Source organism: Rheinheimera oceanensis, assembly GCF_018831085.1.
In the GTDB taxonomy this organism is placed as follows: Bacteria; Pseudomonadota; Gammaproteobacteria; order Enterobacterales; family Alteromonadaceae; genus Alishewanella; species Alishewanella oceanensis.
Window position 1 is genome coordinate 344018 of sequence record NZ_JAGPNM010000003.1, and the last position, 102818, is coordinate 446835.

Consider the following 102818-nt stretch of genomic DNA (forward strand, 5'->3'; position numbering starts at 1 on the left):
ACTTCGTTTCAGCATTATGGAAGACGGTAGTGTTGATGAAGTAGAAGTGATTGAAGCGGAGCCGCGCCGGGTATTTGACCGTGAAGCTATCCGTGCACTACGCCGTTGGAAATACAGCCCGAAAATTGTTGATGGTAAGCCGTTAAAGCAAACTGGCCAACAAGTTCAGCTGGACTTCACACTAGATATGGCAGGGGGTTAACATGACGAAGTTTAAAAAACTTACCTCAGCTCTTGTTGTAATGACAGTGTTGGGCGCGTGTTTGCCGGTTTCTGCAGCTGTACAGCCTAATATGGCGAAAGTAGAAGAACGTAAGGCCCGTAAGACACAAATTGTTGGTGAACGGGTTGGTAAAGTTCTGGTTAGCGCCTTTGATCTGTATAACGAAGAGAAGCTGGATGAAGCAATCGCTTTGCTGCTTAATGCTAAGTCAAGTAATGAGTTTGATACGGCTACGCTGAATCGTTTTTTAGGTAACTTATATGCTACCAAAGATGAGAAGCAGGCAATAAAGTATCTGACCTTGGCGGTAAAACCAGATGTGCTGACTTTTGCTGATCAGTCTGCATCGATGAAACTGCTGGCAGATATGTTGTTGCAGGATAAGCAATATCAGGCTGCAATAAAGGCTTATGAAGACTGGATGATGTTCACCGGTGAACAAAGTTCAGATGCTTATATGCGTATAGCCAATGCTTATTATCTGATGGATCAACATGCTAAGGTTTTAGCACCGGCTGATGATGCAATTCGTTTTGCACCTAAGCCGATTGAAGGGCCTTATCAGCTTAAGATGGCTGCTTTGTACGAAACTAAACGCTACAAAGAGTTAGTAGCGGTAGTAGAGACAATGGTTCAGCTATTTCCTGAAAATAAGCAATTTTGGGTTTATCTGGGCAACTTCTATACCTTAACTGAAGAATTTGGCAAATCATTGACTACTTTGCAGTTAGCCTATTCACAGGGCTATCTGGAAAAAGACTCTGAAATAAGAATGTTGGCGCAGATGTATGCAAATAACAACATTCCTTATAAAGCCGCTACAGTGATGGAAAAGTATATGAAGAGCGGTTTGGTTAAGAAAGACAAAACCAACCTTACCTTTATTGCTTCAAACTATCAGGCTGCACGCGAGTTTTTAAAGGCTGCCAATTACTATGGTGAAGTTGCTAAGCTGACTAATGACGCTGATGCATATCGCCGCCAGGGTTCAGCTTACTCTGCTGTGCAAAAATACAATGAAGCTATTGCTGCTTATGACAAAGCCTTATCAATGAATGTTGATAAACCGAGCGGTGTTTATATGAGCTTAGTGGATGCGTATTTTTATCAGAAGAAGTATAAAGAAGCTTATGCTGCATTAATGAATGCGAAGAAAGATCCGGCTATGTCACGCCAGGTGCGCGGCTGGGAATCTTATATCAAAGATAAAGCCAAGCAAAACGGCATTACGCTGTAATAAAGAACCCCACGTTAAGTGGGGTTTTTTTTAACTATGTATGTCTATTTCGGTTTTAGATCTCAGCTTCTGCATTTCTTAAGTCGTGCAGGCGATACTTATCTATTAACGCATAAAGTGTTGGCCTGGTAATGCCCAGCAAATCAGATGTTTTAGATAAGTTGCCATTGGCCAGTGTGTAAGCCTGACGTATCGCCTGTGTTTCGGCTTGCTCTCTTACCTTACGTAGCGTGCTGGTTTTAACCATTTCTTTACTGCTAAGGCCTAAATCATCGGCAGTAATCAATTTGGCGTCTGCCAGTATTACTGCTGATTTAAGTTTGTTTTGCAGCTCACGTATATTACCCGGCCACGGGTGTTGCAACATGGCTTGCATTGCACAGTCTGAAAAGCCCTGAACATGGCTGTTAAACTCTGCATTGAATTTTGTCAGTAAGGCTTTAGCAATAACGATAATATCGTGACCACGTTGGCGTAACGGGGGGATTGCCAGAGTAATTTCACTTACCCGGTAGTATAAATCTTCGCGGAAACTTTGTGTCGCAACCATTTCAGCCAGATTACGATGTGTGGCACAAATTACCCTGACATCAACTTCTATTTCCTGACGTCCGCCCACACGCTCGATAACTCTTTCCTGTAAAAAGCGTAGCATCTTGGCTTGCAGGCTTAGCGGCATATCGCCGATTTCATCCAGCAGCAGTGTGCCGCCGTTAGCACATTCAATTTTGCCTAAGGTCGTTTTATTGGCGCCGGTAAATGCGCCTTTTTCGTAACCGAACAGTTCGCTTTCCAGCAAATTCTCTGGTATCGATGCGCAGTTAATAGCAACGAAAGGTTTATTTACTCTGGGGCTTTGGCGGTGAATGGCCCGGGCAAAAACTTCTTTACCCGTACCACTTTCTCCAAGCAATAAGGTGGTAATTTCTGTCGGGGCTATTTTTTCTACTGTACGACAGGCACGCATAATAGCGTCACTATTGCCAATAATATCGCTGCTTGTACCGCCAGCTGCTTTGAGCGCCTTGTTTTCTGTTTCCAGCTGACTAAGTTTAAAGGCTCTTGCCAGGATCACATTTAACACATCGATATTGATCGGTTTTTGATAGTAGTCATAAGCACCCAGTGCAACAGCTTTAAGCGCATGATCGTTATCATTACTACCTGTGATGACAATGACTTTACAATCCGGCTGCAAAGCCAGTATTTCACTTAAACAGGCCAGACCTTCGGTTGCGTTTGCCGGATCAGGAGGTAAACCAAGATCGAGTGTGACAACTTCAGGCTCATATCGCCTAAGTTGTGTCAGTGCTGAAGCGCGGTCCTGGGCAAACACCAGTTCGTAGTCCGGTAAACTCCATTTCAGCTGCTTCTGGATGCCAATATCATCTTCTATGACCAATAAGGTCTTCATAAAACAGTCCTTGTATTTACATCAATAAACGTGATTAGTGTAAAGGAAGAATTAGCGTAAAGGTAGTTCCCACTCCTTCTGTACTTTCTACCTGCAACTGGCCATTATGCTGTCTGGCAAAGTGTAGCGCATCATAGGCACCTACGCCCATACCTGCATTACCTTTTGTTGAGTCAAATGGTTTAAATAAACGTTCGCTGATAAATTCAGCTGACATACCGCAGCCGGTGTCCCTGATGCTGATATACAGCTGAGTGTCGTCACAGTTAACATTAACCAGTATTGTACCGTCGCTGCTTGTAGCATGCTGTGCGTTGTCAATTAAGTGGTAGAGTACGCTGGCAAAACGCTCTTTGTTTAATAATAATTCGGCATCGCGGCTCACGTTATATTGAGGTACCGGTTGTTTGGCGGCACAACGCTGAGTGATCACTTCGCGTACCACAGATGAAATGCTGATCCTGGTATCCTGGCTTGACTCTGCACGTTTGCTGCTCAGTTGTGACAGCATATTCTGCAGGCGTTGCTGCATAGCAGCGAGTGTATCGAAGCTGTCATTGATAAACTCAGGATTAGTGCGGTGTTTTACGCTGTTTGTCAGCATTAAATCAATTTGCGCTTTGATGTTTTTCAAATCGTGTACAACAAAAGCGGACATCCGGCTAAAGGCAGCAAATTGGGCATTTTCACTAAGTTTCTGGCTGGCCTGCATTAACTGCAGGTAGCTGGATATTTGCTCTGCCACCAGCATCAGGTAATCACGGAGCTCCCAGTTAAGGTATTGCCGGTCAACATCAGGTGCGTTTAGCAGGCACAAGCCCCAAAGTTCATTGTCGGAATGGATCGGTATGATCAATTGGATATCAATGTCATTTAAGTTCTGTTTTTGGCAAAACGGGTCTTTTTTATCTGCCAGATCGACTATCCAGTTTTTACCGGCAAAGTGCTTTACGTACTGTTGCAGTAGTTCCGTTTCATTATTATTTAGTGCCGGGCGGTTTATACGGGCCAGTGTTGTCAGGGCAGACGTGCCCTCCAGTTTAACCAGGCAGCCCCGGCTGTAACTGACAGAGTTTATCCAGGTTTGCAAAATAGTCTGGTATTGATCTGATTTGCTAATATCGACCAGCTGCAACTGTCGTGTCAGTTCCAGCCATTTCACGCGGTAATCAAACTTGTTAGCAAAGAAGTGTTTTTCAATAAATACTTTGAGTTTGCGTCTTACGGCACCGGATAGCAGCAACACAGCCAACATAGCAAAGCCAAGTACTAAAAAGGTCGTTTGCAGCAGGTTCGACCAGGTGCCGCCAATATAACGAATATAAAAGCCTGCAACAGCGATCAGACAAAGATAGATACCCGCAGCAAGCACCAGCGAGCTTTGTAGCACGACATCCCGCGACACATAAACATTGATCCCCCAGGCTTGCACGCGCCTGACTGAAATAATCAGCAGCGGTACTATGGCCGCGTAAACAAAACCACGGGCTGACCAGAGCTGGTTATCTACCTGGCCAAATAATGCCGATTCGGCCAACAGAATAAAGTCGAACAATGCGCAAACTGTTATACCCAGTACCAGAGGTTTATATTGCCAGCGGTTGGCCGCGGCCTTACGGTACATTGTTTCAAGCAGTGCCAGTTGCAGTACGCAAATAGCCAGGCTGCCGGTAAAAATCAGATTCATTGAAATCAGCTGTAAATAGCTGAGTACCCCCCAACAACTGATAACTAAGATGAGCAGCTGTACAGAGCGCTTTTTTAACAGCACGCTTAGCGATTGTTCGGCACTGCCAAGCGCTGCCAGTAAAAATAACAACAGCACCAGGCTGCGGCTAAGCTCCAGTAATAAAGATACCGGCGTAACGTATGGTGCAAAGCCTGTTAGCATGTAGTAGGCTGCCCATACGGTATTAAACAGTGACCAGGCAAGCAGTAATGAACGTGGCAGGTTTTTTACCCGGGTGGCGAGTGTCAGCAGAAAGAAGAACAAGTTGGCAACGCAGGCTAAACCAAAGCCAATACGGTCCAGTGCTAATTCTGTCAGTAAATCCATCTGAGTTTATCCATAAAAGCTGAAAATGTGCCCGGAGCGACTTATGGCGTTAACAAAGGCAGTAAAAACCTGACCGGAATAGCATAAGTGATACCGCTAGGGTCACTCAGTACTGCTTCTCTGGTTGATTTCACATATACCTTATTAATAATACCTATTACCTGAGCGGTATTGGCATCAAACAAGGGGCTGCCACTATTGCCCGGGTAAGCTGTTGCGTCTAATTGATATACCATAAAAGGCTGGCGCAACTGGCGCAGGGCAGAAGCTTGCAACTGGCCGGAGTTATCCGCAGGAATTGCTATGGGAGTTACTGCAGAAATTATACCTCTGTGAGTGGCGGGGTATAAACCCAGCACAGCAGTAATAGGGAAGCCGGTAAAGGCAATTTCAGAGCCTTCGTTGATAAATTCAGCATCCGCCAGAGTTGCCGCAGGCAGTTTGGCTTCGATTGTTAATACTGCTAAGTCATAAGCTGCTTGCGTTTTAGTGTCGGTAATCTGATGAATTTGTATATTGTCTGCCTGGCCGGATAACACAACATAAGATTCGTTACGTTTTGCATCAGGTGCTTTGGCAATAACATGGTAATTAGTCACTATTTTACTGCCATCGGCAACAACAAAGCCGGTGCCAACCAGCCTGACACGGGGCGATGCCAGCGGGCTAAATACACCTATAGCCACCACAGAAGGTTTTATTTTTTTTATACTGTCCTGCAACGCTGCTTGTGCCGGTAAAGCCAGATGCCACAGCAGAGCAATACACAATAGTGCTTTATATCTCATTCAGACATTCCCTATCCAAGTTATTGTGTTAGGACACTATACTAGCCCAATTTGCTCGAAATAGCTGCATTGTTATATGGCAAGCAGCCGATTTTGCCCCATACTAAGAAGCGGAGATTCAGGCAAAGGATGCTGTATGCCGGTTAGCACAGGTAAAGATATAGTACCCATCTTCTCGGGTGGAGGTACCCGGTTGAGTTGTTATATTGGCATACTGCAGGCGTTGCAGGATATGCAATTTCGCTTCCGGCATCTGGTGGGGGTGTCCGGCGGTAGTATTGTAGCAGCACTTTATGCGACCGGTTGGGATCTTGCCAGCCTCAAAACACTGGCATTGCAAACTGATTTCAGACAGTTCTGGAGTTTTTCAGTTACCTCTTTACTGCGCACCGGCGGATTATGTAATGGCGATAAATTTGAAGCCTGGCTGGATAAACAGCTGCGGGGAGTCACTTTTGCTGATCTGCAGTACGATTTACATGTGCTGGCGACCGATATTAACGGTGGCGGCCCGGTAGTATTTAACCGGCTATATACACCCGATCTTAAAGTGTCGAAGGCGGTGCGCTTTTCTATGTCGATCCCGTTGTTTTTTTCGTTTCAGCCGTTTAAGAACCATATTATGACCGACGGGGTTATTTTGTCTGAAGATGCCTTGCACCATGACTGGTCAGGTTCTGCCTTGCCACTTATTTGTTTTCGGTTAAAAAGTGATGCAGAAGCCAAACCTGTACAAACCAGCCGTTATTTTCCGCTGGTATCCTATATTTATATGCTGATCCGCACCTTTATGAGCGCGGTGTCGCGTGAATATGTGCACGCTGAATATTGGCATAATACGATAGTGATCAATACCGGTAGCATTTCGGCAGTAGATTTTGCCCTGACGGTAGAGCAGAAGTTGCAATTATTTGATACCGGTTATCAGACGGCCAGTACTATAGTGCCGTTAAAGTTAGCCGGATTATTTGCAACGCAATAAAAAAGCCACTTTAGAAAGTGGCTTTAAAGGTGCAGTACGTAACGGCTTATTGCTTACCGCGACGGATAATTTCCTGCGCCATTAAGTCAGCTACCAGACTGGTAGGCTGGTTTTCTGCATCCGCGCGTTGGAAAATGTTCAGCAGCGTATCGTAGATAGCGTTTACTTGCGCTGTTGATTCTTCAACACTGTAACCCTGGGGCCGCATTTCAGAGGCAACATTAATAATACCGCCGGCGTTAATAACGTAATCCGGAGCGTACAAAATACCTTTCTGGCGCAACACTTCACCGTGGCGGGCTTCTTTTAGCTGATTATTGGCACAACCGGCAACAATACGGGCTTTAAGCTGCACTATGGTGTCGTCGTTAATGGTGGCACCTAAAGCGCAAGGTGCATAGATATCAGCATCTGCAGCATATATCTCATCCAAACCCACAGCAATAGCGCCAAACTGGCTTACAGCACGCTGCACTGCATCCTGGTTAATATCAGTCACAATTAACTTAGCGCCTTCTTTATGCAGGTGTTCACATAAATAGAATCCCACACTGCCAAGGCCCTGTATTGCAACTGTTTTGCCGGTTAAATCGTCAGAGCCAAACTGGTGTTTAGCCGCAGCTTTAATACCGCGGTAGGTGCCCAATGCTGTAAAAGGAGCGGGGTTGCCGCTTTTACCTTCAAGGCCGGCAACGAAAGGGGTTTCTTTATTGACGATCATAATATCGCCGGTAGTGATATTGACGTCTTCAGCACTGTAATAGCTGCCAGACAACCGGTGGATCATTCTGCCAAAAGCACGGAATAAGGCTTCGGATTTAATTTTCTTCGCATCACCGATAATAACGGATTTACCGCCACCTAAAGGTAAGCCGGCCATAGCATTTTTGTATGTCATACCGCGGGATAAACGCAGAACATCATGTAAAGCAGCTTCGTCAGAAACATAGTCCCATAAACGGCAGCCACCTACAGCCGGGCCAAGTGCAGTGCTATGCACGGCAATAATTGCTTTTAAACCGGTTTCTGCATCGCTGCAAAACACAACCTGTTCATGATTATCGAATTCAGAATGATTAAATACGGCCACGACTGATTTCTCCGTTTATTGATAGCCCGAAATACTCAGGCCATTATGCCTGGTTAATGACCGCACTGAGGGCGGCATTTTTGCGCGGCGAAATGTAACATTTCAACCCTGGTTTCACCAGAATCAAACCAAAAAAATATCTGGTCAGTCCAGGCGATTGTCGACAATGTATGACAACACTTGATTGTCGGTGCCGAGTCACCTAAAGTAGCAAAAATTTAAAAGCAGGAAGTTTTATAATGAGTGAGCAGTTAACTCAGCAACAAATTGAACAAGCGCGTGCTGAATGGGTAAGAGCACAGTTTCAAAAAGCAAACGAGTATTTAGCCGGCAAAGGCATTGTGCCCGACAATGTTGCCGCGTCAGAAAGCCGCTATTTGCCACCTTATATGGCGGTGTGGAAGTTAAATACGAAAGATAAACAATCATATTGGGTAATAAGTGGTGACCTGCCAACTGATCATTTGGCTTTTTCTGCCGCGCCTAACGCCAGAGACGCGGTAAGAGCGTTTTCAATGCACTGGCAGTTAAAAGCCCAGCAGATTATTGATGCCGGTATTACAGATAAAACCCAGCAGGATTTTGCCAATTTACTGATTAACCGCGCACATAACCTGTACGATATGTTCAATGAAGATCAGTTATGGCAGGCTGAAGCAGTGAGTTAACTGTATTTATTGCTTTACGAATATTAAAAAACCGCATTATCTGCGGTTTTTTAATATCGGTAGCCAAATATCGCTGCCGGATTACTCACTAAAGTACCAGTAGCCCTGATTAATTAAGCTGGTTAACAGCATCAGCCGCTCAGCTGATTGGTTAAAATGCAGATTCTGCTCTGATGGCAGCTCAGTATAATCACACAGCAGTTGTGCAGTGCTTAGCTCATTTGCCGGCAGTGTGATTTGTTCACCATTAATAAACAGCAGAATATCGCTATCAGCGGCTTGCTGATAGTAACAGCAGCGCAGGCCGCCGGTGCGGCTTAGTACAGAACCTTCGTCAAGGTATTCACCAATTTCATCGGCACCGTAGTGTGGGTCGGGTTCGTTTAAATCCAGCTCATGTTTGGCGCGGGTAATTAAATTACCAAACCAATGCGGCAACATGGCGTTATCACTTACCAGTTGCTGCAGTAATTGCTGCACCTTGTTCAGATCGGTATCGGTAATAGCACCAACCGATTGCGCGCTGCTGCGTCCGGCATCGGTAAAGCGTTTTCCAGTGATGTCATGGTCAATCAGGTGATCTGCCAAACCGGTGAGCAGATCTTTTTGTGCCGGAGCGCGAAAACCAACAGAGTAGTTCAGGCTGTTTTCAAGGCTGATCCCCTCATGCGGGCAACCAGGCGGAATATATAAAATATCGCCGGGCTCTGTAATTACGTCAATGCAGGCAGTAAAAGGGCTTACCTGCAGTAAACGCGGATGAGGGCATAATTGCTGCAGGCTGGCATCCGGCATACCAACACGCCAGTGGCGTTTGCCTTCACCCTGAATAATAAACACATCGTACTGATCTAAATGTGGGCCGACACCGCCGCCGGGTGCTGAAAAGCTTACCATTAAATCATCAATACGCCAGTTTGGAATAAAACGAAACGGATCCAGCAGCTTAGCGGCTTGTGGGTGCCAGTGATCAACGGCTTGCACCAGTAAGGTCCAATCTTTGTCTCCAAAAACAGAGAAATCGTCAAACGGGCCGGTTTGCATATCCCATTGTTTATCAGCACAACTGACTATGCGTGATTCAATATCTTCTTCCAGTGCCAGGCCAGCCAGTTCATCCGCTGTTAGCGGATCAGCAAAATGTTTAAAACCGCCTTTAATCAGCAGTGGCTTTTTTTGCCAGTATTCATTAAGAAATTCAGTGATGCCAAGCTCAGCCAAATTTAATTGATACATTTGATATTCCTGAGAAAAAAGGCGCTGAATTCAGCGCCTTGTTTTTAGCCTGCTACTGTAACGTGGCGGTTATTTCTACCGCAGCACCAATATAATTGGCGGGGGTCAGTTGCTTAAGCTGCTCTTTTACCTGGTCGGGTAATGCCAGTTTATCAATAAACAGATGCAAATCTGCCTGATTAATACGCTTGCCGCGGGTTAACTCTTTGAGCTTTTCATATGGCTGTTCAATGCCATATTTGCGCATAACAGTCTGAACCGGCTCGGCCAGTAATTCCCAATTGGCATCCAGTTCAGCGCGCAGGTTAGCTTCGTTTACTTCCAGCTTGCTGATGCCTTTTAAGGTAGCCTGGTAGGCAATAACCGTATAACCAAAACCCATGCCCAGATTACGCAGCACGGTAGAGTCGGTCAGGTCACGTTGCCAGCGTGATACCGGCAATTTAGCTGAAAGGTGATTAAACAAAGCATTGGCAATACCCAGATTGCCCTCTGAATTTTCAAAGTCGATTGGGTTAACTTTGTGCGGCATGGTAGATGAACCAATTTCACCGGCAATAGTGCGCTGTTTAAAGTGGCCCAGTGCAATATAACCCCATATATCGCGATCAAAGTCGAGCAAAATGGTATTAAAGCGGGCTACAGCGTCAAACAGTTCAGCGATATAGTCATGCGGTTCTATCTGGGTGGTAAACGGGTTCCAGCTCAGGCCAAGCCCGGTGACAAACTGCTCTGACAGCTGGTGCCAGTTAAGCTGCGGATATGCAGATAAGTGCGCATTGTAGTTGCCTACTGCACCATTAAGTTTGCCAAGAATTTCCACACCGGCAATCTGATCACGCTGGCGCTTTAAGCGCATATAAACATTCGCCATCTCTTTGCCCATGGTAGTAGGAGAGGCTGGCTGACCATGCGTTCGTGCCATCATGGGCACAGTTTTGTGCTCATTAGCTAACTGCTTAATGGCCTCTAGTAGCGCATCGCATTGTGGCAGCAATACCTTGCTGCGCGCTTCACTTAACATCAGACCGTGCGATAAGTTGTTAATATCTTCCGAGGTGCAGGCAAAGTGGATAAATTCACTGATTGCAGAGAGCTCTGCATTTGCAGCCACTTTTTCCTTTAACAGATACTCAACCGCTTTAACATCGTGGTTGGTGGTACGTTCAATTTCTTTTACCCGCTCAGCATCGCTTAAGCTGAAATTGTCGACAATGTCATTCAGGACCCGGTTAGCTTCGGCAGATAAGGCTGGCACTTCAGCAATCTGTGTTGTGGCGGCAAGTTGTTGTAACCAGCGCACTTCTACCATCACGCGATACTTAATTAAGCCAAACTCACTGAAGTAGTTGCGTAAATCTACAGTTTTGCTGCCATAGCGCCCGTCAACGGGAGAAATAGCGGTTAGGGCATTCAGTTGCATACAGGCTCCTATAAGCTTGATGAGGGCAGTTGCGCAAGCATGTCTTTTGCTTGTGCCACCAGCTTGCGACGTTTAAAGATAAAATTAAGACGGCTACCACCGGCCTGGCGCCATAATACTGCTGAGCGGATAGCCGCTAACAGCAGCGCCCGCACTTTGTGCTGTACGGCAGCTAATTTAAGTAATTCGGGCTGGCCATAGATCTGAATGCGGCCACCTAAGCTGCTGATGCAGTCAGAGTAAATATCAGCCAGGTTGGCCAGCATATTGTCATCAGTAATACTGAAATGCTGTAACTGCCGCTCTAAGTGCTGTAGTTTATCGCCCAGCTTTTTCAGATTAGCCGGTGTTTTGCTCAGTTTACGTTCCAGCGCCAGTACGCCGACAATATAGCGCGTCAGCTCGACATCCTTTTGTGGCTTGTCACCCAGCTGGTCAACAATAAGCTGCAAACCGGTTTTCAGGTTGGCAGGTTGATTACCATATATTTGCAGTGGCTCCTCAGCATCAACCACAGCAACGCTGTTTAGCATTGTGCGAAGGGTGTCTTTATCGATATTGGTGCTGCGGGCGACCGTTTGTACCAGCTTTAATGCCTGCGTTAAGCCGGCTAAAGCGATAATTTGTGTTGAAAGAGAATATTGCATATCAGTTCAGAGCCACATCAATAATGCCGCCGCCAAGGCAAACATCGTCAAGATAAAATACCGCCGACTGGCCAGGCGTTACTGCTTTTTGTGGCGTATCAAAATGCACTTCAACGGTGCCATCGGCATGAGGTGTTAAGCTGCAGGCAATATCAGTCTGGCGGTAGCGGGTTTTCACCGTACAACGCAACATGTGTTGCGGGCCTTTGCGATCTGTCCAGTGCAACTGATTAGCGATTAAACCTTTAGATAATAATCCCGGATGATCATGGCCCTGAGCCACAATTAGCTGGTTGGTATCCAGATTTTTGCCCACCACATACCAGGGTTCATCACCACCATCGCGCAGGCCGCCAATACCCAGGCCCTTACGCTGACCCAGAGTATGGTACATCAGGCCTTCATGGCGGCCGATAATGTCGCCATCTACCGAAACAATATCGCCCGGTTGTGCCGGCAGGTATTGCTGCAGAAAATCTTTAAATTTACGCTCGCCGATAAAACAAATACCGGTGCTGTCTTTTTTATCGTGGGTAACTAAACCCTGTTGTTCGGCAATAGCACGTACTGCAGGCTTTTCCAGCCCGCCCACCGGAAACAGCGTTTGCGCCACATGCTCTTCACCAATGGTGTAGAGGAAATAACTTTGATCTTTGTTGGTATCCAGCCCGCGTAATAACTGCCAGTGGCCATTTATATAGCGGCGCTGCACATAGTGGCCGGTGGCAATGTAATCTGCACCCAGCGCTTCGGCAGCAAACTCGAGAAAGGCTTTAAATTTAATTTCTTTATTGCACATGATGTCCGGGTTAGGGGTGCGGCCGGCTTTATACTCAGCCAGAAAGTACTCAAAAACATTGTCCCAGTACTCTGCAGCAAAATTTACTTTATGCAGCACTATACCCAGTTTGTCGCAAACGGCCTGTGCATCGCGCATATCTTCAGCTGCCGCACAGTATTCGTCGTTATCATCTTCTTCCCAGTTTTTCATAAACAGGCCTTCAACCTGATAACCCTGTTGTAGCAACAGGTAGGCTGAAACGGAAGAATCTACGCCGCCGGACATACCGACGATGACTTTTTTACTGCTGTTAGCGGAGCTATCAGTTAAGCGGATATCTGGCATAACACTGCACTTTTGAAGGCCAAAAAAACAAGGCGCGGATTATACATCAAATTTATCTGCTGCGCATGTTATCGCGTTGGTTGGATCAGCGATAGCGGCAGGCGTACCCCTTGCGTATATAAGCTGATAGCATCACTGACTAAGCGGCTTCTAAGCGGCAGGGCTGCCTGTGACAGCTCATTGGCACTATACCAGTGCAAAGCCAGAATATCGCTGTCTTGTGGCTGGTACTGTGTTGGCAGGCTGGTAGGTTCAAATACGATATTCAGCCGCACATAGCGATGGCCATTCGCTGCTTTTAACTGCGAAATTCCCAGCCAGGCACAAGGCTCAAGCGTCAGGCCGGTTTCTTCAAACAGTTCCCGTTTTACTGCGCCAAGCAAATCTTCATCCTGTTCAACATGGCCAGCCGGTTGGTTAAGTACGCGCAGCCCCGTTAGTTTGTCTTTTTCTTCTACCAGCAAAAACTTTTGCTCAAAACAAACAATGGCAGCAACGGTAAGGTGTAGCAGATCTCTGCTCATAATCTGGCCGGTATCCTTATTTAAGCGCTGTTACGGTAAATTGGCCCGGCGCTAACTGATTAAGATGCCAATCGCCAATTTGTACACGGATTAAGCGCAATGTGGGAAAGCCCACCGCAGCAGTCATCCGTCTTACCTGACGGTTACGGCCTTCGGTAATGGTCAGACTTATCCAGCAGGTAGGAATATTAGCGCGCTGACGCACCGGCGGTTGACGTGGCCAGACATCAGGCTCGGGCAAACGACTTGCTATTGCAGGCAGCGTGGGACCATCGTTTAATTGCACCCCTGTACTTAACTGTTCAAGCGCGTCATCGCTGATATTACCCTCCAGTTGTACCCAGTAGGTTTTGGCCATTTTATGTTTCGGATCGCTGATCTGATGCTGGGTTTTACCACAGTTAGTAAGCAGCAGGAGCCCTTCGCTGTCGCGGTCAAGCCGGCCGGCAGCATACACATCAGGCACAGTGATAAAATCTGCCAGCGTGGCACGGGGTGGGGTGCTGTTATCGGTAAACTGACACAGTACATCAAACGGCTTGTTGAACAACACTAACACCGGTTGTCCGACCTTGGTCGTATTGCGTTTTTTCGTATATGGATTATTTTGCAAATTCTGCCTGCTACGCAACGGTTTCACTGTATTTTTATCTCTGAAATTCATAGCATCCGGCTGCCTATTTTATTGAATGTCATGCTGCTATACTACCGCCGCTTAGCAACAAATGCGTTTAAAACATCAACATCGCCCGGATGAAGGTGCGAACTGGCCAGTATCAGCCAGCTGATCGCAAACACATTACAGGAATTAACATGTCAAACGAAATTGCAAAAATTATCTACACTGAAACAGACGAAGCGCCGGCACTTGCCACCTATTCGTTACTGCCTATCGTACAGGCATTTTCTGCTGCGGCTGGTATCGCGGTAGAAACCCGTGATATTTCTCTTTCCGGCCGTATTATTGCCAACTTCCCTGATTTCTTAAAACCTGAGCAACGCATTGCTGACGCCTTAACTGAACTTGGCGAGCTGGCGAATCAGCCTGAAGCCAATATTATTAAACTGCCAAATATCAGTGCCTCTATTCCACAGTTAAAAGCGGCTATTAAAGAGCTGCAGCAGCAAGGTTATGCCTTACCGGACTATCCGGCAGAAGCCAAAACTGAGCAAGAGCGTGATGTTAAAGCGCGCTATGACAAAATTAAAGGCAGTGCGGTAAACCCGGTACTGCGTGAAGGTAACTCTGATCGCCGCGCCCCGGCGTCGGTTAAACAATACGCGAAGAAAAACCCACACAGTATGGGTGCCTGGGCGTCTGACTCTGGATCCCATGTGGCTCATATGACACAGGGCGATTTTTACGGCAGCGAAAAATCAGCCACTTTTGCTAACGCGGATACGCTTAAAATTCAACATATCGCCAAAGATGGCACAGTATCAGTGTTAAAAGACAAAGTTGCGGTACTGGCTGCTGAAGTAGTGGATGCCGCTACGATGAGCAAAAACGCACTGCGCGATTTTTATCAGCGCGAGATTGCTGCGGCTAAACAGCAGGACGTATTGCTGTCACTGCATTTAAAAGCCACCATGATGAAAGTATCTGATCCTATTATGTTTGGCCATGCGGTAACGGTGTTCTTCAAAACAGTGTTTGATAAACACGCCGCGTTGTTTGCTGAGCTGGGTGTTGATGTTAACAACGGCGCAGGTGATATGTTTGCCAAGGTTGCTACTTTGCCACAGGCAAAGCAAGACGAAGTACTGGCAGATATTAAAGCCTGCTATGCTGCCCAGCCTGCACTTGCGATGGTGAACTCAGACAAAGGCATCACCAACCTGCATGTACCAAGCGATGTTATTATCGATGCTTCTATGCCGGCGATGATCCGCAGTTCAGGCCAGATGTGGGGCCCGGATGGCAAATTAAAAGACACCAAAGCGATGATCCCGGATCGCTGCTACGCCGGTGTGTATCAGGAAACTATCGATTTTTGTAAGAAAAACGGTGCCTTTGACCCGCGCACTATGGGCTCTGTACCAAACGTGGGCCTGATGGCGCAAAAAGCTGAAGAATATGGTTCGCACGATAAAACCTTTGAAATTGCTGCTGACGGTAAAGTGCAGGTATTAAACAGCAAAGGTGAGGTGGTATTTGAGCACAACGTAGAGCAGGGCGATATCTGGCGTATGTGCCAGGTAAAAGATGCACCGATCCGCGATTGGGTTAAACTGGCCGTAAACCGTGCCCGTTTAAGCAATACTCCTGCAGTATTCTGGCTAGACAGCGCCAGGGCACATGATGCGCAACTGATCACTAAGGTAAAAGCGTATCTGCAAGACCATGATACCAGCGGCCTGGATATTCAGATCCTGTCACCGGTTGAAGCAACCCGTTTTTCACTGCAACGTATCAAACAAGGGCTGGACACTATTTCAGTAACCGGTAACGTACTACGCGATTATTTAACCGACTTATTCCCGATTTTAGAGCTGGGTACCAGTGCCAAAATGTTGTCGGTAGTGCCGTTAATGAATGGCGGTGGCTTATTTGAAACCGGTGCCGGCGGTTCTGCTCCTAAACACGTTGAGCAGTTTATCGAAGAAGATTATTTGCGCTGGGATTCGCTGGGCGAGTTTTTAGCACTGGCGGCTTCACTGGAGCATTTAAGTCAGGTTACCGGCAACAGCAAAGCTAAAGTGCTGGCTGATGCACTGGACGCCGCAACGGCCAAGTTCCTGGATAATGATAAGTCGCCACGGCGTAAGCTGGGCGAACTGGATAACCGTGGCAGCCACTTCTACCTTGCTTTGTACTGGGCAGAGGCTTTGGCGGCGCAGAATGCTGATGCAGAGTTACAAAGCCGTTTTGCCAAGCTGGCAACCGTGCTGCAACAGCAGGAAGCTACTATCGTTGCCGAGCTTAATGGCGTTCAGGGCAAAGCAGTTGATATTGGCGGTTACTACCGGCCAAACCCACAGCTTGCAGCTAAAGCTATGCGGCCAAGCCACACCTTTAATCAGGCACTGGCTAAGGCGTAATAAATTGCCGGATAAACAAAAGCAGGCATAACGCCTGCTTTTTTTGTCGGTCAGGGTTACACCCAAGCAAATATATTATTCTGTCAGATCGCCGGGCAGTTTAATATTCACAGCGTGTAAGCCTTTAGGGCCTTCAGACAAGTCAAACTCAACGTCTTGTCCAGCCTTTAGCGTGCGGTAGCCATCCATACTAATGGTTGAATAATGAGCAAAGATATCTTCATCGCGGCCATCTTCGCGGATAAATCCAAATCCTTTGGCGTTATTGAACCATTTTACTTTACCGGTAGCCATACAACTTACTTCCTTCTCTAAGTTAGCTAAATTCTGTATTCTTAGTCTTTACGGCGGGATTGTTGTTGATCCCAACAACTAATGTAGATAATTTGACCATGTAGTCAAGTTATTTGCAAAATTAAACCAATATTTTACCAATATTTAACCCAAAGCTCCTTTGATGGAATACGCAGGCATGGCTATAGTTTATGAGCGGAAATAAAGAAGGTAACGTACAACATGGTGGTTTAGAGGAACTGACACGGCAACGTGTGGCTCCGCCACCGATGTATAAAGTAGTGCTGCATAACGACGATTACACCCCGATGGACTTTGTCATTGATGTGTTAAGCCGTTTTTTTAATATGCAGTATGAACAGGCAACTGAAGTAATGTTAAAAGTACATTACGAAGGTAAAGGGGTATGTGGCGTTTTTACCGCAGAAATTGCGGAAACTAAAGTGCAGCAGGTTATGCAGTATGCGAAAGAGCATCAACACCCGCTGCTCTGTACCATGGAGCGCGCTTAAGGTAAGTCCTGGCATGATTCTGGTGTCGTTACTCAGGTGGATTAGGAGTAGTGTATGTTAAATAAAGATCTTGAGTTAACTCTGAATTTGGCTTTCAGGTTTGCGCGTGAGCGCCGTCATGAGTATATGACGGTAGAACACTTGCTGCTGGCGTTGCTTGACAACCCGGCTGCAGGTGATGCACTGCGCTCTTGTGGCGCAAATATTGAAAAACTGCGGCTGGAACTGGGCAGCTTTATCGATTCGACCACGCCAGTATTACCCGACGGTGAAATGGAGCGTGATACCCAGCCCACTTTGGGGTTTCAGCGTGTATTGCAACGTGCAGTGTTTCATGTGCAGTCATCCGGCAAGGCGGAGGTAACCGGTGCCAATGTACTGGTAGCGATTTTTAGTGAGCAGGAATCGCAAGCGGTATATTTACTGAAGAAAATTGATATTAGCCGCCTCGATGTAGTGAATTTTATTTCTCATGGTGTAACCAAAACTGAAAAGTTAGAACAACATGATGAACACACCGCAGAAGACGCCAGCGAAACCCTGAGCGAAGATAGCAAGTATCTGGAAAACTTTACCGCCAATTTGAATATTCAGGCAAAGAACGGCCAGATTGACCCGTTGATTGGCCGTGAGCATGAAGTAGAGCGGGCCATTCAGGTATTGTGCCGGCGCAAGAAAAATAATCCGCTGCTGGTAGGGGAAGCCGGTGTAGGTAAAACCGCTATTGCTGAAGGTTTGGCGTATCGTATTGTGCACAAAGAAGTTCCAGACGTTATTGCCAACGCTACGATTTACTCACTGGATATGGGCGCTCTGCTGGCGGGTACCAAATACCGTGGCGATTTTGAAAAACGGCTGAAGTCTTTGCTCAAAGAGCTGGAGCGGGAAAAAGACGCGATTTTATTTATTGATGAAATTCATACTGTCATCGGTGCCGGTGCAGCCTCCGGTGGTGTGATGGATGCCAGTAACCTGATTAAACCCTTGTTGTCCAGCGGCCGTTTGCGTTGTATGGGGTCTACCACTTATCAGGAATTTAAAAGCATTTTTGAGAAAGACACAGCACTGGTGCGCCGTTTCCAGAAAATTGATGTGGCTGAGCCAAGCGTAGAAGATACCACCCGGATTTTGCTCGGCTTAAAAGAGCGCTACGAGCAGCATCACAATGTGCGTTATACGCAAAAGGCCATTCGCGCGGCGGCAGAGTTATCGGCCAAGTATATTAATGAACGTCATTTACCGGACAAGGCCATTGACGTCATAGATGAAGCCGGAGCCAGCCAGCGCTTATTGCCGCTATCTAAGCGTAAAAAAGTGATCAATGTGCCGGAAATTGAGCATGTTATTGCAAAAATGGCGCGTATTCCGGAGAAGTCGGTATCGGCATCAGATAAAGATGTGCTGGCAAATTTAGACCGCAATTTAAAACTGGTGGTGTTCGGCCAGAACGAACCTATTGAAGTACTGACATCGGCTATCCGCTTATCGCGCTCCGGTCTTGGCAACGAAGAAAAACCGATAGGTAACTTCCTGTTTGCCGGCCCTACCGGTGTGGGTAAAACTGAGGTAACCAAGCAACTGGCTAAGGCATTGGGAGTAGAACTGCTGCGGTTTGATATGTCGGAATACATGGAGCGCCATGCTATCAGCCGCTTAATTGGTGCACCGCCTGGTTATGTGGGCTTTGAGCAGGGCGGTTTACTGACCGATGCCGTGTCAAAACATCCGTATTCAGTAGTACTGCTGGATGAAATCGAAAAAGCACACAGCGATATTTATAATATTCTGCTGCAGGTAATGGACCATGGTACCCTAACCGACAATAACGGCCGCAAGATTGATTTTCGTAATGTGGTACTGGTCATGACCACCAATGCCGGTGTGCAGGAAACCATCCGTAAATCGATTGGTTTTAAACAACAAGACCATAGCCATGATGCATTGTCAGAAATTAACCGTACTTTTAGTCCGGAGTTCAGAAACCGGCTCGATGGCATTATCTGGTTCCAGCATCTGGGCGCGGATATTATTCTGCAAATTGTTGACAAGTTTATCTGTGATTTACAGGTACAACTGGACAAAAAGCAGGTATCAATGGAGCTAAGCAGTGCAGCAAGGCAATGGCTGGCTGACAAAGGTTATGACCATGCCATGGGCGCGCGGCCAATGGCCCGGGTTATTCAGGAGCAGCTGAAAAAGCCGCTGGCGAATGAAATTCTGTTCGGCCGTTTACTGCATGGCGGTGACGTGCGGGTAGATCTGGTAGATGGCCAGTTAAGCTTTGAGTATCAAACCACAGAAGAGGCCGCACTGGCAGAGTAACGCCGGATAACCTCAGCGTTAAAGCAAAACAGTAAACCCGGCCAAGGCCGGGTTTGTGTTATCTGGCATAAAGCAAAAAGCCGGCTTAGCGCTGGCGGAACACGATACGGCCTTTAGTTAAGTCGTACGGTGTTAATTCTACGGTTACTTTATCGCCGGTTAAAATACGGATATAGTTTTTACGCATTTTACCTGAGATGTGAGCGATAACGACATGGCCGTTTTCCAGTTCAACTTTGAACATGGTATTTGGCAGGGTATCCAAAATGGTACCTTGCATTTCAATTACGTCTTCCTTCGCCATTCAGCGTACTTGCCTCTTAATATTGGGTGAACCATAAAAAAACTGCGCAGATTGTGCCGAAATCATCGGCATAAGTAAAGCAACAAGCGCTTTTTTAGCCAAATGAATGCCATTGCCCCTGAATAAAGCGTTGTTGCGGCAAAAAAGCGTCCTTATAGGCCATTTTCTGGCAGGCATTAATCTGATAACCCAGATACAACCAGTTTTTCTGCTCACGCCCGGCACATTGCAATAAATACAATATGGCTAAAATACCGGGAGAGAGCGCACTGACATCGGGATGAAAAAAAGTGTACACCGCCGAATAAGCCTCTGTTGTTTCATCAACAATAGTTACTGCCACTAATTGCTGCTGATAATATTGTTCCAGATAACGTACTTTTAACCATGAGCAATTTAACATGGCATCCAGCTGAGCCTGCTCGGGTGGGTACATACTGCCATCAGCATGTTTATGACAGATGTAAGCAGCAAATAGCGGAAAATAATCTGTGCTGGCACCGGCACTCAGTTTGTACTGCCAACCGATACGTTGTGCTTTATTAAGTAAACGGCGCTGGCTGCGGCTGGCATTAAAAGCCGCAGGGTTAATACGTACTGACTCACAGGCGCGGCAGGCCGGGCAGTGTGGCGTGTAAACCTGCTCACCGCTGCGGCGAAAGTTAAGCTCAAGCAATTGCTGGTACAGCGCTGCGCTAACAGGCTGTTCTGGCAGCAAGAATACCAGTTGTTCCTGCTGTGCGCCCAGATAATTGCAGGGCGCTGGTGCTGTCAGGCCAAAACGCAGCTCATGCATTGGTATTGTCCAATGTGATCATGCGGGCTTGCCAGTGGGATGGCGGTGTTATTTGCTGGCGGTATTGCTGCAACAGTTGTACATAGTTATTACGTGACATCTCTTTTGCCCCCAGTTGCATAAGAAACGGATTAGGTAACTGGCAATCAATCCAACCGGGTGCAACCTGCTGTAAATGTTGTTGCAAGGCAACTAATGCCAGTTTGGCGGTATCCGGCAAGCGGTTAAACATCGACTCACCACAAAACAGGCTGCCTACCAGCACGCCATATAATCCGCCAACTAAGCGCTCTTGTTGCCACACTTCAATACTGTGAGCGTGCCCCTGTAAGTGTAATTGCAGATAAGCCTGCTGCATTTCTGGCAGGATCCAGGTCGCGGGTTGGCGTGCTCTGGGGGCTGCGCATTGGGCTATAACCTGTGTAAATGCAGTATTGATACTAAAGCGTAGCTGATGGCGGTTAATCTGTTTTCTTAGTGTGCGGTTTAGTTTAAGACTATCAGGGGCAAAAGCGGCGCGCACAGACGGGCTCCACCATAACAGTGGATCGCCTTCACTAAACCAGGGAAAAATACCCTGTGAATAAGCATTGATAAGGCGGGGCGCAGATAAATCTCCGCCCATTGCCAATAAACCATCGGGCTCGGCCAACGCACGATGCAGCGCAGGAAAGCTGATATCGTCTGCCGATAGCTGCGGCAAATAAATGGTCACGGAGTAACCTGTTTACTTGTTCAGCGCATCCAGATAACGCTCGGCATCCAGCGCGGCCATACAACCGGTACCGGCAGATGTAATAGCCTGACGGTAAATATGGTCTGACACATCACCGGCAGCAAACACACCGGCAATACTGGTTTGCGTAGCATTACCCTCAGTGCCGCTTTGTACTTTCAGGTAGCCGCCATTCATCTCCAGTTGTCCGGCAAAAATGTCGGTGTTGGGTTTATGGCCAATGGCAATAAACACGCCCTGTAATGCTAAGTCTTTATCTGCTTCGCCTTTGGTTGAGGTTAACCGTACGCCGGTTACCCCCATATCGTCGCCCAACACTTCGCCAAGTTCACAGTGGGTGTGCAAGACAATATTGCCGCTGTTTACTTTGGCCATTAAACGGTCGACCAGAATTTTCTCAGCTTTAAAGCTGTCACGCCGGTGCACTAAATGTACTTCTGCAGCAATATTAGACAGGTACAATGCTTCTTCTACGGCGGTATTACCGCCACCTATTACCGCGACTTTCTGGTTACGGTAGAAAAAGCCATCGCAGGTTGCACAGGCCGATACACCCCGGCCACTGAAAGCCTGCTCTGACGGCAAGCCAAGGTATTTAGCTGAGGCACCGGTACAAATAATCAGTGCATCGCAGCTGTAAACGGCGTTATCCCCGGTAAGCATGAAAGGCCGTTGCTGCAGATTTACTGTGTGAATATGATCAAATACAATTTCAGTATTAAAGGTTTCAGCGTGTTCACGCATACGGTCCATTAAGGCAGGGCCGGTTAAACCATGCGCATCGCCCGGCCAGTTTTCTACTTCAGTAGTAGTGGTCAGCTGGCCGCCTTGTTGCATACCGGTAATTAAAACCGGCCTCAGGTTAGCGCGGGCAGCATAAACCGCAGCAGTATAGCCAGCAGGGCCTGAACCTAAAATAAGCAGGCGGCTGTGTTTAACATCTGACATGAATTTCTCCGAAAACAACATAATTAACAGCGGTAATGGCGACGATTTTAAAAGAATGCAACCCCAAGCGAAAGTAGCACCTGACATTTAATCTGTGTCGCCCTGTAAAGCCTGGCTTGCTATGCTATGGTTAGTTTGTACCGCATACTTTAACTGCTTTAATATTAACTGCTTGGATTGCCAGAAATTATCGGGGGCATTTTGCACTGTCAGAAAATAGGGATAGTTTTCATTGTGCGTTGTTTGTTGGTGTTGCTGGCTTATTGCACCGGCGCATCGGCTGAACAGCATTACGTGCGGATTGGCGTTGACGACGGCCTGCCGAATGCCACTATTTACAGCATTAAACAAGATAGCACCGGTTTTTTATGGCTTGGCTCTACTAATTCGGGTTTATTACGCTACGACGGCTACCGCTTTGTTGAATTTGCAGTGCTCACCACTGCTGAGCTGCGGCACCACCAGACACCTGATGTAGGAGTGGTACTAATTGATAATGCGGATAATATCTGGGCCGGTACCTGGGGCCTTGGGTTATCAAGACTGGATGCCCAAACCGGAGAATTAACACGTTATACCCGTGAAAACGGGCTGGCCGGAAACCAGATCCAGAGCTTGTTGCAAGACGCAAACGGTAATATCTGGGTGGGCACGACATCGGGGTTAAGCCGGGTAGATACTCAGTTTCAGATCACGAATATTGGCCAGGTGGGGTCTGAACAGGCATTGGCAGATCAGCGGATCTGGAGTTTAAGCCAAACACATGACGGGGCGGTCTGGGTTGGTACTTCTGCCGGTTTACATAGCTGGCAGCCAGATAAAGGTTTAAGCCAGGTATATCAATTAGTTAACCATAAAGACGACTCAGTATCCGGTAATTTTAGCCGGGATAACGAAATCCGTGCAGTTTATGCCCTAGGGCAACAGCTCTGGGTTGGCAGCCGGCAAGGACTGTTTTTGTTTAACCGGCAACGGCTTCAGTTTGAGCGGGTGCCTTTGGCTCTGTACGGTGAGCCAGAGCCGTTAATTAATATACTGTCATTTGACTACAGTACTGCCGAGTTATTGGCAGGTAGTTATAGCGGCTTGTATCGCGTGTCGCCAGATCATCAGGCCGGGCATGGCGTAAAAAAAGCTGAACTAGGTAATGTTAACGTACGCAGTATTTTGCAGGATAACTCTGGCGTGCTGTGGGTGGGTTCGCGGGAAAGTGGTTTGTTTCGCAGTATCTTATCCAGTAAAGCATTTGATAATATCAGTGCTTTTTCCACCGCACTTGGTGCACAAAAAACATTTTCTGTTACCGCTATTTTTAAACAACCTGATGCGCTTTGGCTTGGCAGCTCAAATGGTATATATCGCATTACATTGCCTACCGGAGATTTTCAGTTCTTCAGCACAGGCAGCAGAGTTAACGCCATAGCCGCAACACCACAGAACGAGCTTTATATTGCCTCTGATACCGGGTTGTTAAAATATAACGGCACGGCAAAGCTGATAAAAACCGATGAGCCATTTGAGCTGGCTAACGTTGTCAACCGTAATGTAAGAGACTTACATATTGATGCAGCCGGCAGGTTTTATCTGGGCATGTGGGGAGAAGGCGTTATAGCCTGGCAACCTGAACGTCAGCATACAAAGCGTTGGTTAATGCAGTTGTCAGACAATATGGTGGGCAATGCGGTTCAGCAATTGCTTGTTGGCTCTTCGCAGCAGCTTTGGGTGGCAACACGTTATAGCGGCTTGTTTCAGATCGATTTAGCTACAGATCACATCACACAGCATACTGCCGGTGCTACTTCAGGCATAAAATTACCCCACAATGATATTCACTGTGTAAGTGAACATGCAGCTGTATTGGCTGTTTGCACCCGCGAGGGGTTATTACTGGTAAACCTGACAACAGCGGAGCAGCAGTTGCTGACAACACAAGACAGCTTACCGGATAACGATATCTTGGGGGTGTTGCAACAAGATCAGCAATTATGGGTTATGACCCCGAAGGGGCTGGCGCTCAGGCTGGCCGGCCAGCAGCATTTTATTCACTATAACCGTAATGACGGTATGGTAAGTTCTGAGTTAAATACCAATGCGGTATTTGCCGACGACAGCGGTATTTTATTTGGTGCTATTGCCGGGCTGATAGTGGTAAAGCCTGACCAACTGCAAAGTAACCAGAAAGTGCCTGAACCGGTGTTATCCGCCTTGGTGATTGACTACCAGCAATTGCAAATTAAACCGCATAAGCAGCCCTGGGAGATAATTAATTTATCGGCGGATCAGCATACGATGAATTTTGAATTCAGCGCTTTGGATTATCAGGACCCACAGCGTAACCAGTTTCAATATCAGCTTGAAGGTATTGATAAAAGCTGGGTTATTGCGAATGAACGCAACAGTGCCTTTTACGCAAACCTGCCGGTTGGCACCTATCCGTTGTGGCTGAAAGCCTCTAATAATCATGGCGTTTTCAGTGAGCCGGTCAAGGTAGCTACCTTAAATGTTATGCCGCATTGGTGGCAGCAAAGCTGGGTAATGTATTCGCTTATTGCACTTGTAAGCCTGTTGCTGTGGCTGATGCATCAGTATCGCTTACGCCATGTCAGGCAAATAAACCGTTTGCTGCAGGCAGCGGTAGAAAATAAAGTGAAGGCACAAACCGTGCTGGAAACCCGGGTGGCCGAACGAACAAGGGCACTGGAGGAGAGTTCTGTTACATTGTCACTACGCACCCGGCAATTGGAACGCAGTCTGGATGAGTTGGCTAAAACCAACCAGGACCTGAAACTGCTGGATAAACTAAAGGATGAGTTTATTGCTACGGTAAGCCATGAATTGCGTACACCGCTTACTGCGATAAGAGGCGCCATAGGGCTGATTACGCAAAAGGTAGTTACAGCTGATTCTGCATTGTATCAGGATATGCTGCAAACGGCCCAGGCTAACAGTGAACGGCTGGCGCATTTGATTAACGATCTGCTGGATTTACAAAAATTTGCCGCTGGCACTTTCACGCTGAATATCACCCGGTTGGATATTACCGCACTGACCCGGCATGCAGTTAATGCCATGCAGCCTTATGCCAGCCGTTATCAGGTTGAACTGCAACTGGCATCAGAGCCGGAACAACCCTTGTGGGTAGAAGCAGATGCCCTGCGGTTAAGGCAGGTTATTGACAACCTTATTTCCAATGCGGTGAAGTTTTCGGCGGCACAAGGGGTGGTAATAGTGCGTCTGGTTGAGTTGCAGCAAAGTATAAGGTTTGAAGTTGAAGATTTTGGCAGCGGTATTCCGGCCGAATTTCAAAAGCATATCTTTGGTAAGTTTTCTCAGGCCGACGCTTCTGACAGCCGGGCAAAAGAAGGCACCGGGCTTGGCCTGGCGATATGTAAAAAGATTATCGAAAATCATCATGGCCAGATTGGTTTTACCTCTTCAGCGGGGCAAGGCACAGTCTTTTGGTTTAAATTAGCCCGGCAGCATGAGCCTGTTTTAACAGGTTAATTTTTAACAAACGTATTTATCATCATTGTTAAGCTCAATGTTGTACCTCAAAAAACTATTTTGTTTCTGATAGTTGTCTATTTTTTCTGGAATGGGTTTATCTCATACATTTGTAAATTATTTATAAGACCTTTGTAATGGTGGCAATTGCGGTTATCTGGTTAATTGCTAAGCAGCAGGATGCGGAACGTACAACAGGGACCTTAACTTATAATCCAAGGGTACTGTAATGAAAAACATGATGAAAAAAATGACAACTATACTGGCAGTTACATCTGCTGGTTGTTTTGCACTCAGCCTGACGTCGGTAGCGGTAGCAGAAGGTATAAAAAAAGCAGAGCCGGCAGCAGAGCGTGAATTTAGCCTGGCTGAACTGGCAGAAGATAAAACCAACCGTTACATTATTAAATTTAAAGAGCCGGTAGCACAGATGAGTGCTACCGGCACAGAGCAGCGTGCTGAGTTCTCGGTACAACGTGCACAGCAAGTGCTGCAAAAAGCCAACGTTAATGCACTGTCACATTTAAAATCGGTGCATGCCAGTGTCGCCGAGCTGACACCTAAACAACTAAAGTTACTGCAGGCTAATCCTGAGGTTGAATACATTGAAGAAGATCATAAACGTTACCTGATGGATGTGATCACACCTATGGCACAAACCACACCTTATGGTATTACCATGGTGCAGGCTAATCAGGTAAGTGATGGCAGCGCTGGCAATACAAAAGTGTGTGTTATTGATACCGGTTGGACGTCAGGCCATGAAGATTTACAGAACTCGGGTGTGACGGGCTATTCTTTTTCCGGCCATGGTAACTGGTATCAGGACGGTAACGGCCACGGTACTCATGTTGCCGGTACTATGGTGGCGTTAAACAATAACAGCGGTGTAGTGGGTGTTATTGGTTCCGGCCAGGCAGGGGTGCACATTGTTAAAATTTTCAATAATTCCGGCAACTGGACCACAGCTTCAAATCTGATCACGGCTATTCAGTCTTGTAAAGATGCCGGCGCTAAAGTGGTCAACATGAGTCTGGGTGGCAGCTCGTCTAACCAGACTGAAAATACGGCTATGACCAATTTCTACAATGGTGGCATGTTGCTGGTGGCTGCAGCCGGTAATGCTGGCAATACCAGTTTCTCCTACCCGGCGTCATACAACGCCGTGGTGTCGGTTGCTGCGGTAAACTCCAGTGGTGCCTTAGCCAGTTTTTCACAGCGTAACTCTCAGGTAGAAATTTCCGGTCCGGGTGTTAGCGTTAACTCCACCTGGAACAATGGTGGCTATAACAGTATTAGCGGCACGTCTATGGCTTCGCCTCATGTAGCAGGTGTTGCTGCTCTGGTGTGGAGTAATCACCCGCAATGTACTGCAGCACAAATTCGTAATGCGCTTAATGCTACGGCAGAGGATCGCGGTGCCGCCGGGCGTGATACGTCTTACGGTTGGGGTATTGTAAAAGCCAAAGCAGCACATGATTACTTAACCAACAATGGCTGCGGCGGTGGTGGTACTAACCCACCACCAACCGGCGGTGCAACATTCCCTAACCTGTCGGCAAGCAGTGGCCAGTGGTTAAGAGGCAGTTATCAGATCCCGTCAGGTGTATCAACGGTAACTTTCCAGATATCCGGCGGTACCGGTGATGCAGATTTATATGTTAACTATGGTACTGAACCGAGCACAACAACCTATACCTGCCGGCCTTACCTTAATGGTAACAATGAAGTTTGTACCATTAATAATCCGCAAGCCGGTACCTGGCATGTGGGGATCCGTGCCTACACGGCCTTTAGTGGTGTAACCTTCAGTTATCAGTACTGATAACGTCAAACAGGCCGGAAGATTCCGGCCTGTTTTTTTCTATAGAGGCAGTACGTAGTAATACACCGCGAAAAAATGCAACACACTGCCACCAAGCACAAATAAGTGCCAGATAGCATGGTGCATAAAAAGCCGCTTCCAGGCATAGAATATCACGCCAAAGGAGTAACTTAAGCCACCTGCCAGCAATAACAGCATGCCTCCGGTGTCGACATTATTCAGCATCGGCTGTATGGCAATAACTACCAGCCAGCCCATCCCCAGATACAACCCCAATGACAACTTTTTGTATTTCAGTGCTGTAGCCAGCTCTATTATTACGCCCGTTATTGCCACCAGCCAGATCAGGCCAAACAGCGGCAGGCCCCAGCTGTCGCGTAAATTTACTAACGTAAATGGGGTATAGGTACCGGCAATAAGAATAAAAATTGCCGCATGGTCAAGCTGCCGTAGCCGGTGTTTAATCTCAATATGGTGAATTGAGTGATACAGCGTAGAGCTGCTGTATAACAAGATCAGGCTGCTGCCATAAATAATACTGCTAAACAGACGCCAGTTGTCGTTTGCCTGTACAGACAGCTGTAGCATTAATATCAGTGCTACAACACTGAGTATTGCGCCAATACCGTGGCTTATTGCATGTAACTGTTCTTCGATAGGGGAGTAATGTGTGGTTGTCATATCAGGTTACCGGCGAGAGTATGCAGCATCTTAGCATGACATTGCCCGCTGCCAAGCTGTTACCGCGTAACAATTACCGTTAGAATGCCAGTTTTTTCCGGAGGTGCTATGCCCCTTAGCAAGGTGCCATTGTTAATTATAATTGGTTATGTCTGGCCAGAGCCAAACTCATCAGCTGCCGGTTACCGCATGCTGAGTTTAATTAAGCTGTTTCTGGCGCGTGGCTGGCAAGTTCAGTTTGCCAGTGCAGCTGAGCCGGGGCAGCATCGTTATCCGCTGGCAGAGCTGGGTGTAACTGAGCACAGTATCAGTTTAAATGACAGCAGCTTTGAGCACTGGATAAGCCAGCAGGCACCGCAGGCGGTAATGTTTGATCGCTTTATGCTGGAGGAGCAATTTGGCTGGCGCGTCGAACAGGCCTGCCCGCAGGCGCTGCGTATCCTGGATATGGAAGATTGCCATGCGCTGCGTGATGCCCGTCAGCACAGTTTTAATGCCGGTAAGCAAGTGGCCGCTGAGGACTTAAACTCAGAGTTAGCACTGCGTGAAATAGCCGCCATTTACCGCTGTGATATCACGCTGGTCATTTCAGAGTTTGAACTGCAGTTATTGCAGCAGCACTATAAAGTGCCGCCAGCATTATTGTGTTACTGCCCGTTTTTGCTTGATGAATCACCGTTACAGCCGCTGCCTGATTTTGATATGCGGCAACACTTTATCGCCATTGGTAACTTCCGTCATGCTCCTAACTGGCACTCAGTATTGTGGCTAAAGCAGGAAATCTGGCCGTTAATCCGCCAACAGCTGCCGCAGGTAGAGCTGCATATTTATGGCGCTTATCCGCCGCCCAAAGCCACAGCCTTACATAACCCCAGGCAGGGTTTTTTAATTAAGGGCTGGGCGGCTGATGCCGCGGCAGTTATGCAACAGGCCAGGCTGTGTTTAGCCCCACTGGCTTTTGGTGCCGGCTTAAAAGGTAAACTGCTGGACGCTATGCGCTGCGGTACACCCAGTGTGACCACGCCGGTGGGAGCCGAAGGGATGACATTACAGGGTGATTGGGGCGGTGTTATAGCACACGACAGCAGCAGCATTGCCGGGGCTGCGGTAAGTTTGTATCAGCAGCAGGAGCTTTGGCAACGGGCGCAAGGTAGTGGTTTTGCCATAGTGCAGGAAAAATTTAGCCTGACTCAGCATGAAACACGTATCTGGCAACAGCTTAACGACGTAATGCAGCAGTTAAAACATCACCGCCAGGCAAATTTTACCGGGCTGATGCTCAGGCATCATAATTATCGCAGTACCAAATTTATGGGGCAGTGGATTGAAGCAAAAACGCGTCTGGCTGCATTAACACAGCCAGACTGACGCTGGTTAACGATAGCCGCGGGGCTGGCGTTGTTTGGTGTCCAACCGTGCTGCCCAGATATCAGCTGCAGACTGGCCATCGCCACCTTTAGCCTTGCTGGTTTTCGCTGGCTTGGCAGCAGTTTTTGGGGCCGGAGCAGCTTTCTTTTCTGCTGCAGGTTTTGCTTTGGTTGTGCTGGCGGTGGTAGCTTTTTCTGCACTGTAGCTGGCACCTAATTCAGCCAGCTCTGCCAGACGGATATTCTTACCACCGTCTACGCTGAACCAACCGGGCTTTTGTTCCAGTTGCGGTGCTTTACCAAACGCGGCTTTATAGGCTGCGGTAAATTCAGCAACAACCTGATCTTTGTCCAATTTACTCATACGGATCCTTAACAGACATTATTTAAGCAACTAGCTCGCTATTTATACAACATTTTGCCACTGTTAGACAAATGTGCCTGATTTTTTTAGCTGTTGCAGTACAATGCGGCTATTAACCGCAGCGGAAAACCAGCCGATGATAGAACGCGACCAGTTAGTCAGATTTCTGAACAACGAATTACAAAGTGAAAAAATCCGGGATTATTGCCCCAATGGTTTACAGGTAGAGGGTAAAGCCCGGATCAGCCGTGTGGTAACCGGAGTTACCGCCAGCCAGGCGTTACTTGATGCAGCAGTTGCCGCCAATGCCGATGCAATATTGGTACACCATGGTTATTTCTGGAAAAACGAAACCGCCCAGGTTACCGGTATCAAAAAGAAACGCCTGCAAACGCTTTTACGCCATGATATTAACTTACTGGCGTATCATTTACCGCTGGATGTTCACCCAGAGCTTGGCAATAACGCGCAATTAGGCCTGTTACTTAATGCGCAAAATATTAATGCTGTTGCTGCCGCTGAACCAACCGGTGTACTAATGCAGGGCGAGTTGGCAAAGGCACTGGATGTTCCCCAAATTGCACAGCAACTGGAAAAAACCTTACAGCGCCAGGTATTGCTGCATGCTGTTGATAATAGTATTGCCAGCCATACAGTCAGCAAACTGGCCTGGTGTACCGGTGGGGGCCAGGGCTATATTGAGCAGGCGGCAGCGGCCGGCGCCCAGCTGTTTATCAGCGGCGAAGTGTCAGAACAAACTATTCATTTGTCACGTGAGCTGGGCATCCATTTTATTGCCGCCGGTCATCATGCAACAGAGCGTTATGGCATGAAAGCACTGGGCGAATTTATTGCCCGCCAATTGGGGCTTGAAGTGCAATTTATTGATATTGATAACCCGGCATGAAACAAAAAACCGATCGTAGCTTTGATGGCATTGCCGCCAAGTTTAGCCGTAATATCTATAACAGTACCAAGGGCAAATTGCGTCAGTTGGTGCTGTTGCGTGATTTAGCCGAACTTGAAGTATTGCAACAGCCTTGTCAAATTCTCGATGTTGGCGCAGGCCAGGGCCAGTTAGCTCTGGCACTGGCAGCACAGGGCCATAGCGTGCATCTGACCGATATTTCTGCCGAGATGTTGCAGCTGGCGCAGCAGCAAGCCACAGAGCAGGGGCTGACGCAGTTAACCTTCAGCCAGATCGGGCTGGCAGAGCTGGCGGCAACGCATCAACAGCAATACAAGCTGGTATTGTGTCATGCCATGCTGGAATGGCTGGCCCAGCCAGAGCTGGCTATTGCCCAGCTGCGCAAACTGGTGGCACCTGGCGGGGTGTTGTCTTTAATGTTTTATAACAAAGATGCCAAACGCTTCGGCAATATTTTGTTTGGTAATTTTGATTATGTTGCGGCAGATTTTCAGGTGAAGAAAAAAGTGAGTTTAAACCCGCAGCACCCGTTACCACCGCAGGATGTGCTGCGCTGGTGTGAACAGGCCGGTTTTAGCTTACTGGCAAAAACCGGGGTACGCTGTTTTCATGACTACCTGCAAGACCGCAGCCAGCAGCAAAGCCATTTTGAACAGCTGCTGGCGTTGGAGTTGCAGTACAACCGCATTGAGCCTTATGCTTCATTGGGCCGTTATCAGCATGTGTTGCTCAGGGCAGTTTAGGGCGTGTTGACGTTTGTTGGTTGTTTTTGCAGCTGGGTGGCTGGCCTTTATACAAGGCAGAGCTTGTGATGTGTAGTTATTCTACATGAACAAGCGATAACGCAGTAGAAATGCCAGCCACACGCTGCCCGAAGGGTTCCTCTGGCGGCGCTTTGTTCTTTGTCACTCGTCGTTTATTTAGAATAACTAAACCGCACTCCTCGTTTCGCGAGCAAAACACCGCCAGAAGAACAAAATCTAACCAGCAAACGTCAACACGCCCTAATCGAATTCGAATTTGTACAATAAATCCACGGCATTATTCAGGCTGGTTACGGCTTCGAGATAAAGGCTGCGCATTAAGCGGTAACGCAGAGTAAACTCGCCGATGGCGTTAAAAATGCCGTAACCGTATTTTATCTGCAGATCGCGTGATAAATAACCGCTCACGGTTACCTGAGAGTCATCTCCGGCGCCGGCGGTATCCAGTGTCAGGTCGCGCACACCGAACACCTCGCCCAGTTCGCCCACTAAAGCGCCGGTAGACGAAATAGACATGCCGATCAGGCTGGTGGTAAGTGCGGCACCGGTACTGCCGGAATCACTGCCGATATCTCGGCCCATAAGCAAATATGCCAGCGCATTAGCCTGCGGTTTGGCCGGTTCAGAGAAAATGGTAATGGTAGGTTCATCGGCCGGGCCGGTAACCCGGATGCCGGCGATAACGTCGTCTTCTATGTTGTCAGGGTTTCGGATCGCTTCAACATTTAAAAACGGTTGGTCAGATGGGCCGTTAAAGCTCATTTTGCCCTGCCGGATCAGTAAATCCTGGCCATAGGCACGGAAAGTACCGTTTTGCAGGTTTACATCGCCGTTTACTGTAGGCTGCTGGTTAGGCTGCTGGCGCACCCTTAAGTTGCCGCTGAGGCGGGTTTGCAGGCCAAAAGCCGATAATTGCACTCTTCTGCCAAGCACAACATTAATATCAGTTTGCAGGGCAAAAGCGGTTTTTTCTTCTGCCGGTATTGGTTGCAAATGTTCATCCAGCAACACCAGATCATTTGATAAGCCAACAGCAGTTTGTGGCAGGCTGTCGATACTGATCCGGGCGGCAGGAATTTGCACTGTACCTTTAAGTGATGTCAGGCCTGGCCTGGCGGTCAGGGTTAAATCCGGTGCTACTTGCAGCCGCGCCTGAGGAACTTGCAAACTCAGCTCATCACCTTTCACTTTAAGTGCGGCCTGCCAGTTATCCAGTTGCGGCCACTGCGCATCGCCATTCAGGTTAATTTCGCCTTTGCTGGTGGTCACCAGGCCTTGCAGTGTGGCTTGTTGCCCGGCAAATTGCAGTTCTATATTGGCATCTGTAACGTCCAGTGGGGCCTGTTTGCCTGCCAGTTTAAACCCACTTAACGCCAGGTTGCCGTTAATAGCGGGGTTGGTTAAATCGCCATTAAAGCGTAACTCGCTGTTAAGTATGCCGGCAAGCTCACTGCTTTGTTCCAGCAGTGGTTGTAAAAAGGCCAGACTGAATTGTTGTAACAGCAGTTTTCCCTCAATGTTGCGCGAGGAAGATTGTACGTCGGTGATGGTGGCTTCAGTTTTTAAACCGGCGCTGTTGTCCAGTTGCAATTGCACAGCACTGGTTAAAGTATCTTTGGCCAGGCTAGCCTCCAGTTGCCAGCTTTGCCAGCCCAGTGTCAGCGGTTGTTCAATCTGATACTGCCAGCTGCCGCTGCTGCCATTAAGTTTAACCTGTGCCTGTGGTTGTTTGCCCTGTTGCCAGTTGGCGCTGACTTGCGCATCAGCGCTGCCTTGCAAAGCCATCAACTGTGGCAAAAAGCCATCCAGCGCCGACAACGTAAATTGCTGCAGGGCAAGGTCCAGCTCTATATGTTCTGCGCTGAGTTTTAGTGGCTTAATGGCACACAGGTTAGCCGGTTCCTGCTGCCAGCAGTGTGGCTGTACGGTTAGGCGTGCGTTGGCAAAGCGGTAATCCAGAGCTGCGCTGTCAACCAGTTGCCATGGCCCCAGCAGGCTGTCTAACTGTGCTGACACCAGCCTGCCTTGCCAGTATTCGCCCGTTTTTAAGCTACCGGTTAAGGCTATGCTGGCATTGTGCTCGGGGCTGGCCAGCTCCAGTGTCAGTTGGTGGCGCAGCTCTGTGCCGTTAAGGCTCAGGTTTAGCTGGCTGACACTTTGCTGCTGATATTTGCCGTTAGTAGCTTGTAACGTCAGGGCTGTCGTCAGGTTTTGCTCGCTGCTTAAGCTCAGATCGGTATCCAGCGTTAGCTGCTGCAGGCTGGCGTCCTGCCACTGCAGATTGCTGGCATTAAGTGTACCGTTAAGCTGCGGTGTGTCGCGCTTGCCACTAAGCCTGAAGTCTGCACTGATTTCCCCGCCGGCGCCGCTTATTGTTTGCTCCAGTTCAGGTATGGCAACCTTCATCGCCAGTTGCCATTCTTTATCCAGCGAGCCACTCAGTTGGATCTGGTTTTTGGCATGGCGCAGTGTCAGGCCGGGGGTGTTTATCTGGTAGTCAGCCTGGCCTGTCAGGTCTGCTGCGCTGAGGCTGCCTTCAAGCAACAGTTTATAGTTGCGCAGTGTGCCGTTAAGTTCCAACTGCGGTAGCGCCAGTTGCCAGCCGCCTTGTGGTGTCAGGTTGCCGTTTAACTGCATATTGCCATTTAGCTCGCCGCTGTAATCCGGCCAGAACCGGCCTGGCTGAACTTTTGTTAACTGCAGCTTACCCAGCCAACTTAGTTGCTGTTGCCAGCTCAGTTCTGCCTCGCCACGAAGCTCACCGCCAAGGGTATTAACAATTAAGCTGTCGAGTGTGACATCAGTTAAGCTGCTGTGGCCGCTCAGCTGTATATCGGCAGCCGGTATTTGCTTACCGCTTAGTGCAACCTGGCTGGAGAAAAGCAACTGCTCCAGATTGCCGTTTGCTGTCAGGTTCAACTGGCTCAGTTCAATGTCGGCCTGGCCGGAAAGCGGCCATTGCAGCTGAGCAGCATTTAAGCTGGCCCGCAGCGGCAGGGTGCTGTCCAACAGGTTAAGCCACAATGATGATTCAGCCACAAGCAATTCACTGGCATAGGCTTGCAGCTGTAAATCGGCCAGCGAGCCATCCAGTGTAACGCGCAACCGTTGGCCTGCCAGTTCGGTGTCCAGTAGCCGTAGCCGCAGATCGGCTTTGAGCGGATAATTGCCGCTTGGCTCTAATCTGGCTGATGCATTTAGCGTGGCCATGGGGTGGCTGATATCCAGCTGGGTCAGGTTTATTTGCTCTGGCGACATTTGCAGGCTGAATGTCAGTTCATTAATAGTCTGCGGCTCTGGCTGCTGCAGTGTGAAATCTGTCAGACGGAAACGATCCACAAATAAACTCAGCGGCAGCCTGATATCAGTCAGTACCGGTGCCTGGTAGGCAAAGGGGGCACTGGCTGGTGTATCGCTGCCTGGCGTATTACTGCTTTCTGGCAGGGCCAGCGTTACTTTATGCCAGTGCGGCTGGTTAAGTTGTACTTTATTGCCCCACAACTGTGCGCCGGTGCTAAATTGTTGCCAGCTTAATGTCGTACCACTTACGGCCACACTGGCGTTATTCAGTTGTAATTGCGTAATATTAATGGCAAACGGCAGCCATAAACCACTTGTTGGCTCAGGTTCATCCGCCGGGGCTGACGTGTCGGTAGCAGCTATCTCTAGTTGCATGCCTTGTAACGTTAGTTGCTCAACACAAAGTGTTAAGCGCAAAAAGCAGCCGTTATCAATTTGCAGTGTGCTTTGTTCCAGCGTCAGGCTGGTGCTGGCATCCTGCCAGCGCAGATCATATAGAGTATTACCGCCCAGTACACTGCCTTCGCTGTGCTCTACACTAAAACCACTAACAAAATGCTGCGCCAGCCACAGGTTAAAACGTAAACCGGCAGAGGTGTAAAGCAAAGTGAAAAGTAACAGGGTTAATACGGCACACGGGATTAGCAATGTCCAGTTCAGCCATTTTAAGCTGCGTTTTAACCAACGCCTGGTAGTATGCCAACTCATAATTCAGGCCCTAATGCAAAATGCAGTTGGAAGCCTCTGCCCGGGTCGTCCAGGCCCCAGGCAAAATCAATGCGGATAGGGCCCACCGGCGAAGCCCAACGCACGCCCATACCCACGCCTTGCACCCAATCAGGGGTATCGTCCCAGGCGCTGCCATAATCACTGAATGCAGCCAGCCACCAGTTGCCTTTTACCCGGTACTGGTATTCTAAAGTGCTGGTTACCATATAGCGGCCACCGGTCAGCTCATTGTCACTGTTGCGTGGCGATACAGTTTCATAGCCATAACCGCGGATGCTGTTATCACCACCAGCAAAAAAACGCAGTGATGGTGGCAGTTGTGACAAGCTTTCCATCAAGATAGCGCCGGCATCAACGCGGGTTACAAAACGGTGGTTATTACCGGCGCTGCCTATCCAGCCGGCACGGCCGCGCAAGCGGAAAAAACTGGCATCAGAGCCCCAGCTTTCATCTGACACTTCAACACCAAACAATAAGCGGTTAGCGGAAGAGGGCATTGAACCTGCCGACTGCTTAGTACGGCTGTAGCTTAAACCCGGCATAATCAGGCTGATGGTATCGTTTTGGTCGGCCTGCACGAAGTCTTCATATAACCAACGCACTGAGGCGATACGATACCAATCGCTGCTCAGCAACCAGTGGCGTTCCAGCACCAGGTTTGACTCACGGCTTTTAGTGTCCTGATTATCACGATTACGAAAACCAAGCTGCACCTGATAAAAATCAGTAGCGACATTGGCCAGTGGCAATTTGTACGCTGCTTCTACGCTTTGTTCTATTTCAGACAATGCCAGCTTACTGCTCAGGCTATGGCCGGCAGCGTTTAACCAGGGTTTGTTCCAGTTTAGTTTCAGCCGGGTTTTCACATCCGTGGAATAACCAATACCGGTTTCGATAATATTGCGCCGCTCCGGTTCCAGTGCCACATTAATCGGCAGGGTAAAATCCTGCATATCTGAGGTATCGGCTTCTACCAATATTGAAGAAAACCAACCGGTAGCCGCCAGTGCCTGATTAAATTCCCCCAACTCACTGGCCAGATAATAATCATTTTCGGCAAACGGCACTAAAGAGTGCAATCTGGGCTCTGCTATCTGATTACCGCTAAAACTTACCGCGCCAAATTTGTAGCGTTTACCGGCATTAAAATGCAAATGTACAAAGGCTTGTTTTAACTCTGGTGCAACTTCAAGCCGTGCCAGTTCAAAATCAGCGTCAAAATAGCCTTTACGCATCGCAAGGCTTTTTAATGCACTTTTAAAACCATCATAAGCACCATGGTGCAGGATCTGGCCCTGTTTAGGCGCCTGGGCAGCTAGCAGGGCTTTAAAATCGGCGTCTGTGGAAGCTTCGCCAGACAGTTGAACATCGCTTTTGCTAATGCGCACCGGCTCACCGGTTTTCACATTAACCTGTATTAGCCTGGGTTGGTTAGCATTGTGGATAACAGTAACCTGGTTGTCGTAATAGCCCAGGGCTTGCAGGGCGGTATGCACTTCCTGCTCTAATGTGGCCTGAAAACGCACGCCGGGTATATTATCTGCGTCGCTGTATTTTTGCAGATAAATAGCCACATTGTCGTATAAAGAGCCGCTTAAACCATTAATTTTAAATTGATATGATGACTCCGCGTAAGCGGTCGAATTAATGCCTAGCGTGGCTGCCAGCACTGTAGTGATCAGTAAGCCTGGGTTTTGCATCCGCCTTGAGAAATCCCGTATTAAAATAAGCAAAATAATGAAAGATATGTGAATACTGGCGCTATTATGGCTTACAGTCCTTGCTAATGTACACCGTACAGCATAAATCGTGACTGAATAAGCAGCTGGTAAAACGCCAGGGTACAACTGAGAGTGTAACTTCAGTTATACTGACGTCACTTTTAAAACGGTAGTAAAACCGTTATCAGACAAGGTTAGTACTATGAAAAATGTTGTTATCAGTGGTTCTGGCTTATTTACGCCAGAGCAGGTTATTACTAACGAAGAACTCGTCGCCAGTTATAACCGTTATGTTGACCAATTTAATGCTGAGCAGTCAGTTGCTATTGCCAATGGTGACGTGGCTGCGCTGGAGCATTCCAGTTGCGAGTTTATTGAAAAAGCCTCGGGTATTAAAGCACGCCATGTGCTGTACAAAGAGGGTATTTTAGATCCCGCCATTATGCAGCCTGTGCTGCCCCGGCGTAGCGAAGAACAACCACCGGAAATGGTTGAAATGGCAGTTATTGCAGCCCGGGAAGCCATGGCACAGGCAAATAAAACTGCCGCCGATATTGATCTGATCATTTGCGCTGCCTCGAATATGCAGCGTTCTTATCCGGCATTGTCAATAGAGTTACAACAACTGCTGGGCGCAGCCGGTTATGCTTTTGATATGAATGTGGCATGCTCTTCTGCTACTTTTGCCATCAGCAATGCAGTAAATGCGATACGCGGTGGTACGGCTAAAGTGGTGCTGGTGGTTAACCCGGAATTTGCCTCGCCGCAGGTAAATTATCGCAGCCGTGACAGCCATTTTATTTTTGGTGATGTTTGCACTGCTACCATTATTGAAGCCGAAGACAGCTGCAGCAGTGACAATGCCTGGCGTATCAACGGTATGCGGCTTAAAACGGAGTTTTCTAACAATATCCGTTGTGATATCGGTTATACCGAACACTGTTTGCCGCCGGATCCACTGGCACCATTTTTTAAACAGCAAGGGCGCAAAGTCTTTAAAGAGCTGCTGCCGATAGTTGCTGATGTCATCCTGGCAGAAATGGCGGCACAGCAAGTAACACCGGAGCAGTTAAAGCGTTTATGGCTGCATCAGGCCAATATTAATATGAATATCTTTGCGGCAAAGAAAATTCTTGGCCGTGATCCCCTGCCAGAGGAAGCACCGCTGGTACTCGATACCTATGCCAATACGGCGTCGGCCGGTTCAGTTATTGCGTTTCACAAGAATAAACAAGGTTTGCAAGCGGGCGATCATGCAGTTTTATGTTCGTTTGGTGCAGGGTATTCAGTAGGATGTTTGCTATTACAAAAATGCTGAGCATTAAAAAGTGCTGAGCGCAAAATAACACAGGCCGCTTTACGGCCTGTGATCTGCAAAGCAATAAATTACAGCCTTACCACCGAATTATTGTCGTAAGACACCGGCGAAGGCTGATAACTGTCTGCCGCTTCATCATTTAGCCAGGTACCGCCATTAACCAGATAGCGGAACTGGTATTCTTTATTTTTTTCCAGATTAACGGTTGCAGTAAAGTCACCACTTTTACTTTTTTTCATCGGCAATGCCGCCGGATCCCAGTCATTAAATTCGCCCAGCAGTGCCACTTGCTCAGCCGAAACACCGCGGTGAGCTGGTAACGTAAAAGTAACTTTGCACAGTGGTTTGGTTTTCAGATATTGCTTACTGATACTCATAGTTTGCCCTCAAATTGTGACGGATTATGCTTAACTAAAAATGTTGCAGCCGGCCTGTATTATCTGATTTTGCCAGCATGGTGCTTAATTAATGATCAGAACAGCATAGTGCCAACATAGAAAATTTTTCGCGGTACGGCAAATAACCATTTTGCAGGTTGATATAACTATTTTTTTACTTGTGGCCGCACAACAATAAAGAACTACAGTTGTAACAAGATATTACACTGTGGCCCGTGCTGTTTACGCAAGGTGGCAGCCAGGCTGCGGCTGAAATGGTTGCTATGCCGTAATACATAAGGCTTGGCTGAGCGATACCACTAAGCACAGTGACAGAATAGTATATCTGATGCAGCCCGGCTAAGCCGCTATTGATACAAAGCGTAACATTCGCAGGGTTACTTTATTGTGCTGGCGTTTTAGTATGGCGTCAGTAAAACAGCATCGTGGGAAACAACATGGCAGCAAAAATTATAAAAATCATTGTTCCGGTGGCCGTTATCGTACTGGCGGTCGTTGCGGCAATAGGCCTGGCGGGTATGCGAAAACCACCGGAGAAAAAAGAAGAGCAGCGGACGGGCATACTGGTTAATGCACAGCAAATAGCCTCACAAGACCTGATTTACCGCATTCAGTCGCAAGGTACAGTGCGGCCGAAACTGGAAACTAATTTAAGCTCTGAAGTAAATGGCCGTATTGTTGAAGTAGCGGAACACTTCGTAGAAGGTGGCTTTTTTAACAAAGGCGATTTACTGGTAAGGGTTGAACAAGCAGACTACCTGACTAACGTTAAAGCGGCAGAGGCCAGTTTAGCTAATGCTCAGTCAGCACTTGAAGAAGAAAAAGCCCGCGGCCGTGTTGCTGAAGAAGAGTGGCGCTCTTTTACCGCCGGTAAAGCGCCGGAGCTGGGTTTGCGCCGGCCACAACTGGCCGGAGCGCTGGCGACAGTGCGCTCGGCAGAAGCGGAACTGGAGCGTGCTAACCGCGATCTGGCCCGCACAGAAATCCGTGCGCCGTACTCTGGTATGGTTAAAAGCCGTGATGTCAATCTGGGCCAGTTTATCAGCCGTGGTACCAGTGTTGGTATAATTTACGGCACTGACATCGCAGAAATCAGATTACCACTAACCGATAACGATTTAGCCTTTTTACAGATCCCTGATTTTGCGCAAAACACTAATCAGCCTGAAGTTGTGCTGACAGCAGCAGTGGCTGGCCAGATTATGCAATGGCCGGCCAGGCTGGTGCGTACCGAAGGGGTTTTGGATGAACGCAGCCGGGTAATTTATGCCGTTGCTGAAGTGACTGATCCCTACCAGCGTGTTAGCCGCAAGCAGTCGCCATTGCGTTTTGGCCGTTTTGTGCAGGCACAAATTTTGGGCAATGCCACCGAGCAGGTGGTCGTGATCCCACGGCATTTATTGTTGGCACAACAGCAGGTGCTGGTGGTAGACAAAGAAAACCAACTGCAGTTTCGCCCGGTAATTGTAGAACGCGCTGACGAGCGCTCGGCTTATATCCGTTCTGGTTTTATTGACGGTGACCGGCTGGCAACCTCGGCTATTGCCAATCCGCTGGCGGGTACCGTAGTGCGCGTTGCCTCTGATGTAAATGAGCAGGTAGCAGAAAGCGCTGCCAGGCCAGAGGCTGTAATGGCAGCCAGCCAGGGCAAGGAGTAAGGCATGGATACCAATAAGGGCTTAATATCCTGGTTTGCCCGTAACAGCGTGGCGGCTAATTTACTGATGGCAATTATTCTGGTTGCCGGTATAGCCTCAGTTTTTACCATTAAGAAACAGATGTTTCCTGAAATATTACTCGAGCAGGTTAATATCCGCGTGCCTTATCTGGGTGCGGCACCGCAGGAAGTAGAAAGCGGGGTTATAGATAAAATTGAAGAAAGCCTGCGCGGTGTTAACGGTATTAAGCGCATTCGCTCAACTGCGGTTGAGGGCCTGGCTACAGTGCGCGCTGAAATTGCTAATAACTACAACGTGCAGGAGGTTATGGATGAAATTAAAACCCAGGTGTCGGCCATTTCATCCTTGCCGGAGCAAACCGAAAAGCCGGTAGTGTACCGGGTACGGTTTGAAAGCGATGTAATGTGGCTGTCGTTGTATGGTGATGCCACTGAGCGCACGTTAAAAGAGCTGTCTAAAGATATCCGCGATGAGCTGCGTAAATTGCCGGGTGTCAGTAAAGTGGAAGTGGTTGGCGCCCGTGACTACGAAGTGTCAATTGAACTGTCTGAGTTAAAGTTAAAAGAATACGGCCTGACCTTTGAGCAGGTGGTTAGTGCTATCCGTGGCAGTTCTGTCGACTTGCCCGGTGGTTCTATTAAATCTGACAGCGGCAATATCCTGCTGCGTACTAAAGGCCAGGCTTACTTTTTACAAGATTTTGAAGACATAGTGCTGCTGACTTTTGCCGATGGCACGCGCTTATCGTTAAAAGATATTGCCACTATCAACGATGGCTTTATCGAGCGGGAAGACTTATCAACCTTCGATGGTAAAAACTCGGTGTCTATCCGGGTTGCTGCAGTGGGGGATGACAACACCCTGAAAATTGCCGACCAGGTAAAAGCTTACGTTGAGCGTAAACAAAAACAATTACCGTCGTCTGTTTCTATCGCGCATTGGGGCGATTCCAGTTACTACCTGCAGGGCCGGCTTGATTTAATGAGCAACAACCTGGTAATGGGCGCCTTTCTGGTATTACTGGCACTAACCTTGTTTCTGGAGTTTCGCATTGCGTTCTGGGTAATGGTGGGTATTCCGGTGTGCTTCCTTGGCGCTATGGCAATGTTGCCGCTACCCATGTTTAATGTGTCGATCAATATGATCAGTTTGTTCGGCTTTATTCTGGTATTGGGGATAGTGGTCGATGACGCCATTATTATTGGTGAGAGTGCCTACAGCGAAATTGAAAAGCGCGGTAAATCGGTAGATTCGGTCATTGCCGGGGCGAAAAAAGTGGCCATGCCTGCTACCTTTGGCGTGTTAACCACTATAGCGGCATTTGCTCCTATGTTAATGGTAGGCGGAGCCCAGGCCCCGATTTGGGGCTCTATTGCCTGGGTGGTGGTGCTGTGCCTGATTTTCTCGCTGGTAGAGTCAAAGTTAATTTTACCGTCGCATATTGTCAATATGGATACCAAGCCGTGGGATCCACAGCGCAAAGGCATTTTTTACAGCTGTGGCCGTGCTTGCAGTAATACATTAAAAGCCGTGCGGATGAAGGTGATGTCCGGCCTGAACCACTTTATCCAAAAATGGTATCAGCCATTTGTTGAGCGCTGTATTCATTACCGTTATGTCACTATGGCGGCATTTATGGCGATGTTGATCCTGATGTTTGGTGTGCTCGGTGGGGGCTTTGTGCGCTGGGTGTTTTTCCCTGATATTCCCAGTGACTTTATCAATGCTAATTTAACCATGCAGGAAGGCTCGTCAAACCAGGCTACAGTAAATGCCTTGCGCGAAGCTGAAGCCGCACTGGTGCGGGCCAATGACAAGCTATATGCCGAATACAATGACAGCATTATCAAGCACCGCTTAGTGTTTTTAAACAGTGATACTGCCGGCCAGTTGGTGGTTGAGCTGGAAAAAAGCGAAGGCCGTGAAATTGATGGTTTTGAAATTGCTAACCGCTGGCGCGCCGAAATGCCGGATATTCCCGGTGTCAAAGCTTTTAAGATTAATGCTTCAACTGCCGGTGGCGGTGGTGCCGACATAGCCTTGCAACTTCGTGGCACTAATCTGGACAACCTGAAACTGGCCACCGAAGAATTAAAAAGCCGTTTAGCCGAATATGCCGGTGTTTATGATATTGAAGATAATTTACTCGGCGGCAATGACGAAATTGTGCTGCAGTTAAAACCTGAAGCACATTTACTTGGTTTAACCCTGTCAGATGTAGCCCGCCAGGTACGTTATGGCTTTTACGGTGCAGAAGCGCAGCGGGTACAGCGCGATGGCGAAGAAGTAAAGGTGATGGTGCGCTACCCGCGTACCGAACGCAGCTCTGTCGGCAGCCTGGAAAATATGCGTATCCGCACGGCTGATGGCGGCGAAATTCCGTTTAATCAGGTGGCCAGCTATACCATGCAGCCCAGTTTCAGCGCTATAAATCGGGTAAATGGTGAGCGTGCAGTTACGATTACCGCTGCGGCCGATAAATCGACCATTGAACCTGGCAAAGTTGTAGGTGAAATGCGCCGTACGGTTATCGCAGAAGTAACTGCTAAATACGAAGGTGTAACCGGCGAGCTGGACGGAGCCAGCCAGGATGAAATGGACGCGCAGGTTGACCTGATGAAAGCCGGGGTGTTTGCGCTGTTTTGTATTTATGCCTTAATGGCTATTCCGCTGAAATCGTACAGCCAACCGCTGATTATTATGAGCGTGATCCCGTTTGGTTTGGTCGGTGCCGTAATAGGCCATATGGTGCTTGGCCTGAGCATGAGCATTATGTCGATCTTCGGTTTAGTTGCGCTGGCCGGGGTGGTAGTAAACGACTCTCTGGTGATGGTTGACTTTGTTAACCGCGCGCGTGAAGAAGGCTTATCTATCCGTCAGGCGGTATCGCAGGCCGGTGCACAGCGTTTCCGGGCAATATTGCTCACCTCGCTTACTACCTTTGTTGGCCTGGCACCGATAGTGCTGGAGCGCAGCCTGCAGGCAAAAATTGTCGTGCCGATGGCGGTGTCGCTGGCATTTGGTATCCTGTTCGCCACCGTTATTACTCTGCTGTTAATACCAGCGCTTTATGTAATACTGGAAGATGTGAAAAACCTGTTCCGTAGTAAAGATAATAAAATTGACACCCGTGTCGCGCCACAGACACAACAGGAACAGTTTCAGAAATAGTGTTCTGTACATAACCAGACGCATAAAAAAGGCCACGCAATTGCGTGGCCTTGTTGTTTTAGCTTACAGCTTAATAAGCCTGGGTATGTACATCGCGTACAGCGCGGCCGGACGGGTCGGTCATTTGCGCCATTTTTGCATCCCAGGCCAGCGCCTCCGGCGTTGAACAGGCAACAGATTTACCCCCTGGTACGCAGGCAATAGCTCCGGCGTGTGGGAAGTGCTCTTCAAAGATCACCCGGTAGTAATAGGCTTCTTTGCTGTCTGGTGTGTTCACCGGGAAGCGGAAGCTGGCGGTAGCCATTTGCTGATCAGACACTTCTTTTTCGGCATGAGCTTTTAAGCTGTCAATCCAGCTGTAGCCCACGCCGTCAGAGAACTGCTCTTTCTGGCGCCATAAAATTTCATCCGGCAGCAGGCCATCAAATGCCTGGCGCAGAATGTGTTTTTCCATTTTGCCGCCGCCACACATTTTTTGTTGTGGGTTTAAGCGCATGGCCACATCCATAAAGTCTTTGTCAAGAAACGGCACCCGGGCTTCAATGCCCCAGGCCGACATCGCTTTGTTAGCGCGGTTGCAGTCAAACATATGCAACCGGTCCAGCTTACGTAAGGTTTCTTCATGAAACTCTTTCGCGTTGGGCGCTTTATGGAAATATAAATAGCCGCCAAACAGTTCGTCTGAGCCTTCACCTGACAACACCATTTTAATACCGGTGGCTTTAATTTTACGCGCCATCAAATACATCGGTGTTGAGGCCCGAATGGTGGTTACATCATAGGTTTCCAGGAAATACACCACATCACGCAGCGCATCTAAACCTTCCTGTACGGTAAAATGCACAGTGTGGTGCACGGTACCGATGGCATCGGCCACTTTTTGCGCCGCGGCTAAATCCGGCGAACCGGCCAGGCCGACCGCAAAAGAGTGCAGCCGTGGCCACCAGGCTTCAGACTCGTCGTTATCTTCTACCCGGCGTTTGGCAAATTGCTGGGCAATAGCCGAAATAAGCGACGAATCCAGCCCGCCTGACAGTAATACTCCGTAGGGCACGTCAGACATTAAATGGCTTTTTACGCTGTGCTCCAGCGCAGCTTTTAGCTCAGTTAAACTGGCCGGGTTGTCTTTTACTGCATCATAGCTTTGCCAGTCACGCTGATAGTACTTGCGCAGCTCGCCAATTTTACTGTCAAAGTAATGGCCCGGCGGAAACTCTTTAATTTGCTTACATACCGGTACCAGAGCTTTTAGCTCTGAGGCGACAAACAACTGGCCGTGCTCGTCGTAACCATAGTACAGCGGAATAATACCAATATGGTCACGTGCAATCAGGTAACGGTTTTGCTCAGCATCGTACAAAATAAAGGCAAACATGCCCTGCAGCTGATCAATAAAATCGCTGCCGTGCTCCAGATATAGCGGTAATATCACTTCACAGTCTGACTTGGTTTTGAATGGGTAAGGGCTTGCGAGGCCTTTTTCGAGCTGCTTATGATTGTAGATCTCGCCATTCACTGCCAGAATGTGATTTCGATTATCATTAATCAGGGGCTGGGCGCCATTTTCAGTATCTACAATCGCCAGGCGCTCGTGCACTAAAATGGCATTGTCGTTATTCCACACGCCAGACCAGTCTGGCCCGCGGTGACGTAATAACTTGGATAACTGTAGCGCCTGCTGGCGCAAGGCTTTAACATCAGTTTTGATGTCAAGCACCCCGAATATCGAACACATGATAACCTCTATTAATTAATGTCGTGTAAACACATTTTGTACCCTATAGATTTCGACCTATACGGGTGGTTTTGGCAGTATGTACGTCTAAACGCACCCCTTGAATGTGCCACGCCATGCTAAAATTGCAAGCGCTTTTTCGCGCTTTTCGTAAGTAATTCATGCTGAGGGTTTTCAGCGACAGCAACAGACAAGATAGCCTATGCAAAAAACTGAAGTAAAAATCCGCTTTACGCCACCGGCAGACTGGAACACAGCGTTGCTGCTTGGCAACCCGATATTTGCTGATTTATGTCAGCGTTTCCGCGTTGATCAGTTAACAGATTACCCTGATATTGGCTGGCTTAATCAGTGCCTGGTGCAGTCGGGCGTGAGCTTTGTTGATAATGACACGCTTAGCGCTGATGGCCGCTACTATGAAGAATATATTTTTGCCACTCAGTGCATACCTACCCGCAAGGACAACTGGCACGACTTTTTTGGTGCGCTTATTTGGTGTTTATACCCAAAAACCAAAGCGCTGTTAAATCAGCTGCATATGGCAGAAATTGCTCAACACGGCCTGAAACAGCGTAGCAAGCTGCGGAATAAATTAACGCTGTTTGATGAATGCGGCCTGGTGCTTTGCCTTGAACCGGCTGCACTTGAGCATGCTGAACTGCTGCGCCAGCACCAGTGGCAACAAAGCTTTGTAACAAAGCGCAGTGACTGGTGGCAGGGCATACGGCCAATGATTTTCGGCCATGCCATGTACGAAATGGCAACGGCACCTTTTATTGGTTTAACCGCCAAAGCCCTGTTTATTGCAGTACCGGCCGGTTTTAGCCAGTGGCCTTTAACAGCTGCTTACAGTTTTGTTGATGTTAAATTGCACGAACAAATTGCTAACGAGGCAGTACTTCTTGATAATCAACAACTAACGCCTTTGCCGTTGCTGGGCGTACCGCGCTGGTATAACGACAATGAAGCAGCGGGGTTTTACCACAATACTGACTATTTCCGGCCACGGCGACAGCGCTGAGGCCCCGACAACAGGACAGTTGCATGATTGATATTCAGGATTTAGCCAAGGCGTTTGCACTTGGTAAAAACAGCAAGTTATCGGATACCGAAAAACAAGATGTGCGTTACAGCAAAGAGGCGTTTCACTCGGTGCGCAATGTCAGCTTTAGTTGCGGCGCAGGCGAAGTGTTGGGGTTGCTGGGGCCAAATGGCGCCGGTAAAACCACCACGCTACGTATGCTGTCTACTGCCTTAAAACCCGATGCCGGCTCAGTGCTGTTAAATGGGGTCGATGTATTAAAACAGCCGGTAAAAGCGCGCCAGCAAATCGGTTTTTTATCGGCTGATACCGGCCTGTACGGCAAATTAACCGCCTTTGAAAATATCGCCTATTTTGGCCGTTTGCACGGCATGAAAGAAAGTGCCTTAAAGCAGCGTATCGACGAGCTGTTTACGCTGCTTAACATGCATGATTTTGCCAACCGCCGTGCCGATAATATGTCGACCGGTATGAAGCAAAAAACCGCCATTGCCCGGGCTGTAGTGCACAGCCCTAAAGTGGTTATTCTGGATGAGCCCACCACCGGGCTGGATATTATGACAGTGCAAACGGTGCTGGATTTTATCAAAGGCTTAAAAGCAGCCGGTACGCCGGTGATTTTTTCTACCCACCATCTGGACGAAGTGGCATCTCTTTGCGACAGAGTGGTGGTTATTGATAAAGGCATCAGCGCTTTTTCCGGTGACATCAGCCAGTTCAGGGCGTTAGCCGGCAATAGTGATTTACGCGAGGCGTTTTTAAGCGTACTAAACAGTGCAACAAACCAGCAGGGAGCAGCATAAATGTGGCAAGTCTATCTGAAAGAACTTACTGAATTAATGCGCGACAAAAAAACGCTGATTTTTGTTATTTTACTGCCGATTTTTATTTTCCCGGTGATCTTTGGTGTAATGGGGCTGGTGTTATCCAGCACCACCAACACCGCCATGCAGGCTGAGCACCGCTATGTGATTATTAACGCAGAGCAGGCGCCCAAATTTGCCGATGCGCTGTTTTATCATAAAAACTTTAAGCAAGTTAAAACGGATAAAACCACAGAAGCAGAACTGGTGGCGGCTATCCGTAATGATGAGTTTGATGTGGCGATTGTGATCCCGGCCGATTTCTCTGCCAAACGCCAGGCTGCCGAGCAATCTCAGTGGCAGATTATTTATAACCAGTCATCACAATTTGACTTTATGTACCGCTACTTTTCTGAAGTGCTGGGCAATTTTAATGAACAGCTACAACGCGATACGTTAATGCAGCTGAATGTCGACCCGGACAAACTTGCCGCTATTATAAAACCGGTAGAGGTGCAAAAGGTGGACACTGCCGCCAAGCGGGAGAATATCGGTGAAAAATTCGGTGCGGTAATTGCCTATATTCTTATTCCGTTATGTTTACTGGGCGCGTCTTATCCGGCTATTGATATGGGCGCCGGTGAAAAAGAGCGCGGTACGTTGGAAACCCTGTTAATTTGCCCGATAAGCCGGGTTAGCATAGTACTGGGTAAGTTCTTTACGGTATTAACCACCGGCTTAGTGGGGGCATTGATCACCGTAGGCAGCTTTGGTATCTGGGGCGCGATTATTGGCTCTTTCGCCGGTATGGCGGTAGTGCAGGAAGCGATGTCAGCGATAGCGATTACCGAGCTTATTCTGATTTTCTCGTTGTTGCTGCCCATCTCAGCAGTATTTGCAGCCTTGCTGCTGGCGATATCGATATATGCCCGTACCTTTAAAGAAGCACAAAACTATATCAGCCCGCTGTCAATCATGATTTTTCTGCCATTGGTAGCCGCTATGATGCCGGGTGTTGAGTTAACAGGTAAAACTGCATTGGTGCCAATAATGAATGTAGCACTGGCAATTAAAGAGCTGATTAAAGGCACTGCCGATTATGGCTTATTAGCGTTAATTTTTGGCTCTACTCTGGTGTTAGCCAGCGTTGCTATTGGTTTTTGCGTACATTGGTTCCAGCAGGAAAAAGTGCTGTTTCGCTAAAACAGCCCAGGCTGTAGCACCCAGACAACGCCGGCTTTTGCCGGCGCTGTTATTACGACAGGCTCCGGTTTATAAATACTATTGATAATAGTTCTTAGTAATATTAAAATGGCGGCGTTTTGTTAGCGGAGTACTGTTATGTACGTGTGCCTGTGTAAAGCTGTTACCGATAAAGCCATTAAGCAAAAAGTGGCTGAAGGTGTATCCACCATGCGTGAACTGAAAATGTGCACCGGTGTAGGCAGCCAATGTGGTAAGTGTACCTGTCAGGCTCAGCAAATTCTGCATAACGAACTGGTACGTATTTCCGACACCTCTTTAACACTGGCACAGCCAGCTGCTTAATCTGCATTTATATGCTTATTTCAGGCATTTAAATTCTGTATCTATTCTTTTTCCGCCCGGCACTGGTCATAATAACGCTAATAATTTAGGCTAAGCTAAGGCTTGGTATAACCGCAGCAGTTATGGAAAAAGTATGGATAAAATTAAGCAGGTTGCCATTGTTGGTGGTGTGCATGGCAATGAATTTTCAGGTATTTATTTAGTTAAGCAATATCAGGCTAAGCCAGATTTAGTCAGCCGTGCCAGTTTTAATACCGAGCTGGTATGGGCTAACCCCGAGGCGCATTACGCCAACAAACGTTATTTGCACAGTGATTTAAACCGCCAGTTTAAAAATACCGATTTAGCCAACCCTGGATTGGCCAATTACGAACAAAGCCGGGCCAAAGTGCTTAACGCCCAACTGGGCCCTAAAGGCAACGCCAAAACCGACTTACTGATTGACTTACATAACACCACCAGCAATATGGGCGCCTGCTTAATACTGACCCAGGCCGGGCCATTTTATAATCAGCTGGCCGCTTATGTAAAAATGGTGATGCCCGAAGCCATTATTTCCCGTGACGAAGATCACTTTGCCGCTGAAGATCACGCGTTAATGTGCACTTTGGGCCGTTATGGTGTACTGGTAGAAGTAGGGCCACAGCCGCAATCAGTATTACGCCAGGACGTACTGGAGCTGATGGACACCATGACGCGGCATATTCTTGATTTTGTTGAGCTGTACAACACTGCCAGCCTGCCACCGCTACCTAAACACACCGAAGCCTTTCGCTATTTGCACAGTATTAAGCTGCCAATGAATGACAGGGGCGAGCGTATTGGTATGGTACATAAAAATGTGCAGGACAAAGACTATCAGCCGATTAAGCCCGGCGACCCGATTTTTACCTTGTTTGACGGCAGCGAGATTTATTACGATGGTGACGTAACGGTATACCCAACCTTTATTAACGAAGCCGCTTATTACGACAATAATCTGGCGATGTCACTAAATGAAAAAGTTGTTATTACGCTGGACTAATGCTGTATGGTCTGACATCTGTATCATGTTCATTATTATGGTTTTCTTTTGGCAATTGCTGTGTTATTAAACTGTTATTAATAATGTAGTCTGGCTATGTCAATGGTGCCGAATGAACGCTAAATTAAGCTGTATGAACGTTAAATTAAGCGCCTGGGTGCTAAGTGTGGGGTTGTGTGTTTCGGCCGGTACCGTAAAGGCACAGCCACTGCGTTTTCTTACCGAGCATAACCCGCCGGGAGAATATCTGGACGAGCAGGGTGAGGTAAGCGGCGTAACAACCAGCCTGGTGCGTATACTGCAACAACGGCTGGACGACCCGGGCACTATAGAGCTGATGCCCTGGGGCCGGGCGCTGAGCATTGCCAGATCTGAAGATAATATAGTGCTGTTTGAAACTGTGCGCACAGCAGAGCGCGAACCCTGGTTCAAATGGGTCGGGCCGCTTAAACACTATCAGATGGCTTTATATGGTTTAAAGCACCGGGTAGGAGAGGCGCCGTCACTGGCCGCATTACCAACAAACTACACTGTCTGTAATTATCGTAACTCCGCCACGATAGATGACATTAAAGCCCTGGGTTTTACCGAAGGAAAAAACCTGATATTAACCAGTAAATCCGGCGATTGTCTGGATATGCTGTTATTAGGCCGGGCCGATCTAATGGCGGTAAGCGAGCTGTCGGTGCCAGGGTTTTCAGCCTATGCCGAGGAAGCCGGCAGCCAGTTGGTTAGGGTAAAGTATCTTAGTGAGCGTAAACGCTATCTGGCGTTCTCCCGCAATGTGTCAGACGAGCGTATTGCCCGCTGGCAGGCGGCACTGGAACAAAGCTACAGCGATGGCACCATGCGTCAGTTATATCAGCCGGTGTATAGCGAGCAGATTATCCGGCGGCTGGAAGACTTTGCCGCTCAGCCAAAATACTAAAGCCAGCTTACGCTGGCTTTATGCTGTTTACTTTGTGGCAAACTTAAAGCGTGTCGTAACTGTCTTTTTTCTGGATCAGTTCTATGGCGTAGTTATCCGGATCACGTACAAAGGCAATTTCAGTAGTGCCACCTTTTACCGGGCCCGGCTCGCGGCTTATTACGCCACCTTTAGCGCGTATTTTTTCGCAGGCGTCGTATACGTTTTCTACTTCCAGTGCGATATGGCCATAGGCATTGCCTAAATCGTAGCTGTCGGTACCCCAGTTATACGTCAGTTCTAGCACGGTATTTTCGCTTTCATCGCCGTAGCCCACAAACGCCAGCGTATATTTATACTCGGTGTTTTCTGACTGGCGCAGCAGTTTCATGCCCAGCACTTCAGTGTAAAACGCCAGTGATTTTTCCAGGTTACCCACGCGCAGCATGGTATGTAGCATTCTCATACAAACTCCTATCCGGTTTTGTCTTTAAACTCGTAGTGCAGGCGGTAATGGTAACATATTCTGCTGCTCTGGCAGGATAGCTGAGTACCAAAAGCTGATAGTCGTTCGGGCACTAATTCCTGAAACCAGCTTTTTTGTATGCATATAATGCCCAAGCCCGGTTCGGGCTTTGTTAGGCAGGTTAACCCGTGTTTAAAAGCGGGTCGACCCGCTAAAGCGTTATGCCTGATTTGACTGTCAGCCCCGATGCAATATGATAGATCTATATTTTTCGAGGGGTAGGTAAATGCCAGTTATTAGTCGCTTTTATGGGATTTTGATTGCAATGTATTTTAATGATCATAATCCACCGCATTTTCATGCAAAATATTCTGGTTACGAAGCACTATTTGCATTTGATGGAACCATATTGGAAGGGGAGTTGCCCAAACGAGCCGCTTCCTTTGTCCAGGAATGGATAGGTATACACAAAACAGAATTGGAAGAAAACTGGCGTCGAGCCCGAGCCGGGGAACCTCTAAATTACATTGCACCACTGGAGTAAATTATGTTGCACATTAAATCTGCAAAATACGTAGCTGATTACAAAATCTGGGTAGCATTTGATGATGGTACTTCTGGTGAAATCGATCTGGATGGGGTGCTAAATGGGCCTGTATTTGAACCGCTGAAGGAAATCACTGTTTTCAGAAAGGTATCGGTTGATCCAGAGCTTGAGACTGTTGTTTGGCCAAATGGAGCAGATCTGGCTCCAGAGTTTCTTAAAAGTTTGCATAACAAGCAAAGCCAGCCGACGCGTACCACGCAGCTGCTTTGAGCGTTAGCAATTCAGCGTATATAGGAAGATAAATGCCACATGTTATAGTCGATTGCTCGGTTGAGGTGCTGGATATTCACTCTGAGGAATATAGAGGGTCGGGTAAAAAGAGCCTGACAACGCATGTAAAAGTGACTCCCAACGCTTGGCATTTCCAATTCAAGGTTGGGTTTGGTGTTTACGGCGAAATGGTTTAGGTTTAGTAGGCGAGCTGCTCCACACCTTAAGAACCTATGTAAATCAGCCATTTAATTATTCCGTCTTGTCTTTAAACTCACATAAATCTTCAATTAAACAACTGCCGCAGCGTGGTTTGCGTGCTACGCACGTGTAGCGGCCGTGCAGGATCAGCCAGTGGTGTACGTCGAGTTTAAACTCATCTGGCACGACTTTAAGCAACTTGTGTTCTACCTCGTCAACATTTTACCCGGTGCCAGCTTAGTGCAGTTAGATACACGGAAAATATGTGTGTCGACGGCGATAGTATGCCAGACTAAATTCGCAATGCGGTAGCTGATGGCAACATATTCAACTGTCCCGGAAGGGCAACTGAGTGCCAAAAGCGGATATTGGTGTTGGTATTTAACGTGTGGAAATCACAGTATTTGTATGCATATAAAGCCCAAACCCGGTCGTGTTTCTGTTAGGCGGGGTAACCCGTATTTATCGCCGGCACAAATATCAGCTGTACCTGTGAGTTGTTGTAAGTTTAAAAGAAGCAGTGTAATGTCCTGTACATTAAATTTACAAAGGCAGGTTATATTTAAGAATGGCTCGACCTGCTGAATATTCGGTAGAGGTGGCAATGTCGAATGGCAGTGACAACATCAAGCAAGCATTGGCGCAAGCTTTGGTAAAGGTCGAAGCGGGCGGTGATATTGTTATTGCCACAAGCGTTATTGATAACGTCACAGAGCCTCTTGCCGAGGCCATTAAGGCAGCTTATGCAGGTGTATTTACAACACAAGAGTTAGCGGCGCTCAGTAACCTGGTTTTCCAAGCAACCTCGGATGATAAATTTTACGATTGGGAAATGCCAACTCTGGTTGGCTATACGTGTGAAGAGATGCAAAGGCTAGGTGAAAAGCTCCGTGCGCTTGCAGTCCTCTAACAATCGTGGCAGGGCTTGGACTGCCTTTCCGTTACTGTACGGCTACAATGCCTCCAAGGGGGGCGGGCGTCTATCTTTATAAGGAGATTCAATGAAACTTGTATTATTTGCTTTATTAATGACTCTTGTTGTCGGGTGCGCTAGCACAAAAAGGGATTATGTATTTGATGGTTCGACAATTGAATCAACGAAGCAGGGTGTTACTGATGTTACCAAACGTTTAAAGCCTGCAGAGCAATTGCAATTTTTGATGGCGCTGATGGCAATACAGTTTTCAGATGTTACTAGTGTCTACGATATATTAGGTGACCCTACAATGACTGACGAAATTAATTATTTCATCATTGGTAAAAAAATTGATGGTCTAAATTACTACGAGGTTTTAGAGTTGGCAAAATCCTCACCTACGAAAGTCGGTGTGTCTTCAAAATAAATATAGCAATGCGCCTCTCTCGCTGGGAAAAGGGGCAGAGACAATTAAAGGTACATCGAGTTAATCCAATATATTTCAGGTACTTGAAAAATGCGGTTATTAACTCCGCCCCTCTTTCAGACCCCTTTCTCACTACACCCTTAATCTAAATTATCATCAATAAAATGTGTTAACTATTTTGTGTTATTTGTAAAAAAATATTGACGGCACAGGTTGGCTATTTATAATGCTAACCACTATTTTCTTTACAGGATGGTCGTAATGCTGGGATGGCAGCCTCTTAATCTTAAGGCGATAGCCGTTGGCTTAGGCCTGATACTTTCTGTATTAGCAACGAATGTGGAGGCAGGTGTGTTTGGTTGGTTAAAAAGAACAGAAATTCAATGGTCGCCTGAAATACACGGGGTTATAACCGAACAAGGTCGACCAGTCGTAAATATGCGGGTAACACGCGAACTGTATTACCAAGATAAGAAATATTCTGATACCGCTACAACCAACGCTGACGGACAATTCTTCTTTACCAAAAAAACGTTAAAGGTTAGGCGGGTTCTGTTTGATGCTGCAATTGGTTTAGAGCTCATAGTTAAGCATCCAGAAACTGACGACACAGATTCCATTTTCGATATTCGAACTCTGAACCACTTAGGCTGGGAAAGTCTTGATAGAGTCATGGCGGATATGCGCTGTGAACTTCCTGCGGAGAGAAAATATCATGAGCTAAAAACGCACGATATACACGATGCATTCGACGAACATTTTCACACCAAATGCTATTTTCCAAGCGCCAAAGGCGCATTGTGGTCAGATGAGGAAATAGAAGCAAAGCTGAAAGAGCTTGATCAAATGATTGAAAAACAGGAAGGATTCTGAAATGCAAAGATCTTTACCACCACAAACTGCAGTATGGCTTGCAAGGTCACCTTATGAAGCACAAAAACTGAAAGCGGGGCAAAACTTTACACCTACCCACAAACCTGTAACTCAGTATTTTGATTTTAACCAAACAGGCGGAGTAATCCACGGCACTTCAGGCAGCGTGATTTCTAAGATATTTAACAATACCACAGGCTTCGCTATTGTCGGCAAGGGTAAAAACCATTTTGCGGGTGATGTTGCATTAGGAATTCGCGGCACTGACATGACAAGTGGCCGGGACTGGTTCAGTAATGCGAACGCCAGTTTGGCCATAGCTGACAACAAAAGCGCGGTGCATTCGGGTTTTCAAAAAGTATTTAAAAGCATGCAGCCCACTTTGGAGAAGCAACTGGCACCGCTACTTAATACAAACAGCAATGGTATTGTTCATTGTGCAGGCCATAGCTTAGGTGGTGCATTGGCAAGCCTTGCAGCAATTTGGATTAAACAACGTTTCGGGAATCGCGTTGCCCTATACACCTATGGCGCACCGAGGGTAGGTTTAAACGACTTTGCGCTCAAGTCTTCGGGCAGTATTGACAGTATTTATCGCTGTTTGCATGGCGATGATCCTGTACCAATGGTGCCGGTATGGCCGTTTTATCACGCTCCGTTGAATGGAAGTAGTGTGCTTTTAACATCAGCAACGGGTATTAAGGTTTCGTCGCACTCGATGATGGAAAATCCAGGTTATGTCATAACATCGCGGGGTCAATGGGAAAACTTGCAGCGACGGGGCGACGTAGTTAAAGCTGTTCGTCTGTTTTACGACCGCCGATTTGAATGCAGCTTCAGTACTCACTGGCAAGAGCGACTAAGCCATGCTCTGATTACTCTACTAAAAGACGCTGGCATGTTAACTGCGATATCTGTGCAAATGACTATTGGCGGAATCATGACCTTTTATGATGTGCTGGCTTTGGCAGTAGAAAAAATTGCAAACATAAGCAGCCAATTTGCCGAGCAGGTTAAAGGCTTACTGGGTCATATGTTGGTATTTGCCGGTAAAGTCACCACGGCCGTTACTGAGCTTACGGTCCGTTTTATTCGCTGGGTGTTTAAGATAACACTGGAAACAATGTATCGCGTGGCTCGCAAAGCGATTGAGATGGTAAGCTAAATTCGTATATATAAATCCTTGGTGATGTAAAAGCCATGTTTTGTTTAGAAAATTACTCTGTAGTTTAAACAGACGCCAGCCTTTCAATCATGTCGGGATATTTTTCGACCAGCTTAATCAGAACAGCCGCCTGGCCATTGGGTTTAGATTTGCTCTGTTCCCAATTTTTAAGTGTCTCCGGGTTCAGGCGTAGTTTTTGGGCAAATACTGCCTGAGATAAATGTAGTTTTTGCCTTAACGCGACTATTTCCTCTGCTGTGACAATTGGCACAGGTTTGTTTTCTACAGCAACCTTGCGCAGTGTGACCTTACCCTGGCGTTGCTCTGCCATTTCACTGACACCTTGCATAAGCTCTGCGAACAAATCACGCTTTGCCATCTTGCATACCTCTCGCTTTTAACTCTGCTTCAATAGCCTGCTTTAACTGTTTTTCCTGGGCAGACGTTAGGTTCTCCATTTCATCTTTGTCGTAAATGGCAAACATCCAGAATTGTCTGTCACGACCCAACCAGTAATAGATGACTCTTAGACCACCGCGCTTACCTTTTGTGCGCCCTTCATCGGCCCAGCGGAGCTTTCTGAAGCCGCCTGTCCTTGGCATGACGTCACCACAATCAGGATTGCACAGCATAAAGTGCTGTAATTCCTTGTATTGTTCGTCATTTAAGTAATGGCTGACCGTTTTTGTAAAAACGGATGTCTCGAAGAAAATCGCGTTCATTGCCAAATTGTAGGCAAATTGCCTATATTAAGCAACGCCAATTTGCTTGTCGGAAGGCCGATTATACGCAAGGCTAATTTACAGGCAGCTTTTACTACCTTGTAAATTGAAGCTGAAGTGATAAGCACTGAGTGGCAAAAAGTATCAGAAATCAATACATCTGCTACAAAAGCCTGTAAATTAATTGTTCCCTAAAAAAACAAATTCCATTAGCATCAGTTATAACAAAATTAAGCGAACCGTGCCGTTTAGTCGTCATTGAATAACGCACCGGATAAAACAGCTAAGCAGTTAGCTTTACAGGGAAGATATGAGTTATTTTCAAGTATTGTTGGAAGGTGAAAACTTTTTCATAGAGCTCGATGGTAAAGAAGAATTACTTGGCTTTTTTACCACTCGGTGGGTCAAAGCGGATGACCAAAAACAAGCTGAATTAAAAGCTGTAGAGTTAGTTAAAAACGATCAACACCTTCACAAGCTAGTTAAATTGCCAGAAGGCGAATCACCGTCACCTATGATTTATTTCAGTGAAATCTGTAAAGTAAATTGGTTTACTTATATTAAGCGTAAACCAGGAGATGGTTACTCGTTTTATCCAATGGTGCAAGAATAAAGCTAATAATCGCCGTAAACATCGCAGATCGTTATGTTAACCATGTTCAACTACAAAATCAGCTATTTAATTATTCCGTCTTGTCTTTAAACTCACATAAATCTTCAATTAAACAGCTGCCGCAGCGCGGTTTACGCGCGACGCAGGTGTAACGACCGTGCAGGATCAGCCAGTGGTGTACGTCGAGTTTAAACTCATCTGGCACCACTTTAAGTAACTTGTGTTCTACCTCGTCAACATTTTTACCCGGTGCCAGTTTAGTGCGGTTAGACACACGGAAAATGTGGGTGTCTACTGCTATGGTAGGCCAGCCAAAGGCGGTGTTTAGCACCACATTGGCGGTTTTACGGCCAACGCCGGGCAGGGCTTCGAGTGCTTCGCGGTTTTCAGGAACGATGCCGCCGTGTTGTTCTACCAGAATACGGCAGGTTTTAATGACATTTTCGGCTTTGGTATTAAATAAACCAATGGTTTTTATGTAGTGCTTTACGCCATCTACGCCTAAATCCAGCATCGCCTGCGGGGTACGCGCTGCCGGAAATAAATGTTTGGTGGCTTTATTTACCCCAACATCGGTGGCCTGGGCGGATAACAGCACGGCTATCAGCAGCTCGAAAGGCGAGCTGTATTCCAGCTCGGTAGTGGGCTTTGGGTTAGCTGCGCGCAGGCGGCTGAGTATTTCTATGCGTTTTTGTTTATTCATCTGTTTTTTTACTGCGCAGCGCCGGTAACGCGGGCACGGGCAATACTGCCTTTTTCCACCGCCTGGCGTTGCTTAAGTTTATTATCAATAACGTTCTTCAGTGCGATCAGCAGCCCCATACCAAGGAATGCACCGGGGGGCAGCATCGCCAGCAGAAAATGATTGTCGGCGTGGAATACTTCTACCCGCAATGCTTTGGCCCAGTCACCCAGTAATAAGTCGGCACCGTCAAACAAGGTGCCCTGGCCCAGCACTTCGCGCATGGCACCAAGTACCAGCAATACCAGCATAAAACCTAAGCCCATCATAATGGCGTCGATGGCAGAGGGTAGCACCGGGTTTTTTGAGGCAAAAGCTTCAGCCCGGCCGATAATGGCGCAATTGGTGACAATTAACGGAATAAAAATACCTAAAGACAGGTACAAGTCATAGGTATAGGCATTCATCAGCAATTGTACGGCGGTAACCAGGCTGGCAATAATTAATACAAATACCGGAATACGAATTTCGCTGGCAACATGGTTACGCACCAAAGATACCGCAATATTGGAACCCAGTAGCACCAGTAATGTTGCTGCCCCCAGCCCCAGTGCATTGGTCACGGTGGCAGTAACGGCCAGTAGCGGACACAGGCCCAGCAACTGTACCAGGCCGGGGTTGTTTTTCCATAAACCCTGCAGGGTTAGTTCTTTAAACTGACTCATTGTAGCCTCGTTATAGAGCGCAGTTGGCCGGTATAGCGGCCAGTTCAGGCTGTTGCTGTATCAGCAGGGCGGCATTGCGTACCGCCTGTACTACCGCGCGCGGTGTAATAGTGGCGCCGGTAAACTGATCAAAATCGCCGCCATCTTTGCGTACTGCCCATTTACCGGCATTGTCGTTTGTTACTGCTTTACCACTAAAGCTGAAAATCCACGCTGAGCGGCGGGCCTCTATTTTGTCGCCAAGGCCCGGTGTTTCTTTATGATCCAACACCCGGCTGCCTAAAATAGTGCCATCCGGTGTTAACGCGACGATTAAATCAATATTACCGCTGTAGCCATTTGGCGCTGTGGTTTCAACAATAAAGCCTGCCAGCTCGCCATTCTGGCGCCAGCGATACACTGCCTGCGGGGTGGTACGGCCCAGCAATGCTTCATTGGTTACCTGTACACAATCCTGCAATAACGACTGGCTGGCGTCTACCCCCGGCAATACTTCAGACAAAATAGCCAGCTTGCTGGCCAGAAGCTGCTCACTGATACGGGAGGCCGTTTGCTGGTTTACCAGGCTGAGTATGGCGACGCAAAATACAGCTGCTGCGCCAAGCGCCAGGGCATTTTTACTGATGGCTCGGATCATTTCAGTTCGCTCCGCGGCCGGTGACCATAAGTACGGGGCCGGGTGTAGTAGTCTATTAACGGCACGGCCATATTGGCCAGTAAAACGGCAAAGGCATAGGCGTCGGGGTAGCCACCAAAATTACGGATTAAAAACACCAGTAAGCCAATCAGGGCACCGTATACCAAACGGCCTTTGTTGGTAGTTGAGGCCGAGACAGGGTCGGTAGCAATAAAAAACGCTGCCAGCATAGTGCCGCCACTAAACAGATGAAACAGCGGCCCGGCAATAGTATCCGGTGCGGCCAGAGTGGCAATGGCAGATAATACAAACAGGCTGCCAATAACGGCCAGCGGAATACGCCAACTGATCACTTTTTGCTGAATAAGCAATAAACCACCGGCCAGATAGGCCAGGTTTACCCATAACCAGCCGGTACCGGCAAAGGCAAAAAATACCGGCCGGTTCAGGCTTTCATCCAGTGTCAGGCCCCGGCCCAGATCGGTGCGCAGGGTATCCAGCGGCGTGGCCATGGTAATACCATCTATGCTGGCTTGTAGCTGGCTAAGGCTAAAGCCACTGCAGCTGTAGTGCGTAAAAATACTGCAGACAGCGTCCAGCGGGGTTAAATCAACACTTTGCAGTGACAGCGGCGGCAGCCACTGTGTCATTTGCAGTGGAAACGATACCAGCAGCAGCACATAAGCTGCCATAGCGGGGTTAAACAGATTATTACCCAGGCCGCCATACAGCTGTTTAACCATAATAATGGCAAAAGCGGTGCCTATAACAATAATCCACCAGGGCGCATAGGGCGGTATGGCTATGGCCAGTAATACCGCGGTAAGCAGGGCACTGTTGTCTTTAAGGCGCGGTAGTACGGCTTTGCCACGTAATTTTAATACCAGGGCTTCACTTATCCAGGCCGTAACGATTGCCAGCACTAACTGGATAAGCACACCATAGCCAAATAATACCGCCTGCACGGCGATGCCGGGTAAACAGGCCAGAGCCACCAGGCGCATGATGTGTGCAGTGCTACGCTGGTTATGCTGGTGGGGTGAGCTGGCGATTTTAAAACTCATGAGTTCTCACTGTCGGCTTGTTTACGTGCTTTGGCGCGGGCAATTGCTGCGGCAATGGCCGCTTTGCGCGGATCTTCTGTCACAGCAACATCTGGCTCAGGTGCGCCTGTTGTGCTGGCTGCAGTTTGCTCTGTAGCTTCAGCACTGGCTTGCTTTTTAGCTTTGGCACGGGCCAGTGCGGCGGCGACCGCCGCTTTACGCGGGTCTTCTGTTGCAGCAACGATATCAGATCCTGCGGCTGGCTTATTTGCAGTACTGGCGGTAGCGGGTGCTGCATTGGTTTCATGTTCAGTTTGCGCCTGTTGCTTAGCTTTAGCCCGGGCAATAGCGGCAGCAATAGCTGCTTTACGTGGATCAGCCTCTGCTGATACTTCAGCCTGGTGGCTTTTTTCCGTATTGGGCGCTGGCGTTACTTGTTGTTCTGTCGCGTGTTGCTCTGCGGCCTGGGCCGCTTTTTTCGCCTGGGCGCGGGCAATAGCTGCAGCTACGGCGGCGGCTTTGCTGTTGGTATTTTCAGTTACAGCCGGCGTTTGCTCTGCTGGCTCATTGTGTTGTTCTGTAGCCTGCTGCTCAGCTTTTTGTTGTTGGGCTTTTTGTTGCTGGTGCTCACGCGCTTGCTGTTTTTTCAGCTCGCGCTCGGCCAGAATTTGCTCTTTACTGCGCTCTTCTGCCGGTGCTGCCAGGGCCTGTTTTGCTTTAATACGTGCCAGGGCATCGGCCACAGCGGTATTGGCACCACTGGCCAGTTGTTGTTGCTGCCGGGCGGCGGCCAGTTGCTGGTTGCGCTGCAGCCGTTCTTGTTTTTCTTGCTCTAGCCTGGCATTGCGGGCCTCAAACCGGGCTTTGGCCTGTTCAGCTTTTAATGCTTCGCGTTGCTGCTCACGAATATCGGCTTTGGCCACCCGGTAATACTGCACCAGAGGAATTTCACTCGGGCAAACATAAGCACAGGCACCACATTCAATGCAGTCGGCCAGGTTGTATTCTTGCAGCTTATCGCTGTCTTTAGCTTTGCTGTACCATAACAACTGTTGCGGCAATAAGCTGGCAGGGCAGGCATCGGCACAGGCACTGCAGCGGATACAGTCCATTTCTGTGCTGGCTGCCGGCAGCTCCTGTGCTGTGGGAGCCAGTATACAGTTGGTGGTTTTAACTACCGGTACGCTTAAGTCGGGCAGGGTAAAGCCCATCATAGGCCCGCCCATAATAACCCGTTGCTGTGGCTGGCTTTGAAAGCCGCAGGCATCAAGTAAAGCAGACACCGGCGTACCCAGCAACGCCAGCACATTTTGTGGCTGGTTTAAGGTGTCGCCCGCTACGGTAACAATGCGGGACAGCAGTGGGTGATCGTCCAGCACCGCCTGAGCAATAGCAAAAGCGGTACCGACATTTTGCATAACGATGCCGATATCGGCTGGGCGGCGGCCATTGGGCACTTCTTTATTGGTTAGCAGCTGAATAAGCTGTTTTTCACCACCAGACGGATATTTAGTCGGCACTATACGTACATAGTAATGCTCGCGCTGGCTGCAGGCGGCCATCATTGCCGCAGCGGCTATAGGTTTGTCATCTTCAATGCCAATTAATACCGCTTTGGGGTTAAGCAGGCGGCACAGAATATCAATGCCCTTAACAATGGTGGTGGCGGCTTCCTGCATCAGTAAATCATCGGCACTGATATAGGGTTCGCATTCAACGGCGTTAATAATCAGATAATCTACCGGCTGGGTAAGGCCGGCTTTAATATGGGTTGGAAAACCGGCGCCGCCCATACCGGCTATGCCGCTGTCCTGAATGCGGCTGAGCAGCGTCATATTGTCGCAGGTTAAAAAATTAAGCGGCTCGCGCTGGCGCCATTCGTCCAGGCCGTCTGGTTCCAGTACCAGGGTGAGTTCCGGCAATGCTGACGGGTGCGGGCTGGTATGGGGCGTTATGCTCAGTACTGTGCCTGAGGTAGGTGCGTGTACCGGCACCGCCATAGAGTTTTCTGCACTGGTAAGTTGCTGGCCTTTTAATACCCGTTCACCTACCCGTACCAGCAGTTGGCCAGCCACACCTATATGCTGGCGCAGTGGCAGATACAGCCGGTCAGGTATCGGTAATACGGCAATCGGCTTTTGATTAGTTTGCTCTTTACGGCCCGGCGGATGAATACCGCCATGGAAGTCCCACAGCTTACCGGCCTGAATTTGCTGAAATAAACCTGGCATGGCGCTACTACTCCACCATCCGAACCGGAATTGCCGCTAAATCCCACTTCCAGCGCTCTGGCGTGGTGGCAACCGGTATCATATCTATACAATCTACCGGGCAGGGGTCAACACAGAGATCACAACCTGTGCATTCGTCTGCCAGTACTGTGTGCATCAGTTTGGATGCGCCGACAATGGCATCAACCGGGCATGCCTGAATACATTTGGTACAGCCTATACATTCATCTTCACGGATATAAGCAACCCGTTTTACGTTTTCGGTTTGCGCTTCGTTCAGTGGTTTGGCTTCAACGCCCATTAAATCGGCCAGTTTACGGATAGTGGCTTCACCGCCCGGCGGGCACTTATTAATGTCGTCGCCGTTGGCGATGGCCTCAGCATAAGGCCGGCAGCCGGGATAACCACACTGGCCGCACTGGGTTTGCGGTAATATGTCGTCAATTTGTTCCACCAGCGGGTCGCTTTCTACTTTAAAGCGAATGGCAGCGTAACCCAGCACAGCACCGAATATCAGCGCCAGGGTACCTAAAGCGATCAGGGCAGTGAGTAAAGTCATCAGGCTTTTACCAGGCCGGTAAAGCCCATAAAGGCCAGCGACATTAAACCGGCTGTTATCATGGCAATAGCGGCGCCTTTAAAGGGTACGGGTACATCAGCAGCCGCCAGGCGCTCACGCATAGCAGCAAACAGGATTAATACCAAAGAGAAGCCGGCTGCTGCACCAAAGCCATAAATAACGGAATTAATAAAATTATGCCGTTCATTCACGTTTAACAGCGCCACGCCAAGCACCGCGCAGTTGGTGGTAATAAGTGGCAGAAAAATACCCAACAAACGATATAGCGTGGGGCTGGTTTTGTGCACAACCATTTCGGTAAACTGCACCACTACGGCAATAACCAGAATAAATGCCAGTGTGCGCAAATAAAGTAAATCCAGCGGTGCCAGCAAGTAGTGATCAACCAGATAACTGCATAATGAGGCTAAGGTAAGCACAAAGGTTGTGGCCAGCGACATACCAATGGCTGTTTCCAGTTTGCCGGACACGCCCATAAAGGGGCACAGGCCAAGAAACTTAACCAGTACAAAGTTATTTACCAGCACAGTACTGATTAACAACAGCAAAAATTCAGTCATCGTATCGCTCAGGCAAAAATCAGGCGCATATTATGCTATTAAGCAGCTTATGACACAACCGGACAAAGCATAGGGGCTTGGCGGCTGCTATTTGCACAGCGCCGCCTTTGTGGTGTTAAATTGGCGCTGGTTTACCGATGTAATACCCCTGATTGCCGTCAATAAACAGGGATTCCAGCATATGTTTTTCTTCCTGGGTTTCAACGCTTTCAGCAAAAACACCGACACCAATACGGTGAGCCAGGTCGATCATCAGCCGCATAAAGTACTGGTTGTTTTTATCATCATTAATATGGCGGGTGTAACTGCCGTCCATTTTGACGTAATCGGGCTTCAGATCACGGAAAAATTTAAATGAGGTGATACCCACACCAAATTTTTCTACCGTGACACGGGCACCGGCTCGGTGCACCATATCAATAAAGCGTTTGCTGGTTTTCAGGTTTTGCTGCAAACCAAACTCAGTAACTTCAAATATCAGTTTGGCAGCGATGTGGGCATCTTTTAATAACCGCCGCTCAAGCCAGATAATAAACTGGTCGTCATGCACACAGCGGGCCGATAGGTTTAAACCAAAATATTGATCCTGCAGGTTTTTATTTTTTATAGTGGTTAATGCTGTTTCAATGATCAGCCGGTCGACCTGTACTATGCGGTCCAGTTTTTCTGCCATGGCTAAAAACGAAGCCGTAGGCAGCACCTGGTTTTCCTGAGTTTTAAAGCGCACCAGAATTTCTGAGTAAGCTTTAGCTGAGCGGTTAGCCGGTTGGATCAGTTGCACCAGTAAGGCGATGCGGTGGTTGGTTAGCACGTCATCAATAACATTACGCCAGTTCTGGTTACCGTAACTGCCATTGGTCATATCTAAACCGGATGATTCTTTTTGCAGATGCCAGGCATTAGGCTGTTTGGTCTGCGCCAGGCTGATCGAGGTATCGGCCACTGCCAGCAGCTCGCCCAGTGCTTTACCTGATTCATAGCTGACCAGGCCGGAATAGGCCACTGAATCCAGCTCGGCCATTTTTTGATATTCGTTCAGCCTGCTTTGCAACTGCAGGGCAAAGTTTTCTGCTTCTTTGGGCGTGACTCTGGGCAACAAAATACCAAAGTCTGAGCTGTTAAGCCGGTATACGCGGTTGTCTTTATAATTGCCGGCCAGTTTTTTAACGATATTGGCTACTTCGCGGATATAGCTGTCGCCTTCCTGGTAGCCACGGGTTTGGTTTAGTGCCTGTAGCTCAGTGCAGCGGGTAATAGCAAAAACACCAAAATCGTGTTGCTCGTTCTGGCGGATATTTTCTTCGTAATATTGCACAAAGCGGTTACGGTTGGGTAAGTCGGTAACCGGATCTTTATAAGCCTCTTCAGCTATCTGATGCGCGTTGTTGGTCATTTCGTTGTACTGGCTGCGGGTATAGTGCGCCAGCTTTTGTAAAGCGACATTAATATCGGCAAATTCCGGCGGAATTTTATTCCAGTCGGGTTCGCTTTTCTGCGGGTCGACAATAAAACGGTCAATTAACTCGTTTACCGCAGCGGTGGTGCGTTTATAGCTGCGGCTAATGCTGCTTTTGCTCATCAGCACCGGTAACCAGCCGATAACAAAAGGCGTTAAGATCAGTAGCAGCAGTAACTGCAAAAATGCCAGCAACCGCTGGCTGGCATCCAGCTGATAGCTGACCTGGATATTCTGTTCCTGATTACGCACAGTGTGCTGTTTAAACTCGCTGCCAAACAGCTCCAGTATGGCAGTAGCAATAGCGGCATTATTGCTATGCTGGTTTTGTTCATGTAACACCGTGCCATCAAGCTGGCTGATACGTAAGCTTTTTAAAGCAAAGCTACGATCAAGCTGACGGCTGAGAATTTTGCCGTCACCGGTAAGGTGATGGCTGAGAATTTGCTCAATAACTGCGCTGGCATGTTGTTGGTCGTTATCCAGCTGTTGTTGGGTATGCAGCACCAGAGCGATCAGCGCTATAGCTGCTAATAAAAACGCAGACAGCAACTGGCTGATAAGCAAAGTACGGAATATTCTCATAAGCAATGACCACCAGATAAACTGTTTCCTTGTCCTAACGCTTAATATAGGTATAGGCAGGTGCAATAGAAAGCCAATTAAATCAAAAAAATAGTGGGAAATAAACAAATAGCGGCAGACGCAGGGAAAACAACAGTTGAATTTGGCTCCCCAGACTGGACTCGAACCAGTGACCTACGGATTAACAGTCCGCCGCTCTAACCAACTGAGCTACTAGGGAATAGAAGAATACACGCTGAATTTGGCTCCCCAGACTGGACTCGAACCAGTGACCTACGGATTAACAGTCCGCCGCTCTAACCAACTGAGCTACTAGGGAATAGAAGAATACACGCTGAATTTGGCTCCCCAGACTGGACTCGAACCAGTGACCTACGGATTAACAGTCCGCCGCTCTAACCAACTGAGCTACTAGGGAACAGCATTCAACGGGGCGCAATACTAATGCCAGCTATACCCTCTGTCAACACTTTGCCACAGGGATTTTCGCCAACTTGTCTCACTTGCATAATGTTTAAACAAAGCGCTGCTTTTAACTGCAATAACGGCGTAATACTTTAGTGGTTAAGTGAGGGGAGGCCGGTTACTGCTACGCCAGTGTTGTCGGGCGCTGGCCACACTTACCCACAGAAGCTGTGGATAAGTCTGTGAGTTGTACGCGGGTTTCGTCGGCGAAGGCTTGAATCTGTTGAGATGCAAGCAGGTCAAGCAAGTTGCGATGAATTTTTTAGTTCAATAAAAACAATGGTATAGCTATTGTTGCGGTAAATTAATGATCTGCGGCTAAATAAATAACTGGCACGAAATAAGCACGGCGGAATTGTGAACTATTTTGCTGTTTAGCAGATAATTTCAGCAAAATAAGCCTGCGTAAGCAGCAAAATCAGGGAAATTAGCATGGCTGTAGCGGCGGCTTTTCTCTACAATAGCACCACGCCGGTTAAAAGCAGTAATTATGACTACCTCTTCCCGTGTTAAACCTTCATTAATCCATGATGATATTAAGACAACGCTGGTATCGATGACATTGCCCATGTTGGTGGGGATGATCACCTTAATGACGTTCAGCCTGGTCGATACCTTTTTTATCAGTATGCTTGGCACTGAACAACTGGCAGCGATCAGTTTTACTTTTCCTATCTCGTTTGCCCTTATAAGCCTGGTAATTGGCCTTAGTATCGGTACTTCTGCGGTGATTGCCAAGGCGCTGGGTGCCGGGCGTTTAACCGAGGCCCGCACTGATGGTCAGGTGGCTTTGTGGTTATCCGCTATTTTGGTGGCGCTGTTGGCAATACCGGGCTATTTGTTTACCGACACCTTATTTGGCCTGCTAGGCGCCGGTGACAGCATTTTGCTGTATATCCGCCAGTATATGGATATCTGGTTTGCCGGTGCCGTGCTGCTGGCGTTGCCTATGGTGGGTAATGCGGTGTTACGTGCTGCCGGTGACACCAAAACACCCAGCATTATTATGGCATGCTCCGGGCTGGTAAATGCGGTGCTCGACCCGGTGCTGATTTTTGGCCTGGGGCCAATACCGGCGCTGGGTATGCAGGGCGCAGCAATAGCAACTTTGGTTTCCTGGGTGTTTGGCTCGGTGCTGATTATTTATTTGCTGGTTAAACGCGATCTGATCAGCACCAGTTGGCTTAGTGTCACAGTGTTAAATCAGGTATGCCGTAAAATTTTGCGTATCGGTTTACCGGCCGCCGGTGCCAATATGTTAACGCCGCTGGCGATGGCCGTGCTAACGGCAATACTGGCTAATTATGGTGCCTCGGCCGTGGCAGCTTTTGGTGTTGGTGCCCGGATTGAAAGCATAGCCTGTCTAGTGGTACTGGCGCTGTCGATGACATTGCCGCCTTTTGTCAGCCAGAATTATGGTGCCGGTTTGTTGAGCCGGGTGCAGCAGGCCTACCGGTTATGCGGCCGTTTTGTGCTGTTATGGCAGTTCGGTATTTACCTGCTGCTGGCCGTGCTGGCGGTGCCACTGGCCAGATTGTTCAGCAGTGAGCCGGAAGTGGTAAGTATTATCTGCCAGTTTATCTGGATAGTGCCGCTGGCATACGGCCTGCAGGGCATTACCATTTTAACCAATTCGTCTTTTAATGCCCTGCATCAGCCGGGCAGTGCGCTGTTGTTAAGTTTGATACGGTTATTTGTGTTTTATGTGCCACTGGCCTGGCTTGGCGGCAAACTCTATGGCGTTACCGGCTTGTTTATTGGCTGCGTAGTTGCAAATATATGTACTGCCGCACTGGCCTGGTGTTGGTTTAACCGGGCAATACAGCGTTCACAGCAGGAGATCACAACATGACACGTGCCTTTGAGCTGGTATCACAATACCAACCCGCCGGCGATCAGCCAGAAGCGATTAATAAACTGGTAGAGGGTTTGGAAGCCGGTCTGGCTCACCAGACGTTGCTCGGTGTTACCGGCTCAGGTAAAACCTTTACCATGGCTAATGTTATTGCGCGGGTAGATCGGCCGACATTGATCATGGCGCACAATAAAACGCTGGCGGCGCAGCTTTATGGTGAGATGAAAGAGTTCTTCCCGAATAATGCGGTGGAGTACTTTGTGTCGTACTACGACTACTACCAGCCCGAAGCCTATGTGCCTTCTACCGATACTTTTATTGAAAAAGATGCTTCGATCAATGAGCACATTGAGCAAATGCGCTTGTCGGCAACCAAAGCACTGATGGAGCGGCGCGATGTTGTGATTATTGCTTCCGTCTCTGCTATTTACGGCCTTGGCGATCCTGAATCCTATATGAAAATGCTGTTGCATTTAAAAGTAGGCGACATTGTTGATCAGCGTTTTATCTTACGCCGCCTGGCCGAGCTGCAGTACAGCCGTAATGACATTGAGTTTCAGCGCGCTACGTACCGGGTGCGGGGTGATGTGATTGATATTTTTCCGGCCGAGTCAGACGATATTGCCGTCAGGGTAGAACTGTTTGACGAAGAAATAGAGCGCATCAGTATTTTTGACCCGTTAACCGGCTCGGTAGAAAAAGTGGTTACCCGCTATACCGTTTACCCGAAAACGCACTACGTTACACCGCGGGAAAAAATACTGGCTGCAGTAGATGAAATTAAAGTTGAGCTAAAACAGCGGCGCGATGAGCTGTTGGCCAATAACAAGCTGGTAGAAGAGCAGCGTTTAAGCCAGCGAACCCTATTTGATATCGAAATGATGGTAGAGCTGGGTTACTGCTCGGGTATTGAAAACTACTCGCGCTATTTATCCGGCCGCGCCAACGGCGAGCCACCGCCAACGTTGCTGGATTATTTTCCGGCCGACGGCCTGATGTTTATCGATGAGTCGCACGTTACGGTGTCGCAAATTGGCGCTATGTATAAAGGTGACCGCTCACGCAAAGAAAACCTGGTTAACTATGGCTTTCGTTTACCGTCGGCGCTGGACAACCGGCCGCTGAAATTTGATGAATTTGAAGCCATAGCACCGCAGCGTATTTATGTGTCGGCAACACCGGCCGCGTATGAGCTGGAGCAATCTGCCGGTGAAGTGGTCGAGCAGGTAGTAAGGCCCACCGGCCTGGTGGATCCGCTGATTGAGATCCGCCCGGTGGCAACGCAGGTGGATGATTTACTGTCAGAAGCTTTTATCCGCGCTGAGCGTAAAGAGCGGGTGCTGGTGACCACACTAACAAAAAAAATGGCTGAGGATTTAACCGATTATCTGAATGAGCATGGCGTTAAAGTACGTTACCTGCATTCGGATATTGATACTGTAGAGCGCATGGAGATTATCCGGGATTTACGCCTGGGCGTATTCGATGTGCTGGTGGGCATCAACCTGTTGCGTGAAGGGCTGGATATTCCGGAAGTGTCGCTGGTGGCGATACTGGATGCCGATAAAGAAGGCTTTTTGCGCTCAGATCGCTCGCTTATTCAAACTATTGGCCGGGCGGCGCGTAACCTTGAGGGCCGGGCCATTCTGTATGCTGATCGTATTACCGGCTCTATGCAGCGGGCGATAAATGAAACCGAGCGCCGCCGTGCCAAACAGCAGCAATTTAACCTTGAGCATGGTATTTCACCTACTGCTATTAAAAAGAAAATTGCCGATGTCATGGACTTAGGCCAGGATGCCAGCCCGGTGCTGCCGATGGTGGCAGAAAAAGTGCGCCTGGTTAAAGGTAAAACCCCTTATCAGGTAGAGGCAGAAATTAAGCAACTTGAGCAAAAAATGTTGCAGCATGCCCGTGATCTTGAATTTGAGCAGGCCGCCCAGCTACGCGACAAAGTGCATTTGTTAAAACAAGCGCTGCTGGAAATTTAATCACGCTGCTGCTGATTTGTACAATTGCAATATTCTGTTGCAAAACATCGGCCTTAAAGCCGCTGAGGTTCATTGATTGTTCAGTGATAACTGCATAGTATGCGCGCGGGTTGGTGCTTTGTACCTGCCCCCGTGCATTCAATCAGGAAGGACAATTATGAAACGTACATTATTAGCTTCTTTTATCGCCGCTTTCTCTGTTTCTGCGATGGCAAACACATATCAGCACCAGTCTGATGCCGGTTTTGGCTGGGGTGATGTCGGCAACGGCGAAATACAAAACTGGTCGGTACGGCATGAATTTTATTTAACGCCGGTAAGCTACGGCACTGTACCTTATGCCGAGGCGGCATTTATCAGCCGTAATGCCAGCGTGCATGCGGGCTACAGCTACAGCAATGTGGATTTCCCCGGCGAGCCTGACTACAGCATCAGCGGCTGGCAAGTGGGTGGTGTGTATCAGGATATGGCGCATAACTTCTATGCAGCCGTTAATGTTAATGAATTTAACGGCTCTGATGATCGCATAATTGAAGCCAGCCTGGGTTATTTTGTCAGTGGCGACTGGCTGGTAAAACTGGATGCACGCCAAAGCCGGCCGGACGGTGAGGGCAGCTATACCGAATATGGCGTTAGCACGAAAAAGTTACTGGCATTGGAAAACGGTAATTTTATTAATATCGAAGCCCGCTACATGGATCAGAAAAACCAGGACGAATCTGAATTTGGTGTTGCTGCCGATTACTATTTTGGCCGCAATATCTCGTTAGGTCTGGCTTATAACTGGTTGTCAGATGACGTAGTCAATGCCGATAAAGACAGCGTCACGGTGCGTGGCAGTTGGTATTTACAGCCTAATCTGGCTTTGCATGCTGCAGTAACGTTTGATGATTTTCTGACCAATGATGATGTATACATGCTGGGTGCCAGCTACCGTTTCTGATTAATATCAGCCTGGCTGAAGCTAACCCGCCCCAGTGGCGGGTTTTTTCATGCTGCAAGCGCAAAATATGCTGTGAGCAGGCTGATTTTTATGTTAAATACAGCGCTCTGCCCAGACTTAGCTACGCTTTAACAGCACCTTTATCTTATTACTGTTTCAGGATGATACCTATGCTGCACTTACGGCCGCTTGTTTTTCTGTCAATATCCACTGTATTTTTGCTTGGCGCTTGTTCAAAAGCTGAACCTGAATCAACCCCGCAACTGGCAAGGCCGGTAAAGTTGCATCAGGTAACGGCTGATGCCAGCGGCGCCGTGAGGCAGTTCCCGGCGGTTGTCGCACCAACAGAACGTGCCAGTTTAACCTTTCGTGTCAGTGGTAAACTGGTGCAACTGGTAGCCCGGCCGGGCCAGGCTGTTGAGAAAGGCCAGTTACTGGCCAGGCTGGATGATACCGATTTTAAACTAAAACTGGATCAGGCCCGTGCCCGTTTTGAGCTATCGCAAACCCAGTTTACCCGCTCTGAGCAGCTAATAAGCCAGAAGCTGGTGTCTCAGGCGGTATTTGATGAAGCCAAAGCCCAGCTACAGGTAGCGCAGGCCGATTTATCCACGGCAGAAACTGCCCTCAGTTACACCCGGCTGGAAGCACCTTTTGCCGGTAATATTTCCCGCTTACTGGTTGAAAACCACGAGAATGTTGCGGCGCAGCAAGCCATTATGGAATTGCAGGTGCGCGATCAGGTAGATGTGGTGATCCAGGTGCCGGAAGATGTGATATCCAACGTGCGTAAAGATTTTGACTACCAGCCCGAAGTGGTATTCGACTCACACCCGCTGTACCGCTACCGCGCCCGTATCCGTGAATGGGACACCCAGGCAGATCCTGCCACCAACAGTTTTAAGGTGGTATTTAGCATGCCTACGCCAACGGATTTTAATGTGTTGTCAGGTATGACAGCGAATGTTATTGCCGAAGTCAGTAAAATCAGCAATGTGTATATTGATGCCTTGTTTATTCCGGCAACTGCTATTTTTATGCCTGGCAGCGAGCCGTTAGCTTCACAGCAAAGCTATGTCTGGGTTTATAACAACGACAGCGGCACGGTTAGCAAACGTGCGGTTACTGTTAGCAGCTTAACCAGTGCCGGTGCGGCAATAACATCTGGCCTGACAGCGGGCGAGCAGGTGGTGATCGCCGGGGTGCAGCAGTTAACAGAAGGCCAGCAGGTCAGGCCCTGGGTGCGTGAGCGGGGGCTGTAAGTATGGATCTGGCGCGCTATTTTATTCAGTACCGCACATCATCCTGGCTGTTTGCCGCTATTTTATTGTTTGGCGGTATAGTGTCATATCTGGGATTAGGACGGCTGGAAGACCCGCAGTTTACCCTGAAGCAGGCATTAATTATTACCCAGTATCCCGGTGCTTCACCGCTGCAGGTCGAAGAGGAAGTAACTTACCCGCTGGAAAATGCCATTCAGCAATTACCCTATGTCAATCATGTTACGTCAGTTTCTACCGCTGGTTTGTCGCAGTTGATGGTTGAAATGAAAGACACCTACCGCGCCAAAGAATTAAAGCAAATCTGGGATGAGCTGCGCCACAAAGTTAATGATTTGCAGCCGCAATTACCGCCTGGTGTGCAAACACCACAGGTAAAAGATGATTTTGGTGATGTGTACGGCATTTTATATGCCATTACCGGTGATGGTTACGGCGATGATGAACTGCGCGACTACGTTGACTTTTTGCGCCGGGAGTTAGTACTGGTACCCAGCGTAGGCAAAGTCGCGGTAGGCGGTGTACAGCAGGAGCAGGTTATTGTTGAAATTTCCCGCCCGCGCTTGACGGCACTGGGGATAGCACCGCAAAGCTTATCGGCCTTGCTGCAAAGCCAGAATATGGTAGCTAATGCCGGTTCAATTAAAGTTGGGCCGGATCGGCTGCGTATTTATCCTACCGGTGAGTTTCAGTCGGTGGCAGAGCTGGAAAACCTGATTATCAGCAGCCCGGATTCAAAGGAGCTGATTTACTTAGGTGATGTTGCCCGGGTGTACCGTGAAAATGCCGAAGTACCCAGCCAGTTGATCCGCTTTGCTGGCCAGAATGCACTAACACTGGGGGTGTCGTTTTCGGGCGGGGTTAACGTAGTGGATGCCGGGCAGCAAATTCAGCAACGCCTGGCAGAACTGGAATACAACAGGCCGGTAGGCATAGAGCTGCATACCATTTATAACCAGCCAGACGAAGTGGCCGGTTCGGTCAGCAGTTTTATTATTAATCTGGCAGAAGCGGTAGCCATTGTTATTGTGGTATTGCTGATTTTTATGGGGCTGCGCAGCGGCATTTTAATTGGCCTGATTTTGCTGCTTACGGTACTTGGTACCTTTATTTTTATGCGCCAGATGAATATTGAGCTGCAGCGTGTTTCGCTGGGTGCGCTGGTTATTGCGCTGGGTATGTTGGTTGATAACGCCATTGTAATTACCGAAGGCATTTTAATTGGTATGCAGCGGCGGTTAAAACTGGCTGATGCGGCCAGTTTAATTGTAAAACAAACACAATGGCCGCTGTTGGGCGCCACTGTTATTGCCATTGCCGCTTTTGCGCCTATAGGCTTGTCCAGCGATGCTACCGGTGAATTTGCCGGCAGCTTATTTTGGGTGTTACTGGTGTCGCTGTTATTAAGCTGGGTAACGGCAATTACGTTGACGCCATTTTTTGCCAGTATGCTGTTTAAAGACAAACTGCAACAAAGCAGCGAGCCAACAGAGCTGTATCAGGGATTTATTTTTACGCTGTACCGTAAGGTATTACATCTGGCTTTACGTTACCGGCTGGTAACCTACGTACTGACACTCAGCTTACTGGTGGCTGCTGTTATTGGTTTTGGTAAGGTAAAACAGGTGTTTTTCCCGCCATCAAATACGCCCATCTTTTTGGTAGATTTATGGCAACCCGAAGGCACTGACATTCGCCATTCTGCCGAAGATGCCGTGGCGCTGATGAATTATATCAGCAGCCTTGAGGGTGTCAGCCATGTTACCAGCACCAGTGGCCGCGGTGCCGATCGTTTTATGCTGACCTATCAGCCGGAAAAGAGCTTTGCCGCATACAGCCAGCTTATTGTCAGAGCTGAAGAGCGCGATCAGTTGCCGGACCTGATGCAGCAAACCCGCGATTATATTACCGTGCAGTTACCCCGGCTGCAGTACAAGTTACTGCGGCTTGAAGTGGGGCCTTCAACACCGGCGAAAATTGAAGCCCGTTTTAGCGGTGCCGACCCGGACGTACTGCGCCAGCTGGCAGCGCAGGCGCAAAGCATTTTGCTGGCTGATGGCCGGGCTGTTAGCGTACGTGACAACTGGCGTGAGCGCACCAAAGTGATCCGGCCGCGCTTTAATGAAGCAATGGCGCGCCGTGCCGGGATCAGCAAACAGGATATTGATGATGTGTTACTAAGCAGCATGTCGGGCCGTACTGTGGGTATTTATCGCGATGGCACCCATTTGCTGCCGATAGTGGCCCGCTCGCCGCTGGCTGAGCGGGATAACCTCGATGCTCTGTATGACTTACAGGTTTACAGCAATAAGCTGCAGCGTTATGTGCCGATAACCCAGGTTGTTACCGGTTTTGAGCTGGTATGGGAAGAAGCGCAGATCCAGCGTCGTGACCGTAAACGCACGGTAACGGTAATGGCCGATCATGACAATTTATCTGATGATACCGCTTCAGCATTGCTGGCACGGGTAAAAGCCGACATTGAAGCAATTGAGCTGCCAACCGGTTATTTTCTTAGCTGGGGTGGTGAGTATGAAGCCCAGCAAAAAGCGCAAAAGGCACTGTTTAGCTCATTGCCGCTGGGTTATCTGATGATGTTTGTTATTACCGTACTGCTGTTTAATTCATTACGCAGTGCGCTGGTGATCTGGGCTTGTGTGCCACTGGCGATTATCGGTGTCAGTTTCGGCCTGTTATTACTGGGCGCGCCTTTTGGTTTTATTGCCCTGCTGGGCTTTTTAAGCTTATCCGGCATGTTGATCAAAAACTGTATTGTGCTGGTAGAGCAGATAAAGCTGGAGCTGGAAGAAGGTAAAGCAGCGTTTAATGCGGTATTTGACAGTGCCGTAAGCCGGGTGCGGCCGGTGTCTATGGCGGCGATTACTACTATTCTGGGCATGTTACCGCTGTTGGGCGATGATTTCTTTGCCAGTCTGGCAGTAGTGATTATGTTTGGACTGGGTTTTGCTACCATACTAACATTGCTGTTTTTACCTGTGCTGTACTGCAGCGTATTTAGAATAAAAACAATACAGGAATAATATGAACAGGTTTTTAGCCGTAGTACTAGCCGGCAGCGTAGCACTGCCATTTCAGTTACCGGCCGCTGATTGGTTGCCGCCACTACCTGCCTGGAGTGGCGCAAGCGAGAGTTTAATAAAAGCCAGGAATGCCCCCTGGGTTACCCCGGCCGAACTGACAGAATTGACTGACAGCCCTGATTACAGCGCCACCCTGGCTTACCTGCGTAAGCTGGTTGACAGCTCAGAGTTGCTGGAGCTGGAGCAATTTGGCCGTAGTGCACAGGGCCGGCCTTTGTATCTGGTTAAAGCCAGTAAAGCATTGCATAAAGTTGCGCAAAACCCGGACCGGCCTTTGCTGTTGGTGCAGGCCGGTATTCACAGCGGTGAGATTGATGGCAAAGATGCCGGCTTAATGTTACTGCGCGATATTACCCAAGGCGATAAAGCCCATTTACTGGCCAGTGCCGACTTGTTATTTATTCCGGTATTGTCTGCGGACGGCCATGAACGGCGCTCGTTATATAACCGCATGAACCAGCGCGGCCCGTTACAACAAGGCTGGCGTGCTACCGCACAAAACCTGAATTTAAACCGCGATTACGCCAAAGCTGATGCGCCGGAAATGCAGGCGTTGCTGGGGGTAATAAACCGCTACCAGCCCGATTTATATATTGATATTCATGTTACAGACGGCGAAGACTACCAGTACGACATTACCTATGGTTTTAACGAGCCTTTTGCTGCCTTAAGCCCCAATGGAGCCAGTTGGTTAGCGCGGGTATATCGCCCGGCCGTAAACGCCGCACTGGAGCAAGCCGGGCATATTCCCGGCCCGCTGGTGTTTGGCATTGACAGTAAAGACTTCAGCAAAGGGATAAGTGGCTGGACCGCCAGCCCGCGCTATTCTAACGGTTATGGCGATGCGCGCCATTTACCGACAGTACTGGTAGAAAACCACAGCTTAAAACCTTACCGCCAGCGGGTGTTGGGCACCTACATATTGCTGGAGCAAAGCCTGAAACTGCTAAATGAACAGGGTAAAGCCCTTATTCTGGCCCGTCAGGCCGATTTACAGGCCCGGCCGCGGCGCATGGCGCTAAGCTATACTGCCAGCGAGCAGCCGGACTATATCGATTTTAAAGGTATCAGTTATCAGCTAAAGCAATCGGCTATCAGCGGTGATAGCTATGTTGCCTGGACAGGACAGCCAACACTGTATGAAAAACTACCGGTGTACTGGGATAAGGTCGCAGAAAACGAAATTATCATACCCAAAGCCTATTGGTTGCCACCTGAGCAGCATACGGTGATAGAGCGGTTAAAACTGCATGGTATTGAATTAACGGTGCTGGAAAAGGCTGAAAAAGTCACCCTGCAGCAGCTCAGTGTTACCGCACACCAATTTGCGGCAAAGCCGTTTGAGGGCCGCTTTATGTTGCAGGACGTCAGCTTTAGCCGCAGCAGTGTCAGCCGCAATCTGGGCGCAGGTTGGGTAAAAGTGAACACCGACCAACAGTTAGGCCGCCTGGCGGTCGCTTTATTGGAACCTGGTGCACCGGATTCATTCTTTAGCTGGGGCTTTTTTCCCGGTATGTTTGAGCGTACCGAGTATTTTGAACCCTATGCCATAGAGCCATTGATAGAGCGGATGCTGGCCCAGCAACCCGAATTGCAGCAACAGTTTGAGCAGGCACTGGCTAAAGATGAAGCGCTGCGCAATAACCCGCGCGAACGCTATAACTGGTTTTACCGGCAAATGCCGTTTTACGATAATCAGTACCTGAAATATCCGGTGCTGATACAACCCTGATAACACACTAATACACTAAAAGGGCTAAGTTATGACATTACAAAAAACCTTTATTGTCTGGTTAACCTGCCTGGTTGTTGTCATAGCTGCTATTGTCATTGCCCTTATCTCCGGGCGTGAAGCCAGTAGGTTAACACAGCAACTTGAGCGCGAGCGCCAGCAACTGGGTGGCGAGATAGTGGCACTGCTAACCCTGACCGATAACCTGATGCAGGCGCAGGTAAAAAGCAGTATGCGTTTGCTTAATCAGCGCATTGCCGAAAGTGGAGCTGTAAGTGTTGGCCCGCCGGTAGAGGTGGCAGGGCGCAGCGTAAATGATCTGCTATTTAATGGCACCGGTCAGGCAAACCGCTTTGAACTGGTCGATGCCGTTACCGGTGTTATGGGCGGTACCGCCACCTTATTCAGCCGTGACAACAACGACTTTGTGCGTATTTCTACCAACGTAATTACCAACAATAACAGAGCCATCGGCACAGTACTGGACCCTAACGGCCTGGCTATTGCTGCCATCCGCCGTGGTACGGCGTTTTATGGCGTAGTGGATATTCTGGGTAACCCTTTTGTTACCGGGTACGAACCCATAACAGACGGCAGCAATAATGTTATTGGTATCAGTTATGTGGGTTACCGGGCTGATTTAGAAGCGTTAAACCGCATAGTAATGCAAAGCCGCTTGTTAACGCAGGGCTTTGTGGCTATTGAAGATCGCAGCGGCAAAGTGCGGGTAAATTCCGACAACATTGCCGCTGATGCCGTACAGCAAATTCTGGCCGGGCAAAACGATGGCTGGCAGCAACAAACGCTGGAATTTAGCCCATGGGGCTACAAAGTACATCTGGTGTATTCCGAAACTGAAAGAAATGGCCTGGTATGGCAAACATTGCGCTCGCTGATTGCTTTGGTGGCGGTATTTGGCATTTTGCTGATTGCGATGGTGTTTTTCCTGACCCGCAGTGTGGTTATTCAACCACTGAATAAAGTAAATGCGTCTTTGGCCAATATTGTTGAAGGCGAGGGCGACTTAACCGCCCGGCTTAACTTTGACCGTAAAGATGAAATAGGCACTATGGCCAGCGGCTTTGATGCGTTGCTGGACAGGGTGCGGCGCACTATTGTTGATGTGCAGCAGGTATCGGGCGGGCTGAAACAGTCTGCTGTGACCATGGAACAGGCAGCTAAACAGGCATTGTACAAAATTACCCAGCAAACCCATGACACCACAGCTATTGCCAATGCGATAGAAGAAATGACTACCACCTCACATGCCGTTGCAACAGGCGCACTGGATGCAGAAACTGCGGCGCAGGAAGTGGCTGCACTGGCAGAGCAGGTGATGACAGTTATTGAAAATACGGTAACCAACTCGCAGCAGCAAATGCATGCAGTGGCAGAATCTGAACAGGCGATAAACTCGCTGACCAAAGCCAGCCAGGACATTGCCAAAGTGCTGGAAGTGATTAACAGTATCGCTGAGCAAACTAACCTGCTGGCACTTAATGCTGCTATTGAAGCGGCCAGAGCCGGAGAACAGGGTCGTGGTTTTAGCGTGGTAGCTGACGAAGTCAGATCGCTGGCGGGCAGAACGCAGGCCTCTACCGGTGAAATAAAACAGATGATTTCCGGCCTGGAAAGCGGTGTTGCCTCTGTTGCGCAAATTAACAGCCGCTATAAGCTGACCGTAGCTGATAACGTTAAATTTGCCGAAGGTGCGCGTAGTGCGTTGCATGCCGTGCAATCGGCGGTGGATCAGATAAAAAGCCAGAATGCCGGTATCGCCAGCGCCGCTGAACAGCAAAGCACAGTAGCAGAAAATATTAACCAGAAAACCCGGCAAATTCGGCAGTTGGCACAAGACAGCGCGCAGCAGTCTGAAATAGCGCAGCAAACCAGCACGGCATTAATGCAGCAATGTGAAACACTGGTGGCTATTTTGTCTGATTACCGGGTATAAATTTTACGCAGACTGACAAAGTCTGCTAATAAGCGGCAGATTTGAAATAATCTGCTAGGGTTAACTTTGTTGCTTAAAAAACTACTTAGTTAACAATTCGCTTATGATTTTTTTTGTTAAACCTGATGCTGTTGGTACCTGCTGATGGTTTGGTTGTTGTTTATGCATATTTGCGCCCTGGTGATCTGGGCTGCTGCATTACTGATCTTACCGTTGCTGATCCACCATTCACAAACGCAATTGGCTGAAGCTGCCGGTACTGGCGATACGATAGACCGTTTATGGTTTACCCGTCTGGCCAGCCCGGTAGCGCTGCTGGCTATAGTGTCAGGAACAACTATTTTTACCGTTAGCCGTAATATTGACAGCTGGTTGCTGGTAAAGCTTACGCTGGTTAGTGCTCTGGTGGTTTGCCATGTGCTGGCGGGCTTACTTATTTTATACCGCAAGCGGGATCATACTGCGGCCATAGGCGTAAAATGCACAAGCCTGTTTGCCGCTATTTTGCTGTTGTTGCTGGGTATTATTATTGTAGTGCTGGTTAAGCCCGGCCAGGGGAGCCTGTTATGGTTTCTCTGACATATCAAGGCGCAGGATCAGGGCTTAGCATCTTGTTGCAACATGTCGTCGATATTGACGCCAACGGCGTATTCATACACCAGTCTGCCACCGAGATAACCGGTTACGGTGATCAGCAAACCACAGAGTACCGACAAATACAGCCCCTGTGGCAGAATAACACTGGCCGGGTCCGGCAGGCGCAACAGCCAGTTCAGCGTGGCCAGCGACAGCAGCATTACTGCCAGGATGGCATGACACCAGGCGGTGATCAGCCGTCTGATTTGGCTTACCAGCAGCAAATCCATCAACCCTGCCAAACCGGCTATCCAGCCACCGATTGCACCAACGCCGGCCAACCACAGGCTGGCCCTGGCCCAGAACATATCACTGCTATACAAAAAGGCCAGATCTGTGGCAATCAACCCGATCAGGGCGGCCACCGGGAAGTGAATAAGACCAGGGTGCAAAGGGTGGCCAAAAATCATAATCTGGCTGGTGATAGGCTGCATCGACATAATACATCTCGGCTGACGTTAAAGACTAATAAACAAAAGTGCTATCGACCCAGTTTAGCAGCTGTCTGCTCAACGGGCCTGCTGTTAAACCTCAGTGGCTGCTCTGGCCCGTTTTCCAGCCTGGACCCTAAAGGCCCGGCAGCCGCCGAAGTGGCGCTGTTATGGTGGGGTATGTTTGGTGTGGCCACGCTGATCTTGCTGCTGGTAGCGCTACTGTGGTTTTACGCGATAAAACGCCGGGGTGATAACAGCCAGTCGGCCCGGCCAAATGCCTGGTTGTGCTGGGGCGGGCTGGCCTTGCCGCTGCTGAGCATTATGGTACTGCTGCTTGCTGGCATTCCGGTTGGCCAGCGTATGTTACCGCTGGCTGACGACAACGCACTAAAAATCGAAGTAACCGGCTATCAGTGGTACTGGCAGGTGCATTATCCCGGCTACGCTATCGAACTGACTGACGAGCTGCATATTCCGGTTAATACCCCGGTGTACCTGCAGCTAAGCAGCGCCGATGTGATCCACTCCTTTTGGGTGCCAAGGCTGGGAGTAAAGCTGGATATGCTGCCGGGGCGTACTAATGTGCTGCGGCTTGAAGCCTCTGAGGCGGGTACTTACCGCGGCCAGTGCGCTGAATATTGTGGGCTGGGCCATGCGCATATGCAGTTTAGCGTTATAGCACATGAGCAAGCGGCATTTGCCACCTGGTTAAAGGAGCATAGCGCTGATGACTGATGCGAACAAAGCTATACGGTCAGCGGCTGATGTTAATAAACTGACGCAGATCTGGGCTAATTTGCCTGGCTGGGGCAGCCTGGCGGCAGTAAACCACAGCACCATTGGCCTGCGCTTTATGGTGACCGGCATGGTGTTTTTTCTGATCGGCGGTGTACTGGCAATGTTGCTCCGCACACAGTTAGCCTTACCGGAACAAAGTATTATCAGTGCCGGTGTTTATGGCCAGCTGTTTAGCATGCATGGCAGCGTAATGATGTTCTTATTTGCTATACCGGTACTGGAAGGCCTGGCCATATATCTGATCCCGAAAATGACCGGCAGCCGGGACCTGCTGTTTCCGCGGATCAGCGCTCTGGGCTATTACTGTTACCTGTTTGGCGGCATTATTATTATGTTTAGCCTGCTGTTGGGTATTGCGCCGGCGTCCGGTTGGTTTATGTATACGCCGCTTAGCAGCAGCGAATTTTCACCGGGGCCGGGCTCAGATTTCTGGTTGTTGGGTATTACTTTTGTCGAAATTTCTGCCATGGCGGCCGGTATTGAACTGACAGTATCTATTTTGTGCAGCCGGGCCAAAGGCATGACACTAAACCGGATGCCGCTGTTTTGCTGGTATATTCTGGTCATGGCGTTGATGATTGTATTTGGTTTTCCGCCGCTTATTCTTGCCAGTATTTTGCTGGAGCTGGAACGGGCTGCCGGTATGCCGTTTTTTACCGTGGCTGCGGGCGGCGATCCATTGTTATGGCAGCACTTGTTCTGGCTGTTTGGCCACCCTGAGGTATATATCATTTTTCTGCCAGCGGCCGGTATTGTCTCTACCCTGATCCCGGTGTTCAGTGGCAGGCCAATTGTCGGTTATCGTTGGGTGGTCATTGGCATCATTCTGACCGGCTTTATCAGTTTTGGCCTTTGGGTACACCATATGTTTACGGTGGGTATTCCGCAGCTGGCGCAGGCCTTTTTTTCCGTTGCCAGTATGCTGGTAGCGGTGCCTACAGCCATTCAGGTATTTGCCTGGCTGGCAACGCTGTGGTACGGCAAGGTGGTGTTCCGGCTGCCGATGTTATGGATCTGTGGTTTTCTGCTGATTTTTGTCTGCGGTGGCCTGACAGGTGTAATGCTGGCGCTGGTGCCATTTAACTGGCAGGTACACGACACCCATTTTGTTGTGGCACATATGCATTATGTGCTGGTGGGAGGTATGTTTTTCCCGCTTATTGCCGGTTTGTATTACTGGTTACCCTTAGTATCTGGCCGGATGCCGTCTGAGAAGATTGGCCGCTGGGGCTTTTGGCTGACATTCAGCGGTTTTAACCTGACATTTTTGCTGATGCATCTGACCGGTTTGCTGGGGATGCCGCGGCGGGTTTATACCTATGAAGCCGGGCTGGGCTGGGACTGGCTTAATCTGCTGTCGTCTGTTGGCAGCTTTATTATGGCAATTGGTGTAGCCATGGTGCTGCTGGATTTACTGCTGCATTTTTGGTTTGGCAAGCGCGCCAGTGCTAACCCCTGGCATGCCGATACGCTGGAATGGGCACTGGATATGCCACCGGCGCAGTATAACTTTGCCTCATTGCCGGTAGTAAACAGCCGCCAGCCATTGTGGCACGACCCGGCGTTGCCGCAACGTATTGCAGCCGGGGAAGGCGGTATGACCGATACCAGCAGCGGCCGTCGCGAAAACTGGGGCACGTCGGCGGTAAGTGCCTGCGTAGAGCAAACACTGCATTTGCCCGGTAACTCGTGGTGGCCGTTGTACAGTGCGTTGGCACTGGCGGTTGTTTGTATCAGTTTGTTATGCCGCTGGTATCCACTGGCATTGCTTGCCGCCCTCGTTGCGCTGGTATTGTTGCTGTGCTGGAGCTGGCACAACGGTGCTAACCTTCCCCCGTTGGCATCGCCTGCTGACAGCAAACCCGCTTTGCCATTGACGGATCAGAGCACAGACGGCCCCGGCCGCTGGGGTATGGTGGTGACATTACTGGCAAATGGCGCCTTATTTATGGCATTGCTGTTTGGCTGGTTTTACCTGTGGACAGCAGCGCCGCAGTGGTCAGCACCAGCAGAGGGGCCACTGCCGGTAACACTGTTGTTGCTGTGCGGTGCTCTGGCAACTGTTGCATTATGGCAGTTTAACCGGCTGAGCAGGCAACTGGCGAACGGCGGGGACACCCGGTTGCAGCAGCAGTTATGGCTGTGTGTTATAACCGGCAGCGCGCATTTTATACTGTTGCTGAGCTTGTTTATCATGGCGCCCCTGGCCTATACCAGCAGTGCACATGATGCGGTGATCATGGTTATTCTATTGTATTTACTTGGCCATGCCGGTCTGGCAGTGCTACTCACCTTGTTACAGGCACTCAGGGTAGCGCGGGGTTATGTCAGTAAGCACAGGCCGTATGAGCCGCAGGTAATTAAGCCGCTGTGGTTTTATTATCTGGCTGTTTACTGGCTGAGTATTGTCTCGTTTTTTATTTTACCGCTTGGCTGGGGGCAGGTGTTATGACCTGGTGGCGCTGGTGGAAACCGGGCCACCCGGCCCAGCTGGTACTGGGGTTTAGTATCTGGAGTATCTGGTTTATTGCTATGTACGCGGGGCTATCTGTGGTGTGTCAGTTTGTTGCACCTGCGCCGCAAGATGGCGCTGCCAACTGGCTGAATTATACGCTTTGGGGGTTAACATCAGCTGTTATAACACTGTTACTGCTACTGGCCTGGCGCGGCTGGCGCTATTGTCACAGTGTGCCGCACGGCAGCCGTACACTACGCTTTATCGGCTATGTCAGTACCGTTTTGTATGTAATGGCTGCGTTGGCGACACTGTTTGGCGGCTTACCTGTGCTGGTATTAGCGCCATGTATTTAAAGCTGTGCTTATATTGCCGCCGTTGGGTATGGCTGTTAGCGGGCTGCAGCCTGAGCCTGCCGTTACAGGCGCACAGCGTGCTGCAACATGACGGTGAATCATTTTGGGCCGCGCTGATTGCGATACTGTTACTGGCAGTATTCTGGCTGTTGTATCTGCTTGGTAGTGTAAAGCGCCAGCCAGCATTGTGGCAGGCATTGCTGTTTCATTCTGGCTGTATTTTGTGTGCTGTTGCAGTAACGGGCCCGTTGGACGACTGGGCTGAAATCAGCGCCAGCGCCCATATGGTGCAGCATATGCTGTTTATGGTGGTAATAGCACCGCTGTGGGCACTAAGCCAGCCGTTAGCTCAGTTTGCAGCTATTACCGGCCGTTGGGGCCGGGTGGCCTGGCAGCCTTTGCTGAAACTCAGCCATTACCCGCTTAGCCTGGCTTATTTGCATGCTGCTGTTGTCTGGTTTTGGCATACACCGCACTTTTATGTGCTGGCGCTGGAGCATCCGTGGTGGCATCTGGTTGAGCATATTTGTTTTATGTTTACTGCTGCGATGTTGTGGTGGGCAGTGCTGCAGTGCAGCGAGCGTAACCGTTCCTGGGCACTGCTGGCGCTGTTATTTACGCTGATGCATACCGGTTTTCTCGGTGCAATTCTGACCTTTGCCGACAGCTTATTGTATTATCCGACACATGAGCTCAGTGATCAGCAACTGGCCGGTTTGCTGATGTGGGTGCCCGGCGCAATGCCTTATATTCTGGCTGCGGCCTGGCTGGGTTATCGCTGGTTGCGCAGTGTGGCGGCCAATAATGATGCTGGCTGAGCTTATTCAGCCAACGGCACCACATCTACTGCTACGCTAAGCTGATGCTCGCCATTGCCGTGCAGTAAGCCTTTTAGCGGTACTACATCGGCGTAATCGCGGCCCCAGGCCAATGTCAGGTGCTGCTCGTCGGCCAGAATATTATTGGTTGGATCAAAGTCTATCCAGCCCAGCGTGGGCTCAAACACGGCAAACCAGGCATGTGAGGCATCGGCACCAACCAAACGCGGTTGCCCCTCGGGAGGGCGGGTTTGCAGATAACCACTGACGTAACGTGCCGGTATACCCAGGCAGCGCAGGCAGCTGATCGCCAGTTGGGCAAAATCCTGACAGACACCTCTTTTATGTGCCAGTACCTCAGATAAGGGCGTCACTACCGTGCTGAATTCCGGATCGTACTGAAACTCGTTAAATATCAGCTGGTTCAGGGCCTGTGCCAGTTGCAGTATATTCTGGCCGGGTTGCACTAATGGCATGATTAACGCTTCAGCGGCGGGCAGCAGCGGGATCATCCGGCTGGCATGCTGACACAACAAGGCCTCCAGGGTTATTGCATCGGTATGCTGGCGTAAGTGGGCAAAGAGCCCGTTGCTGTCGGTGGCATCGCGTATTTTTAAAATATTATGCCGCGGCATAACCTGCAGTGTGCTGCGGGAGGTTACGCTGAGTTGTTTATGTGGGGGCTGTACATGAATAAAGTGTTGGGTATTGCCAAAGCTGTCGCTGCGTTGTTGTATCAACGATGGTGCCGGGGTTACGCTTACACTGCTGTGCTCTACCTGTTGGTACGGCAGCTGGCGGGGGGTTAACCAGGCCAGGTTGTAGCTGTTGGCCACTGGCTGGGCGTAACGGTATTCGGTTTGGTGGATCAGCTGATATCTCATTAAAAACTCTGCCACTGGCTGCTTAAATCAGCATGATTAAAGTAAGACAAGGTTACACTATCTGACAGCTGGCGCAGCGTTTGCTGCAGTTGGTGCAACTGTAAACTCAGGCCGGGCAGGGCATGCTGCTGTGCGTCAAACAGCTGTTGCAGGTCAATTTGTTGTAGTAGTGTCACCAGTTCCATTGCCAGGCGCTGTTCACGGCTCAGGCTCAGGTTGCTGTCATTATGCAGTGCCGGCAGTTTTTCAGTCTGGCGCAGTAAACGGGCACACTGATAGCTGACAGAACGCGGTGTGCTGTCGTCCAGTAGCAGCAAGTCCATAATGGCTAACGGGTGTAACTCTGTATGGTAACGCCGCCGGTAGGTCATTAATGTATCGGCCAGGCGCAGCAGGGCTTCCATCAGTGCATCACTTGGCGGGATATTGGCAAACACCGCCTGCAGCAGGCTACAGCTTTGCTGGGCCCGCTCTAAATGTTGCCCGAGATCCATAAAACGCAGTGTTTGGGTACGGCTCATGGTTTCGTTGTTCAGGCCGTAAATAGCGGTTTGCAGCAAAACTATTTCATCCAGCGTGCGCAACAAGGCTGCCGGTTGTTGCCATTGTGGCTGTGCCGGCCACTGGTAGATAGCGTTTTGCAGTTTATCCAGTACGTACCAGGTATCTTCACCAAAGTATTCACGAACCGACTGGGCGTTGTACAGCAGGTTTTTCAGTATAGCTACCACACCGGTAGGGTTAGCGGCACTGAACAGTTTATCCAGTGCCGGTTGCAGGCCCGGTAAAGCGTATCCGGCGCCGTCATCCGTGCTGCTGTTGGCGTGTAAGCAAAAACTCAGCAGACAGCGCGCATCCTGCTGGGTGCTATCGCCGGCATTATCGTTATTTAGCAGTGTCAGTGCGGCCCGCAGGGCACGGCAAATCAGGTTAAGCCGCTCATTATAACGGCCCAGCCAGAACAAATGGTCGGCCACCCGGCTGGGTAATAAACCGGATTGACGCGACAACGTAACCTGGTGTTTAGCACTTTGCAGCAAGCTGACAGCATGGGCTTTATTGGCCAGCACCCAAACGTCTTTGGCAGTAAAACCGGCGCTGAAACCGGCTCTGTCAGCGTGTTGCAGCTTATGGCTGTCGGTACTTACCCGGCCAAGTGCGCCAGGCATAACAGCGACTTCAGCCTGGCCGGCGTCGCGATCAGTCAGCAGGCTAAAAATACGCAGTACACCTAAGCGCGGTTGTAATTCGCCGTTTTTATCGCAACAGGGTAGCTGGCTTAGCGGTAACAACTGGCGGGCAATATAGGCGGCGGGTTGCTGGGCTACCTGCTGCCATAAGGTAGCCTGTTCAGCCGCTGTCAGCCCGGCCAGTTGCCATTGTTGTGCGCTTAGCAGGTGCTGCAGGCAATAGTTGTGGCTGCTGCTTTGTACCTGGGCCAACTGGCTGGTGTTACCGCACCACAGTGCCGGTACGGTTGGTAGCAATAAGGGTTGCTGTAGCAAAAATTCACAGCACTGCGGTAAAAACGGCAGTAGCGCGCCGGAGTCGAGCAGGGCAGTACCGGGCGGGTTAACACATAATAACTGCTTTTGCCGGATGCTTTGCAATAAGCCTGCGCTGCCACTGCTGCCGGGCTCTAATTCCAGCGGATCACAACTGCTGTCCGGTAAGTAGCGCAGCAGGCTTTGCAGTGGCTGCAGGCCGCTGAGGGTTTTTAGCCACAGCCTGCCGTCTTTAAACATCAGATCTGCGCCCTGCACCAGCGCAATATCAAGGTAGTTGGCTAAAAAGGCGTGCTCAAAATAAGCTGCGTCACGTTTGTTGTGGGTGAGCAAGCCGGCCAGTTTATGCTCGCTGCCATTCTCGTGGCCGTGTTGCAGCACCTGTTGCAACTGGCGGAAAAACCCAGCCAGCTGGCTTTTTTTAACCTCTGAGTTGAGCTCAGTTGTGGTGTTATTAAATGCCAGCCGGTGCTCCAGCACATAGCCTAAACCGGCAGGTAGCTGGGTGTTGTCGCTGTAGGCACAGAACTGGCCGTTGCTGTTACGGCCAATATCGGTGGCCAGCATTGGCAGCCAGGCTGCCGTGTTTACTAAAGTGCTGCAGGGTAGCAGGTAGTCTTTATTTAAATAAATCACATCGGGCGGAATGATCTGTTGTTGCAACAACTGCTGCGGGCCGTATAAATCGTGCAGAATGGCATTTAACAACTGATGGCGCTGGGCAATACCAGCTTCAAGTTGCTGCCACTGGGTTTCACTAATCAGCCAGGGCATTAAATCCAGCTGGCGTTGTTGCTGGTGCCAGGGATCAAAGGTTGCGCCGTTTTCCCGCAACTGGTGCTGTAATTCGTTATACAGCTGTTGCAGGCGTTGTGCCGGTTGGCGCTGCCACCAAAACAGTAACTGGCGCCATTGCGGCAAGTCGTGCCAGTGTTGTTGCTCGTGGATTGGCTGTGGCATAACGCTCACTGACATACTGCTCCTGTGCGGTTTAATCAGGCTGAAAGCTGGGCTATGGCAGCGTTTTCTGCCGGTGTGGCTATCACTTTATGCAGGTTAATAATACCGGCCTGAATATGATCGATCAGCTGATGCAGCTGCTCTGTCGATAACTCGGTCAGCGGCCCGGTTTTTAACAGCGACTGCAGTTGATGCACCTGTTGCAAAATGCTGATGCTGTGCGGTAAACCTTTAGCCGACGCAGCAACACGGTTTAAACAATAGGCTATAGAGCGCGGAAAATCGGCATATGTCAGCAGGTAATCAATGGCATCGACATCTCCGCTTTGGTGTGCCAGATAATAATGATAAGACTCTATACCACCAAGGGCATTCAGAATAGAAGTCCAGCGAAACTTAGGCCGCTTAATCTGCGTAGGCTGCAGTTGTTGTAGCACCATTACATCCATAATGCGGGTTGTCATATCGGCCCGCTCTAAATGGCGGCCAATATTAAACAGGTCAAAGGCGTCGCTGCGCAGCATTACGCCGTCCAGCACTCCTACCACCATCTGACAGCGGCGGCTGACTTCCGTCATCAGGTTATAGCGCTGCTGCCGCCCGCCTGGTTGCTGGCAGTGCTGCTGTAGAAAGATATCGAGTTTATTCAGCTCTTCCCACATATCACGCGGAATAAGCTGGCGGATAGTACGTGCATTGTACTTAAGCTGGCTGCAGGTGTGCCGTATTGATACCGTGCTGGCACTGTTGCTGATCAAATGCGCCATAACGGCATATTCTATGCTGGCTTGCTCGGGTGTGGCGTCTGGCGGTAACTGATAGTTTGCCAGCGCGGTTTTACTGTCCAGCCCCATCACATCCAGTAATACCGGCCAGCTGAACTGGGTGTCTTTGTGGCTGTCAATTAACAGATGGCTGGTGGCGTTAACCAGCCGGGCGGTGTCGTCCAGCCGCTCCAGATAGCGGCCAAGCCAGAACATATTATCTACAGATTTCAGTAGCATGGTTTATACCTCATCGTTGATAATCCAGGTGTCTTTACTGCCGCCACCTTGTGACGAATTTACCACCAGTGAGCCGCGCTTCAGGGCTACCCGGCTTAAACCGCCGGTAGTGCAGTACAGCTCTTTACCCTGCAGAATAAACGGCCGTAAATCCAGATGGCGTGGCTCCAGCGCACCGTCGCACAGCGTAGGCGCGGTAGACAGGTTAAGTGTGGGTTGGGCAATAAAGTTACGCGGGTTGGCCTTAATGGCTTCGGCCATTTGTTGCTGCTCTGCCAGAGTAGAGCGCGGGCCAATTAAAATACCGTAACCGCCTGATTCATTAGCTGGTTTTACCACCAGTTTGTCCAGGTTTGCCAGCACATAGTTTTTTTGCTTCGGGTCCAGACATAAAAAGGTTTCAACATTATCAATCAGCGCAGCTTCACCCAGATAATACTGAATAATCTGTGGTACATAGGCGTAAATGACTTTGTCGTCTGCCACACCGGAGCCGGGGGCATTGGCAATAGACACATTGCCTTTGGCCCAGGCTTTAATCAGGCCGGCAATGCCCAGCACTGAGTCGGGCCGGAATGCCAGAGGGTCAATAAAAACATCATCGACGCGGCGGTAAATTACATCAACCCGCTGTTTACCGTGTAATTTCTTTAAATAGACAATGTCATCTTCTACAAATAAATCGGTGTTCTCTACCAGCTCAATGCCGGTTTGCTGCGCCAGAAAGCTGTGTTCAAAATAGGCTGAATTATAAATGCCCGGCGTTAGCAGCACTATGCAGGGGACATCGCTGTGGCGCGGCGACAGAGAAGCCAGCATACGCCACAGCTGATGCGGGTAGTCGTCTACCGGGTAAATGGTTGATTCAGCAAACAGCTCCGGAAAGACCCGTTTCATTACGGTACGGTTTTCCAGCATGTAAGACACACCGGACGGCACCCGCAGGTTATCTTCCAGCACCAGAAAGCGGCCATGGTCATCACGAACTAAATCGGTGCCGCAAATATTGGCCCAAACGCCAAAACGGGGCGAAATGCCCTGACATGGTGCAAGGTAATTGCGTGATTGCAGCACTAAATCGGCCGGTACTACACCGTCTTTCAGGATGCTTTGTTTGTTGTACAAGTCATCAATAAACAGGTTTAGTGCGGTTAAACGTTGTTTTAACCCCGTACTGGTGCTTTGCCATTCGGTGCTGGGGATAGTGCGCGGCATAACATCCAGCGGCCAGGCCCGGTCAATATTATCGCCGTCGCTGTATAGCGTAAAGCATACGCCCATATCGCTAATAGTTTGATTTAACTGCTCTTGTCGCTGGCACAGCTCAGTGGCGCCATGTTTATCAATAAAACGGGCAATGGCTGCCGCCACCGGCCTGATGCTGCCGTCGCTGCTAACCAGCTCATCAAAGCAGTTTTCGGTTAACGGGTAACCACCGCGGGTAAAGCTTTTTACACTCATCAGCAACTCCTTGCACCGCACAACAGACAGAATGCTGTTCATCACGGTTACTGAGCAAAGGTTGTGCCACTGCATGAACCGGATAAAAGTGTAGATAAAAAGTGCAGGTAAAAAATGCAAAAAAGCCCCGCCGGTTTGCACGGGCGGGGCTGTTGTAAGCGGGTTTACAAACCAATAGCTATGCAGTAAAGGTTCAGGCTAATAACGAGCTCAGGCTGCTAAAACCATGGCGTATGGTTTCAATTTTATTGTCTGTATGATCGCGCTCAACATAGGCATGCTTTAAACCTGCCTGGCTGGCTTTGGCAAAAATAGATTTAAAATCAATAACGCCTTTGCCTACGTCAGCAAAGTCGCCGTTGCTGTCCATATCTTTAACATGCCACAGCGGAAAACGGCCCGGGTGCTTAGCGATATAATCCAGCGGGTTTAGCCCGGCTTTAATCACCCAGTATAAATCCAGCTCCATTTGCACCAGCTTACTGTCGGTTTCATTCAGCAGCACATCGTAAGGCATGGCGCCTGACAGCTGAATAAATTCAAACTCATGATTATGATAAGCCAGCTGTAGCCCGGCGGCTTGTATACGCTCGCCTGCCTGGTTCAGAAACTCTGCCAGGGCTTTGTATTGATCTAACGTTTGCCGCTGTGCTTCATACAGATAAGGCAATACCAGATACTGGTGGCCCATTATCAAGGCTTGTTCTATCACGCCATCCAGGTTTTGTTGCAGTGCTTCTAACGGCTGATGACATGACGGTGCGCTAAGGCCTTCACTGTCGAGAATGTTTTTTAGCTGCTTTGCTGTCTGGTCAAAATAACCGGCAAATTCAACCTGGGTATAACCGACACCGGCCACCAGTTTTAATGTATCGGCGACGCTTTGTGCCATCAGATCGCGCAGCGTATATAACTGTAAACCGGGTACAACTTTAGCCGCTGCGGGTGTTGCTGCTAACGGCAACGATGTTAAACCCAGGCCTGTCATACCTAAACCGGCTACACCTAGACTCAGGGCGCCGAGTTGCAAAAATTGTCGTTTTTGCTTATCCGGCAGTTCCGGCTGTTGCCTAAAGGTTGAATTGTTGTATGACATCAGATACTCCTGCTCTGGTTAACGTTAGCCTGAACCTGCCGGAGCAGGGCCTGTGCTGTCGCGCTGAATAAGATCAAAAGGTAAAATAACTTTAGGCGCTTTACCCAAACGGCCGTCAAGTAAGTCAATTAACAGGCTAACTGCCGTGCTGCCAAACTCTTCTGCAGGTTGGGCTATTGTCGTCAGCGGAGGGTCGCTGAAAGCAGCAAAAGAAATATCATCAAAACCCGCTACCGAAACATCGCCGGGCACACTAAGGCCTGCCTGTTTGATGCCCTGTATTGCGCCTATTGCCATTTCATCGTTTTCACAAAATACCGCAGTAGGGGGCTTGGCTAAAGCCAATAATTCGGTAGCGGCTTTATGGCCGGATTGCAAAGTAAAATCGCCCGGATACAACAGGCTTTCATCAAAAGCGACGCCGGCGGCGTCTAATGCATCACGGTATCCGGCTACCCGGTCGCGGGTAAGCGGGCTGCGCGCCGGGCCTTTAATCATCGCAATACGTTTGTGGCCCAGTTGCAGTAAATGTTCCGTCATTGCGCAGGCGGCTGAGCGGTTGTCTAACAGCACGGTAGGGCAGGCTATACGGTCCAGCACTTCACAGGCATTTACCATAGGCAGTACACTGCCGGTTTTCATTTCCAACTGGGCAAAAGGGTTATGCGCCCGTAACTGAATTAAACCGTCGGCCTGTGAGGTATGTACCATACGGGCATAGCTTTGCTCCATGGCTTCATCTGCCAGAGTGTTACATAACAACAATGAATAACCTTTGTCATGTGCGGCTTGTTGCATGCCACTGATCACCCGGGCAAAAAATACGTTGGCAACAGTAGGCACCAGCACCACCAGATTACGGGTTTTACCGGAGCGAAACCGTACCGCCATCAGGTTTGGTTTGTAACCAAGCTGCTTTACGGCAGACAGCACTTTAGTGCGGGTTTTTAATGACACTAAATCAGGTTGCTGCAAAGCACGGGACACAGTGGCCACCGACACTCCGGCCAATTGTGCTACATCACGAATATTGGACATGGATAATTTTCATCTTATTAATGTATCCCGGATCTTATCTGGATATTCAACGGTGTGCACCTATCCCTTTAGGGGAGCCTGTCAGCTTATATTAATGTAACCGATATCATTTATAAGGTAATTTTTTACAAAAGTGAAGCCGACACCGGTAAAAAAATGGCCAGTGCTTTTGCTCTTTTTTGGTGGTGGCTTTTGCAGTGTTGCGCAAATAAAGTGCAATTTTTGCGGTGAATAACGGATTTTATATTGACGCAGCAAAATGTAATCCGTTACATTTTGCTGGTGCTTTAGTTTTGCACTAAGGTCAGTTTCTGAGCAGCGCCTTTAAAAAACCAGCCAAGCCGCGTTAAGCAGAGGATCAGCACGATGAAGCAGCAATTAGCCCGCCGCGAACTGTTAAAACAACTGGCCACCGGTGCACTTGGCGCTTCGGTATTGGGTTCAGGTTTATTGTTAAGCGGTGCAGTGCAGGCTGCGCCGGTCAGTGGTGCACTTAAAGGCAATATCCGCCATTCGGTCAGCCGCTGGACATACGGTGATTTATCAATAGAAGAGCTGTGTTTACTGGTTAAATCGTTAGGTTTTACTGCAATAGATTTAGTCGGGCCGCAAGACTGGCCGGTATTAAAAAAGCATGGCGTTGACAGCTCTATGTGTAACGGTGCAGAGCTGAATCTGGAAGATGGCTGGTCAGATCCCAAATTTCATCCTCAGCTAACAGAGCGTTACTTAAAGCATATAGATTTAGTGGCAGAGGCAGGTTACAAAAACCTGATTTGCTTTAGCGGCAATGCCCGCGGTATGGACAGAGAAACCGCATTACAACATGCCGTGCAGGGGTTAAAACAAATACTGCCACAGGCAGAAAAACGCGGTGTGGTGCTGCAAATGGAGCTGTTTAACAGCAAGGTGGATCATCCTGATTATCTGGCAGACAGCTCAGCCTGGGCCATTGAACTGTGTAAACGGCTGAACTCAGATAATTTTAAGCTGTTGTATGACATCTACCATATGCAAATTATGGAAGGTGACATTATCCGTACTATTAACAATAACCACCAGTATTTTGGCCACTATCACACTGCGGGCGTACCGGGGCGCCACGAAATTGATGATACGCAGGAACTGAACTATGCCGCCATAGCCAAAGCCATCCGGGACACCGGCTTTACCGGCTATCTGGCGCAGGAATTTATACCCACAGCAAAAACCAAAGCCGGCAGAGTACAGTCGCTGGCCCAGGCTATTGCTATTTGTGACGTTTAAAGCGGGACAAAACGGCCAGACCGTTTTGCCAATTATAATGAAAATAGTACTTTGTCTCTGACGTAAATCAGGGTATGAGGTTTCAACAGGGGGCAACAGCATGACAGTTGCGCAAAATCATTACGACGCCATAGTGGTTGGCTCCGGTATCAGCGGCGGCTGGGCCGCCAAAGAGCTGACCGAAAAAGGCCTGAAAGTATTATTATTAGAACGTGGCCGCGATATTGAACATATCAAAGGCTACACCAACGCCCATAAAGAAGCGTGGGACTTTCCGCACCGCGACAGACCAACAGAAAAAATGAAAGCCCTGCACCCGGTGCTTAAGCGGGATTATCCGCTAAATGAAAGCACCTACGGCATGTGGGCCAGCGATCAGGATTCGCCCTATGTCGAAATAAAGCGTTTTGACTGGTTTCGTGGTTACCATATGGGCGGGCGCTCGTTGTTATGGGGGCGCCAGAGTTACCGTTTAAACGAAGTTGATTTTGAAGCTAATTTACGCGAAGGCATAGCAGTAGACTGGCCAATCCGCTATGCCGACATCGCGCCATGGTACGACTATGTTGAACGTTTTGCCGGTATCTCCGGCAACCGCGACGGCCTGGATGTATTGCCAGACGGCCAGTACCTGCCGGCTTTTCCGCTTAATGTAGTAGAGCAGGCCGTGGCTGCACGGCTGAAAAAAGCTTTTGATGGCAACCGGCATCTGATCTGTGGCCGTACCGCTAATATTTCACAGCCAAAACCGGAACAAAACCGGGTGAATTGCCAGTACCGCAATAAATGCTGGCTGGGTTGCCCGTTTGGCGCTTATTTCAGTACTCAGTCTGCTACGTTGCCTGTAGCGCTGAAAACCGGCAATTTAACCGTGCGGCCGTTTTCTATTGTTACTCAAGTGCTATACGACAAAGATAAAAAACGCGCCCGTGGTGTTGAGGTGTTGGACAGCGAAACCAATCAAACCTATGAATTTACCAGTAAAATTGTGTTTTTAAATGCATCAGCGTTTAACTCTACCTGGGTGCTGATGAATTCCGCCACCGATATCTGGCAAGATGGTTTAGGCAGCAGCAGCGGTGAGCTGGGCCACAATGTGATGGACCACCACTTAAACGCCGGGGCTTTTGGTGAAATAGAAGGTTTTGACGACAAATACTATTTTGGCCGTCGTCCTACCGGTTTTTATATTCCGCGTTTTCGTAACTGGGGCACTGATAAACGTGATTACTTGCGTGGTTTTGGTTATCAGGGCGCGGCCAGCCGGCAGGGCTGGCAACGAAATGTTGCAGAAGTAGGTATTGGTGCCGATTTGAAAAACGCGCTGGCAGAGCCAGGCCCCTGGACTATCGGCATGAGTGGCTTTGGTGAAATTTTACCGGATCACAGTAATAAAATTTCGTTAGACCGCACAGTTAAAGATAAATGGGGCTTACCCGTATTAGCAATGGACGCAGAGCTTAAAGCCAACGAAATTAACATGCGTAAAGATATGATGCAGGATGGTATCGATATTCTTGAAGCGGGCGGAGCTAAAAATGTCAGAGGCTTTAACGGAGAATGCCACCCGGGTAAAGGGATCCATGAAATGGGCACCGCCCGTATGGGACGCGACCGAAAAACCTCTGTGCTTAATGGCTTTAACCAGGTATGGGATGCGCCTAATGTGTTTATCACTGATGGTGCCTGTATGACGTCAGCCTCCTGTGTTAATCCATCGTTAACCTATATGGCGCTAACGGCCCGTGCAGCGGCTTATGCCGTAGACGCGCTGAAAAAAGGAGAGCTGTAATATGGACAGGCGTGATCTGTTAAAAATGATTGCAGCCGCTACCGGCATGGCGATGGTAGGTGGTGATGTATGGGCTGCCGGGGTGAAATCAGCCGATGCCGGGACAGCGCTGTTTACAGCAGCTGATATTGCTTTTATGGATGAAATTGCCGAAACCATTTTGCCCAAGACCACTACGCCCGGTGCCAAAGATGCGGCTTGTGGTGCCATGATGGCAGTGATGGTAGCAGATTGCTATGAGCTGAAATACCAGACGGTATTTTTTGACGGCTTAAAAACAATAAAAAATTTGGCAAAACAACAGTTTGGCAAAGACTTTATGCAACTGAGCGCCGCACAAAAGCACCAGTTGCTGACTACGCTGGATCAGCAGGCAAAGCAAAGTATAAACAACCCGTTACCGCACTATTTTATTCTGATAAAACAGCTGACGTTAATGGTGTTTTTTACCTCGAAAGTAGGAGCTACAGAAGTACTGCGCTATGTTGCTATACCGGGCCGTTATGATGGTAATTTACCGTATAAAAAAGGTGATCGGGCCTGGGCAACCTGAGCCATTACTTTGTGTGTTTACAGACGGCTGTGGCCGCCTTTTTAAGGTATTAACTATGAATTATTTACTGTTCGGCACAGCGTTAGCTTTAACTACAGCTGCTATTGCAGATACAGAGCCCGGCAAACTCACAGAAGCGCAGCGCCATGCCTTGGCGGCTAAAACGGAAGTTTGGGCACCGGTGCCGCCAGTAGTTACTGCAACTGCAGGCCAGGTGCCGTCAGATGCAATACAGTTATTGGATCAAGACTTATCGCAGTGGCAATCGGTTAATACCGGTGCTAAAGCGCAGTGGGCTATGGCAGACGGTGTATTAACGGTTAAACCGGGTACAGGCGATATCCGTACTAAAGCATCGTTCTGTGATATTCAGCTGCATCTTGAATGGCGGGTTGGCAATGACCGGATGGATAAAGAAGGCCAGCTGCGCAACAACAGCGGCGTCTTCCTGCAGGAGCTGTACGAAATCCAGATTTTAGATTCATACCAGAATAACACCTACCCGAATGGTCAGGCCGCTGCCGTGTATAAACAAACTATACCACTGGTTAATGCCACCCGCCCGCCAGGCGAATGGCAACACTACGATATTATTTATACCGCGCCACGCTTTGATGGTGAACAACGTGTATCGCCGGGTTATGTTACCGTGCTGCACAATGGCGTGTTAGTGCAAAACCATACCGAAATTAGCGGTACCACTGAATGGATAGGCCAGCCGCAGGTAAAAGCCCACGGTTGCCTGCCACTGAAATTACAGGATCACGGTGATAACGTAAGTTTCCGTAATATCTGGCTAAGAAAGCTCTGACAAATTACCAATGCGCTTTTAATCTGATAGCGCTAATAAAAAAGCCCCGCTGGTTTACACCACGGGGCTTTTTACAACCGGCTTACTGCTTAGTTTTTAGCAGCGGCAGCTTTCTTTTCTTTTTCTTTGGCGATAACAGCATCAGCTACGTTAGTCGGGCACGGTGAATAGTGCGAGAACTCCATAGAGAACTGACCACGGCCAGAAGTCATAGTACGCAGAGTAGAGATATAACCAAACATCTCAGACAGTGGTACGTCACCTTTAATACGAACGCCTGTTACACCGGCTTCCTGGCCAGAGATCATGCCGCGACGACGGTTTAAGTCACCGATAACATCACCTACGTGATCTTCTGGTGTAAACACGTCAACTTTCATGATTGGCTCAAGCAGTTGTGCGCCGGCTTTCGGCATAGTTTGACGGAACGCGCCTTTAGCGGCGATTTCGAACGCGATAGCTGATGAGTCAACAGCGTGGAAACCACCGTCAAATACTTCAACTTCTACGTCTAATACCGGGAAGCCAGCCAGAGTACCGGTTGACATCATAGACTCGAAGCCTTTCTCGATAGCAGGCATAAACTCTTTTGGTACGCTACCACCAACAACGGTAGAGGTGAACTTAAAGCCTGAGTTTTGCTCGCCCGGACGAATGCGGTAGTCGATTTTACCGTACTGACCAGAACCACCAGATTGCTTCTTGTGGGTGTAGCTGTCTTCAACTTCACGGGTAATGGTTTCGCGGTAAGCAACCTGTGGCTGGCCTACAACTAATTCAACACCGTAAGTACGTTTTAAGATGTCTACTTTGATATCCAGGTGTAATTCACCCATACCTTTAAGGATAGTTTCACCTGAGTCCGGATCAGTTTCAACACGGAAAGTTGGATCTTCAGCTACCATCTTACCGATAGCGATACCCATTTTCTCAACAGAACCTTTATCTTTTGGTGTTACAGAGATAGAGATTACCGGCTCAGGGAATACCATTGGTTCAAGGGTACATGGGTGCTTAGGATCACACAGAGTGTGACCAGTCTGGGTGTTGTTTTTCAAGCCAACCAGCGCGATGATATCACCAGCCTGAGCGGTAGTCAGGTCGGTACGGTCATTAGCGTGCATCTCTACCATACGGCCGATACGCTCGGTTTTGCCGGTGAAAGAGTTCAGAACTGTGTCACCCTTGTTCAGCACACCAGAGTAGATACGGATAAAGGTCAGGGCGCCGAAACGGTCATCCATGATTTTGAATGCTAACGCGCGGAATGGCTCATCAGCAGAAACAATAGCGCTCTGGCCGGTTTCGTTACCTTCTTCATCGGTCAGTGGCTGAGGAATAACTTCAGTCGGGCTTGGCAGATAATCAACAACCGCATCCAGAACTAACTGCATACCTTTGTTTTTAAAGGCTGAACCACAGAACGTTGGGAAGAACGCCAGGTCACGGGTACCTTTACGGATACAACGCTTGATATCTTCGATTGAAGGCTCTTCACCTTCCATGTACGCCATCAGCAGGTCGTCGTCTTGCTCAACTGCAGTTTCGATCAGTTGCTGACGGTACATTTCAACGTCATCGGCCATATCGGCTGGTACATCAGTGATAGTGTAGTTTTCTGGTAAGCCTGTTTCATCCCAGATGTAAGCTTTTTGCGTTAACAGGTCAACCACACCTTTGAACGTGTCTTCACGGCCGATTGGTAACACCATGATCAGCGGGTTAGCACCCAGTACTTTCTTAACTTGTTCAGTAACGCGGATAAAGTCAGCGCCGATACGGTCCAGCTTGTTAACGAAGATCAGACGTGATACTTCAGCGTCGTTAGCATAGCGCCAGTTGGTTTCTGATTGTGGCTCAACACCACCAGAACCACAGAATACACCGATACCGCCATCTAATACTTTCAGTGAACGGTAAACTTCAACGGTGAAGTCAACGTGGCCCGGGGTATCGATAACGTTAAAGCGGTGGCCTTTCCAGAAACAGCTTACCGCTGCTGACTGGATAGTAATACCACGCTCGGCTTCCTGTTCCATAAAGTCGGTAGTAGATTCACCTTCGTGAACTTCACCTAACTTATGGATCTTACCGGTCAGTTTCAGGATACGCTCGGTAGTTGTGGTTTTGCCGGCATCAACGTGGGCGAAGATACCAATGTTTCTATATAAGGATAAATCTGCTGACATAGTAATCTCAATAAGCTAGGGTTTGAAAATAGTGCGGTAATATACAGGATTTCAAAACGTTTTGCAGGAAAAAAAATGTGCTCAGCGGCTAATTTTTTATCCCTGCTGTCAAAGCAGCCGTACAGCCGCTGCAAGCCAGTTTATTTATACCGGTTAGCTGCCAGTTGATGTTGCAGTGCGTACTAACGTTTGCTTAGTATCAGTTGCTTAGTATCAACTGCCAGCTATTAGCCGCTAAACAGGGCTTGCAGCGGCGCTAAAGCTTTATATCGCTATTCTCAGGTAGATTAACAATGAAAATTATTCCGGGCAGGCTGGATTCACCGGCAGTTATACAGTTATTACAGGGCCATTTAGACGATATGTATGCCACCTCGCCGCCAGAGAGTGTGCATGCGTTGGATATCAGCAAACTAAAAGCACCCGGCATCCGTTTTTGGGGCGCCTGGCAGGGCGAGGTGTTACTGGGTTGTGTAGCCCTTAAGCAGCACAGCAGCGATATGGCTGAAATAAAATCTATGCGCACCGCACCCGAAGCGCGGGGGCAGGGCATAGGCCGCGCTTTACTGCAGTTTTTGCTAATAGAGGCCAGCCAAAGCGGTATTAAGCAGCTTTATCTGGAAACCGGCGCAATGGATTTTTTCCTGCCAGCCCGCAGCTTGTACCAAAGCGCAGGCTTTACCTACTGCGGCCGCTTCGCCGATTACCCGGACGACCCAAATAGTATGTTTATGTGCAAAACGCTGGAGTAAGTCACTGCACGCGGTTAAATAACACATTGTAGTTGGTGAAGATGCTCATTTTGATGCAAGCTTATGTTTTATCTGATGCTGGAGGCAATATGCGTACCACAGTAACTATTGACGATGAGTTATATCAGCAAGCGCTGGCTTTGGCTGAGCCGGGTACAGACAAAGCCGGGCTATTTCGTGAAGCGATTAAAACCTATATTCGCGTGCAGGCAGGCCGCAGACTAGCGGCACTCGGCGGTACAACACCAGATATGCCGATACCCAAGCGCCGTTTTAGCATAGAGTTTAAACAACATGATTGACAGCACAGCCCCGGTACAACGCCAGTTGGACGCCTACAACGCTAAAGATCTCGCTGCTTTTGTCGCTTGTTATCACCCGGACATTGCCATTTACCGTATGCCTGCCACGCAACCATCGTTAAAAGGCCGCGCTGCGCTGGAAGCCTTTTATAAAACCGAGCGCTTTACCTTAGCTGCGCTGCGCGCCGAGGTGCTGCAGCGCATGGTAGTGGGTAATAAGGTTATCGACCATGAAAAGGTATACGGCATGGCCGAACAGCCATATGAGGTAATGGTGGTGTACGAAGTGCAAGATGGCCTGATAGTAAACGCCTGGTTTTATCCCGCCGGGTGAATAGCGGCTAAAGCGGCAGCGGTATTTCAACAGCCGACTATCGGCTTTGCTTGTATTGCTATTGAATAGCTTAAGTGAAAGTGATGTTTTGTGTTGTTATATACAGTACTATTTAAAATATCAGGCATTTCAGGTCAGATATCCTGTTAACATTGTGCATAAGCTAATTGCCGTCTTTATTTACATGCTATAGATTAGGTACTTATGGCAGTGAGTCGTAGAAATATAACGCACGGCCTCCGAAATATAACGCATGCTCGTTTTCCCGGTAGCTGAAAATACAAGTTTAATATTTATGGTTGTTTTTCAGTAAATTATCAATTTCTGTTTTCACTATAGGAACTTAGGAAACGAGCATGCTCAAGAATAAAATGTTAAGTGCCAATATGAATTCGTACTCTGAATTACTTGACTACATAGTATCTCTGGATTCTAAATATCAAGAGGTATGGGATAGTGAAGATAATTACCATCGAAATGACGATGGTGATTCGACAATGTGTGGGGTGTTGGCAGCGTTCGGGCAATATCTACAAAATCACCAAAACATAATGTCACTTCCTTACTTGGAATCATTATTTCAATTTATTGAAATTGAAGCAGACTCTCAAACTGACCTTGGTGGCTCGATCCGGGTTTGCTTTCTAGAAAATTTAAGTCATACCGAGGCAGGTAAAAAGCTAGAAAAGTATATGGGTAGCCGTACTTTTCATTACTACAACGGAGGCTCGTTCCCATGGAACACTTAACAAGCAAAGGCAGCATCGCCCTTCGGGCTGGACGCGCTATCGCGCGCCGCTGCTTTGGGCGTTATAAAACTCTGGAGAGCATGTGGTAATCGGCGAAGTAAACATTCAGACACTACTTGACGAGTTTTTAACCGAGCAAGCGCAACTTCTTAGAAATGACGCAAGCGAGCAAGCAATATCGCATCAATTAGCAATGAAACTTGCTCCGAATTTCCCCAATTGGGACATTGATTGCGAATACAATCGAAGAATGGATATTGTGAAAAGGCTGATATATGCGGTTAGTCCTACCGGGGAAGTCTGCGAGCGTAACGTAGTTCCGGATATTATTATTCATAGGCGCATGACAAACGATAATTTGTTGGCTATTGAAATTAAGAAGTCAACTAATCAAGAGCTTAGCTTTAAAGACTTGGCGAAGCTCGCTGCGTTTAGAGAGCAATTAGGCTACCAACATTCGTTGTTTATTCGTTTTAATACGGGGGTAAGCAGTGTCGGTATCGCTGAGCTTGATTGGCAGTAAGTTTTATAACAAGGCCAGGCACGGCGACGTCTTTTTCGTTGCGGCTTCGCCTTTACTACAAAGCCGCGCATGCTGGCGGCGTTAGGCATTTCTATGACAAAGTTTGAATGCATTCAGGCAAACATACCGGAAGGAACAATTCTTCCAGATGAACTTCGCAAAGTCTGCGACTACTTGGACAATACGGGCTATCCAATTAGCGGGTGCATGAAGATTAGGCCAGATGACTTTGGTGGAGTTAGAGCTTGGTTTGGTGATGACGATCTAATGACATCAAACTTTGCCTATTTTGGCGCAGGTCCTGACGGTTCAATACTTGCGTTCTGGCTACTAAATGGCAAGGACGCTACTCATGCGCCAGTTGTGCACCTCGGTTCAGAGGGAAGTAACAACGCTGTATTGGCTGCGGATTTTCATTCGTTCTTGCGCTTGTTCGGCATTGGCTACGATGAACTGGGCTTCGACGATTTACAAAAACCACCTGAAGATCCCGGCTCGGCAGCGAATTTTCGGGCTTGGCTTGACCGAGAGCTTGGAATAACTTGTCCTGAAGTCGGAGCTGAGATCGTCAGTGAAGCACAACGAATTTGCCCAAATGTGGAAGTAGCCATTGGCAGTTGGTACAAAAAGCGCTATGGCGAAAATGCCTAACATGTCGCTCAACCGTAAGCGTCCATTTTAGGACGTCCTATTCCCACTTAAGATCGCGCGATAAGCTGTGCACTCATCATAACAGGAGAGTGATATGGCAAAGCGAGCTTACCGCAACGCGGCACAATGGCAGCAATTAATCGACTTATGGCACACATCAGAGCTGAGCATCACTGAGTTTTGCCAAACCCATCAACTGAGCACCATGTCATTTTATAAATGGCGGCAACGCTTGGCTGAGCAAACTGAACAAGC

The 102818-nt window shown here is 48.8% G+C and carries 91 protein-coding genes, 3 tRNA genes and 1 pseudogene (1 of these 95 cut by a window edge); 51 read left to right on the plus strand and 44 right to left on the minus strand.

Translation table 11 applies throughout. The features are described 5' to 3' along the window. Together J3B89_RS09720 and J3B89_RS09725 are read left to right on the plus strand one after the other, a co-directional pair. Positions 1–202, plus strand: the 3' end of a protein-coding gene (locus J3B89_RS09720; RefSeq protein ID WP_215397334.1) for an energy transducer TonB. Its footprint begins 416 nt before the window's first position; the window shows 202 of its 618 coding nt (coding positions 417–618); its start codon lies beyond the left edge, outside the window; the stop codon is at positions 200–202. 1 nt (position 203) lies between these two features. After that, positions 204–1460, plus strand: coding sequence for a tetratricopeptide repeat protein (locus J3B89_RS09725; protein ID WP_215397335.1), 1257 nt, complete (start codon positions 204–206; stop codon positions 1458–1460). A gap of 55 nt (positions 1461–1515) precedes the next feature. On the opposite strand, the gene prsR is transcribed toward J3B89_RS09725, so the two are convergent. From prsR to J3B89_RS09740, 3 genes are read right to left on the minus strand one after another with little or no spacing between them, the layout of a single operon-like run. After that, positions 1516–2874, minus strand: coding sequence for a PEP-CTERM-box response regulator transcription factor (prsR, locus tag J3B89_RS09730; RefSeq protein WP_215397336.1), 1359 nt, complete (start codon positions 2872–2874; stop codon positions 1516–1518). Positions 2875–2908: 34 nt separating this feature from the next. Then, positions 2909–4930 (minus strand): XrtA/PEP-CTERM system histidine kinase PrsK, encoded by a 2022-nt coding sequence (prsK, locus tag J3B89_RS09735; RefSeq protein ID WP_215397337.1) that lies wholly within the window; start codon positions 4928–4930, stop codon positions 2909–2911. 41 nt (positions 4931–4971) lie between these two features. Beyond that, a complete protein-coding gene (locus J3B89_RS09740; RefSeq protein ID WP_215397338.1) occupies positions 4972–5718 on the minus strand; it encodes a S1 family peptidase in 747 nt (248 codons plus the stop codon). Positions 5719–5854: 136 nt separating this feature from the next. Here J3B89_RS09740 and J3B89_RS09745 point away from each other — a divergent pair, with 136 nt between their 5' ends. Continuing rightward, the gene (locus tag J3B89_RS09745; RefSeq protein ID WP_215397339.1) at positions 5855–6700 is read left to right on the plus strand and encodes a patatin-like phospholipase family protein; all 846 of its coding nucleotides are present in this window, start codon (positions 5855–5857) and stop codon (positions 6698–6700) included. 46 nt (positions 6701–6746) lie between these two features. On the opposite strand, the gene J3B89_RS21485 is transcribed toward J3B89_RS09745, so the two are convergent. After that, positions 6747–7790 (minus strand): Leu/Phe/Val dehydrogenase, encoded by a 1044-nt coding sequence (locus J3B89_RS21485; RefSeq protein ID WP_215397340.1) that lies wholly within the window; start codon positions 7788–7790, stop codon positions 6747–6749. 239 nt (positions 7791–8029) lie between these two features. On the opposite strand from J3B89_RS21485, the gene J3B89_RS09755 reads away from it, so the two are divergent. Then, the gene (locus J3B89_RS09755) at positions 8030–8458 is read left to right on the plus strand and encodes a DUF4826 family protein (RefSeq protein WP_215397341.1); all 429 of its coding nucleotides are present in this window, start codon (positions 8030–8032) and stop codon (positions 8456–8458) included. Positions 8459–8539: 81 nt separating this feature from the next. Here J3B89_RS09755 and J3B89_RS09760 read toward each other — a convergent pair whose 3' ends face one another. From J3B89_RS09760 to J3B89_RS09785, 6 genes are all read right to left on the minus strand, one after another. Further along, on the minus strand, positions 8540–9694 hold the full coding sequence (locus J3B89_RS09760; protein ID WP_215397342.1) for a ribosomal protein uL16 3-hydroxylase: 1155 nt from the start codon (positions 9692–9694) through the stop codon (positions 8540–8542). A 52-nt stretch (positions 9695–9746) separates the two neighbouring features. Beyond that, positions 9747–11117 (minus strand): adenylosuccinate lyase, encoded by a 1371-nt coding sequence (gene purB, locus J3B89_RS09765; RefSeq protein WP_215397343.1) that lies wholly within the window; start codon positions 11115–11117, stop codon positions 9747–9749. An 8-nt stretch (positions 11118–11125) separates the two neighbouring features. Then, entirely contained in the window at positions 11126–11764 is a 639-nt protein-coding gene (gene hflD / locus J3B89_RS09770; protein ID WP_215397344.1) for a high frequency lysogenization protein HflD, read from the minus strand. 1 nt (position 11765) lies between these two features. Beyond that, positions 11766–12890 (minus strand): tRNA 2-thiouridine(34) synthase MnmA, encoded by a 1125-nt coding sequence (gene mnmA, locus J3B89_RS09775; protein WP_215397345.1) that lies wholly within the window; start codon positions 12888–12890, stop codon positions 11766–11768. Between the two features lie 68 nt (positions 12891–12958). Further along, positions 12959–13414 (minus strand): NUDIX domain-containing protein, encoded by a 456-nt coding sequence (locus tag J3B89_RS09780; RefSeq protein ID WP_215397346.1) that lies wholly within the window; start codon positions 13412–13414, stop codon positions 12959–12961. A 16-nt stretch (positions 13415–13430) separates the two neighbouring features. Beyond that, positions 13431–14027, minus strand: coding sequence for a pseudouridine synthase (locus tag J3B89_RS09785; protein ID WP_251372325.1), 597 nt, complete (start codon positions 14025–14027; stop codon positions 13431–13433). A 200-nt stretch (positions 14028–14227) separates the two neighbouring features. On the opposite strand from J3B89_RS09785, the gene J3B89_RS09790 reads away from it, so the two are divergent. Then, complete coding sequence (locus J3B89_RS09790; protein ID WP_215397347.1) at positions 14228–16456, plus strand: NADP-dependent isocitrate dehydrogenase; 2229 nt, start codon at positions 14228–14230, stop codon at positions 16454–16456. Between the two features lie 75 nt (positions 16457–16531). Here the strand turns inward: J3B89_RS09790 and cspD are convergent, their stop codons facing one another. Then, entirely contained in the window at positions 16532–16750 is a 219-nt protein-coding gene (gene cspD, locus J3B89_RS09795; protein WP_068230786.1) for a cold shock domain-containing protein CspD, read from the minus strand. A gap of 191 nt (positions 16751–16941) precedes the next feature. Here cspD and clpS point away from each other — a divergent pair, with 191 nt between their 5' ends. After that, positions 16942–17262, plus strand: coding sequence for an ATP-dependent Clp protease adapter ClpS (clpS, locus tag J3B89_RS09800; protein WP_215397348.1), 321 nt, complete (start codon positions 16942–16944; stop codon positions 17260–17262). A 54-nt stretch (positions 17263–17316) separates the two neighbouring features. Continuing rightward, positions 17317–19584, plus strand: a complete 2268-nt coding sequence (clpA, locus tag J3B89_RS09805; RefSeq protein WP_215397349.1) for an ATP-dependent Clp protease ATP-binding subunit ClpA — start codon at positions 17317–17319, stop codon at positions 19582–19584. An 85-nt stretch (positions 19585–19669) separates the two neighbouring features. Here clpA and infA read toward each other — a convergent pair whose 3' ends face one another. The 4 genes from infA to trxB all read right to left on the minus strand — a co-directional run bounded on the left by infA (position 19670) and on the right by trxB (position 22368). Continuing rightward, positions 19670–19888 (minus strand): translation initiation factor IF-1, encoded by a 219-nt coding sequence (gene infA, locus J3B89_RS09810; RefSeq protein ID WP_008610216.1) that lies wholly within the window; start codon positions 19886–19888, stop codon positions 19670–19672. A gap of 94 nt (positions 19889–19982) precedes the next feature. Then, positions 19983–20684, minus strand: coding sequence for an arginyltransferase (locus J3B89_RS09815; RefSeq protein ID WP_215397350.1), 702 nt, complete (start codon positions 20682–20684; stop codon positions 19983–19985). Continuing rightward, positions 20677–21399, minus strand: coding sequence for a leucyl/phenylalanyl-tRNA--protein transferase (gene aat / locus J3B89_RS09820; RefSeq protein WP_215397351.1), 723 nt, complete (start codon positions 21397–21399; stop codon positions 20677–20679). Before aat ends, J3B89_RS09815 begins: the two co-directional genes overlap by 8 nt. A 12-nt stretch (positions 21400–21411) precedes the next feature. Next, positions 21412–22368 (minus strand): thioredoxin-disulfide reductase, encoded by a 957-nt coding sequence (trxB, locus tag J3B89_RS09825; protein ID WP_215397352.1) that lies wholly within the window; start codon positions 22366–22368, stop codon positions 21412–21414. A 234-nt stretch (positions 22369–22602) separates the two neighbouring features. On the opposite strand from trxB, the gene J3B89_RS09830 reads away from it, so the two are divergent. Together J3B89_RS09830 and J3B89_RS09835 are read left to right on the plus strand one after the other, a co-directional pair. Continuing rightward, positions 22603–25872 (plus strand): ATP-binding protein, encoded by a 3270-nt coding sequence (locus tag J3B89_RS09830; RefSeq protein WP_215397353.1) that lies wholly within the window; start codon positions 22603–22605, stop codon positions 25870–25872. Positions 25873–26101: 229 nt separating this feature from the next. Next, on the plus strand, positions 26102–27697 hold the full coding sequence (locus J3B89_RS09835; protein WP_251372326.1) for a S8 family serine peptidase: 1596 nt from the start codon (positions 26102–26104) through the stop codon (positions 27695–27697). 39 nt (positions 27698–27736) lie between these two features. Here the strand turns inward: J3B89_RS09835 and trhA are convergent, their stop codons facing one another. Beyond that, positions 27737–28378 carry a PAQR family membrane homeostasis protein TrhA gene (gene trhA, locus J3B89_RS09840; protein ID WP_215397354.1) on the minus strand — a complete coding sequence of 214 codons (642 nt, stop codon included), beginning with the start codon at positions 28376–28378 and terminating at the stop codon, positions 27737–27739. 108 nt (positions 28379–28486) lie between these two features. Here trhA and J3B89_RS09845 point away from each other — a divergent pair, with 108 nt between their 5' ends. Then, the gene (locus tag J3B89_RS09845; protein ID WP_215397355.1) at positions 28487–29746 is read left to right on the plus strand and encodes a glycosyltransferase family 4 protein; all 1260 of its coding nucleotides are present in this window, start codon (positions 28487–28489) and stop codon (positions 29744–29746) included. 6 nt (positions 29747–29752) lie between these two features. On the opposite strand, the gene J3B89_RS09850 is transcribed toward J3B89_RS09845, so the two are convergent. Next, entirely contained in the window at positions 29753–30109 is a 357-nt protein-coding gene (locus J3B89_RS09850; protein ID WP_215397356.1) for a hypothetical protein, read from the minus strand. 136 nt (positions 30110–30245) lie between these two features. Here J3B89_RS09850 and J3B89_RS09855 point away from each other — a divergent pair, with 136 nt between their 5' ends. Together J3B89_RS09855 and J3B89_RS09860 are read left to right on the plus strand one after the other, a co-directional pair. Continuing rightward, on the plus strand, positions 30246–31016 hold the full coding sequence (locus J3B89_RS09855) for a Nif3-like dinuclear metal center hexameric protein (RefSeq protein ID WP_215397357.1): 771 nt from the start codon (positions 30246–30248) through the stop codon (positions 31014–31016). After that, the gene (locus tag J3B89_RS09860; RefSeq protein ID WP_215397358.1) at positions 31013–31780 is read left to right on the plus strand and encodes a methyltransferase domain-containing protein; all 768 of its coding nucleotides are present in this window, start codon (positions 31013–31015) and stop codon (positions 31778–31780) included. Before J3B89_RS09855 ends, J3B89_RS09860 begins: the two co-directional genes overlap by 4 nt. Before the next feature lie 261 nt (positions 31781–32041). Here J3B89_RS09860 and tamB read toward each other — a convergent pair whose 3' ends face one another. Together tamB and tamA are read right to left on the minus strand one after the other, a co-directional pair. Continuing rightward, entirely contained in the window at positions 32042–35809 is a 3768-nt protein-coding gene (gene tamB, locus J3B89_RS09865) for an autotransporter assembly complex protein TamB (protein ID WP_215397359.1), read from the minus strand. Then, on the minus strand, positions 35806–37530 hold the full coding sequence (gene tamA / locus J3B89_RS09870) for an autotransporter assembly complex protein TamA (RefSeq protein WP_251372327.1): 1725 nt from the start codon (positions 37528–37530) through the stop codon (positions 35806–35808). The genes tamB and tamA overlap by 4 nt, the downstream gene beginning before the upstream one ends. 223 nt (positions 37531–37753) lie before the next feature. Between tamA and J3B89_RS09875 the strand changes: the two genes are divergently transcribed. Continuing rightward, positions 37754–38869, plus strand: coding sequence for a beta-ketoacyl-ACP synthase III (locus J3B89_RS09875; RefSeq protein ID WP_215397360.1), 1116 nt, complete (start codon positions 37754–37756; stop codon positions 38867–38869). A 68-nt stretch (positions 38870–38937) separates the two neighbouring features. Here the strand turns inward: J3B89_RS09875 and J3B89_RS09880 are convergent, their stop codons facing one another. After that, on the minus strand, positions 38938–39246 hold the full coding sequence (locus J3B89_RS09880; protein ID WP_215397361.1) for an isoamylase early set domain-containing protein: 309 nt from the start codon (positions 39244–39246) through the stop codon (positions 38938–38940). A 458-nt stretch (positions 39247–39704) separates the two neighbouring features. Here J3B89_RS09880 and J3B89_RS09885 point away from each other — a divergent pair, with 458 nt between their 5' ends. Next, positions 39705–40925 carry an efflux RND transporter periplasmic adaptor subunit gene (locus J3B89_RS09885; RefSeq protein WP_215397362.1) on the plus strand — a complete coding sequence of 407 codons (1221 nt, stop codon included), beginning with the start codon at positions 39705–39707 and terminating at the stop codon, positions 40923–40925. Positions 40926–40928: 3 nt separating this feature from the next. Continuing rightward, positions 40929–44117: an efflux RND transporter permease subunit gene (locus J3B89_RS09890; RefSeq protein WP_215397363.1), complete on the plus strand. Its 3189-nt coding sequence runs from the start codon at positions 40929–40931 to the stop codon at positions 44115–44117. A gap of 70 nt (positions 44118–44187) precedes the next feature. Here J3B89_RS09890 and asnB read toward each other — a convergent pair whose 3' ends face one another. Next, the gene (gene asnB, locus J3B89_RS09895) at positions 44188–45852 is read right to left on the minus strand and encodes an asparagine synthase B (protein WP_215397364.1); all 1665 of its coding nucleotides are present in this window, start codon (positions 45850–45852) and stop codon (positions 44188–44190) included. Positions 45853–46054: 202 nt separating this feature from the next. Between asnB and J3B89_RS09900 the strand changes: the two genes are divergently transcribed. The 6 genes from J3B89_RS09900 (at position 46055) to J3B89_RS09925 (ending at position 51197) form a co-directional block, all read left to right on the plus strand. Next, positions 46055–46873, plus strand: a complete 819-nt coding sequence (locus J3B89_RS09900) for a DUF3025 domain-containing protein (RefSeq protein ID WP_215397365.1) — start codon at positions 46055–46057, stop codon at positions 46871–46873. A 23-nt stretch (positions 46874–46896) separates the two neighbouring features. Beyond that, a complete protein-coding gene (locus J3B89_RS09905) occupies positions 46897–47697 on the plus strand; it encodes an ABC transporter ATP-binding protein (protein WP_215397366.1) in 801 nt (266 codons plus the stop codon). Further along, positions 47698–48900 carry an ABC transporter permease gene (locus tag J3B89_RS09910; protein WP_215397367.1) on the plus strand — a complete coding sequence of 401 codons (1203 nt, stop codon included), beginning with the start codon at positions 47698–47700 and terminating at the stop codon, positions 48898–48900. A gap of 138 nt (positions 48901–49038) precedes the next feature. Beyond that, on the plus strand, positions 49039–49245 hold the full coding sequence (locus tag J3B89_RS09915; protein WP_215397368.1) for a bacterioferritin-associated ferredoxin: 207 nt from the start codon (positions 49039–49041) through the stop codon (positions 49243–49245). A gap of 133 nt (positions 49246–49378) precedes the next feature. Beyond that, positions 49379–50269 carry an aspartoacylase gene (locus J3B89_RS09920; protein WP_215397369.1) on the plus strand — a complete coding sequence of 297 codons (891 nt, stop codon included), beginning with the start codon at positions 49379–49381 and terminating at the stop codon, positions 50267–50269. A gap of 112 nt (positions 50270–50381) precedes the next feature. Next, entirely contained in the window at positions 50382–51197 is an 816-nt protein-coding gene (locus J3B89_RS09925; protein ID WP_215397370.1) for a substrate-binding periplasmic protein, read from the plus strand. Positions 51198–51240: 43 nt separating this feature from the next. Here the strand turns inward: J3B89_RS09925 and gloA are convergent, their stop codons facing one another. Beyond that, complete coding sequence (gloA, locus tag J3B89_RS09930) at positions 51241–51642, minus strand: lactoylglutathione lyase (protein ID WP_215397371.1); 402 nt, start codon at positions 51640–51642, stop codon at positions 51241–51243. A 286-nt stretch (positions 51643–51928) separates the two neighbouring features. Between gloA and J3B89_RS09935 the strand changes: the two genes are divergently transcribed. After that, positions 51929–52186 carry a DUF4160 domain-containing protein gene (locus tag J3B89_RS09935; RefSeq protein WP_215397372.1) on the plus strand — a complete coding sequence of 86 codons (258 nt, stop codon included), beginning with the start codon at positions 51929–51931 and terminating at the stop codon, positions 52184–52186. A gap of 3 nt (positions 52187–52189) precedes the next feature. Continuing rightward, on the plus strand, positions 52190–52459 hold the full coding sequence (locus J3B89_RS09940; protein WP_251372328.1) for a DUF2442 domain-containing protein: 270 nt from the start codon (positions 52190–52192) through the stop codon (positions 52457–52459). A 252-nt stretch (positions 52460–52711) separates the two neighbouring features. Here J3B89_RS09940 and J3B89_RS09945 read toward each other — a convergent pair. Continuing rightward, positions 52712–52944: pseudogene (locus J3B89_RS09945) on the minus strand (endonuclease III); the annotation flags it as partial. Positions 52945–53228: 284 nt separating this feature from the next. Here J3B89_RS09945 and J3B89_RS09950 point away from each other — a divergent pair. The 4 genes from J3B89_RS09950 (at position 53229) to J3B89_RS09965 (ending at position 56041) form a co-directional block, all read left to right on the plus strand. Continuing rightward, positions 53229–53570, plus strand: a complete 342-nt coding sequence (locus J3B89_RS09950) for a hypothetical protein (protein WP_215397373.1) — start codon at positions 53229–53231, stop codon at positions 53568–53570. Positions 53571–53661: 91 nt separating this feature from the next. Continuing rightward, the gene (locus J3B89_RS09955) at positions 53662–54003 is read left to right on the plus strand and encodes a hypothetical protein (protein WP_215397374.1); all 342 of its coding nucleotides are present in this window, start codon (positions 53662–53664) and stop codon (positions 54001–54003) included. Between the two features lie 261 nt (positions 54004–54264). Continuing rightward, entirely contained in the window at positions 54265–54876 is a 612-nt protein-coding gene (locus tag J3B89_RS09960) for a DUF6795 domain-containing protein (RefSeq protein ID WP_215397375.1), read from the plus strand. 1 nt (position 54877) lies between these two features. Then, the gene (locus J3B89_RS09965) at positions 54878–56041 is read left to right on the plus strand and encodes a lipase family protein (RefSeq protein WP_215397376.1); all 1164 of its coding nucleotides are present in this window, start codon (positions 54878–54880) and stop codon (positions 56039–56041) included. A 64-nt stretch (positions 56042–56105) separates the two neighbouring features. Here J3B89_RS09965 and J3B89_RS09970 read toward each other — a convergent pair whose 3' ends face one another. Beyond that, positions 56106–56420, minus strand: a complete 315-nt coding sequence (locus tag J3B89_RS09970) for a helix-turn-helix domain-containing protein (RefSeq protein WP_215397377.1) — start codon at positions 56418–56420, stop codon at positions 56106–56108. Further along, positions 56407–56763: a type II toxin-antitoxin system RelE/ParE family toxin gene (locus J3B89_RS09975; RefSeq protein WP_251372329.1), complete on the minus strand. Its 357-nt coding sequence runs from the start codon at positions 56761–56763 to the stop codon at positions 56407–56409. The genes J3B89_RS09970 and J3B89_RS09975 overlap by 14 nt, the downstream gene beginning before the upstream one ends. A 310-nt stretch (positions 56764–57073) precedes the next feature. On the opposite strand from J3B89_RS09975, the gene J3B89_RS09980 reads away from it, so the two are divergent. After that, complete coding sequence (locus J3B89_RS09980) at positions 57074–57376, plus strand: hypothetical protein (RefSeq protein ID WP_215397378.1); 303 nt, start codon at positions 57074–57076, stop codon at positions 57374–57376. Between the two features lie 70 nt (positions 57377–57446). Here the strand turns inward: J3B89_RS09980 and nth are convergent, their stop codons facing one another. The 11 genes from nth to J3B89_RS10035 all read right to left on the minus strand — a co-directional run bounded on the left by nth (position 57447) and on the right by J3B89_RS10035 (position 66293). Further along, positions 57447–58079, minus strand: a complete 633-nt coding sequence (gene nth / locus J3B89_RS09985; RefSeq protein ID WP_215397380.1) for an endonuclease III — start codon at positions 58077–58079, stop codon at positions 57447–57449. A gap of 8 nt (positions 58080–58087) precedes the next feature. Next, positions 58088–58783 carry an electron transport complex subunit E gene (locus tag J3B89_RS09990; protein ID WP_215397382.1) on the minus strand — a complete coding sequence of 232 codons (696 nt, stop codon included), beginning with the start codon at positions 58781–58783 and terminating at the stop codon, positions 58088–58090. Between the two features lie 10 nt (positions 58784–58793). Further along, positions 58794–59420 (minus strand): electron transport complex subunit RsxG, encoded by a 627-nt coding sequence (gene rsxG, locus J3B89_RS09995; RefSeq protein WP_215397383.1) that lies wholly within the window; start codon positions 59418–59420, stop codon positions 58794–58796. Continuing rightward, a complete protein-coding gene (rsxD, locus tag J3B89_RS10000) occupies positions 59417–60484 on the minus strand; it encodes an electron transport complex subunit RsxD (RefSeq protein ID WP_215397385.1) in 1068 nt (355 codons plus the stop codon). The genes rsxG and rsxD overlap by 4 nt, the downstream gene beginning before the upstream one ends. Further along, positions 60481–62694, minus strand: a complete 2214-nt coding sequence (rsxC, locus tag J3B89_RS10005; RefSeq protein ID WP_215397387.1) for an electron transport complex subunit RsxC — start codon at positions 62692–62694, stop codon at positions 60481–60483. Before rsxC ends, rsxD begins: the two co-directional genes overlap by 4 nt. Positions 62695–62701: 7 nt before the next feature. Continuing rightward, complete coding sequence (rsxB, locus tag J3B89_RS10010) at positions 62702–63253, minus strand: electron transport complex subunit RsxB (RefSeq protein WP_215397388.1); 552 nt, start codon at positions 63251–63253, stop codon at positions 62702–62704. Beyond that, positions 63253–63834, minus strand: coding sequence for an electron transport complex subunit RsxA (rsxA, locus tag J3B89_RS10015; protein WP_092793376.1), 582 nt, complete (start codon positions 63832–63834; stop codon positions 63253–63255). The genes rsxB and rsxA overlap by 1 nt, the downstream gene beginning before the upstream one ends. 115 nt (positions 63835–63949) lie before the next feature. Continuing rightward, on the minus strand, positions 63950–65875 hold the full coding sequence (locus tag J3B89_RS10020) for an EAL domain-containing protein (RefSeq protein ID WP_215397389.1): 1926 nt from the start codon (positions 65873–65875) through the stop codon (positions 63950–63952). A 143-nt stretch (positions 65876–66018) separates the two neighbouring features. Next, positions 66019–66095: transfer RNA gene (locus J3B89_RS10025), tRNA-Asn, on the minus strand. A 22-nt stretch (positions 66096–66117) separates the two neighbouring features. Next, positions 66118–66194 (minus strand) — tRNA-Asn (locus tag J3B89_RS10030). A gap of 22 nt (positions 66195–66216) precedes the next feature. Further along, a tRNA-Asn gene (locus J3B89_RS10035) sits at positions 66217–66293 on the minus strand. A 537-nt stretch (positions 66294–66830) separates the two neighbouring features. Between J3B89_RS10035 and J3B89_RS10040 the strand changes: the two genes are divergently transcribed. The 8 genes from J3B89_RS10040 to J3B89_RS10075 all read left to right on the plus strand — a co-directional run bounded on the left by J3B89_RS10040 (position 66831) and on the right by J3B89_RS10075 (position 79775). Then, entirely contained in the window at positions 66831–68192 is a 1362-nt protein-coding gene (locus J3B89_RS10040) for an MATE family efflux transporter (RefSeq protein ID WP_215397390.1), read from the plus strand. After that, positions 68189–70186, plus strand: coding sequence for an excinuclease ABC subunit UvrB (gene uvrB / locus J3B89_RS10045; protein ID WP_215397391.1), 1998 nt, complete (start codon positions 68189–68191; stop codon positions 70184–70186). The genes J3B89_RS10040 and uvrB overlap by 4 nt, the downstream gene beginning before the upstream one ends. A gap of 157 nt (positions 70187–70343) precedes the next feature. After that, positions 70344–71129, plus strand: coding sequence for a putative porin (locus J3B89_RS10050; protein WP_215397392.1), 786 nt, complete (start codon positions 70344–70346; stop codon positions 71127–71129). Positions 71130–71299: 170 nt separating this feature from the next. Then, positions 71300–72391, plus strand: coding sequence for an efflux RND transporter periplasmic adaptor subunit (locus J3B89_RS10055; protein WP_215397393.1), 1092 nt, complete (start codon positions 71300–71302; stop codon positions 72389–72391). A 2-nt stretch (positions 72392–72393) separates the two neighbouring features. Further along, positions 72394–75450: an efflux RND transporter permease subunit gene (locus J3B89_RS10060; protein ID WP_215397395.1), complete on the plus strand. Its 3057-nt coding sequence runs from the start codon at positions 72394–72396 to the stop codon at positions 75448–75450. A 1-nt stretch (position 75451) separates the two neighbouring features. Beyond that, positions 75452–77242 carry a M14 family metallopeptidase gene (locus J3B89_RS10065; RefSeq protein WP_215397396.1) on the plus strand — a complete coding sequence of 597 codons (1791 nt, stop codon included), beginning with the start codon at positions 75452–75454 and terminating at the stop codon, positions 77240–77242. Positions 77243–77273: 31 nt separating this feature from the next. Further along, complete coding sequence (locus J3B89_RS10070; RefSeq protein WP_215397397.1) at positions 77274–79196, plus strand: methyl-accepting chemotaxis protein; 1923 nt, start codon at positions 77274–77276, stop codon at positions 79194–79196. Positions 79197–79340: 144 nt separating this feature from the next. After that, positions 79341–79775 carry a HemJ family protein gene (locus tag J3B89_RS10075; RefSeq protein WP_215397398.1) on the plus strand — a complete coding sequence of 145 codons (435 nt, stop codon included), beginning with the start codon at positions 79341–79343 and terminating at the stop codon, positions 79773–79775. A 17-nt stretch (positions 79776–79792) separates the two neighbouring features. On the opposite strand, the gene J3B89_RS10080 is transcribed toward J3B89_RS10075, so the two are convergent. Beyond that, positions 79793–80272, minus strand: a complete 480-nt coding sequence (locus tag J3B89_RS10080; RefSeq protein ID WP_251372330.1) for a DUF2231 domain-containing protein — start codon at positions 80270–80272, stop codon at positions 79793–79795. A gap of 120 nt (positions 80273–80392) precedes the next feature. Between J3B89_RS10080 and coxB the strand changes: the two genes are divergently transcribed. From coxB to J3B89_RS10100, 4 genes are read left to right on the plus strand one after another with little or no spacing between them, the layout of a single operon-like run. Then, complete coding sequence (gene coxB / locus J3B89_RS10085; protein WP_285895606.1) at positions 80393–81001, plus strand: cytochrome c oxidase subunit II; 609 nt, start codon at positions 80393–80395, stop codon at positions 80999–81001. After that, entirely contained in the window at positions 80994–83516 is a 2523-nt protein-coding gene (gene ctaD / locus J3B89_RS10090; RefSeq protein WP_215397399.1) for a cytochrome c oxidase subunit I, read from the plus strand. The genes coxB and ctaD overlap by 8 nt, the downstream gene beginning before the upstream one ends. After that, positions 83513–83875 carry a hypothetical protein gene (locus J3B89_RS10095; protein ID WP_215397401.1) on the plus strand — a complete coding sequence of 121 codons (363 nt, stop codon included), beginning with the start codon at positions 83513–83515 and terminating at the stop codon, positions 83873–83875. The genes ctaD and J3B89_RS10095 overlap by 4 nt, the downstream gene beginning before the upstream one ends. Continuing rightward, entirely contained in the window at positions 83866–84693 is an 828-nt protein-coding gene (locus tag J3B89_RS10100) for a cytochrome c oxidase assembly protein (protein ID WP_215397403.1), read from the plus strand. The genes J3B89_RS10095 and J3B89_RS10100 overlap by 10 nt, the downstream gene beginning before the upstream one ends. A 2-nt stretch (positions 84694–84695) precedes the next feature. On the opposite strand, the gene J3B89_RS10105 is transcribed toward J3B89_RS10100, so the two are convergent. From J3B89_RS10105 to J3B89_RS10130, 6 genes are all read right to left on the minus strand, one after another. Continuing rightward, a complete protein-coding gene (locus tag J3B89_RS10105; RefSeq protein ID WP_215397404.1) occupies positions 84696–85577 on the minus strand; it encodes a transglutaminase family protein in 882 nt (293 codons plus the stop codon). After that, the gene (locus J3B89_RS10110) at positions 85577–88057 is read right to left on the minus strand and encodes a circularly permuted type 2 ATP-grasp protein (RefSeq protein WP_215397405.1); all 2481 of its coding nucleotides are present in this window, start codon (positions 88055–88057) and stop codon (positions 85577–85579) included. The genes J3B89_RS10105 and J3B89_RS10110 overlap by 1 nt, the downstream gene beginning before the upstream one ends. 20 nt (positions 88058–88077) lie before the next feature. Beyond that, complete coding sequence (locus tag J3B89_RS10115) at positions 88078–89046, minus strand: alpha-E domain-containing protein (RefSeq protein ID WP_215397407.1); 969 nt, start codon at positions 89044–89046, stop codon at positions 88078–88080. A 3-nt stretch (positions 89047–89049) separates the two neighbouring features. Next, positions 89050–90507 (minus strand): circularly permuted type 2 ATP-grasp protein, encoded by a 1458-nt coding sequence (locus tag J3B89_RS10120; protein ID WP_215397409.1) that lies wholly within the window; start codon positions 90505–90507, stop codon positions 89050–89052. Between the two features lie 193 nt (positions 90508–90700). Further along, complete coding sequence (locus J3B89_RS10125) at positions 90701–91603, minus strand: sugar phosphate isomerase/epimerase family protein (RefSeq protein ID WP_215397411.1); 903 nt, start codon at positions 91601–91603, stop codon at positions 90701–90703. A gap of 24 nt (positions 91604–91627) precedes the next feature. Further along, positions 91628–92641, minus strand: coding sequence for a LacI family DNA-binding transcriptional regulator (locus J3B89_RS10130; RefSeq protein ID WP_215397412.1), 1014 nt, complete (start codon positions 92639–92641; stop codon positions 91628–91630). A gap of 366 nt (positions 92642–93007) precedes the next feature. On the opposite strand from J3B89_RS10130, the gene J3B89_RS10135 reads away from it, so the two are divergent. From J3B89_RS10135 to J3B89_RS10150, 4 genes are all read left to right on the plus strand, one after another. After that, a complete protein-coding gene (locus J3B89_RS10135) occupies positions 93008–93907 on the plus strand; it encodes a hydroxypyruvate isomerase family protein (RefSeq protein WP_215397414.1) in 900 nt (299 codons plus the stop codon). Positions 93908–94007: 100 nt separating this feature from the next. Next, positions 94008–95699, plus strand: a complete 1692-nt coding sequence (locus J3B89_RS10140) for a GMC oxidoreductase (RefSeq protein ID WP_215397416.1) — start codon at positions 94008–94010, stop codon at positions 95697–95699. 1 nt (position 95700) lies between these two features. After that, positions 95701–96252, plus strand: coding sequence for a gluconate 2-dehydrogenase subunit 3 family protein (locus tag J3B89_RS10145; RefSeq protein WP_215397418.1), 552 nt, complete (start codon positions 95701–95703; stop codon positions 96250–96252). A gap of 55 nt (positions 96253–96307) precedes the next feature. Next, a complete protein-coding gene (locus J3B89_RS10150; RefSeq protein WP_215397420.1) occupies positions 96308–97063 on the plus strand; it encodes a 3-keto-disaccharide hydrolase in 756 nt (251 codons plus the stop codon). Positions 97064–97152: 89 nt separating this feature from the next. On the opposite strand, the gene fusA is transcribed toward J3B89_RS10150, so the two are convergent. Further along, positions 97153–99258: an elongation factor G gene (gene fusA, locus J3B89_RS10155; RefSeq protein WP_433915366.1), complete on the minus strand. Its 2106-nt coding sequence runs from the start codon at positions 99256–99258 to the stop codon at positions 97153–97155. Between the two features lie 287 nt (positions 99259–99545). On the opposite strand from fusA, the gene J3B89_RS10160 reads away from it, so the two are divergent. The 7 genes from J3B89_RS10160 to tnpA form a co-directional block, all read left to right on the plus strand. Then, complete coding sequence (locus tag J3B89_RS10160) at positions 99546–100004, plus strand: GNAT family N-acetyltransferase (RefSeq protein ID WP_215397424.1); 459 nt, start codon at positions 99546–99548, stop codon at positions 100002–100004. Positions 100005–100093: 89 nt separating this feature from the next. After that, complete coding sequence (locus tag J3B89_RS10165; RefSeq protein WP_215397426.1) at positions 100094–100306, plus strand: type II toxin-antitoxin system VapB family antitoxin; 213 nt, start codon at positions 100094–100096, stop codon at positions 100304–100306. Next, entirely contained in the window at positions 100299–100640 is a 342-nt protein-coding gene (locus J3B89_RS10170; protein WP_215397427.1) for a nuclear transport factor 2 family protein, read from the plus strand. Before J3B89_RS10165 ends, J3B89_RS10170 begins: the two co-directional genes overlap by 8 nt. A gap of 356 nt (positions 100641–100996) precedes the next feature. Next, positions 100997–101389, plus strand: coding sequence for a hypothetical protein (locus J3B89_RS10175; RefSeq protein WP_215397429.1), 393 nt, complete (start codon positions 100997–100999; stop codon positions 101387–101389). Between the two features lie 82 nt (positions 101390–101471). Then, positions 101472–101912, plus strand: coding sequence for a hypothetical protein (locus J3B89_RS10180; protein ID WP_215397430.1), 441 nt, complete (start codon positions 101472–101474; stop codon positions 101910–101912). A 93-nt stretch (positions 101913–102005) separates the two neighbouring features. Next, entirely contained in the window at positions 102006–102563 is a 558-nt protein-coding gene (locus J3B89_RS10185) for a hypothetical protein (RefSeq protein ID WP_215397431.1), read from the plus strand. Positions 102564–102657: 94 nt separating this feature from the next. Beyond that, positions 102658–102818 (plus strand): IS66 family insertion sequence element accessory protein TnpA (gene tnpA, locus J3B89_RS21580; protein ID WP_433915367.1); only part of this gene is annotated, 161 nt, incomplete at its 3' end.

Coding starts and splice junctions, on each gene's coding strand:
- J3B89_RS09725 (WP_215397335.1), top strand. CDS start 204: ATGACGAAGTTTAAAAAACTTACCTCAGCTCTTGTTGTAATGACAGTG.
- prsR (WP_215397336.1), bottom strand. CDS start 2,874: ATGAAGACCTTATTGGTCATAGAAGATGATATTGGCATCCAGAAGCAG.
- prsK (WP_215397337.1), bottom strand. CDS start 4,930: ATGGATTTACTGACAGAATTAGCACTGGACCGTATTGGCTTTGGTTTA.
- J3B89_RS09740 (WP_215397338.1), bottom strand. CDS start 5,718: ATGAGATATAAAGCACTATTGTGTATTGCTCTGCTGTGGCATCTGGCT.
- J3B89_RS09745 (WP_215397339.1), top strand. CDS start 5,855: ATGCCGGTTAGCACAGGTAAAGATATAGTACCCATCTTCTCGGGTGGA.
- J3B89_RS09755 (WP_215397341.1), top strand. CDS start 8,030: ATGAGTGAGCAGTTAACTCAGCAACAAATTGAACAAGCGCGTGCTGAA.
- J3B89_RS09760 (WP_215397342.1), bottom strand. CDS start 9,694: ATGTATCAATTAAATTTGGCTGAGCTTGGCATCACTGAATTTCTTAAT.
- purB (WP_215397343.1), bottom strand. CDS start 11,117: ATGCAACTGAATGCCCTAACCGCTATTTCTCCCGTTGACGGGCGCTAT.
- hflD (WP_215397344.1), bottom strand. CDS start 11,764: ATGCAATATTCTCTTTCAACACAAATTATCGCTTTAGCCGGCTTAACG.
- mnmA (WP_215397345.1), bottom strand. CDS start 12,890: ATGCCAGATATCCGCTTAACTGATAGCTCCGCTAACAGCAGTAAAAAA.
- J3B89_RS09780 (WP_215397346.1), bottom strand. CDS start 13,414: ATGAGCAGAGATCTGCTACACCTTACCGTTGCTGCCATTGTTTGTTTT.
- J3B89_RS09790 (WP_215397347.1), top strand. CDS start 14,228: ATGTCAAACGAAATTGCAAAAATTATCTACACTGAAACAGACGAAGCG.
- cspD (WP_068230786.1), bottom strand. CDS start 16,750: ATGGCTACCGGTAAAGTAAAATGGTTCAATAACGCCAAAGGATTTGGA.
- clpS (WP_215397348.1), top strand. CDS start 16,942: ATGAGCGGAAATAAAGAAGGTAACGTACAACATGGTGGTTTAGAGGAA.
- clpA (WP_215397349.1), top strand. CDS start 17,317: ATGTTAAATAAAGATCTTGAGTTAACTCTGAATTTGGCTTTCAGGTTT.
- infA (WP_008610216.1), bottom strand. CDS start 19,888: ATGGCGAAGGAAGACGTAATTGAAATGCAAGGTACCATTTTGGATACC.
- J3B89_RS09815 (WP_215397350.1), bottom strand. CDS start 20,684: ATGCATGAGCTGCGTTTTGGCCTGACAGCACCAGCGCCCTGCAATTAT.
- trxB (WP_215397352.1), bottom strand. CDS start 22,368: ATGTCAGATGTTAAACACAGCCGCCTGCTTATTTTAGGTTCAGGCCCT.
- J3B89_RS09835 (WP_251372326.1), top strand. CDS start 26,102: ATGAAAAACATGATGAAAAAAATGACAACTATACTGGCAGTTACATCT.
- trhA (WP_215397354.1), bottom strand. CDS start 28,378: ATGACAACCACACATTACTCCCCTATCGAAGAACAGTTACATGCAATA.
- J3B89_RS09845 (WP_215397355.1), top strand. CDS start 28,487: ATGCCCCTTAGCAAGGTGCCATTGTTAATTATAATTGGTTATGTCTGG.
- J3B89_RS09850 (WP_215397356.1), bottom strand. CDS start 30,109: ATGAGTAAATTGGACAAAGATCAGGTTGTTGCTGAATTTACCGCAGCC.
- J3B89_RS09855 (WP_215397357.1), top strand. CDS start 30,246: ATGATAGAACGCGACCAGTTAGTCAGATTTCTGAACAACGAATTACAA.
- J3B89_RS09860 (WP_215397358.1), top strand. CDS start 31,013: ATGAAACAAAAAACCGATCGTAGCTTTGATGGCATTGCCGCCAAGTTT.
- tamB (WP_215397359.1), bottom strand. CDS start 35,809: ATGAGTTGGCATACTACCAGGCGTTGGTTAAAACGCAGCTTAAAATGG.
- tamA (WP_251372327.1), bottom strand. CDS start 37,530: ATGCAAAACCCAGGCTTACTGATCACTACAGTGCTGGCAGCCACGCTA.
- J3B89_RS09875 (WP_215397360.1), top strand. CDS start 37,754: ATGAAAAATGTTGTTATCAGTGGTTCTGGCTTATTTACGCCAGAGCAG.
- J3B89_RS09880 (WP_215397361.1), bottom strand. CDS start 39,246: ATGAGTATCAGTAAGCAATATCTGAAAACCAAACCACTGTGCAAAGTT.
- J3B89_RS09885 (WP_215397362.1), top strand. CDS start 39,705: ATGGCAGCAAAAATTATAAAAATCATTGTTCCGGTGGCCGTTATCGTA.
- J3B89_RS09890 (WP_215397363.1), top strand. CDS start 40,929: ATGGATACCAATAAGGGCTTAATATCCTGGTTTGCCCGTAACAGCGTG.
- asnB (WP_215397364.1), bottom strand. CDS start 45,852: ATGTGTTCGATATTCGGGGTGCTTGACATCAAAACTGATGTTAAAGCC.
- J3B89_RS09900 (WP_215397365.1), top strand. CDS start 46,055: ATGCAAAAAACTGAAGTAAAAATCCGCTTTACGCCACCGGCAGACTGG.
- J3B89_RS09905 (WP_215397366.1), top strand. CDS start 46,897: ATGATTGATATTCAGGATTTAGCCAAGGCGTTTGCACTTGGTAAAAAC.
- J3B89_RS09910 (WP_215397367.1), top strand. CDS start 47,698: ATGTGGCAAGTCTATCTGAAAGAACTTACTGAATTAATGCGCGACAAA.
- J3B89_RS09915 (WP_215397368.1), top strand. CDS start 49,039: ATGTACGTGTGCCTGTGTAAAGCTGTTACCGATAAAGCCATTAAGCAA.
- J3B89_RS09920 (WP_215397369.1), top strand. CDS start 49,379: ATGGATAAAATTAAGCAGGTTGCCATTGTTGGTGGTGTGCATGGCAAT.
- J3B89_RS09925 (WP_215397370.1), top strand. CDS start 50,382: ATGAACGCTAAATTAAGCTGTATGAACGTTAAATTAAGCGCCTGGGTG.
- gloA (WP_215397371.1), bottom strand. CDS start 51,642: ATGAGAATGCTACATACCATGCTGCGCGTGGGTAACCTGGAAAAATCA.
- J3B89_RS09935 (WP_215397372.1), top strand. CDS start 51,929: ATGCCAGTTATTAGTCGCTTTTATGGGATTTTGATTGCAATGTATTTT.
- J3B89_RS09940 (WP_251372328.1), top strand. CDS start 52,190: ATGTTGCACATTAAATCTGCAAAATACGTAGCTGATTACAAAATCTGG.
- J3B89_RS09950 (WP_215397373.1), top strand. CDS start 53,229: ATGGCTCGACCTGCTGAATATTCGGTAGAGGTGGCAATGTCGAATGGC.
- J3B89_RS09955 (WP_215397374.1), top strand. CDS start 53,662: ATGAAACTTGTATTATTTGCTTTATTAATGACTCTTGTTGTCGGGTGC.
- J3B89_RS09960 (WP_215397375.1), top strand. CDS start 54,265: ATGCTGGGATGGCAGCCTCTTAATCTTAAGGCGATAGCCGTTGGCTTA.
- J3B89_RS09965 (WP_215397376.1), top strand. CDS start 54,878: ATGCAAAGATCTTTACCACCACAAACTGCAGTATGGCTTGCAAGGTCA.
- J3B89_RS09970 (WP_215397377.1), bottom strand. CDS start 56,420: ATGGCAAAGCGTGATTTGTTCGCAGAGCTTATGCAAGGTGTCAGTGAA.
- J3B89_RS09975 (WP_251372329.1), bottom strand. CDS start 56,763: ATGAACGCGATTTTCTTCGAGACATCCGTTTTTACAAAAACGGTCAGC.
- J3B89_RS09980 (WP_215397378.1), top strand. CDS start 57,074: ATGAGTTATTTTCAAGTATTGTTGGAAGGTGAAAACTTTTTCATAGAG.
- nth (WP_215397380.1), bottom strand. CDS start 58,079: ATGAATAAACAAAAACGCATAGAAATACTCAGCCGCCTGCGCGCAGCT.
- J3B89_RS09990 (WP_215397382.1), bottom strand. CDS start 58,783: ATGAGTCAGTTTAAAGAACTAACCCTGCAGGGTTTATGGAAAAACAAC.
- rsxG (WP_215397383.1), bottom strand. CDS start 59,420: ATGATCCGAGCCATCAGTAAAAATGCCCTGGCGCTTGGCGCAGCAGCT.
- rsxD (WP_215397385.1), bottom strand. CDS start 60,484: ATGAGTTTTAAAATCGCCAGCTCACCCCACCAGCATAACCAGCGTAGC.
- rsxC (WP_215397387.1), bottom strand. CDS start 62,694: ATGCCAGGTTTATTTCAGCAAATTCAGGCCGGTAAGCTGTGGGACTTC.
- rsxB (WP_215397388.1), bottom strand. CDS start 63,253: ATGACTTTACTCACTGCCCTGATCGCTTTAGGTACCCTGGCGCTGATA.
- rsxA (WP_092793376.1), bottom strand. CDS start 63,834: ATGACTGAATTTTTGCTGTTGTTAATCAGTACTGTGCTGGTAAATAAC.
- J3B89_RS10020 (WP_215397389.1), bottom strand. CDS start 65,875: ATGAGAATATTCCGTACTTTGCTTATCAGCCAGTTGCTGTCTGCGTTT.
- J3B89_RS10040 (WP_215397390.1), top strand. CDS start 66,831: ATGACTACCTCTTCCCGTGTTAAACCTTCATTAATCCATGATGATATT.
- uvrB (WP_215397391.1), top strand. CDS start 68,189: ATGACACGTGCCTTTGAGCTGGTATCACAATACCAACCCGCCGGCGAT.
- J3B89_RS10050 (WP_215397392.1), top strand. CDS start 70,344: ATGAAACGTACATTATTAGCTTCTTTTATCGCCGCTTTCTCTGTTTCT.
- J3B89_RS10055 (WP_215397393.1), top strand. CDS start 71,300: ATGCTGCACTTACGGCCGCTTGTTTTTCTGTCAATATCCACTGTATTT.
- J3B89_RS10060 (WP_215397395.1), top strand. CDS start 72,394: ATGGATCTGGCGCGCTATTTTATTCAGTACCGCACATCATCCTGGCTG.
- J3B89_RS10065 (WP_215397396.1), top strand. CDS start 75,452: ATGAACAGGTTTTTAGCCGTAGTACTAGCCGGCAGCGTAGCACTGCCA.
- J3B89_RS10070 (WP_215397397.1), top strand. CDS start 77,274: ATGACATTACAAAAAACCTTTATTGTCTGGTTAACCTGCCTGGTTGTT.
- J3B89_RS10075 (WP_215397398.1), top strand. CDS start 79,341: ATGGTTTGGTTGTTGTTTATGCATATTTGCGCCCTGGTGATCTGGGCT.
- J3B89_RS10080 (WP_251372330.1), bottom strand. CDS start 80,272: ATGTCGATGCAGCCTATCACCAGCCAGATTATGATTTTTGGCCACCCT.
- ctaD (WP_215397399.1), top strand. CDS start 80,994: ATGACTGATGCGAACAAAGCTATACGGTCAGCGGCTGATGTTAATAAA.
- J3B89_RS10095 (WP_215397401.1), top strand. CDS start 83,513: ATGACCTGGTGGCGCTGGTGGAAACCGGGCCACCCGGCCCAGCTGGTA.
- J3B89_RS10100 (WP_215397403.1), top strand. CDS start 83,866: ATGTATTTAAAGCTGTGCTTATATTGCCGCCGTTGGGTATGGCTGTTA.
- J3B89_RS10105 (WP_215397404.1), bottom strand. CDS start 85,577: ATGAGATATCAGCTGATCCACCAAACCGAATACCGTTACGCCCAGCCA.
- J3B89_RS10110 (WP_215397405.1), bottom strand. CDS start 88,057: ATGTCAGTGAGCGTTATGCCACAGCCAATCCACGAGCAACAACACTGG.
- J3B89_RS10115 (WP_215397407.1), bottom strand. CDS start 89,046: ATGCTACTGAAATCTGTAGATAATATGTTCTGGCTTGGCCGCTATCTG.
- J3B89_RS10120 (WP_215397409.1), bottom strand. CDS start 90,507: ATGAGTGTAAAAAGCTTTACCCGCGGTGGTTACCCGTTAACCGAAAAC.
- J3B89_RS10125 (WP_215397411.1), bottom strand. CDS start 91,603: ATGTCATACAACAATTCAACCTTTAGGCAACAGCCGGAACTGCCGGAT.
- J3B89_RS10130 (WP_215397412.1), bottom strand. CDS start 92,641: ATGTCCAATATTCGTGATGTAGCACAATTGGCCGGAGTGTCGGTGGCC.
- J3B89_RS10135 (WP_215397414.1), top strand. CDS start 93,008: ATGAAGCAGCAATTAGCCCGCCGCGAACTGTTAAAACAACTGGCCACC.
- J3B89_RS10140 (WP_215397416.1), top strand. CDS start 94,008: ATGACAGTTGCGCAAAATCATTACGACGCCATAGTGGTTGGCTCCGGT.
- J3B89_RS10145 (WP_215397418.1), top strand. CDS start 95,701: ATGGACAGGCGTGATCTGTTAAAAATGATTGCAGCCGCTACCGGCATG.
- J3B89_RS10150 (WP_215397420.1), top strand. CDS start 96,308: ATGAATTATTTACTGTTCGGCACAGCGTTAGCTTTAACTACAGCTGCT.
- J3B89_RS10160 (WP_215397424.1), top strand. CDS start 99,546: ATGAAAATTATTCCGGGCAGGCTGGATTCACCGGCAGTTATACAGTTA.
- J3B89_RS10165 (WP_215397426.1), top strand. CDS start 100,094: ATGCGTACCACAGTAACTATTGACGATGAGTTATATCAGCAAGCGCTG.
- J3B89_RS10170 (WP_215397427.1), top strand. CDS start 100,299: ATGATTGACAGCACAGCCCCGGTACAACGCCAGTTGGACGCCTACAAC.
- J3B89_RS10175 (WP_215397429.1), top strand. CDS start 100,997: ATGCTCAAGAATAAAATGTTAAGTGCCAATATGAATTCGTACTCTGAA.
- J3B89_RS10185 (WP_215397431.1), top strand. CDS start 102,006: ATGACAAAGTTTGAATGCATTCAGGCAAACATACCGGAAGGAACAATT.